This window comes from Pandoraea horticolens, assembly GCF_902459555.1.
GTDB classification, from domain to species: Bacteria; Pseudomonadota; Gammaproteobacteria; order Burkholderiales; family Burkholderiaceae; genus Pandoraea; species Pandoraea horticolens.
The window spans coordinates 1-115,343 of sequence record NZ_CABPSM010000015.1 but is presented as its reverse complement, the minus strand read 5'-3'; the positions used below and the strand labels follow the sequence as shown (position 1 = coordinate 115,343).

General features: G+C 62.8%; 88 protein-coding genes and 2 tRNA genes (1 of these 90 running past the window's edge). 27 read left to right on the top strand and 63 right to left on the bottom strand.

The genetic code is table 11. The features are described from left to right. Positions 1-840: the 3' portion of a sulfurtransferase gene (locus tag PHO31112_RS21180; RefSeq protein WP_150622848.1), read on the top strand. It extends 45 nt beyond the left edge of the window; only the last 840 of its 885 coding nucleotides appear in the window; its start codon lies beyond the left edge, outside the window; it ends in the stop codon at positions 838-840. 116 nt (positions 841-956) lie between these two features. Here the strand turns inward: PHO31112_RS21180 and PHO31112_RS21175 are convergent, their stop codons facing one another. The 4 genes from PHO31112_RS21175 to polA form a co-directional block, all read right to left on the bottom strand. Beyond that, positions 957-1,793, bottom strand: coding sequence for a ZIP family metal transporter (locus PHO31112_RS21175; protein WP_246178438.1), 837 nt, complete (start codon positions 1,791-1,793; stop codon positions 957-959). A gap of 206 nt (positions 1,794-1,999) precedes the next feature. Continuing rightward, complete coding sequence (locus PHO31112_RS21170) at positions 2,000-2,875, bottom strand: dienelactone hydrolase family protein (protein ID WP_150622777.1); 876 nt, start codon at positions 2,873-2,875, stop codon at positions 2,000-2,002. 230 nt (positions 2,876-3,105) lie between these two features. Next, on the bottom strand, positions 3,106-4,479 hold the full coding sequence (locus PHO31112_RS21165; protein ID WP_174995824.1) for an NAD(P)/FAD-dependent oxidoreductase: 1,374 nt from the start codon (positions 4,477-4,479) through the stop codon (positions 3,106-3,108). Between the two features lie 209 nt (positions 4,480-4,688). After that, positions 4,689-7,427 carry a DNA polymerase I gene (gene polA, locus PHO31112_RS21160; protein ID WP_150622773.1) on the bottom strand — a complete coding sequence of 913 codons (2,739 nt, stop codon included), beginning with the start codon at positions 7,425-7,427 and terminating at the stop codon, positions 4,689-4,691. Between polA and PHO31112_RS21155 the strand changes: the two genes are divergently transcribed. Continuing rightward, positions 7,428-8,162, top strand: coding sequence for an LOG family protein (locus PHO31112_RS21155; protein WP_150622771.1), 735 nt, complete (start codon positions 7,428-7,430; stop codon positions 8,160-8,162). Between the two features lie 124 nt (positions 8,163-8,286). Here the strand turns inward: PHO31112_RS21155 and PHO31112_RS21150 are convergent, their stop codons facing one another. After that, on the bottom strand, positions 8,287-9,522 hold the full coding sequence (locus tag PHO31112_RS21150; RefSeq protein ID WP_150622769.1) for a YeeE/YedE family protein: 1,236 nt from the start codon (positions 9,520-9,522) through the stop codon (positions 8,287-8,289). Positions 9,523-9,885: 363 nt separating this feature from the next. On the opposite strand from PHO31112_RS21150, the gene PHO31112_RS21145 reads away from it, so the two are divergent. The 3 genes from PHO31112_RS21145 (at position 9,886) to PHO31112_RS21135 (ending at position 12,198) form a co-directional block, all read left to right on the top strand. Further along, the gene (locus tag PHO31112_RS21145) at positions 9,886-10,257 is read left to right on the top strand and encodes a hypothetical protein (RefSeq protein ID WP_246174911.1); all 372 of its coding nucleotides are present in this window, start codon (positions 9,886-9,888) and stop codon (positions 10,255-10,257) included. A gap of 128 nt (positions 10,258-10,385) precedes the next feature. Further along, on the top strand, positions 10,386-11,357 hold the full coding sequence (locus PHO31112_RS21140) for a homoserine kinase (RefSeq protein WP_150622767.1): 972 nt from the start codon (positions 10,386-10,388) through the stop codon (positions 11,355-11,357). A 31-nt stretch (positions 11,358-11,388) separates the two neighbouring features. After that, on the top strand, positions 11,389-12,198 hold the full coding sequence (locus PHO31112_RS21135; RefSeq protein WP_150622765.1) for a BPSS1780 family membrane protein: 810 nt from the start codon (positions 11,389-11,391) through the stop codon (positions 12,196-12,198). Positions 12,199-12,268: 70 nt separating this feature from the next. On the opposite strand, the gene PHO31112_RS21130 is transcribed toward PHO31112_RS21135, so the two are convergent. After that, positions 12,269-14,590, bottom strand: a complete 2,322-nt coding sequence (locus PHO31112_RS21130; protein ID WP_150622763.1) for a UvrD-helicase domain-containing protein — start codon at positions 14,588-14,590, stop codon at positions 12,269-12,271. Positions 14,591-14,701: 111 nt separating this feature from the next. Between PHO31112_RS21130 and PHO31112_RS21125 the strand changes: the two genes are divergently transcribed. Together PHO31112_RS21125 and galU are read left to right on the top strand one after the other, a co-directional pair. After that, on the top strand, positions 14,702-17,563 hold the full coding sequence (locus PHO31112_RS21125; protein ID WP_150622761.1) for a valine--tRNA ligase: 2,862 nt from the start codon (positions 14,702-14,704) through the stop codon (positions 17,561-17,563). Positions 17,564-17,592: 29 nt separating this feature from the next. Beyond that, the gene (gene galU / locus PHO31112_RS21120; protein ID WP_150622759.1) at positions 17,593-18,477 is read left to right on the top strand and encodes a UTP--glucose-1-phosphate uridylyltransferase GalU; all 885 of its coding nucleotides are present in this window, start codon (positions 17,593-17,595) and stop codon (positions 18,475-18,477) included. Between the two features lie 79 nt (positions 18,478-18,556). Here galU and PHO31112_RS21115 read toward each other — a convergent pair whose 3' ends face one another. Both PHO31112_RS21115 and PHO31112_RS21110 read right to left on the bottom strand, forming a co-directional pair. Continuing rightward, entirely contained in the window at positions 18,557-18,784 is a 228-nt protein-coding gene (locus PHO31112_RS21115) for a sulfurtransferase TusA family protein (RefSeq protein WP_010806302.1), read from the bottom strand. 89 nt (positions 18,785-18,873) lie between these two features. Next, positions 18,874-19,404, bottom strand: a complete 531-nt coding sequence (locus tag PHO31112_RS21110; protein ID WP_150622757.1) for an NUDIX domain-containing protein — start codon at positions 19,402-19,404, stop codon at positions 18,874-18,876. A 201-nt stretch (positions 19,405-19,605) separates the two neighbouring features. Between PHO31112_RS21110 and PHO31112_RS21105 the strand changes: the two genes are divergently transcribed. Beyond that, on the top strand, positions 19,606-20,919 hold the full coding sequence (locus PHO31112_RS21105) for a chloride channel protein (protein WP_150622844.1): 1,314 nt from the start codon (positions 19,606-19,608) through the stop codon (positions 20,917-20,919). Positions 20,920-20,950: 31 nt separating this feature from the next. On the opposite strand, the gene PHO31112_RS21100 is transcribed toward PHO31112_RS21105, so the two are convergent. The 5 genes from PHO31112_RS21100 to alaS all read right to left on the bottom strand — a co-directional run bounded on the left by PHO31112_RS21100 (position 20,951) and on the right by alaS (position 27,610). Then, positions 20,951-22,066, bottom strand: coding sequence for a threonine aldolase family protein (locus PHO31112_RS21100; RefSeq protein WP_150622755.1), 1,116 nt, complete (start codon positions 22,064-22,066; stop codon positions 20,951-20,953). 90 nt (positions 22,067-22,156) lie between these two features. Beyond that, positions 22,157-22,351, bottom strand: a complete 195-nt coding sequence (locus tag PHO31112_RS21095) for a 4-oxalocrotonate tautomerase (protein WP_150622753.1) — start codon at positions 22,349-22,351, stop codon at positions 22,157-22,159. Positions 22,352-22,465: 114 nt separating this feature from the next. Next, positions 22,466-23,236, bottom strand: coding sequence for a class II aldolase/adducin family protein (locus tag PHO31112_RS21090; protein ID WP_150622751.1), 771 nt, complete (start codon positions 23,234-23,236; stop codon positions 22,466-22,468). A gap of 133 nt (positions 23,237-23,369) precedes the next feature. Next, complete coding sequence (locus tag PHO31112_RS21085) at positions 23,370-24,626, bottom strand: YbfB/YjiJ family MFS transporter (protein ID WP_150622749.1); 1,257 nt, start codon at positions 24,624-24,626, stop codon at positions 23,370-23,372. 359 nt (positions 24,627-24,985) lie between these two features. Next, the gene (alaS, locus tag PHO31112_RS21080) at positions 24,986-27,610 is read right to left on the bottom strand and encodes an alanine--tRNA ligase (RefSeq protein WP_150622747.1); all 2,625 of its coding nucleotides are present in this window, start codon (positions 27,608-27,610) and stop codon (positions 24,986-24,988) included. Between the two features lie 245 nt (positions 27,611-27,855). Here alaS and PHO31112_RS21075 point away from each other — a divergent pair, with 245 nt between their 5' ends. Then, complete coding sequence (locus PHO31112_RS21075; RefSeq protein WP_150622745.1) at positions 27,856-29,079, top strand: CaiB/BaiF CoA transferase family protein; 1,224 nt, start codon at positions 27,856-27,858, stop codon at positions 29,077-29,079. A 108-nt stretch (positions 29,080-29,187) separates the two neighbouring features. Here the strand turns inward: PHO31112_RS21075 and PHO31112_RS21070 are convergent, their stop codons facing one another. The 15 genes from PHO31112_RS21070 to PHO31112_RS21000 form a co-directional block, all read right to left on the bottom strand. Further along, positions 29,188-30,051 (bottom strand): isocitrate lyase/PEP mutase family protein, encoded by an 864-nt coding sequence (locus tag PHO31112_RS21070; protein ID WP_150622743.1) that lies wholly within the window; start codon positions 30,049-30,051, stop codon positions 29,188-29,190. Beyond that, complete coding sequence (locus PHO31112_RS21065) at positions 30,048-31,463, bottom strand: FAD-dependent oxidoreductase (protein ID WP_150622741.1); 1,416 nt, start codon at positions 31,461-31,463, stop codon at positions 30,048-30,050. The genes PHO31112_RS21070 and PHO31112_RS21065 overlap by 4 nt, the downstream gene beginning before the upstream one ends. Then, positions 31,460-32,077 (bottom strand): cysteine hydrolase family protein, encoded by a 618-nt coding sequence (locus tag PHO31112_RS21060; protein ID WP_150622739.1) that lies wholly within the window; start codon positions 32,075-32,077, stop codon positions 31,460-31,462. The genes PHO31112_RS21065 and PHO31112_RS21060 overlap by 4 nt, the downstream gene beginning before the upstream one ends. Positions 32,078-32,099: 22 nt before the next feature. Then, on the bottom strand, positions 32,100-34,172 hold the full coding sequence (locus PHO31112_RS21055) for a hydantoinase/oxoprolinase family protein (protein WP_150622737.1): 2,073 nt from the start codon (positions 34,170-34,172) through the stop codon (positions 32,100-32,102). Continuing rightward, positions 34,169-35,863 (bottom strand): hydantoinase B/oxoprolinase family protein, encoded by a 1,695-nt coding sequence (locus tag PHO31112_RS21050; protein WP_150622735.1) that lies wholly within the window; start codon positions 35,861-35,863, stop codon positions 34,169-34,171. The genes PHO31112_RS21055 and PHO31112_RS21050 overlap by 4 nt, the downstream gene beginning before the upstream one ends. Next, positions 35,857-36,405 carry a LeuD/DmdB family oxidoreductase small subunit gene (locus PHO31112_RS21045; RefSeq protein ID WP_150622733.1) on the bottom strand — a complete coding sequence of 183 codons (549 nt, stop codon included), beginning with the start codon at positions 36,403-36,405 and terminating at the stop codon, positions 35,857-35,859. The genes PHO31112_RS21050 and PHO31112_RS21045 overlap by 7 nt, the downstream gene beginning before the upstream one ends. Before the next feature lie 22 nt (positions 36,406-36,427). Next, positions 36,428-37,696 carry a 3-isopropylmalate dehydratase large subunit gene (locus PHO31112_RS21040; protein ID WP_150622731.1) on the bottom strand — a complete coding sequence of 423 codons (1,269 nt, stop codon included), beginning with the start codon at positions 37,694-37,696 and terminating at the stop codon, positions 36,428-36,430. Positions 37,697-37,700: 4 nt separating this feature from the next. Then, positions 37,701-38,411, bottom strand: coding sequence for an ABC transporter ATP-binding protein (locus tag PHO31112_RS21035; protein ID WP_036661642.1), 711 nt, complete (start codon positions 38,409-38,411; stop codon positions 37,701-37,703). Further along, positions 38,408-39,166, bottom strand: a complete 759-nt coding sequence (locus tag PHO31112_RS21030) for an ABC transporter ATP-binding protein (protein WP_150622729.1) — start codon at positions 39,164-39,166, stop codon at positions 38,408-38,410. Before PHO31112_RS21030 ends, PHO31112_RS21035 begins: the two co-directional genes overlap by 4 nt. After that, positions 39,159-40,175, bottom strand: a complete 1,017-nt coding sequence (locus tag PHO31112_RS21025) for a branched-chain amino acid ABC transporter permease (protein WP_150622727.1) — start codon at positions 40,173-40,175, stop codon at positions 39,159-39,161. Before PHO31112_RS21025 ends, PHO31112_RS21030 begins: the two co-directional genes overlap by 8 nt. Before the next feature lie 16 nt (positions 40,176-40,191). Further along, on the bottom strand, positions 40,192-41,064 hold the full coding sequence (locus PHO31112_RS21020; protein ID WP_150622725.1) for a branched-chain amino acid ABC transporter permease: 873 nt from the start codon (positions 41,062-41,064) through the stop codon (positions 40,192-40,194). Positions 41,065-41,068: 4 nt separating this feature from the next. Then, a complete protein-coding gene (locus PHO31112_RS21015; RefSeq protein ID WP_150622722.1) occupies positions 41,069-42,280 on the bottom strand; it encodes an ABC transporter substrate-binding protein in 1,212 nt (403 codons plus the stop codon). Positions 42,281-42,300: 20 nt separating this feature from the next. Further along, complete coding sequence (locus PHO31112_RS21010) at positions 42,301-43,098, bottom strand: GntR family transcriptional regulator (RefSeq protein ID WP_150622720.1); 798 nt, start codon at positions 43,096-43,098, stop codon at positions 42,301-42,303. A 178-nt stretch (positions 43,099-43,276) separates the two neighbouring features. Then, a complete protein-coding gene (locus PHO31112_RS21005; protein WP_150622718.1) occupies positions 43,277-44,461 on the bottom strand; it encodes a porin in 1,185 nt (394 codons plus the stop codon). Positions 44,462-44,818: 357 nt separating this feature from the next. Then, a complete protein-coding gene (locus PHO31112_RS21000; RefSeq protein WP_150622716.1) occupies positions 44,819-45,718 on the bottom strand; it encodes a LysR substrate-binding domain-containing protein in 900 nt (299 codons plus the stop codon). 165 nt (positions 45,719-45,883) lie between these two features. Between PHO31112_RS21000 and PHO31112_RS20995 the strand changes: the two genes are divergently transcribed. The 5 genes from PHO31112_RS20995 (at position 45,884) to PHO31112_RS20975 (ending at position 48,347) form a co-directional block, all read left to right on the top strand. Beyond that, entirely contained in the window at positions 45,884-46,429 is a 546-nt protein-coding gene (locus PHO31112_RS20995) for a sugar ABC transporter (RefSeq protein ID WP_150622714.1), read from the top strand. Between the two features lie 7 nt (positions 46,430-46,436). Continuing rightward, positions 46,437-46,763 carry a hypothetical protein gene (locus PHO31112_RS20990; RefSeq protein ID WP_150622712.1) on the top strand — a complete coding sequence of 109 codons (327 nt, stop codon included), beginning with the start codon at positions 46,437-46,439 and terminating at the stop codon, positions 46,761-46,763. Positions 46,764-46,781: 18 nt separating this feature from the next. Next, positions 46,782-47,627, top strand: coding sequence for an MBL fold metallo-hydrolase (locus PHO31112_RS20985; RefSeq protein ID WP_150622710.1), 846 nt, complete (start codon positions 46,782-46,784; stop codon positions 47,625-47,627). A gap of 96 nt (positions 47,628-47,723) precedes the next feature. Next, positions 47,724-48,008, top strand: coding sequence for a hypothetical protein (locus tag PHO31112_RS20980; RefSeq protein WP_150622708.1), 285 nt, complete (start codon positions 47,724-47,726; stop codon positions 48,006-48,008). 264 nt (positions 48,009-48,272) lie between these two features. Further along, positions 48,273-48,347, top strand: a tRNA-Arg gene (locus PHO31112_RS20975). Between the two features lie 355 nt (positions 48,348-48,702). Here the strand turns inward: PHO31112_RS20975 and PHO31112_RS20970 are convergent. The 9 genes from PHO31112_RS20970 to PHO31112_RS20930 all read right to left on the bottom strand — a co-directional run bounded on the left by PHO31112_RS20970 (position 48,703) and on the right by PHO31112_RS20930 (position 68,462). Next, positions 48,703-49,176: a WbuC family cupin fold metalloprotein gene (locus PHO31112_RS20970; protein WP_150622706.1), complete on the bottom strand. Its 474-nt coding sequence runs from the start codon at positions 49,174-49,176 to the stop codon at positions 48,703-48,705. Between the two features lie 158 nt (positions 49,177-49,334). Next, positions 49,335-49,547: a 30S ribosomal protein S21 gene (gene rpsU / locus PHO31112_RS20965; protein WP_010806331.1), complete on the bottom strand. Its 213-nt coding sequence runs from the start codon at positions 49,545-49,547 to the stop codon at positions 49,335-49,337. Positions 49,548-50,032: 485 nt separating this feature from the next. After that, positions 50,033-51,208 carry a porin gene (locus PHO31112_RS20960; protein ID WP_150622704.1) on the bottom strand — a complete coding sequence of 392 codons (1,176 nt, stop codon included), beginning with the start codon at positions 51,206-51,208 and terminating at the stop codon, positions 50,033-50,035. Between the two features lie 473 nt (positions 51,209-51,681). Beyond that, positions 51,682-52,311, bottom strand: a complete 630-nt coding sequence (locus tag PHO31112_RS20955) for a hypothetical protein (RefSeq protein WP_150622702.1) — start codon at positions 52,309-52,311, stop codon at positions 51,682-51,684. Between the two features lie 271 nt (positions 52,312-52,582). Beyond that, positions 52,583-65,221 (bottom strand): filamentous haemagglutinin family protein, encoded by a 12,639-nt coding sequence (locus PHO31112_RS20950; RefSeq protein ID WP_150622700.1) that lies wholly within the window; start codon positions 65,219-65,221, stop codon positions 52,583-52,585. 300 nt (positions 65,222-65,521) lie between these two features. Beyond that, the gene (locus tag PHO31112_RS20945; protein ID WP_150622698.1) at positions 65,522-66,514 is read right to left on the bottom strand and encodes a FecR family protein; all 993 of its coding nucleotides are present in this window, start codon (positions 66,512-66,514) and stop codon (positions 65,522-65,524) included. Between the two features lie 127 nt (positions 66,515-66,641). After that, positions 66,642-67,148 (bottom strand): RNA polymerase sigma factor, encoded by a 507-nt coding sequence (locus PHO31112_RS20940; RefSeq protein ID WP_150622695.1) that lies wholly within the window; start codon positions 67,146-67,148, stop codon positions 66,642-66,644. Then, complete coding sequence (locus PHO31112_RS20935) at positions 67,145-67,876, bottom strand: TonB-dependent outer membrane receptor (protein ID WP_150622693.1); 732 nt, start codon at positions 67,874-67,876, stop codon at positions 67,145-67,147. The genes PHO31112_RS20940 and PHO31112_RS20935 overlap by 4 nt, the downstream gene beginning before the upstream one ends. Before the next feature lie 193 nt (positions 67,877-68,069). Next, positions 68,070-68,462 carry a winged helix-turn-helix transcriptional regulator gene (locus PHO31112_RS20930; RefSeq protein ID WP_246178435.1) on the bottom strand — a complete coding sequence of 131 codons (393 nt, stop codon included), beginning with the start codon at positions 68,460-68,462 and terminating at the stop codon, positions 68,070-68,072. Between the two features lie 130 nt (positions 68,463-68,592). On the opposite strand from PHO31112_RS20930, the gene PHO31112_RS20925 reads away from it, so the two are divergent. Further along, positions 68,593-69,525 (top strand): aromatic alcohol reductase, encoded by a 933-nt coding sequence (locus PHO31112_RS20925; RefSeq protein WP_150622689.1) that lies wholly within the window; start codon positions 68,593-68,595, stop codon positions 69,523-69,525. A 298-nt stretch (positions 69,526-69,823) separates the two neighbouring features. Here PHO31112_RS20925 and PHO31112_RS20920 read toward each other — a convergent pair whose 3' ends face one another. The 4 genes from PHO31112_RS20920 to PHO31112_RS20905 are packed head-to-tail and all read right to left on the bottom strand — an operon-like array spanning position 69,824 to position 72,450. Then, complete coding sequence (locus PHO31112_RS20920; protein WP_217427058.1) at positions 69,824-71,077, bottom strand: MFS transporter; 1,254 nt, start codon at positions 71,075-71,077, stop codon at positions 69,824-69,826. After that, positions 71,074-71,403, bottom strand: coding sequence for a hypothetical protein (locus PHO31112_RS20915; RefSeq protein WP_150622685.1), 330 nt, complete (start codon positions 71,401-71,403; stop codon positions 71,074-71,076). Before PHO31112_RS20915 ends, PHO31112_RS20920 begins: the two co-directional genes overlap by 4 nt. 2 nt (positions 71,404-71,405) lie before the next feature. Continuing rightward, the gene (locus PHO31112_RS20910) at positions 71,406-71,969 is read right to left on the bottom strand and encodes an isochorismatase family protein (protein WP_150622683.1); all 564 of its coding nucleotides are present in this window, start codon (positions 71,967-71,969) and stop codon (positions 71,406-71,408) included. A 28-nt stretch (positions 71,970-71,997) separates the two neighbouring features. Further along, on the bottom strand, positions 71,998-72,450 hold the full coding sequence (locus PHO31112_RS20905) for a MarR family winged helix-turn-helix transcriptional regulator (protein ID WP_150622682.1): 453 nt from the start codon (positions 72,448-72,450) through the stop codon (positions 71,998-72,000). A 340-nt stretch (positions 72,451-72,790) separates the two neighbouring features. On the opposite strand from PHO31112_RS20905, the gene PHO31112_RS20900 reads away from it, so the two are divergent. Beyond that, complete coding sequence (locus PHO31112_RS20900) at positions 72,791-73,816, top strand: serine hydrolase (protein ID WP_150622680.1); 1,026 nt, start codon at positions 72,791-72,793, stop codon at positions 73,814-73,816. 59 nt (positions 73,817-73,875) lie between these two features. Here PHO31112_RS20900 and PHO31112_RS20895 read toward each other — a convergent pair whose 3' ends face one another. Continuing rightward, on the bottom strand, positions 73,876-79,986 hold the full coding sequence (locus tag PHO31112_RS20895; RefSeq protein WP_150622678.1) for an autotransporter outer membrane beta-barrel domain-containing protein: 6,111 nt from the start codon (positions 79,984-79,986) through the stop codon (positions 73,876-73,878). A gap of 326 nt (positions 79,987-80,312) precedes the next feature. On the opposite strand from PHO31112_RS20895, the gene PHO31112_RS20890 reads away from it, so the two are divergent. Beyond that, positions 80,313-81,035, top strand: a complete 723-nt coding sequence (locus PHO31112_RS20890; protein ID WP_150622676.1) for a response regulator transcription factor — start codon at positions 80,313-80,315, stop codon at positions 81,033-81,035. Between the two features lie 176 nt (positions 81,036-81,211). Beyond that, positions 81,212-82,978 (top strand): sensor histidine kinase, encoded by a 1,767-nt coding sequence (locus PHO31112_RS20885; RefSeq protein WP_174995818.1) that lies wholly within the window; start codon positions 81,212-81,214, stop codon positions 82,976-82,978. 306 nt (positions 82,979-83,284) lie between these two features. On the opposite strand, the gene PHO31112_RS20880 is transcribed toward PHO31112_RS20885, so the two are convergent. Both PHO31112_RS20880 and PHO31112_RS20875 read right to left on the bottom strand, forming a co-directional pair. Further along, positions 83,285-83,584, bottom strand: coding sequence for a type II toxin-antitoxin system RelE/ParE family toxin (locus PHO31112_RS20880; RefSeq protein WP_150622672.1), 300 nt, complete (start codon positions 83,582-83,584; stop codon positions 83,285-83,287). Beyond that, positions 83,581-83,838: a type II toxin-antitoxin system ParD family antitoxin gene (locus tag PHO31112_RS20875; RefSeq protein WP_150622670.1), complete on the bottom strand. Its 258-nt coding sequence runs from the start codon at positions 83,836-83,838 to the stop codon at positions 83,581-83,583. The genes PHO31112_RS20880 and PHO31112_RS20875 overlap by 4 nt, the downstream gene beginning before the upstream one ends. 228 nt (positions 83,839-84,066) lie before the next feature. Between PHO31112_RS20875 and PHO31112_RS20870 the strand changes: the two genes are divergently transcribed. The 3 genes from PHO31112_RS20870 to PHO31112_RS20860 all read left to right on the top strand — a co-directional run bounded on the left by PHO31112_RS20870 (position 84,067) and on the right by PHO31112_RS20860 (position 85,941). After that, the gene (locus PHO31112_RS20870) at positions 84,067-84,375 is read left to right on the top strand and encodes a hypothetical protein (RefSeq protein WP_150622668.1); all 309 of its coding nucleotides are present in this window, start codon (positions 84,067-84,069) and stop codon (positions 84,373-84,375) included. Positions 84,376-84,733: 358 nt separating this feature from the next. Continuing rightward, positions 84,734-85,441: a phospholipase D family protein gene (locus PHO31112_RS20865; protein WP_150622666.1), complete on the top strand. Its 708-nt coding sequence runs from the start codon at positions 84,734-84,736 to the stop codon at positions 85,439-85,441. 86 nt (positions 85,442-85,527) lie between these two features. Beyond that, complete coding sequence (locus PHO31112_RS20860; RefSeq protein WP_174995817.1) at positions 85,528-85,941, top strand: site-specific integrase; 414 nt, start codon at positions 85,528-85,530, stop codon at positions 85,939-85,941. Between the two features lie 131 nt (positions 85,942-86,072). Here the strand turns inward: PHO31112_RS20860 and PHO31112_RS20855 are convergent. Continuing rightward, a tRNA-Pro gene (locus PHO31112_RS20855) sits at positions 86,073-86,149 on the bottom strand. A gap of 179 nt (positions 86,150-86,328) precedes the next feature. On the opposite strand from PHO31112_RS20855, the gene PHO31112_RS20850 reads away from it, so the two are divergent. Both PHO31112_RS20850 and PHO31112_RS20845 read left to right on the top strand, forming a co-directional pair. Next, positions 86,329-86,805: a SixA phosphatase family protein gene (locus PHO31112_RS20850; RefSeq protein WP_150622842.1), complete on the top strand. Its 477-nt coding sequence runs from the start codon at positions 86,329-86,331 to the stop codon at positions 86,803-86,805. A 187-nt stretch (positions 86,806-86,992) separates the two neighbouring features. Beyond that, the gene (locus tag PHO31112_RS20845) at positions 86,993-87,820 is read left to right on the top strand and encodes a GNAT family N-acetyltransferase (protein ID WP_150622662.1); all 828 of its coding nucleotides are present in this window, start codon (positions 86,993-86,995) and stop codon (positions 87,818-87,820) included. A gap of 116 nt (positions 87,821-87,936) precedes the next feature. Here PHO31112_RS20845 and ppx read toward each other — a convergent pair whose 3' ends face one another. Further along, a complete protein-coding gene (gene ppx / locus PHO31112_RS20840; RefSeq protein WP_150622660.1) occupies positions 87,937-89,463 on the bottom strand; it encodes an exopolyphosphatase in 1,527 nt (508 codons plus the stop codon). Positions 89,464-89,615: 152 nt separating this feature from the next. On the opposite strand from ppx, the gene ppk1 reads away from it, so the two are divergent. Next, entirely contained in the window at positions 89,616-91,730 is a 2,115-nt protein-coding gene (ppk1, locus tag PHO31112_RS20835; protein WP_150622658.1) for a polyphosphate kinase 1, read from the top strand. Between the two features lie 177 nt (positions 91,731-91,907). Here ppk1 and phoR read toward each other — a convergent pair whose 3' ends face one another. The 11 genes from phoR to PHO31112_RS20780 form a co-directional block, all read right to left on the bottom strand. Beyond that, complete coding sequence (gene phoR / locus PHO31112_RS20830) at positions 91,908-93,248, bottom strand: phosphate regulon sensor histidine kinase PhoR (RefSeq protein WP_150622655.1); 1,341 nt, start codon at positions 93,246-93,248, stop codon at positions 91,908-91,910. A 91-nt stretch (positions 93,249-93,339) separates the two neighbouring features. After that, positions 93,340-94,041, bottom strand: coding sequence for a phosphate regulon transcriptional regulator PhoB (gene phoB / locus PHO31112_RS20825; protein WP_010805263.1), 702 nt, complete (start codon positions 94,039-94,041; stop codon positions 93,340-93,342). Between the two features lie 36 nt (positions 94,042-94,077). Next, on the bottom strand, positions 94,078-94,785 hold the full coding sequence (phoU, locus tag PHO31112_RS20820) for a phosphate signaling complex protein PhoU (protein ID WP_150622653.1): 708 nt from the start codon (positions 94,783-94,785) through the stop codon (positions 94,078-94,080). A gap of 22 nt (positions 94,786-94,807) precedes the next feature. Continuing rightward, complete coding sequence (gene pstB, locus PHO31112_RS20815) at positions 94,808-95,590, bottom strand: phosphate ABC transporter ATP-binding protein PstB (protein ID WP_039368919.1); 783 nt, start codon at positions 95,588-95,590, stop codon at positions 94,808-94,810. 60 nt (positions 95,591-95,650) lie between these two features. Next, positions 95,651-96,547: a phosphate ABC transporter permease PstA gene (gene pstA / locus PHO31112_RS20810; RefSeq protein WP_042112088.1), complete on the bottom strand. Its 897-nt coding sequence runs from the start codon at positions 96,545-96,547 to the stop codon at positions 95,651-95,653. Next, complete coding sequence (gene pstC, locus PHO31112_RS20805) at positions 96,548-97,522, bottom strand: phosphate ABC transporter permease PstC (RefSeq protein WP_150622651.1); 975 nt, start codon at positions 97,520-97,522, stop codon at positions 96,548-96,550. A 136-nt stretch (positions 97,523-97,658) separates the two neighbouring features. Continuing rightward, on the bottom strand, positions 97,659-98,693 hold the full coding sequence (pstS, locus tag PHO31112_RS20800; protein ID WP_150622649.1) for a phosphate ABC transporter substrate-binding protein PstS: 1,035 nt from the start codon (positions 98,691-98,693) through the stop codon (positions 97,659-97,661). Positions 98,694-99,185: 492 nt separating this feature from the next. Beyond that, positions 99,186-100,529, bottom strand: a complete 1,344-nt coding sequence (glmM, locus tag PHO31112_RS20795; RefSeq protein ID WP_150622647.1) for a phosphoglucosamine mutase — start codon at positions 100,527-100,529, stop codon at positions 99,186-99,188. A gap of 193 nt (positions 100,530-100,722) precedes the next feature. Beyond that, positions 100,723-101,592: a dihydropteroate synthase gene (gene folP, locus PHO31112_RS20790; protein WP_425495225.1), complete on the bottom strand. Its 870-nt coding sequence runs from the start codon at positions 101,590-101,592 to the stop codon at positions 100,723-100,725. A gap of 329 nt (positions 101,593-101,921) precedes the next feature. Next, positions 101,922-103,796, bottom strand: coding sequence for an ATP-dependent zinc metalloprotease FtsH (ftsH, locus tag PHO31112_RS20785; protein ID WP_150622645.1), 1,875 nt, complete (start codon positions 103,794-103,796; stop codon positions 101,922-101,924). A 119-nt stretch (positions 103,797-103,915) separates the two neighbouring features. Next, positions 103,916-104,566, bottom strand: a complete 651-nt coding sequence (locus PHO31112_RS20780; protein WP_010805272.1) for an RlmE family RNA methyltransferase — start codon at positions 104,564-104,566, stop codon at positions 103,916-103,918. A gap of 139 nt (positions 104,567-104,705) precedes the next feature. Between PHO31112_RS20780 and yhbY the strand changes: the two genes are divergently transcribed. Then, on the top strand, positions 104,706-105,206 hold the full coding sequence (gene yhbY / locus PHO31112_RS20775) for a ribosome assembly RNA-binding protein YhbY (RefSeq protein WP_150622643.1): 501 nt from the start codon (positions 104,706-104,708) through the stop codon (positions 105,204-105,206). Positions 105,207-105,341: 135 nt separating this feature from the next. On the opposite strand, the gene PHO31112_RS20770 is transcribed toward yhbY, so the two are convergent. From PHO31112_RS20770 to PHO31112_RS20745, 6 genes are all read right to left on the bottom strand, one after another. Next, positions 105,342-105,857, bottom strand: coding sequence for a DUF4149 domain-containing protein (locus tag PHO31112_RS20770; RefSeq protein ID WP_150622641.1), 516 nt, complete (start codon positions 105,855-105,857; stop codon positions 105,342-105,344). Beyond that, a complete protein-coding gene (gene greA / locus PHO31112_RS20765) occupies positions 105,841-106,317 on the bottom strand; it encodes a transcription elongation factor GreA (RefSeq protein ID WP_039368936.1) in 477 nt (158 codons plus the stop codon). The genes PHO31112_RS20770 and greA overlap by 17 nt, the downstream gene beginning before the upstream one ends. 290 nt (positions 106,318-106,607) lie before the next feature. Beyond that, positions 106,608-109,850, bottom strand: a complete 3,243-nt coding sequence (gene carB, locus PHO31112_RS20760) for a carbamoyl-phosphate synthase large subunit (RefSeq protein WP_150622639.1) — start codon at positions 109,848-109,850, stop codon at positions 106,608-106,610. Between the two features lie 18 nt (positions 109,851-109,868). Next, complete coding sequence (gene leuE, locus PHO31112_RS20755; RefSeq protein ID WP_150622637.1) at positions 109,869-110,537, bottom strand: leucine efflux protein LeuE; 669 nt, start codon at positions 110,535-110,537, stop codon at positions 109,869-109,871. A gap of 45 nt (positions 110,538-110,582) precedes the next feature. Continuing rightward, the gene (gene carA / locus PHO31112_RS20750) at positions 110,583-111,728 is read right to left on the bottom strand and encodes a glutamine-hydrolyzing carbamoyl-phosphate synthase small subunit (RefSeq protein WP_150622636.1); all 1,146 of its coding nucleotides are present in this window, start codon (positions 111,726-111,728) and stop codon (positions 110,583-110,585) included. Positions 111,729-111,922: 194 nt separating this feature from the next. Next, positions 111,923-112,684, bottom strand: coding sequence for a FadR/GntR family transcriptional regulator (locus PHO31112_RS20745; protein ID WP_150622634.1), 762 nt, complete (start codon positions 112,682-112,684; stop codon positions 111,923-111,925). Between the two features lie 370 nt (positions 112,685-113,054). Here PHO31112_RS20745 and PHO31112_RS20740 point away from each other — a divergent pair, with 370 nt between their 5' ends. Further along, positions 113,055-114,386 (top strand): C4-dicarboxylate transporter DctA, encoded by a 1,332-nt coding sequence (locus PHO31112_RS20740; protein ID WP_150622632.1) that lies wholly within the window; start codon positions 113,055-113,057, stop codon positions 114,384-114,386. 86 nt (positions 114,387-114,472) lie between these two features. Beyond that, on the top strand, positions 114,473-115,343 hold an 871-nt coding region (gene alc / locus PHO31112_RS20735; protein ID WP_150622629.1), incomplete at its 3' end, for an allantoicase.

Here is a 115,343-nt window from a genome sequence, read left to right as displayed (position 1 = left end):
GATGCGCTGATGCAAACCGCCGCCGGCGGCGGCGCCCCGGTGGTCATCTTCGATTGCCGATTCGATCTCGCCAACCCGGCGGCAGGCGAAGCCGCCTATGTCGACGGCCATATCTTCGGCGCGTTTTACACCCACCTCGAGCGCGACTTGTCCGGAAAGACAACGGGCAAAAATGGCCGCCATCCGTTGCCCGAGCGCGACGCCCTCGTGCGTTTCCTTGCCGACTGCGGATTGTCGAACGGTCAGCAGGCTGTCGCCTATGACGCACAAGGCGGCATGTATGCCGCCCGCCTGTGGTGGCTACTGCGTTGGCTCGGCCATGAATCCGTCGCAGTGCTCGACGGTGGCCTGCAAGCCTGGGAAGCCGCCGGCTTCAAGCTCGACGCCGCCCCGCCCGAAACACCGCCGGCCGGTGACTTCAGTCCAGGCGAGCCGCTCGCCACCACGGCAGACGCGGCCGCCATCGAGCGCAATTTGACGTCGCATGAACGTCTGGTCATCGATGCCCGCGCACCGGATCGCTATCGCGGCGAGAACGAAACCATCGACCCGATTGGCGGCCACATTCCCGGTGCGGTCAATCGATGCTTCAAGGACAACCTCGGTCCCGACGGCCGTTTCAAGCCCGCCGCCACGCTTCGCGAAGCTTTCACGCAAGTCATCGGCAAGGATCGCCAACCAGAGCGGGTCATCTCGCAATGCGGCTCAGGCGTGACGGCTTGCCACAACCTGCTCGCCATGGAGGTCGCCGGGCTTCATGGCGCCAGCCTCTATCCGGGATCCTGGAGCGAGTGGTGCGCCGACAAGCGCCGTCCGGTCGCCACCGGAGCGCAACCGTAAGTCACGCAGCGTCTGCGCTGAAGCTACAGCGATAATGACGAAGGGCGTCCCTCGGGACGCCCTTCTTTCTGGCTTCGCGCGGCCCGACGTCAAATGCCGGGCGCCACGCTATCCCATCAATGCGGCGACTTGCCCGTCGCCGCGACGCGGCTGCCATCGCCCGACGCTAATGCGGACATCGCAAGGGCACTGCCGCCATCCTTATGATCGTGTCCGTGCTCGTGCTCATGATCGTGACCGTTGAGCCACACCACCAGCGCCAGTCCGACAGCGATCAGCAGAATCTGAGGCAGCGCGTCGCGCGGCGACGTCCGACGCTGCATCTGCGGCATCAGGTCCGACACTGCAATGTAGATGAAGCTGCTCGCCGCCAGCGCAAGCAAGTACGGGATCAGGCTCTGCAGACGGTCGAGCATGAAGTAGCCCAACACCCCACCCGCCAGCGCCGTCAGGCTCGACGCCAGCGTCAGCACCAATGCTTTACGGCGCTTGAAACCCGCATTGAGCAACACCATGAAGTCGCCGAGTTTGTGCGCCACCTCGTGGACGGTGATCGACACCGTTGCCGCCATCCCGAGACGCGGATCGGCCAGAAATGCCGCCGCAATCACAACACCATCGGCAAAGTTGTGAATCGCGCTGCCAATCAGAATCATCCAACCGCCCTTGCCTGCCTCGTGGGCATCATGCCCATGCTCGTGATGATGCCCGTCGCCCTCGTGATGGTGGCTGTGGCGCAAGAGCGAGAGCTTCTCCAGCAGGAAGAACCCAAGCAACCCACCCAACAACCAGCGCGTGATGACGTGCGCGTCGACGTGCGACTCCAGACTCTCAGGCAGCAGATGCAACAGCGCCGTGCCGAGTAGCACGCCCGCCGAGAAACTCACCATCTTGTCGATGAGCCTGGAGAGCAGGCCGAGCGACAGCGACGCCGCCCCGGCAAGGCTCAGCACGCCGGAAGCCAGCGTGGCGATAACGATGAATAAGAAAATGGTGTCGATGGTGATTCTCCCGCAGGCAAGCCGGCGATTTAACCAGCTTTTACCGTTACAGGCAAACCGTCGGCCCGCACAGCGCAAAGACGTTCGACGTGCCCGATACGCCAAATGCGCCCGAATGCCTTAACAGATCCGACGGTCCCGCCCGTAGCACCCGCAACTCAGACCACACCATGCTTGCGGAACCAGTCCAACGCCAGCGTCCAGCCCTCCTTCGCGTCGGTCTCGACATAGCTCGACCGGTAGTCGGCGAAGAAGGCATGCCCCGAATTCGGGAACACCTTCAGTTCCGACCCCTTCGACGCCGCGCTGCCCTTGGCAAGGGCCTCGCGCGCCTGCTCAACGCTCGCGACCGAAATACCCGTATCCTTGCCGCCGTACAGACCGAGCAGCGGCCCGTGCAGCTTGCCCGCGATATCGATCGGATTTTCGGGGAAGTCGGCACTCTTGTCGCCAACGATGCGCCCGTACCAGGCCACCGCCGCCTTCACGTTCGGGTTATGGGCGTCATAAAGCCATGCCACGCGACCGCCCCAACAGAAACCGGTGACGCCGAGACGCTTCTCGTCGCCGCCATTGGCCACCGCCCATTTGACCGTCGCATCGATATCGCTCAGCACCTGCTTGTCCGGCGTCTTCGAGACGATCTGCGACTGAATCTCGGCAATCGTCCCCAGCGACTGCGGATCGCCCGCGCGCGCGAACAATTCCGGCGCCAGCGCCAGATAGCCGAGTTTGGCGAACCGGCGGCAAATGTCGGCAATATGTTGATGTACGCCGAAGATCTCCGAGACCACGACGACGGTCGGCAGATGCGTCTTACCGGCCGGCTTCGCGTAGTAGACCGGCATCTTGATGCCCGGCACGGTCAGCATGACCTCGCCCGCGTCGAGCCCATGTGTGTCGGTGGTGATGGTTTCGGCAGCCACCGGCAGCACGGCCAGCGCAAACGCCGAGCCAACGGCGGTCTTCAGAAAATCGCGGCGATTGCGCGGCGCCACTTCGGGCACGAGACTATCCAGATCCGCTTGCGACATGTCGCACTCCAGAGAAAAGCGTCGGTAGAGGAATTGCCGGGGAAACCGCCAACGGAAAAGACGGGAATCGTCGGTCCGGGGCCGGACGTTCGGATATTACTAGAGAGGGCGCGCGTATGCACTCGGACACCGGCGCGCCGATGATCGGATCTATCCGAAACCGCACGCGTCCGGCAGAAGAAGACCAGCGCAAGGCAGGGACGGCACGCTCGCCCCCCCTGCGGCCAACGTCAATGTAACTTGACGCGCGGTACGGTGGAACGCCGCAGACGATTGGCAATGGTATCGAGCATCATGCGCCAGACACCATGCAGCGCCGCCACGTGCATGCGATAGAGCGACGTGTACATCACCCGAGCGAAGAGCCCTTCGATGAACATGCTGCCGCCGATCAGGCCACCCATCAGATTGCCCACTGCGCTGAACTTGCCCAGCGAGACGAGCGACCCGAAATCGCGATAGGTGAACGCCGGCAAGCTCTGCCCTTTGAGCCGGGCATCGATGGCCTTGACCAGAAAGCTCGCCTGCTGATGCGCGGCTTGCGCACGCGGCGGCACGAAGCCGTGTTCCGGCCATTCGCAGCTCGCGCAGTCGCCAAAAGCGAAGATTTCCGGATCGGTCTTGCTTTGCAACGTCGGCAAGACCTCAACCTGATTCAGACGATTGACGGCGAGCCCCAACGTACCGAGCACCGGCGGCGCCGTGATCCCCGCCGACCAGACCGTGATATCCGCGGGCAACACCTTCCCGCCGGTGGTCGTGACCTCGTCCTTGCGCACCTCGGCGACCGAATCGCCGCACAGAATGTCGACGTCGAGCTTGCCGAGCAATCCGGCCACCGCGCCGGACACACGCTCAGGCAGCGCCTTCAGAATGCGCGGACTCGATTCGATGATGGTAATGCCCACATCTTTTCGCGGATCGAGCTTCAGGCCGTAGGAGCGAAGGACTTCCGCCGTATTGCGCAGCTCCGCCGAAAGCTCAACGCCCGTGGCCCCTGCGCCGACGATGACGAGGTTGACCTTGCGACGCCCCGGGGCCGGCAAGCGCTCACCGCCTCGCGTGCCTTCGAGCACCTCGTTCGCGCCGGCACGCTGTGCCGCTGGCGTTTCCGAATCATTCTGTGCACGCACACAGGCCGCCATCAGGCGACGCCGGAAGCGCTCGGCCTGCTCGACCGTATCCAGTGCAATAGTGTTTTGCTGGGCCCCAGGCACACCGAAGAAGTTGGTGGTGCTGCCCATGGCGAGGACAAGCGTGTCGTACGGCAAGGTACGCTCAGGCAGCAGATCGCCCTCCCCTTCGTCAGCCGCCGCAGGCACGGCCGCCAGCCGGATCGTCTTGGCAGCGCGATCCAGCCCGATCATCTCGCCCGCAGCGAACTCGAAGTGATGCCAATTGGCCTGCGCAACGTACGAGAGCTGGTGCGTCGCGGTGTCCATGACACCGGCGGCAACCTCATGCAGCAGCGGTTTCCAGATGTGTGACAGCGAACGGTCGACCAGCGTGATTTGAACGTCCTTGCCACGCCCGTACTTGTCGCCCAAGCGGGTGACAAGCTCCAGACCGCCGGCGCCGCCGCCGACCACAACGATGCGATGCACGCTCACGATAACTCCCTGTGCTTGGAAAACCGTCCAGCCGGTCGGTCACTGCCATCCCGGCGATAGCGATTACCTTACCGCAGAGTGCGGACTTCGGGTATGCCCGCATCTCTATTCCTCTTATTGCGAGAACCCGAGCGCGGCGGCAGCCAAGGCGTGCTGCATCTTGTATCGCGCACGCACTTTAGGCGCCAACCCAGTCAGCCTCGTCAGTGCGCCTGCTCCCAATTCTCGCCGACGCCCACCTCAGCCACGAGCGGCACACGCAGCTTTGCTACGCCGCACATCAGTTCCGGAAGACGCTTGCGAACTTCCGCCAGTTCGTGATCGGGCACTTCCAGCACTAGTTCATCGTGGACCTGCATGATCTGACGCGTCTGCAACCCTCTGTCGTCCAGCCAGCGCTGTACGGCGACCATCGAGAGCTTGATGAGATCGGCGGCAGTGCCCTGCATCGGCGCGTTGATCGCCGCCCGCTCGGCAGCCTGACGACGCGGCCCGTTACCCCCGTTGATGTCCGGCAGCCACAGCCGGCGGCCGAACACCGTCTCGACGTAACCGCGTGCCTTGGCGCTCTTGCGGGTCTCGTCCATGTAACGTGCGACGCCGGGGTAACGCATGAAATAACGATCGATGTACTGCTTGGCGGCGTCGCGTTCGATCCCGAGGTTCGCGGCCAGCCCGAACGCGCTCATGCCGTAGATCAGGCCGAAGTTGATGACCTTGGCATAACGACGCTGCTCGGAAGAGACTTCGAGCGGCGTGACGGCAAAGATCTCCGCCGCCGTCGCCCGGTGGATGTCCTCGCCGTTGGCGAACGCACGCAGCAGGCTATCGTCGCCCGAGATATGCGCCATGATGCGCAGTTCGATCTGCGAATAATCGGCCGATACCAGTTGACTGCCCAGCGGGGCGATGAACGCCTCGCGAATGCGACGTCCCTCGGCCGTGCGCACCGGAATGTTCTGCAAATTCGGATCGTTCGATGCCAGACGTCCGGTGATCGCCACCGCCTGGGCGTAGTTCGTATGCACCCGGCCGGTCGACGGATTGACCATCTTCGGCAGCTTGTCGGTATAGGTCGACTTGAGCTTGGCGAGGCCACGGTAGTCGAGCAACACCTTCGGCAGCGGATAATCTTCGGCCAGTTTCTGAAGCACTTCCTCGTCGGTCGACGGGGCGCCGCTGGCCGTCTTCTTGACCACCGGCAATTGCAATTGCGTGAAGAAGATGTCGCCGATCTGCTTGGGGGAATTCAGGTTGAATTGCTGCCCGGCCAATGCATACGCCTCGGCTTCGAGCGCGATCAACTTGTGGCCGATTTCGTCGCTTTGCGCGGCGAGCCGGGCGGTATCCACGAGCACACCGTTGCGCTCCATGCGTTGGAGCACGCGCGCCGTCGGCATTTCGATGCTGCCGTAGACGAACTCCAACGTGGCCTCACGCGCCACATCGGGATAAAGCGCGCGGTGCAAACGCAGCGTGATGTCGGCATCCTCCGCGGCGTATGCCGTGGCCTGTTCGATACCGACTTCATCGAAGCCGATCTGCTTGGCGCCCTTGCCGCACACATCCTCATACTTGATCGTCGTCACCCCGAGGTGACGCGAGGCAAGACTGTCCATGTCATGGCTGCGATGCGACTCGACCACATATGACTGGAGCAGCGTGTCGTGCTCGATGCCGCCCAGCTTGATGCCGTAGTTCTCGAGCACATGCGAATCGTACTTGAGGTTCTGACCGACCTTCTTGTGGTTCGGGCTCTCGAGCCAATGCTTCAGGCGCGCGAGAACTTCGTCACGCGGCAATTGTTCGACCTCGCCCGGTGCGCGGTGCGCCACCGGAATATAAGCCGCACGCCCCGGCTCGCACGAGAACGAGAGACCTACGAGCTGCGCCTGCATCGCGTCGAGCGACGTCGTCTCGGTATCGAACGCCGTCAGTTCCGCAGCTTCGATGATCTTTAGCCACGCGTCGAACTGTTCCCACGTCAGCACGGCGTCGTACTGACGCTCGATCGTGTCGGCCACGGGCGCCGGGGCCTGCTCGCCTGCCTGCGTGGCGGCAGCGGCCTCTGCCTCACGCAGCAGCGTCTTGAAGCCGTGACGCGCAAAGAAATCGCGCAACGTCTCGGTGTCTTCGGGTTGCGTCTGCAAGCTGGCTTCAATGGACGTGACCTGCGGCGCGAGATCGCAGTCGAGCGCAACCGTCACGAGCTTGCGCCCCATGGGTAGCCAGTCGAGGGCACGTCGCAAATTCTCGCCTACCGCGCCCTTCACTTCCGCTGCATTCGCAACGAGATTGTCGAGATCACCGTATTGCGTGAGCCACTTGACGGCCGTTTTCGGTCCGCATTTTTCCACACCCGGCACGTTGTCGACTGTATCGCCCACCAGGGTGAGGTAATCGACGATGCGCTCGGGCGGCACGCCGAATTTCGCGGCAACGGCAGCGGCGTCGAGCGTCTCGTTGGTCATCGTGTTCACGAGCGTCACGTGATCGTTCACGAGTTGCGCCAGATCCTTGTCGCCGGTGGAGACCACTACACGCATGCCTCGCACGGCCGCTTGCTTCGCGAGCGTGCCGATGACGTCATCGGCTTCCACGCCGTCAATCATCAACAGCGGCCAACCCATGGCGCGCACGGCTTCGTGAATGGGTTCGATCTGCGCGCGCAAATCTTCCGGCATCGACGGACGATTCGCCTTGTATTCGGGGTACCAATCGTCGCGGAATGTCTTGCCCTTAGCGTCGAAAACGCAGGCGCTATACTCTGCATGTACGTCTTTACGCATGCGGCGCAGCATATTGACGATGCCGTGCAGCGCCCCGGTGGGTTCGCCGTTGGGGCCGCGCAAATCCGGCAGGGCGTGATAGGCTCGATAAAGATAACTCGAACCATCGACCAATAAGAGCGTCTTACCTTCCAGACTTTGCTGTTCCGACATATGACCAAGAGAAGAAAAGAGATACCGAGTCTGCGCATGCTGGCAGACCATGAGCGCGCTACCGCAAAAAAGGCGCGCGCATCGTGGCAGATGTTCACGATTATGGCAGAGTTCATCGAGGCGACCGAGTACCTGTCCGAGATCCGGCCAGCCGTGAGCATCTACGGCAGCGCGCGTATCAAACCGAAATCGCCGTTCTACAAACTAACGATGACCATCGCCCGCAAATTCTCCGATAACGGGTTTGCGGTGATCTCCGGCGGCGGCCCCGGCATCATGGAAGCGGCCAACAAGGGCGCGCATGGCGGCGCCTCGCCGACCGTGGGTCTGAACATCGAATTGCCGCACGAACAGAAGGGCAACCAGTACCAGGACATCTCGCTGCGCTTTCGTCACTTCTTCACGCGCAAGGTCACCTTTGTGAAGAATTCGGATGCCTTCGTGATCATGCCGGGCGGCTTCGGTACGCTCGATGAACTGTCCGAAGTCCTCACCCTCATCCAGACGCAGAAGTCGCGCCAGGTCCCCGTGATTCTCGTGGGCACGGAGTTCTGGACGGGGTTGCTCGACTGGGTACGCTCGACGATGCTGCCGATGGGACTCATCGGCGAGAAGGATCTCGACCTGGTGAAGGTCATCGACGATCCCGACGAAATCCTCAAGGCCGTGTTCGCTTTCTACGACGGCCGCATCGAGCCCGAGTCGGAAACCAGCGAGAAGATGTTCTACCTGTAATCGCGGCAATCTTCACCATGAAAAAACCCCCAAGGATTGGACTCATGTCCAACGCTTGGGGGTTTCCGTTATCGCGAGCGCCGTTTTCCTGGCAGACACGAGATCTGCCGAGGCATTGTGTCGATCAGCAGCCAGTTTCGCGCGGGGTGGTTTCTACCTCCAGACCGAACAGCGGGCGCAGACGTGTGCCGAACACATTGCCGAAGAACGCTGCCACCAGCCACAGCCAGCCGTGCAGGCTGCCCGAAATGATGCCGCTGAAATACGCCCCGATATTGCAGCCGTACGCCAGACGCGCGCCGTAACCGAGCAGCAACCCGCCCACGACGGCCGCAATCAGCGAGCGCACCGGAATCTTCCACACGGGAGCGAACTTGCCGGCGATGGAGGCAGCCGCGAGCGCCCCGAGAATGATGCCGATGTCCATCACGGACGTAACATCCTGCGTGACCGGGGCATTCAGCACGTTGACCTGCTTCGCCCAGTATGGCCACGAGGCCACGTCGACGCCGAGCGCCATGAAGGCCTTGGCGCCCCAGAGAGCGAATGCCGACGTCACGCCCCACGGACGACCAGCCAGCGCCAGCGTCGCGTAGTTCAGCAGCACCAGCGCCAACGCCCCCCACAGCGGTGGCCACGGACCACGCAAGAGCGCGGGCGTGCCCTTCGCGCTACGCGTCATCGGCACGCCGACGACCCGGCCATGACGGCGCTTTTCCGCCCACAACGTGAAAGCACCGATCGCAGCGAACAGCACGAGGTTCGCGATAAGCGCAGGCCACAGCCCCCACACCTTGACCAGCGAGACCGGCTTGATATGCGGCAACGACTCCCACCAGGGCAGATGTGCCGTCGCGACCACCGAACCGACGATGAAGGCGGCCAGCGTGACGATCATGCGCGTGCTGCCGCCCCCCACCGTGTAAAGCGTGCCCGACGCGCAGCCGCCGCCGAGTTGCATGCCGATGCCGAAAATGAAAGCACCAAACGCCACCGATACGCCGACCGGCGAGACGAGTCCGACGACCTTGTTACCGAAGAGCGTTCCATCGGCCAGCGCGGGGAAGAACAGCAAGACGCCGACGGCGAGCATGACCATTTGCGCACGTAGACCCGCACCGCGACGATCTGCAATGAACACACGCCAGGCCGACGTAAAGCCGAACGCCGCGTGATAGAGTGCCACACCGAGCAGCGCGCCAACGCCGGCCAGCGCGGCCTGCTTCGGGCCCACGGTGGCTTGCAGATAGGCGATGCCGATGGCAATCAGCACCAGCGCAATGGCGAGCGGCCGGGCGTTATATGCGGACGGCGAAGGCGGGGCCGCTTTGACAGCGGCGGAAGCAGAGGAAGACGACATGAATTGCGGACTCCAGAATGCAGATGGGCGGCACGCGGCCACCCATCAAGACAGTCTCCGAGGATGCCAGAACGCGGCAGCGAGGAAAACGACCGTTTCGTGATTCGCTTATTACCCAGAGGAATATAGCAGACCGCGATCGCGCGCTCCCGACTGGCCGGACACCCTCTCACGCACCCGCTCATGCACCCCGAAACGGCTGTCTGAAGCTCAGCACCGCCCCGCAGGCGAGGAACCACGGCGTATTCAACGCGATTTCACGATGCGAAGCGGGGGACGTTTGATAGAATGGACATATTGGAACCCGCTGCGCCGGCCCGGCTCGCCCCAACGTCGCGGATGCGTTCCCGCCCTCGGAGAATAATGATGAAAACGCGCCTTTCCCGTGCCCTGCCCCTGCTGTTCGGTGCCGGCCTGCTGCTCACCGGCCATGCATTTGCCCAGGATGGCAAGGAAACCGCCGCGCAAGCCGCCAAACGCGAGGCCGACGCCCGCGCCGCTGCCACCAGCACCTCGTCGGTGGACGTCAACCAGGAACGCAAGCCGAGCTACTACGTCAACGACCAAGGCACGACCGTGACCGAGTACCGTGATCGCGGCAAGCCGACGGAGATCGATGTCCATTCCCGATTCGGCACTAATTACCAGTTGACCACGCCGCCGGACAACTCGCCGCGAGCGCGCGACAACACGTCGCAAAACGATCGCTTGCCGTCCGTCGGTCTGAAGTTCTGACATCTCTGGTAATCTGACTCACCTCCGCGTGCCGCCTGGCGGCACGCCAGCTTCCTGTATGTCTTGATTCAGCGGCCCGGTGCACGTGCACGGGCCGTTTGTCTGAGACACCTCCACTCAACGCACGCATGGCCGTTTTCACTTCCGTCTCGCCCGAGCAGCTCCAGCAATGGCTGCAACGCTACGATTTGGGGAATGTTCTCGATTTCCGGGGCATCAGCTCCGGCATTGAAAACACCAACTACTTCCTGACGACCGAGCGCGGCGAGTTCGTGCTGACGCTGTTCGAGAAGCTTACCGCGACACAGTTGCCGTTCTATCTTCAACTGATGGGCCACCTCGCGCATCACAGCGTGCCTGTGCCCGATCCGATTCCCGATCGCACGGGCGAGATTCTGGGCGAGTTGAACGGCAAGCCCGCGACCATCGTCACCAAGCTGGCGGGACGCTCCGAACTGGCGCCCGCGCCGGCACACTGCACGCACGTCGGCGCCATGCTCGCACGCATGCACCTGGCTGGGCGCGACTTCACCCTCGAGCAGGCCAACCTGCGCAGCCTGCCGTGGTGGCGCGAAGCGACGCCCGAAATCATGCCGTTCCTGAGCGACGCGGAACGCGCGTTGCTGCAAAGCGAGATGGCGCATCAGGAGGCGTTTTTCGCGTCGACCGACTATCTCGAGATGCCGGCCGGCCCCTGCCACTGCGACCTGTTCCGCGACAACGTGTTGTTCGACAAGGCCGAAGACGGTTCGCCCCGCCTGGGCGGATTCTTCGATTTCTACTTCGCAGGTTGCGACAAGTGGCTGTTCGATCTGGCCGTGACGGTCAACGACTGGTGCTGCGACCTGTCGACCGGCGTGCTCGACGAGACTCGCGTGCATGCCATGCTGCGCGCCTATGAGACGGTGCGCCCGCTCACGAGCATCGAAGCGTCGCACTGGCGCGATATGCTCCGGGCGGGAGCGCTGCGCTTCTGGGTGTCGCGCCTGTATGATTTTCACTTGCCGCGCGCGGCCGAAATGCTCAAGCCGCACGATCCGGGGCATTTCGAACGAATCCTGCGCGAACGCATCGAAGCCGTTTCCATCCCGTGGCTGTAACCTGACGTCCTATCGGAGTCATTCGAACCCTATGCAATTGCTTGAAGTCCCGCCGAAGAGTGGTTATGTGTGGCTGCGCCAGGGTATCTGGCTGTTCCGCAAGAACCCACTCGCCATTCTGACGCTGCTCTTCGCCTATTTGTTTGGCGTGATGCTGTTGTCGATCCCGCCGGTCGTGGGCGCGTTCCTGCCGCTGCTGTTCATCCCTGGCTTGTCCGTCGGCTTCATGGCCGCCTGCCGTGACATCATCAAGAGCAAGCAGGTGTTGCCGAACGTGCTGCTCGACGGCTTTCGCGGTCACGGCAAGGAAGTCTCGCGCCGCCTGCTGATCCTCGGCGGCTATTACATTGTGGCGATGGCTGCTGTGTTCCTGTTCTCGGCACTCTTCGACGGCGGCGATCTGCTAAACAAGATGCTCTTCGGCGGCCGCATCAGCGAAGAGTCGCTCGTGAACGGTTCGATGGGCCAGGCGATGCTGGCGGCGGCGGTAGCCTACGTTCCGGTGGCGATGATGTTCTGGTTCGCACCGGTGCTCGTGGCATGGCACGACGTCACGCCCGTCAAGGCGCTCTTCTTCAGTTGGACGGCCTGCGTACGCAACCTGCGCGCCTTCTTTGTCTATGGGCTGTGCACGGCGGTCATTGCCACGGTGCTGCCGCTGATCGTGGCGCTGACGATGGCCGCGATGGGCATTCATCAGTACGCAATGCTCATACTCATGCCGTACTCGATCCTGTTCACGGCAGTGCTGTACTGCTCGTTCTATGCCACCTATCGCGGCTGCTTCGGCGTACAGGAAATCGGCGCCATCGATCCGAACGTCGCGCCGCCGGAGGCATAACCGCAGGCAAGCGACCGGCAAAACAAAGGGCACCCTCGGGTGCCCTTTGTCATGGGTAACGACGCCGTCGTTACTCGATCGGCTGGAGCTTCGCGACGGCCAGTGCGAGCCACTTCTCGCCATGACGGCCGAATTTCACATGCGCCCGGGCTTCCACGCCCACCCCCTCGAGCCCGATGATCTTGCCCTCGCCGAACTTGGTGTGGAAGACCCCCTGCCCCAGCTTGAAGCCGGTCTCCGATGCGCGCGAACGGTCGGCAAGCGCCTGCTCCGACTTTGTCGCCACCCATTCGTCCTGCTTCGTCGCGCCCACTTGCGGACGCGAGAACCAGTCACGCCCCCACGCCGGCTCGGCTTGCCCCAGACGCCCCCCCGGTTGCGCACGCGGCGTCAGGAACTTCAGCACCGCGTCCGGGATTTCCTCGAAGAAGCGCGAACGCACGTTGTAGCGTGTCTGACCATGCAGCATGCGGCTTTGGGTGAACGAGAGATATAGCCGTTCCTTAGCCCGCGTGATCGCCACATACATCAACCGGCGTTCTTCTTCGAGACCGTCGAGTTCGAGCGCACTGTTTTCGTGCGGGAACAGCCCCTCCTCCAGCCCGGTGACGAAGACCGCCGTGAATTCCAGCCCCTTGGCGGCATGAACCGTCATGAGTTGCACGGCGTCCTGCCCGGCCTCGGCCTGATTGTCCCCGGCCTCAAGCGAGGCGTGCGACAGGAAACCGGCGAGCGGGGTCATCTCCACGGGCGTGTCGGCGTCCACCACGCCGTCGGGCGAGGCCAGGACATCGGGGGCGCCCGGCAGCGCAGGACGCATGGCGATCAGACGCGCCGGCGCGTCGAGCCCATAACCTTCCTCGGCGATAAACGCCGTGGCGGCGTGCACCAGTTCCTGCAAGTTCTCGATGCGATCCTGACCTTCCTTCTCGGTTTGATAGTGCGCGATCAGCCCGCTCGCGTCGATGACGTGCGTGACGACCTCCGGCAGCGTAAGGCGCGCGGTGTCCTGACGCATCTGCTCGATCAACCGGACGAATGCCGTCAGATTGGTGCCCGCCTTGCCGGTCATATAGGGCACGGCGGCGTACATCGAGCAGTTGTACAGACGCGCCGCGTCAGCCAGTTGCTCCAGCGACCGTGCGCCGATCCCGCGCGTCGGGAAGTTCACGACACGGGCAAATGCCGTGTCGTCGTTCGGATTCTCGATCAGACGCAAATAGGCCAGCGCATGCTTGACTTCCTGACGCTCGAAGAAGCGCAGCCCGCCATACACGCGGTACGCGATGCCCGCCCCCACCAGCGCGTGTTCCATCACTCGCGACTGGGCATTGCTGCGGTACAGAATGGCGATGTCCTGACGCGACAGCCCCTGTGCAACGAGCGCCTTGATTTCATCGACCAGCCAGCTGGCCTCCTGCAAGTCGGTCGCGGCTTCGTAGACCCGGATCAGCTCGCCATGCCCCGCATCGGTGCGCAAATTCTTGCCCAGACGCCGCGCGTTATTCGAAATCAACGCATTGGCGGCGTCGAGGATGTTGCCGTGCGACCGATAGTTCTGCTCCAGCTTGATCATGTGCCGAACGCGGAATTCGCGCTCGAAGTCAGCCATATTGCCGACGTTGGCACCACGAAAGGCGTAAATACTCTGATCGTCGTCGCCCACGGCAAATACTGCTGCGTTCGACCCCGCGAGCATCTTGAGCCATGCGTACTGGAGTTTGTTCGTGTCCTGGAACTCGTCGACGAGAATGTGACGAAAGCGCGATTGGTAATGCACCCGCAGCGGTTCGTTATGCTTGAGCAACTCGAAACAGCGCAGCAGCAATTCGGCAAAATCGACCACCCCTTCGCGCTGGCACTGCTCCTGATAGGTGGTGTACAGCTCGACGAACTTCTGGTTGAAGGCGTCGTTGGCCTCGACCTCGTGAGGGCGCAGGCCCTGCTCCTTGGCGTTATTGATGAAATACTGCAGGTTTTTCGGCGGATACTTCTCATCGTCGACATTCGCCGCTTTCATCATTCGCTTGATGGCGGAGAGTTGGTCGGCCTGATCGAGGATCTGGAAGCTCTGCGGCAGCCCGGCGTCGCGGAAATGCGCGCGCAGCATGCGGTTGCACAGCCCGTGGAAGGTGCCGATCCACATGGCACGGGTGCTGATCGGCAGCATGGCCCCCAGACGGGCCTGCATTTCCTTGGCCGCCTTGTTGGTGAAGGTCACCGCCAGAATACCGGCCGGACTAACATGGCCCTGCTGTATCAGCCAGGCGATACGGGTGGTCAGCACGCGCGTCTTGCCGGAACCTGCGCCCGCGAGAATGAGGGCTGGCTCGTCCGGGAGGGTCACGGCGGCCAGTTGTTCGGGGTTCAGATTCGCTAGCAGATCGGGCATGTCGGGAGGGAATTTCGAGTGAAGCCCGATTATAAATCCTGCTGCGCCGCGGAAACGGCACCGAATCTTTTATAATTCAGGGTTTCACGCATTACACGGTCCATCCAATCCATGAGCGACAGCGACAATACGCTTGCCAAGAGCTTCGAGCCGCAGGACGTCGAAGCCCACTGGGGCCCCGAATGGGAACGCCGAGGCTATGCCCGGCCGACTTTCGACGACGCCCGCGAAGATTTCAGCATCCAGTTGCCGCCGCCGAACGTTACCGGCACGCTGCACATGGGTCATGCGTTCAACCAGACGATCATGGATGGCCTCACCCGCTACCACCGTATGAAGGGGGCCAACACCCTCTGGGTGCCGGGTACGGACCATGCGGGCATCGCCACGCAGATCGTCGTCGAGCGCCAGCTCGACGCCGAGAAGGTCTCGCGCCACGATCTCGGCCGCGAGAAGTTCGTCGAGCGCGTGTGGGAGTGGAAGGAACAGTCGGGCAGCACGATCACGCGTCAGGTGCGCCGTCTGGGCGCCTCCATCGACTGGAGCCGCGAATACTTCACGATGGACGAAAAGATGTCCCGTGTCGTGCGCGACGTGTTCGTCACGCTGTACGAGCAAGGGCTGCTCTATCGGGGCAAGCGTCTCGTGAACTGGGAATCGGTCCTGCTCACCGCCGTGTCCGATCTGGAAGTGGTCAGCGAGGAAGAAGAAGGCTCGCTGTGGCACATCCGCTACCCCCTGGCCAATGGTTCGGGCTCGCTCACGGTCGCCACCACGCGCCCCGAAACGATGCTCGGCGACGTAGCGCTGATGGTCCATCCGGAAGACGAGCGCTACAAGCACCTGATCGGCCAGATGGCCAAGCTGCCGCTGTCCGATCGTGAAATCCCGATCATCGCCGACGATTACGTCGATCTCGAATTCGGCACGGGCGTGGTGAAAGTCACGCCGGCGCACGACTTCAACGATTACGCCGTGGGCCAGCGCCACAACCTGCCGCAGATCAACATTCTCACGCTCGACGCGAAGATCAACGAGAACGCCCCGGAAAAGTACCGCGGACTGGATCGTTTCGAGGCCCGCAAGCAGATCGTGGCCGACCTCGACGCCCAGGGGCTGCTCGAATCGGTCAAGCCGCACAAGCTGATGGTGCCGCGCAGCGACCGCACCGGCACGATCATCGAGCCAATGCTCACCGACCAATGGTTTGTCGCGATGAGCAAACCGGCGCCGGAAGGCACGTTCCATCCGGGCAAGTCGATCACCGAAGTCGCCCTCGACGTCGTGCGTGACGGTGAAATCAAGTTCGTGCCGGAAAACTGGGCGACGACTTACAACCAGTGGCTCGAGAACATTCAGGACTGGTGTATCTCGCGTCAACTCTGGTGGGGGCACCAGATTCCCGCATGGTATGACGATGCGGGCAATGTCTACGTCGCCCGGACGGAAGAGGAAGCTGCCGGGAAGGCACGCGCGAACGGCTATACCGGCGCACTCAAGCGCGACGAAGACGTGCTCGACACGTGGTTCTCGTCGGCACTGGTGCCGTTCTCGTCGCTCGGCTGGCCGCAAGAGACGCCCGAACTGAAGCATTTCCTGCCGTCGACGGTGCTCGTGACCGGCTTCGACATCATCTTCTTCTGGGTGGCGCGCATGGTCATGATGACCACGCACTTCACCGGCAAGGTGCCCTTCAAGACCGTGTACATGCACGGCCTGGTGCGCGACGCCGAGGGCCAGAAGATGTCCAAGTCGAAGGGCAACACGCTCGATCCGCTCGACATCGTCGACGGTGTGTCGCTCGACACCCTCCTCGCCAAGCGCACGACCGGCCTGATGAACCCGAAGCAGGCGGCGAGCATCGAGAAGAAGACGCGCAAGGAATTCCCGGACGGCATTGCGCCGTTCGGCACCGACGCGCTGCGCTTCACGTTCGCGTCGATGGCCACGCTCGGCCGGAACATCAACTTCGACCTCGCGCGCTGTGAAGGTTATCGCAACTTCTGCAACAAGCTGTGGAACGCCACGCGCTTCGTGCTGATGAACTGCGAAGGCCAGGACTGCGGCATGGCACCGTGCGTGGGCGATTGCGGCCCCGACGGTCAACTGAACTTCTCGCGCGCCGACCGCTGGATCGTGTCGCTGTTGCAGCGCGTGGAAGCCGACGTTGCCAAGGGCTTTGCCGACTATCGCTTCGACAACATCGCCAGCACGATCTACAAGTTCGTGTGGGACGAGTACTGCGACTGGTACGTCGAACTGGCCAAGTGGCAGATCCAGAATGGCACCCCGGCGCAACAACGCGCCACGCGCCGCACCCTGCTGCGCGTGCTGGAAACGGTGCTGCGTCTGGCCCACCCGATCATTCCGTTCATCACCGAAGCCCTGTGGCAGAAGGTAGCGCCGCTGGCCGGCCGCTATCCGGAGGACAAGGCCGCGGGCGAAGCCAGCATCATGGTGCAGCCGTACCCGGTGGCAGACGCGAGCAAAATCGACGAAGGTGACGAAGCCTGGATGCAGCAGTTGAAGGCTGCCGTCGACGCGTGCCGTAATCTGCGAGGCGAAATGAGCCTGTCGCCGGCACAACGCGTGCCGCTGCTGGTCGCGGGCGATGTGCCATTCCTCACGTCGATCGCCCCGTATCTGCAAACGCTCGCAAAGCTCTCCGAGGTGCAGGTGCTGGCCGACGAAGCCACGCTCGACGCGCAGGCTGCCGGTGCGCCGCTCGCCGTGGTCGGCGCGAACAAGCTGGCATTGAAGGTCGAGATCGACGTGGCCGCGGAGCGCGAGCGCCTCGGCAAGGAAGTCAAACGTCTCGAAGGCGAAATCGCAAAGTGCAACGGCAAGCTCTCCAACGAGAGCTTTGTGGCCCGCGCGCCCGCCAACGTCGTGGAACTCGAGAAGCAACGATTGGTCGACTTTGAAGCCGTTCTCGGTAAGTTGCAGGCCCAGCTAGCTCGCCTGCCGGCCTGAGACGCTCGACATCCACCAGGGAGATACCAATGAAAGCCGTCGTGACCAAAGCCGTGTTCCCCGTTGCGGGCCTCGGCACCCGATTCCTCCCGGCGACCAAGGCGAGCCCGAAGGAAATGCTGCCCATCGTAGACAAGCCGCTGATTCAGTACGCGGTGGAAGAAGCGGCGGCCGCCGGCATTACAGAGATGATCTTCGTGACGGGCCGTAACAAGCGCGCGATCGAAGATCACTTCGACACGGCCTTCGAACTCGAAGCGGAACTGGAAGCCAAGAACAAGCAGGCACTGCTCGACGTCGTGCATTCGATCAAGCCGCCGCACATCGACTGCTTCTACGTGCGTCAGCCCAAGGCACTCGGTCTGGGACATGCCGTGCTGTGCGCAGAAAAGCTCGTGGGTGACGAGCCGTTCGCGGTCATCCTCGCCGACGACTTGCTCGACGGCGATCCGCCGGTGCTCAAGCAAATGGTCGATCTGTACAACCAGTATCACAGCTCGATCATCGGCGTGGAAGAGATCCCCATCGAGCAAAGCCGCTCGTACGGGATCGTCGCGGGCAACGAGTGGGGCGAGAAGGATATCGTCAAGCTGACGAATATCGTCGAGAAGCCGGCACCGGAAAACGCGCCGTCGAATCTGGGCGTCGTCGGCCGCTATGTGCTGCGTCCGCGCATTTTCGATTGCATCCGCGAGATCAATCCGGGTTCAGGTGGCGAGATTCAGTTGACGGATGCCATCCAGAAGCTGATGCACGATGAGGTTGTCCTGGCGTACCGCTACAAGGGCAAGCGCTTCGATTGCGGTAGCAAACTCGGCTACCTGAAGGCGACGGTGGAGTTTGCGCTGCGCCACCCGGAGCTGAAAGACGCGTTCCGCGAGTACCTGCGCGAGTCGCACGGCGATCTCGTGTAAGCGTCAGGCACCGGTACCAAAGAAAAAGCCGACGGCATGTCCGTCGGCTTTTTTGCGCCCGCGATGCGATGCCGTGCGATCAGCGGCGGCGCATCAGGAAATGGAACGTCTTGCCCTCTTCACGCGACTCGATGAGTTCGTTGCCGGTTTGCTTGGCAAATGCGCTGAAGTCGCGCGCCGAACCGGGATCCGTGGCAATGATGTGCAGCACTTCGCCGCTCTGCATTTCGGCAAGCGCCTTCTTGGCACGCAGGATCGGCAGCGGGCAGTTCAGACCGCTCGCGTCGACTTCTTTCTGAAATTCCATGCTCATGTCCCTCTTGTCAGTCTTGTGCGAATCTTGTGCCAGGTTCACCCTGCAAACCGCGATTCTACCGTAGTCGCCGCACCACGCCATCAGCCCGCAATCGACAGCTTTGCCGAATCGACATATTCGATCGGCAGATTGCGTCGGCGCAGCCACTCAGCCACCGCGTGTCCGGTGCCCGCACGCCACGGACGCACCCGCTCCGGCGACACGAGGCGGAACTCGGCCAGCTCTTCCGAGAGACGAATATCGCCATCGCAGACCGCGTGATAGGCGATGATCAACTCATTCTTGCGCATGAATTCGTAGACGCCGAGCAGCGAAATCGCGGCGGTCTCCAGATTGGTCTCTTCCTTGATCTCGCGCCGCACGCCATCTTCAGGCGTTTCATCGCGCTCGAGAAATCCGGTGATGAGCGCGAACATGCCCTCGGTCCACGCGGCGTTGCGCGCCAGCAGGATCTGACCGCGATACTCCACAAGGCCGGCGACCACCGGCAAAGGATTGTCCCAGTGGACGAAACCGCAGGCGGTATCCGGGCAAGCACGGCGAATACGCCCGGCGACATCACGCGAGTCGAGCGGCGAGGCACAGCGGGGACAGAAAATTAGTTCGTTCATGATCGTTCTTCCGCGAATTCGAATATATTAAATGAACTCATGACGGGATGCACATTCGGAAGCATCCGAGACGTCTGCAGACCAAGCCCATAAGGGCCGGGGCGTATAATCGGCCAACGTCTTTCACTCTTCGCTCACGACTAAGTGTCAGCTATCCTGCCAAACACCGAGTCCGCCTCGCCGCCGTCGCCGTCGCCGTTGCTGTCGTTATCGGCCCGGCTGGCCAGACGGGGCGTCAATCGCTCGCGCCGCCTCTGGCATAACTACGGTGTGTTCTGGCTCGGTGCAGTGCTCGTGGGCCTGGTCTCAGTCGCGTACGCCAAGCTCGTCGACTTCGGTTTCGAACTGTTCCAGCGCATGCTGTCGCATGGCGCCTGGCTGCCGCTGGTCGTCACGCCGCTTGGCGCTGCGCTGGCCATCTGGCTGACGCAGAAGTTCTTCCCTGGCGCAGAAGGCAGCGGCATTCCGCAGGTCATCGCCACGCTGCAAGACTCGCGGCTGTCGAAATCGCTGCTGTCGCTGCGCATCATGATCGGCAAGATTGCGATCTCGTTTCTCGGCATTCTTTGCGGCTTCACCATTGGCCGCGAAGGGCCGACGGTGCAAATCGGCGCTTCGCTGATGTATGCCATGCGTCATGGCTATCGCCGCAGCAGCGCGCACATCGAGCGTCAATTGACGCTGGCCGGCGCAGCGGCGGGTCTGGCGGCTGCGTTCAATACGCCGCTCGCAGGTGTCGTGTTCGCCATCGAGGAATTGAGCCGGAGTTTCGTTGCCCGGAACATCGGCACGCTCATCACGGCCATCATCTTTTCCGGCGTCGTGGCGCTCGGGCTGCAGGGCAATTATCTGTACTTCGGACAAATCAAGGCGCTCACCGAATTCCACTGGACGCTGATCCCCGTGCTCATTGCCGCCAGCTTGCTGACAGGCGTTGCAGGTGGCCTGTTCGGCTGGCTGATGCTCAACGTGCCGCGCTGGATGCCAGCGTCGCTTGTGAGCCTTCGCCGGACGTACCCGGTGCGCTTCGCGTTTCTGTGCGGGCTGGCCATTGCCGTGATTGGCGTGGCCTCGGGGGGCACGACCTTCGGCAGTGGTTATGCGGAAGCGCGCGGCCTGCTTGAGTCGCATGAGGCGCTCTCGCCGCTCTACGCCCTACTGAAATTCGCCGCGTTATGTGTGTCGTACCTGTCGGGGATTCCCGGTGGCATCTTCGCGCCGTCGCTCGCCATCGGCGCGGGGCTCGGCAACGTAATGGCTCACATCACGTCGGTAATACCGCTGCCAGCGATGGCTGCGCTGTGTATGGTCGGGTATCTGGCGGCGGTCACACAATCGCCGATTACGTCGTTCGTGATCGTCATGGAGATGATCGACGGCCATCGGATGGTGATTCCGCTCATGGCCGTTGCGTTGCTCTCGACTCAGGTGTCGAAAGCGATCGCGCCGTCGTTCTATCACACGTTGGCACACCGCTTTCTCACGCCTACGGTACCGGCGACACGACAGGCATGAATCGCGCCGCCGGCCTGCACCGGAGAATCGATTACGCTTTCACGCTCAGTTGCCGGATATCCGCGGCCAGACGCTCGACCGTTTCCGGGCGGGTATCCCACGCACACATGAAACGGCAACCGCCGGCGCCAATGAACGTGTAGAAGCGCCAGCCCTCGGCGCGTAGCGCTTCGATCACATGCAACGGCAATTCCGCGAACACGGCGTTGGCTTGCGTCTCGAACATCAGCGATACGCCCGGCACATCGCGAAGGCGTTGTGCGAGCAATTGCGCCATGGCGTTGGCGTGACGTGCGTTGCGCAGCCACGTGTCGTGCTCCAGCATGCCAAGCCAGGGTGCAGAAATGAAGCGCATCTTCGACGCCAACTGTCCTGCTTGCTTCACTCGATACGCGAAGTCCTCGGCCAGCGCGCGATTGAAGAACACCACGGCCTCGCCTACCGGCAGGCCATTCTTTGTGCCCCCAAAGCAAAGCACGTCCACGCCCGCGCGCCAGGTCACATCGCCCGGATGACAGCCCAGCGTTGCGACGGCGTTGGCGAACCGAGCGCCGTCCATGTGCACGCGTAGATTGCGCCGCTTGGCCACCGCCGAGATCGCCTGAATCTCGTCGACCGAGTAGACGGTACCGACCTCGGTCGCCTGCGTGAGCGTGACGACCTTGGGTTTCGGGAAGTGAATGTCCGAGCGCCGGTTAATAACCGATTCGACGGCGTCCGGCGTGAGCTTGCCGTTGTTCTCGCGTCCGCGCGCGGTGAGCAGCTTCGCGCCGTTGGAGAAAAATTCGGGCCCACCGCACTCGTCGGTCTCGACGTGCGCCAGTTCGTGGCAGATGACGGAGTGATACGACTGCGACAACGACGCCAGCGCCAGCGAGTTGGCCGCCGTACCGTTAAAGACGAAGAAGACCTCGCAGTCCGTGTCGAACAACTGGCGAATGCCGTCGCATACACGCTGCGTCCAGGTATCGTCGCCGTAGGCGACTTCGTGACCGCTGGCATTTGCATCGATCAGATAATGCAGCGCCTCGGGGCAAATCCCGGCGTAGTTATCCGACGCAAAGTGTTGCGGCGTTTGAGCCGGTTCGCTGCCGGCGGCGGCACGGGCGGTGGCGTGAAAACTCGATACGGACGGGACTTGCGACACGATAACCTCTTCGATACGGCGGGGAGGCCGTGAGCCTCCCCGCCCCAGACCTGCCGGCGGCGCCAGCGGCGCTCACCGGCTCACTCGGTTTTACTCAGGACGCGGGTCCGACCAAAGCGTACCTGCCGTAGACCAGTTCTCGCGCTTGATGTCGGTAATGATGATCTCCACAGACTCCGCCGTGCAACCGATCGTGTTCACTGCGGCTTCCGTGACAGCTTTGACGAATGCGCGCTTTTGCTCGACCGAGCGCCCCTCGAACATCTCGACGTGAAACGTTGGCATTGCAGTCTATCTCCTCATGTCGTTATCAAGATGGGCGGCACCACCGCCCATCTGCTTCCTCGTGCAAAGCCTGCCGGCTTTCCCGGCGCTCCCGACATCGCGCCTGCGCGGCGGTCAATCGCGAAACGAGGCGTCTATTTTATCCAGTTTGCGTAGCAGTGCAGGCCACTCCAGCGCACCTTCGATGGCGCCGCCGTCTTCGAGTTGAATGGCGGTTTTGTCCTGCACAGCGGCGCTCGGCAGATGAGGTGACGTGCCGCCCGCCAGCGCCAGCAACTGGATCTCGCACGCTTTGACCAACGTGGCCATCAGCACGAAGGCTTCGGCCACGGTGCGTCCGGTCGTGAGCGTGCCGTGATTGCGCAACAGCATGGCCGGATGCGGGCCGAGCGACGCCACGAGCCGCTCCCCCTCCGACGGTGAAAACGCCAGACCCTCGTAGTCGTGATAGCCGATACGCTCGTGAAAGCGAAGCGCGTGCTGCGAGATCGGCAGCAATCCATGGGGTTGAATCGACACCGCGACGCCAGCCGTATTGTGCAAATGCATGACACACACGGCATCCGCGCGCGCCGCATGCACGGCGCCGTGCAGCGCAAACCCGGTCACGTTCACAGGATGTTCGCTCTCGCCCACGATCTCACCGGTGATCGTAATCTTGACGAGATTCGATGCCGTCACTTCGTCGAATGCCAGTCCGAACGGGTTGATGAGAAAGTGCCCCGGCTCAGCCGGCACCATCGCGGAGATGTGGGTGTAGATGAGATCGTCCCAGCCGTGCAGCGCAACGAGCCGGTAACAGGCTGCGAGGTCGACGCGCATCTGGCGCTCGGCGTCGCTCGTGGCGGTGGCGGCCTTTTTGCCTGCCCGCAGGGTAAAAGACATAGAGAGTCCCAGAAGATGGAGATGTCGGATCGGCAGACGTCAATCGCGATAGCGATAGCGATAGCGATAGCGATAGCGATAGCGATAGCGATAGCGATAGCGATGGCGATGACGGCGGCACTGCGCGCGAGGATCAGGGTGCGTGCTCGAGCGAGCGCCGCCAATCCCACACGAAGCCGATCGCACCGAGCACGAGCACGCCGCTCGCGCCTAGCAGCGCTGCCGTGAAGCTGCCGGTGGCCGCGACAAGTGGCGCAGCCGCCAGCGGCCCGACGATCTGGCCGATGCCATAGGATGCCGTCACCAGGCCGATCAAGCCATTGGCATTGTCCCCACGCAGACGCCGGCACTCGCGCACCGCGTACACGGTAATCGCCGTGAACGGCAGCCCCACGAGCACACTGCCCAACGCGAATCCCGCCACATTCGGCAGCACGACACCGATCCCCACCCCCAAGCCTTGCATGAGGTAGCACGCCGCGAGCAGCAGCCGATTGTCCCAGGCAAGCGGCGCACGCGCGCCAATGATCGCCCCCGGCATGACCATCAGACCGAGCAGCGGGAAAAAGAGGTCCGGCCACGACGAGCCCGGTAAGGCCTGACGCGCGATCACCGGCAGGAACGTCGCCGTGATGATGTAACCGAAGCCGGCGAAGCTGTAGAGCACCGTGACGGGGACGACGCTCTCGCCACTGCCATGATTGACAGCATGCGCCGCGGCCTGCGCAGGCGTACCAGCCGAGGACTTGGTTGCACTGGCCGTCTTCGCGGGCGTGGGCGCGTCCGCCGCGAACGTGCGCCAGATCACCACGAGCAACGCCAGTGCAAGCACGCTGCACAGCAGCCAGCCGCCGCGCGCGGGCCACGCCAGCGTGCTGTTCAAGTTCGCAAGCAAGCCCGTCACCACGATGCCCGCGCCGGGGCCGGCGAAGATCACGCCCCCCAGACTCGGCATACGCAATTCACCGAGCTTGCGGAAACCCCATCCGGCCGAGAACACCATCGCCCACGCACTCATCACCCCCGCCAGCGTGCGAACGACGGCCCACACGGCGAACGACTCGAGCAGCCCCATCGCTAATGTCAGCACGACGGTGGCAGCGAGTGCAAAACGGATGATGAGCGTCGGCGTGAAGCGCAGCCACATGCATGACAACGCGCCGACGAAGTACCCCGCGTAATTGAGGGAAGCGAGCCAACTGCCGTGTTGAATATCGGTGAGCCGTTCTTGCAGCATCAGAGGCAACATCGGCGTGAAGGCGAAGCGGCCAATGCCCATGGCAATGGCCAGCGCAAGCATGCAGGACAGGGCGATGCGCCACGCCGCGCGCTCAGGCGAAGGCTGGTGCAACGAGGCGGCTCTGTCGGAATCGGTGAGTGTGGCTGGCATGACGATGACTTTGTGGGAAACCGCGCACCGGTGCGCGCAACTTTCCAAATACTTTACATGCAAACCATTACCGGCAGCGGAGGTTCCCCTGCGTCATGAAGGGCAATGGCGGCACTTGCCATCCGGGTGTGGCTTTGCCTCTCACGCCCGCGAAATACTGAGCGCCTTTACTTCGGCATCCTTTCAAATACTGAAACTGTACCGTTTGTTCATCAGGCCACCCGACGGTACGGGGTCATCCGCTCCTCAAATGCAAAACGCGCACCGAAGTGCGCGTTTTGCTCAAGCCATCCCGGCAAATCGCCGGAGACCGCCATCGAACCGGAACGGCAGCCTGCACCGCCGCCCTGACCGGATCGTCAGAACTTGCCTGCGACCCAACCCTGCACGCCGGCCAGCGCCTGCGGCAACTGCGACGGGTCGGTGCCGCCAGCTTGCGCCATGTCCGGACGGCCCCCGCCCTTGCCGCCGACCTGCTGCGCGACGAAGTTGACCAACTCGCCGGCCTTGACCTTGCCGGTCGCGTCGGCCGTCACGCCTGCAATGAGGCTGACCTTGCCACCCTCGACAGCCGCGAGCACGATGGCCGCGCTCTTGAGCTTGTCCTTGAGCTTGTCCATCGTCTCGCGCAGCGTCTTGACATCGGCGCCTTCGAGTTGCGCAGCCAGCACTTTCAGGCCGTTCACGTCGACTGCCTTCTCGACCAGTTCGTCACCCTGGCTCGAAGCGAGCTTCGACTTGAGCGCCGCCAGTTCCTTCTCGAGTGACTTGACCTGCTCCTGCACCTGCGCGATACGCGGCGTGAGTTCGGCCGGTTGAGTCTTGAGTGCAGCGGCAGCCTCGTTGACCTGGTCGTCGAGCTTCTGCACGAAACGCACCGAGTTGTCGCCGGTGATAGCCTCTACGCGACGGATACCGGCGGCCACCCCCCCTTCCATCACAATCTTGAACAGGCCGATGTCGCCGGTGCGCGTCACGTGCGTGCCGCCGCACAGTTCGCGCGACGTGCCGATATCGAGCACGCGCACTTCGTCGCCGTACTTCTCACCGAACAGGGCCATTGCGCCGCCCTTGACGGCATCGTCGAAGGACATCACCGCCGCTTGCGTCGGCGCGTTGGTCAGGACTTCCGCGTTGACGATATCTTCCACGCGACGAATTTCGTCGGCGGTCATCGCAGCGTTGTGTGCGAAGTCGAAACGCGTCTTGTCGGCGTCGACGAGCGAGCCCTTCTGTTGCACGTGTGCGCCCAGCACTTCACGCAGCGCCTTGTGCATCAAGTGCGTGGCAGAGTGGTTGCGAACGGTGCGCGCACGGCGCACGGCGTCGACCTGCGCCGCGACAGCCTCGCCCACCTTCAGTTCGCCCGATTCCAGCTTGCCGTAGTGGCCGAACACGTCGGCCTGAATCTTCTGCGTGTCCGACACACCGAAACGTGCGCCGCCAGCGGCGATCAGGCCCTGATCGCCCACCTGACCGCCGGACTCGGCGTAGAACGGCGTGGTGTCGAGCACGACGATACCTTGTTGCCCTGCGGAGAGCTTGCCCACGCTCGTGCCATCGACGTAGAGCGCCGTCACCTTGGCACCTTCGAGCACCAGCTTGTCGTAGCCCTGGAAGCGGGTCTTGTCGCCGCTGTATTCGAGGGCTGTCGCCATCTTGAACTTGCCCGCAGCACGGGCCTGCTCGCGCTGACGCGCCATTGCAGCATCGAACGCGGCCTCGTCGACCGTGATGCCGCGCTCGCGGCAAACGTCGGCCGTCAGATCGAGCGGGAAGCCATACGTGTCGTGCAGCTTGAAGGCGAGTTCGCCGTCGAGCGTGGTCACGCCGCGCTTGGCCAGATCGGCCAGCGCGCCTTCGAGAATCTCCATACCGTTCTCGATGGTTTCGCCGAAACGCTCTTCTTCCTGCTTGAGCACGTCGGTCACGCGTTGCTGCGCTTGCGCCAGTTCCGGATAAGCGACGCCCATCTCGGCGACCAGATCCGGTACGAGCTTGTAGAAGAACGGCTTCTTGCAGCCGAGCTTGTAACCGTGGCGGATCGCGCGGCGGATGATACGGCGCAGCACATAGCCGCGGCCTTCGTTGCCCGGAATCACGCCGTCGACGATCAGGAACGAGCAAGCGCGGATGTGATCGGCAATCACCTTGAGCGAGTTCGCGTTGAGATCGGTCACACCGGTCTCGCGGCCCGCAGCCTTGATCAGATGCTGGAACAGGTCGATTTCGTAATTGCTGTGCACGTGCTGCAGCACGGCCGCGATACGCTCCAGCCCCATGCCGGTATCCACGCAGGGCTTGGGCAGCGGCGTCATGTTGCCCTGCTCGTCGCGGTTGAACTGCATGAACACGAGATTCCAGATCTCGATGTAGCGATCACCGTCTTCTTCCGGCGATCCGGGGGGGCCGCCCCACACGTCGGCGCCGTGATCGAAGAAGATTTCCGAGCACGGGCCGCACGGGCCGGTGTCGGCCATCTGCCAGAAGTTGTCCGAGGCGTAGCGCGCGCCCTTGTTGTCGCCGATGCGGATGATTCGCTCGGCCGGCACGCCCACTTCCTTCGCCCAGATGTCGTAAGCCTCGTCGTCTTCCTTGTAGACGGTGACCCAGAGTTTGTCCTTCGGCAGTTTGTAGACTTCCGTCAGCAATTCCCAGGCGTACTGAATCGCTTCGCGCTTGAAGTAGTCGCCGAACGAGAAGTTGCCCAGCATTTCGAAGAACGTGTGGTGACGCGCCGTGTAGCCGACGTTCTCCAGATCGTTGTGCTTGCCGCCCGCGCGCACGCTGCGCTGGGCCGTGGTCGCGCGCTTGTATGGGCGCGTTTCGAGACCGAGGAAGACGTCCTTGAACTGCACCATGCCGGAGTTCGTGAACAGCAGCGTGGGGTCATTGGACGGCACGAGGCTCGACGAGCGCACGATGGTGTGCCCCTTCGACTCGAAGAAGTTGAGGAATTTTTCCCGAATGTCTGCGACTTTCATAGGGTGCGTGAGCGTGGGGACCGGGCGAGCTAAGCCAAGCCTGGTGGGTATTTTGCAAACTTTTGATTATACGGGAAATCGATCCCGTCACCGCGTCGCGCCGCCAACCGCACTGCGAAACGACGCTGGTCAGCGGAGAACGGCAGGCCGTAGACTCCCCCTCAGAAGTTCCGCATTGCAAAACATTGTTCCGCGCAATGCCGACGACCACGAACCACGACGAATGCACAGGAGATACGAATACGATGGGCGCGCTGAGCCATATCCGGGTGTTGGATCTTTCGCGAGTACTGGCCGGGCCGTGGGCCACGCAGAATCTGGCGGATCTGGGGGCCGACGTCATCAAGGTGGAGCGCCCCGGCGTGGGCGACGACACTCGTAGCTGGGGGCCGCCGTATCAGCGAGACGCCAACGGCAACGACACGCAGGAGGCCGCTTACTATCTCGCGGCCAACCGCAACAAGCGCTCGCTCACGCTCGACATCTCGCGCCCGGAAGGGCAAGCGATCGTGCGCGCACTCGCCGCGCAAAGCGACGTCGTCGTCGAGAACTACAAGGTCGGCCAACTCGCGAAGTACGGCCTCGACTACGCGTCGCTCAAGGCCACCAAACCGGATCTCGTCTACTGCTCGATCACGGGCTTCGGCCAGAACGGCCCGCACGCGTCGCGCGCCGGATACGACTTCATCGTGCAAGGCATTGGCGGCTTCATGAGCATCACCGGCGAGCGCGACGGCCTGCCGGGGGGCGGCCCTCAAAAGGCCGGCGTCGCCATTGCCGATCTGATGACGGGCATGTATGCGAGCCTCGCGATCATGGCCGCCCTCACCCACCGCGACCGCACGGGCGTGGGTCAGTACATCGACATGGCGTTGCTCGACACGCAGGTCGCCATGCTCGCCAACATGAACACCAACTATCTGGCGAGCGGGAAGCCCCCCGTGCGCTGGGGCAATGCGCACCCGAACATCGTGCCGTACCAGACCTTCCAGACGGCCGACGACGGCTGGATCATCGTGGCGGTGGGCAACGACGGGCAGTTCCGCAAGTTCGTCGAGGCGGGCGAAGCGCCCGCGCTTGCCGACGACGCGCGTTTTGCGACCAACCCATCGCGCGTACGTCACCGCGACACGCTCGTGCCAATTCTCGCGCAAATGGTGTGCAAGTTCGGCAAGGACACCTGGATCGACAAGCTCGAAGCGGCCGGTGTGCCGTGCGGCCCGATCAACACGCTGCCGGAAGTGTTCGCCCATCCGCAGGTCATCGCGCGCGAGATGGCGCTGGAGTTGCCGCATCCCTCGGGCGGTGTGGCCCGCCTCGTCGCCAGCCCGATGAAGATGAGCGAGACGCCGCCCGTGGCCCGTAGCGCTCCGCCCACGCTGGGCCAGCACAGCGACGAAATTCTGCGTGAACGCCTGGGCTTCGACGACGCCAGGATCGCGCAGTTGCGCGGCGACAGCATCGTCTGACACCCGTAAGAAGGGCCTGACGCGAAGCCAATCGCGACAGGCCCTGCCTTACCGGCGCGACCCACACCACGCGCCGATTCCTCATACGGGCATCGCCCGCCTGCCCGTCTATTCGTATTGCTTGCCCTCGGCGAGCAGCGCCGGGGTGCCGATCACCGCATTCAAGCCATCGAAGTCGAGCATGCGTTCACGCCATGCCGCCGTAGTGCCTTGCTCGTGCAGATTGGCGTAGTACCCCTGCAACGTGTTGGCGACAGCACGCGCCGTCCCGCCCGGGAAGATCACGATACGGAAGCCGATGTCGGCGAGCGCCTGCGCGCTTTGCACCGGGGTCTTGCCGCCTTCGACCATGTTGGCCAGCAACGGCACGCGCTGTGCGAATCGCGTACACGCCGCCGCCATTTGCTCCGGGCTGCGCAACGCTTCGATGAACAGCGCATCGGCCCCCGCTTCCAGATAGCGCTCGGCACGATCGAGCGCGGCATCGAGACCTTCGACGGCCACGGCGTCCGTTCGCGCGAGAATCAGCGTGCGCGCATCGTGACGGGCGTCGACCGCCGCGCGCACCTTGCCGATCATCTCCTGCACCGGCACCACGCCCTTGCCGTCGAGATGACCGCAGCGCTTCGGGAAGGTCTGATCTTCCAACTGAATCATTGCGGCCCCGGCGCGCTCGAAGCCTCGCACGGTGCGTTTGACGTTGAGGGCGTTGCCGAAGCCGGTGTCGGCGTCGACGATCACGGGAATCTCAACGCGCTCGGTAATCCGGGCGAGCGTGTCTTCCACCTCCGGATAGGTCGTCAGCCCGATGTCCGAGCGCCCCAGCCGGGTGTAGGCAATCGACGCGCCCGACAGATACAGCGCCTCGAAGCCCGCCTGAGCGGCAATGAGTGCAGACAGCGCGTCGTAGACACCGGGGGCGAGCAGCACATCGCCGCCCAGGCACTGTTTGAGAGACGACGAGGACGTCATGCAGAGGTCTCCTGAGAAGGTGATTGGGCCGCGATCACATCGGCTGCCGTATGCGCTGCGAGAAAGCCTCCCGCAACGGCCGAGAGCAGGCCGTTGCCAGACAGATAGCCCCAGACGGCATGGCCCGACACACCACGCGCCGCGCCACCGGCGGCTAGCAGATTGGGCAGAGGCGTGCCGTCGGGCGTGAGTACACGGCATTGGGCGTCGATATCGAGTCCGCCTTGCGTGTGGAATAGCGCACCGGTGACTTTCACGGCGTAATACGGCGCGGCGATCGCTCGCGCGAACGTACGTCCGTCACCGGCCGTTGCACCAGGCGCCACGGTGTCGAGCGTCTCTCGCAACGTCGCCGCGTCGCAGCCGACGATTCGGGCGAGCGCGTCAATATCCGCGCAAGTCTTGAGCGCCCCAGCGGCTTCTGCGTCCTGAAAGTCGGGGAAGGTTCTGGCGAGCGCCAGCGTTTGCGCATCGAACACGTTCCACGCGACGCCATCCGTCTGCGCCAGCACATACACGGCCGCCTCGGAGTAGCCGTGCGTTTCGTCGTGGAAACGGCGTCCCTCCCGATTGACCTGAATGCCACCGTCCATGATGACGGCCCACGAAATCAGCACACCGTGCGGACTCGCCCACGAGCCGTGTCCCTGATACCCGCCGAGATCGGCCTGTGCCGCGCCCAGTTCGCGCCCCCAGAGAAGCGCACTGCCGTCGTTACCTTCGTGCCCGCCAAACACCGCATGCGTCATCTCCGGCAGCAGTTCGGCGCGAAGCGTGGCATTGCCGCCGAAACCATTGCACGCCAGCAACAGCATGTCGCAGCCGAGATACTCCATCGAACCATCCGGACGAAGTCCACCGACGGCGCATACTCGCCCCGCCTCGTCCACCCATAACTCCCGGACCAGCGTGCGCGTGAGGATAGCCGCGTCGGTCGCCTGCACGGCGCGCTCCAGTGCCGCCATGAGCGCCGCACCGGTACGCTCGGGCAAGCTGTGCATACGACGCACGGTGTGCCCGGGATACAGAAAGCCATCGAGAATCTCGAAGCGCAAGCCATGACGCGCCAACAGATCCATCGCCGGCCCCGAGGCCTGCGTGTAGGCACGCACGAGATGCCCGGCAGCCGTGCCCTGCGTCTTGCCCGCAATATCGTCGGCAAACCGGCGCGGGCTATCGTCGATACCCGCGGCCCGCTGCACATCGCTTCCCGCCGCCGGGATGAAGCCCGACGAGAGTGCCGTGGAACCGCTGGGCACCGCGTCGCGCTCCAATAGTACGCAATCGATGCCGGCGTCTTGCAGGACCAACGCGGCAGTCAGCCCGCAAGCCCCCGCGCCGACGATCACGACACGGGCGTGCGGCAGATCGTCCACTGGCGGCAAGCCATGACGAATCACCGGCGCGCTCATGCAGCAAGCCGGCCCATGAAGGCCTCGCAAGTCAGAACTTCGCCCACGGTGCACAGATCGGCAAGCGCGGCGTCGTGTGCGGCAGGTGTGGGGGCGGCGCAGCCGTCCGAGAGCACGAGTACGCGGTAATCGCGCATATGCGCGTCCCGCGCGGTACTCGCCACGCCGCCATTCGTCACGATGCCGCACACCGCTACGGTCTCGACGCCTGCACGACGCAGCACCCAGTCGAGCTGCGTGTTGAAGAACGCCGAATAAGCCACCTTCCACACCGACATGTCGACGTGGCCCGCAAGGGCATCCACCGTCGCGTGTCCCGTCGTGCCGGCCACGAAGTCACCGCGCCGCAGGAAAGGCCGTAACTGTTTCAGGTGCGGGGAGATCATCGGCTCGCCGTTCGCATCGGGCCAGAGCGTGAACTGACTCGCCGCGACGTAACCGCCCGCCGCTTTGAGCGACGCCGCAACCGGCGCCAGCCGCGCGGGAAGCGCCTGCGCCTGCGGTGTGGTCGCTCTCCCCCGGTCGTACGCACCGCCCGGCGTGATGAAGTCGTTCTGCAAGTCCACGATGATGAGCGCGGTGCGAGCGCTGTCGAGCTTGAGGGTTTGACTCATGTCGTCTCTCCGATACCCGTGCTCAAGCGCTGCGCGTGATGAGCAGGTTGCCCAGCGCGTCGACGCGCCCCGAGAATTCCGGCTCCAGCCAGATCGTCGTATCCGATTGCTCAAGAATCGCGGGGCCCGCCACCGTCGCACCGACCGGCAAATCGAGGCGCGCATATCGCACGGCATCCCACCACTGCCCTGCGTGATAGACACGTTGCGTCCCCAGCGGCGCCGGCATGGCGCTGTCCTGCGGCGCGAGCACCGCGAGATCGAATTTCGGACGCACACCGATGCGGGCGTAGCGCAGATTCATGATGCGCACCGCAATCCCATCGAGCGCACGGCCGAACGCCTCGCGATAGGCAACGTCGAATGCCTGTGCAATGCCATCGCGATGCAGTGCATCGCGCGACACCGGCACACGCACGGTGTGGCTTTGGCCGACGTAGAGCATGTCGAGTTCGATGGCCTCGCGCACCGATTCGAAACGCACGCCCGCCGAATCCAGACGCGTCTGACAAGCCTGAGCAAGCGCCTCCACGCGGGCCACGAGATCCTCGACATCGAGGGCGGCAAGCGGCTGATTGAGTGTCTGCACGCTGTCGTGACGCATGTCGGCCATCACGCAACCGAGCGCCGAGGTCACGCCGGGGTAACGCGGCACGATCCCTGTGGTCGTACCGACCTCGCGCATCATCGCGCACACGTGCAACGCACCGCCGCCGCCGAACGGCATGTAGGCAAACTGGCGCGGATCGTGGCCCCGCTCGATCGACACCACGCGAATGGCCCCGGCCATCTTGGCGTTGGCCACCGTCAGAATGGCTTCCGCCGCCGCATGTACCTCCAACCCCAGCGGCGCGGCCACGTGCTCGCCGATGGCCTGTGCCGCCAAGCCCGCGTCGAGTTTGTCGAGCAAGCCGCCGCCCAGCGGCCGGTCGGCGGCAATACGTCCGAGCAGCACGTTGGCGTCGGTCACGGTCGGGCGCAGATTACCGCGCCCGTAACAGGCCGGGCCGGGAATGCTGCCCGCCGACTCGGGCCCGACTTGCAGCAAGCCGCCTGCGTCCACCGACGCAATCGAGCCACCACCCGCCCCGATGGTTTCGATCTGGATCATCGGCGAGCGCACCACCATGCCGAACTCGATGGATGTCTGTGCGGAGAGCGATGCCTCGCCGCCCGCCACAAGCGAGACATCGAACGACGTGCCGCCCATATCGCCTGTGACAACGTTGGCGAAGCCCGCCGCGCGCGCAATCGCCGCGCACGCGATCACACCGGCCGCCGGCCCCGAGAGCGCGGTGCGTACCGGGACATCGCTGGCGGTCTGCCGCGACATGATGCCGCCATTGCTCTGCACGACGAGCAGTTCACCGCCGAACCCTTGTGCCTTCAGGTCGCGCTCGAGCCGCGTGAGATAGCTGCCCACCACCGGTTGCAGCGCCGCGTTAAGCGTGGCGGTCGAGCACCGCTCGAATTCGCGGATCTCGGGCAATACTTCCGTCGCCGCCGTCACATAGCCGTTAGGCCAGAGGGCGCGAACCGCTGCGACCGCCCGCTGTTCGTTGACAGGGTTGGCATACGCATTGATGAAGAACACGCACACCGCTTCGCAACCGGCTTCAAGCAGCGCACGCGCCGCCGACTCGACCTGAGCGATATCGACGTCGGTGTGGATCGTGCCGTCCGAGAGCACGCGCTCATCGACTTCGATGCGCAGGTCGCGCGGCACGATCGGCGTGAAATCGCCGCGCAGCCCCCACGTGGCGGGACGGTCGCGACGGCGCATCTCCAGCACGTCGCGAAAGCCGGTCGTGGTGATGATGCCGGTGCGGGCGACCTTACGCTCGAGCAGTGCATTCGTGCCGACCGTCGTGCCGTGCACGATGGTCGCGATGGCCCCCGCGCCTGCCGTCTCGGCGGCAGCGCCGACACGCCCGATGCCGTTCATGAAACCGCGCGCTTCTTCGCCCCGCGTCGACGGCACCTTGACGATGCGTGCCGCACCGGCCGCCTCGTCGAGCACGAACAAATCGGTAAACGTGCCGCCTACATCAACACCCACGATCAGCGGGGCCCCGGTCGTTGCTGCTGTGCTCATGCCTGTTGCTCCTTCGTTGCCTTGCCGCTCGCGGCATCCGCCACCTGCGTCACATACCCCATCGCCCGGTCATGCGCGCGCGCTGCCGCGTCGCGCCGGGCGGGATCGCCGTAACCGCCGCCACCCGGCGTCTCGAGCCGCACACGTTCACCGCGCGCCAGCCGGATGCCGAGCATCTTCGAGGCCATCGGCGGCGTGCACCACTCGCCATCGTTCTGATACCGGAATACGTTCGGCACCGACGCCTGACCACCCACAATGCCTTGCGGCGCCGAGCGGCCGCGCTCGCCGAACACAAACGCTTCTGCGCTGTCTTCCAGCAGTTCGATCTCATAGATCGCACCCAGTCCGCCCCGATGCTCACCGTCGCCCGCCGAGTCGGGACGCAGCGCCCACTGCGTGAAACGCACGGGATAGGCCGCTTCGAGAATCTCGACGGGCGGAATCGTGGCGGTCGAAATCGGCGCGTTGCCGTGCGACAGACCATCGCCATCCATGTGGCCGCCGTGGCCGCCACCGAAGAAGCTGAACATCACCCAGCGCTGGCCGCGACGCGCCTCGTCGGTGCGATAGCCCGCGATCGACAAGGCATTGATCGTGCCGTATGCCTGCGCCATCGCGCGTTGCGGCGCGGCTTTGGCCATCGCACAGAAGATCACGTCGATCATGCGCAGGATTGTCTCGGTATAGCCGCCCACGGGGCGCGGGCGCTGTGCGGAAATCACCAACCCTTCCGGCAGTTCGAATTGCACCGCGTCCAGCACGCCCGCGTTGGCGGGCACATCCGGGAACAGGTGTTTGAGCGCCACGTAGCAGGCGGCAATCGCCGTCGCCCGGGAAATGTTCACCGGCCCCATGCAGGCAGGCGACGTTCCGGTGAAATCGAGCGTAAGCGTCTCGCCCTGCACGCGCATGCGCAGCGCAATGGTGAGCGGCACATCGCGCACCCCATCGTTATCGAGCATGTCCTGATAGACGTACTCGCCATCGGGCAACGCGGCCACATGTGCACGCATGAGCTTGACGGCACGCTCGCGCAGTTGGCCAAGGGCCTCCTGCACCGTCATGTCGCCGTATTCGTCGAGCAGATCTGCCAGACGTCGTGCGCCGAGGGTCAGCGCCGACAATTGCCCGTTCAGATCGCCCCAGAGGCTGTCGGGCAGTCGCGTGTTTGCCTTGAGGATCGCGAGCACGTCGGCATCGAGTTCACCACCGCGAACGATGCGTACCGGCGGAATCTGCACGGCTTCCTGCCAGCACTCGGTCGCCGCCGGGTTGTAGTTGCCCGGCACCGCACCTCCCACGTCGTGCCAGTGCGCGGCCGACGCCAGAAAGCAATACAGCTTGCCGTTGCGAAACACCGGACGCACAAGCTTGAAGTCGTTGGCGTGGGTACCGCCCTCGTAGGGGTCGTTGAACAGCCATACATCGCCATCGACCATGCCGCCGCGCTCTGCCGCCGCGCGCGCCGCCGCCTGCACGGCGAAGGCCATCGCACCGACGAAGACGGGCAGGCCCGACTTGCCCTGAATCAGCGTGGCGCCAGTGGCCGCGTCGTAGATGCCGTGACAGGCGTCATGCGCCTCGGCAATGATGGGATTGAACGCACTGCGGTAAAGCGTCGCGTCCATTTCGTCGGCGATCTGCTCCAGACGGCCCTTGAGGACCGCCAAAGTGACGGGATCTAGCATGAGGAAACTCCGTTGGATGTCGCGTGGGGTGCCATACGGCGTTGCTTGAGCAGGTTGAGCAGCCCGCCTGCGTCGACCATGTCGAGCAGAAATCCCGGCACGGTCTCGCAGGCGAGCCGGCTGCCGTTGGCACGCTCGACGAAGCCTTCGCGCGGCGAAAGCCGCAGGGCTTCGCCCTCGGCAACGCGATGCGCGTCGGCGCAGGTCAGTAACAACAGCCCCACATTGAAGGCGTTGCGGAAATACAGGCCATTGAACGACGGCGCAATCACAGCGCGCACGCCGAGATAAACCAGCGCCGCTGCCGCCTGCTCGCGCGACGAGCCGATGCCGAAGTTCGGGCCGGCGACGAGCACGTCGCCCGCCTGCACGCTCGCCGCAAACTCGGGGCGAACGCGATGCAGGCAATGGCGCGCGATCTCGTCGATGCCGAACTTCATGTAAGCACCCGGCGCGAGTGCGTCGGTATCGATATCGGCGCCGACGACCCAGGCGCGATGCGAGGTGCTGCGTGGATCAACAGTCGTGGTTGGGGTGGTCATGGCAAACGTGTGACGAACAAAGTCAGGCGAGCAAGTCGCGCGGGTCGGCGATGCGGCCAGTGAGCGCGGCAGCCGCCACCGTATAGGGCGAGCCGAGATAGACCTGCGCCGTCTCCGCCCCCATGCGCCCCTTGAAATTGCGGGCAGTGCTCGACATGACGGTTGCCCCTTCGGGAATCGAGCCGCCGTATCCCGCGCAGGCACCGCAGGTGGTGGCAAGCACCTGCGCACCGGCAGCCGTGAGCACGTCCATCACGCCCTCGCGAGCCGCCTGCGCCTGATCTCGCTGCGAGGCCGGGGCGACGACGAAGTGCATACCATCGGCCACGCGCTTGCCTCGCAGCACGCGGGCCGCCGCGCGCAGGTCCTCGAGCTTCGCCCCCGTGCAGGCGCCCAGATAAGCGACGTCTACCGCGACATCGGCGAATTCGCCGACGCCGCGCGTATTGGCAGGGCTGTGCGGCGCGGCCACCTGCGGGGCAAGTGCGCCGGCATCGAACGAATGCACTTCGGCGGCGGCGCCCTCATCTGACTGCCAGCGCTCGACGTCAATGGCGGCGGTCGCGCCAACCGAGCGCAGGTAGTCGAGCGTGGTCGCGTCGGGCGCAATCAGCCCAACCTGCGAGCCAAGTTCGGCGCTCATGTTCGAGAGCGTCATGCGCTCCTGCATCGACAGCGCACGCACGGCCTCGCCGCAGAATTCGATGGCCTGATAACGTCCGCCATTCATGCCGAAGCGGCCGATCATGTGCAGCATCATGTCCTTCGCGGTTACACCGTCGGCCAGACGTCCGTCCCAGCGCATCTGAAGGGTTTCCGGCACTTTGACCCAGATCTCGCCCGAGACGGCGACGCCCAGCATTTCGGTGCTGCCGATGCCGAACATATAAGCGCCGAACGCCCCGCCGGTGGGCGAATGCGAATCACCGCCCACGCAGAACATGCCGGGGCGCAGATGGCCGTGTTCGGGAACGACCACGTGGCAGATGCCAACCGAGTCGTAGACGTTGGGCAGCGCCTGCGCGCTCGCCCAGCCGCGGGCGATGCGCACGATACGCCGCGATTCGTCGTCGAATTCCGGCACGTAGTGATCGATGACGAGCACCACTTTCGATTTGTCCCACAACTGTGCGCCCAGCGATTCGAGCATCGGTTGCAGACGGCGGGGGCCGCTGGAATCGTGAAACATCGCGAGATCGACGCGACAAGTGACGATCTCGCCCACGGCGACCTCGTCGCGGCCACAGGCGGCCGCCAACAGTTTTTGCGTCAGCGTTTGAGCCACGGTCATTCCCTTACATTCCGAGATAGGCGCGGCGCAGGTCGCTGCTCGCCAGCAACTCGGCGCACGTGCCGCTGTGACGGATCGCGCCGTTCTCCAGCACATAGCCGCGCTGGCCCGTTTCCAGCGACTGCCCTACGTTCTGTTCGACCAGCAGGATCGACAGGCCATCGTGTTGCAGGCGGGCGATCAGCGTGAAGAGTTCTTCGACCATCAGGGGCGAGAGGCCCAGCGACGGTTCGTCGAGGATGAGCAGTCGTGGCTCGGCCATCAGGCCGCGGCCGATGGCCAGCATCTGCTGCTCGCCACCGGACATCGTGCCGGCGGGCTGGGCAATGCGTTCTCGAAGACGCGGAAACAGATCGAGCATGCGCTCCAGGCTTTGCTCGCGCGACGCGCGTCCACGGGCGAACGCCCCCAGCATCAGGTTTTCGCGCACGCTCAGGTTAGGGAAGATGCGGCGGCCTTCCGGCACCTGAATCAGCCCCGCCTTCACTACGTCGCGGTAATGACGCCCGGTGAGGTCGTGTCCGTCGAACCGCACGCGTCCGGCCCACACAGGGTTAATGCCCGAGAGCGTGTTGTTCAACGTGGATTTGCCCGCGCCGTTGCTGCCGAGCAGCACCACGATCTCGCCTGCGCCCACGCTCAGGTCGACGCCGCGCAGCACTTCGACACGGCCATAGCCGGTGCGCAAGCCCTCCACTTCCAACAAATGACTCATTGCGCACCTCCCGACTGCGCAGCGAGCCGCGCCGCTGTGCCGTGCCCCAGATAGGCTTCGATCACGGCGGCATCGGAGGTGACTTCTCGCGGCGTACCGGCAGCGATCAGCTTGCCCTGCGCGAGTACCCACACATGCTCCGCAAGACTCATGACCGCGCGCATCACATGCTCGATCATCAGCACGGTCACCCCGCTCTCGGCGATTTCGCGCACCACGGGAATCATCTCGTCGATCTCGCTCGGGTTAAGGCCCGCGAGCACTTCGTCGAGCAGCAACAGACGCGGGCGGGTCGCCAACGCTCGGGCCAGTTCGAGACGCTTGCGACCGCAGACGGTAAGGTCGGCGGCGGGCTTGTCCAACTGGGCCTGCAGGTTCGTGCGAAGTGCAATTTCCTCTGCCTCGCGCAGCGCCGCGCGGCGCTCACGTTGATGCAGATGCGCGCCCACGGCGATGTTCTCGCGCACCGTCTGCGCGCCGAACGGCTGCACGATCTGGAAGGTGCGCGTGAGCCCCTGGCGCGCGGTTTCGAACGGGGCTTGCCCCGTGATGTCGCGTCCCTGAAACTCGACACGGCCCGCCGTTGGCGTCAGGAATCCGGAGAGCAGACCGAACAGCGTCGTTTTCCCCGCACCGTTCGGGCCGACAAGCGCCGTGAGCGTGCCCGGATTGACGACGAGACTCACGTCCTGAACGGCCTTGAGGCCGCCGAACGTAATGGACAGGCCATTGGCCTTCAACAGCGCCTCAGACACGGGCGTTCTCCTCATGCGTGGCGGCCGCTTGCGCATCGGGCGCGGCAACCGTCTTCTTGTCCGTTCCCAGCAACCGGCGCACCGACGCTCCCGCGCCGGTAATGCCGCGTGGCAGGAACATCACGATCACAATCAGCACCACGCCGTAAATCACCATCGACAGGCCCGGCAACTCGCCGAACAGATTTCGCGTGAACTCGCCCAGTGCATACAGCACCGCCGCGCCCAGCACGGGCCCCCAGAGCGTGCCCAAACCGCCCACGATCACGCCGACAAGTGCCTCGACCGAGATCGTCGAGCCAAAGGCAATGCCCGCGTCGATGTACTGGAACATCTGCACGTAGCACATACCCGCCGCGCTCATGAATGCGCCAGAGAGTGCAATTGCACCGAGCTTCACGCGCAGCGGATTCACGCCGACCGCACGCGCTGCGTTCTCGTTGTCGCGCACGGCTTGCAGCCACGCGCCGAAGCGCGAATGCCGCAACCAGGCCGTGACGAGCAGCGCGGCCATCACGAAGAAGAGCAGAAGCGCCGCATAACCACGCGGCGACGCGAATTGCAGATTCCCGACGCTCTGACGCAACGGCACCATCAGCCCCACGCCCGCCCCGGTGAACGGCAGCGACACGGCGAGAATCCGGAAGACTTCCGCGAAGGCCAGCGTCACGAGCGCGAAGTACGACCCCTTGAGGCCGTAGCGAAACGTGATCGCGCCGATGACGACGGCGATCACTGTCCCCATCACGATGGCGAACGGCATCGCCAGCCAAGGGTTCCAACCCCACTGCAACTGCGCAATCGCTTGCGCGTAGGCGCCTACGCCGAAGAAGAGCGCATGCCCGAACGACAACTGCCCGCCGAACCCGCCCAGAATGTTCCAGGACTGCGACAGCAGCACGGTATAGAGCGTCATCATCACGAACGACAACCACACGCCCGATTGCAGCGCGGCCAGCAGCGCCGCGATCACGACGCCGAACAACATGATCCAACGAAGGTCTCTCATCGTTTGCTCTCCCTGCTCATGCCCGCGCACCGAACAAGCCCTGCGGACGCAGCAGCACGACGATGATGAAAATGGCGAAGATGCCCATCTGCCCGAGCGAATCGCCCAGCCATAGCCCGCCCAGCGACTCGACCACACCGATGAGCAGCCCCCCGGCGAGTGCGCCGGCGAAGCTCCCCATGCCGCCGAGCACCACAATGGTGAAGGCCACCAGCACGAAGCCGCTGCCCACTTGCGGGTTGACGTAGTACGTCGGCATCAGGAAACAAGCCGCCGCGCCCACACACGCCATGCCGATGCCGAACGACAGCGCGTAGACCCGCTCGACGTCGATCCCCATGAGCTTCGCGCCGTGCTTCTCCTTGGCAACGGCACGAATTGCACGGCCGAGATCCGTCGCCCGCATGATCCAGAAGAGCAACGCCGCCGCAGCCAACGCGCCGCCGAATGCGATGAGCTTCGGCACAGACAGCATGACCGGTCCGATGTCGACGGTGGCGAGCGTGTAAGGGGTGTCGATGGTGTGCGTATCGGACTTGAACCCCACCAGCGCAAGGTTCTCCAGCACGATGGCAAGCCCGAGGGTGACGAGCAGAATGTTCTCGTCCTTGCCGTGGCTGGCCCGCTCGATCACGCAGCGTTGCAAGCCGTAGCCGAGCGCAAACATGCCTAGTGTGACGAACGGCAGCGCAACATACGGATCGATGCCGAGCTTTTCCTTGAGCAGCCACACGGCGTACAGCGCGATCATCAACGCCGCGCCGTGCGAGAAGTTGATGATGTGCAGCACGCCGTACACGAGCGTGAGGCCCAGGGCGATGAGCGCGTACACCGCCCCCGTGGTGAGCCCGTTGAGCACGGCCGACAGGAGAATGACCGGGTCGAACATCGCATCAGGCCTTGAGCGGGAAGATCGGCGCCACCTGACGATAGGTGTCCGGCAGAATCACATTGATGTCGCCGCGCGAGACCTGCGTGAGCAGCGGCTGTGCGCCCGTGTTCTGCCCGTTGACGAACTTCGTCGGGCCGTAGGGCATGATGTGGTCCTTGAACGAACTCGATGCGAGCGCCGCCGTAATCGCCGCGCGATCGACGGATTTGGCGCGCTCGATGGCATCGGCCAGCAGCATCATCGCCGTGTAGGTCATGAAGACCTCGTAACTGAAGAACGCTCCCTTGGCTTGCGTGCGCGCTTTGAGCGTCGCCACGCGCGGGTCTTTCGGATTGAACCAGTGGTTGCAGTCGATGATGCCGTCGGCGATGTCCGGAAACTCTTTGAGGAACTTGTAGCTCGACGCCGCGCCGCCGAGCACCGAGTAGATCGCCTTGGGCTGCACCTTCTGCTGCTTCATCGCACGCAGCAGTAGCGCGTATTCGTTGTAGTAGTTCGCCGGAATCACAATGTCCGGATTCACCGAGCGCATGCGCAGCACGATGTTATTGAAGTCGCGCGTCGGGTTGGCGTGCTTGATCACTTCCTTGATCTCGAAGCCGCGGGCGGGCAATTCCTTTTGCAGCAGCGCGGCCGTGCCCGTACCGAAGAGCGACTCTTCGTGCACGATCATCACCGTCTTGGCCGGCTTCCCGGCGGCGTTGTTGAGGGCGGCGAGATCGTCGACCGCGCGCAGCGAACACATGCGGTAGCCGGGGCCAAAACGGAAGGTGTTCGTCAGGCCGCGCTCCACGATCTGGTCGGCCACGCCCACGTCAACGACATGCGGCAGGCCATATTTCGCCGCCGTTTGCGTCGTCGCCAGACAGATCGCCGACGCATAAGCGCCAACGATGGCCGACACACCCGCCTCGTTCATCTTCTCGACTTCCGCCGACCCGGCCTCCGGGCGCGACTGTGCGTCGCCGAGCACCGCCTCGATGGGCTCACCGCCAAGCGACTTGATGCCGCCTGCGGCATTGATGTCGTCAATGGCCAGCAGTGCACCGAGACGGCACTGCTGGCCGGAGTAGGCCAGCGCTCCCGTGACGGGATGCAGCACACCGATCTTGACCGGCTTGCCGGCGGCGTGCGCGAGCCATGGTGCGCTGGAAGTGGCAGCGAGCGCGGCCATAGCAGTGGACTGACGCAAGAACGTGCGACGCGAACTCATTGACGATTCTCCGGACGTGATCAGTGGAATTGGGCAGACAGTTCTTCGCTGACCCAGACCTTCGCGTCGATATTGCCGACACGAGAGAGTTGAAGTTGGTACTGGTAGCGATCGGGGCGATACAGGCCTTGCAACAGTTGCACGGGACGCTCGGACACGTCGCGCACGAGGCGCGTGACCGCCAGCAACGCAGAGCCGACGGCGATGTCGAGATGGCGTGCCACGACGGCATCGGCCAGACGAGCGGAAATGGTTTGCGTCGCGCCGCCGAGTTCGACACCGGCTTCTTCGAGCAGCATCAGCAGCGGCTTGCGTTCAAGTTCTTCGCGATTGATCTCAGTGATCCCCTGGGGCACATGCGTCGTGATGTACGACAAGGGGCCAGCCTGCGTGCTGCGTACACGAACGCTTTTGTAGACCGGTGCACCGAGTTCCAGCGCCAACGCGTCGGCAACGGCATCGCTCGCGCCCACGACACTCGATTCGAGCACCGAAACACTCGTGCGCAGCCCCATGTTGACGATGTTCTCGAGCAAGCCGGTCAGATGCGCCTTCTCGCGGGAGATGCCTGGCGTCTTGCCGCCGGTGCGTTGCCCGGCATGCAACGGCCACGTTCCCAGTCCCGGGCGACGCACGACGAGACCATCGGCCACCAGCATTTCCATCGCCTTACGAATGGTGATACGCGCCACACTGAACTGATCGGCCAGCACATGTTCGCCCGGCACGCCGTCGCGATCGAAACGTCCCTCCTGCAACTGCTCGCGTAGCACGAGGTAGATCTGGTGGTACTTCGGAAGCGGTAGTGAGGTATCCATGCGGCGATTCTGGAAGTGTCATAATGTCCGGTCAATAGAACAAAGCGACAGACAGAATGTTCTATCGGGAAAACACCTAAGGCATTCGGCATTACCGGAAGGCGGCCCGCAAATGCAGGCGCCGCAAGGGTTTCCAGGTTCCGGCGCAGCATGCTTCGAGGCTGAGCCGCGATCGTTTTCAGAAGCGGTGACGCAGTCCGACGTAGTAGCTCATCTGGTTGTCGTACCCGTTGAGCTTCACGCCGTTGCCGCCGGTCCAGTTGGTCGTTGACGTGCCGAAGAGCCCCGACCATCCGCCGTCCACTCGCTCGTAGGCGGTCGCGAAGTAGACGTCGGTACGCTTGGACAGGAAATAGTCGATCACGCCGTAGAGCGTCTGCCGTTTGCCTCTGAAATTGACCGCGCTCGTGTTGTCGTACATATACGCCGCGATGAATTGCCACGACGGATTGAGCAGGTAACTCGCGCCGAGCGTGAAGAATTGATCTCGTCTTGCCGCAGAGAACACAGAGCCGATGGCGGCGACGGTCGTCGGCGTGGCGGCGGTGCTCATGTTCGTGATCGATGCGTAATCGGTGCCGCCGTTGGACACGTCGAAGCCGGCATCGCGCTGACTCTGGAGATAGTCGGCGTGGAATTTCCACTGCCCATAGCCCACCTTCGCGCCGAGCGACCAGGTCTTTGCGAGACGGCTCTGTGAGTCGTGCGTCTGTTGCACCTGCGCGGTGAATACGCCACCGCTTTGCTCCCACGACACGCCGCCCGACGCCGACGAGCGCGCCGAGCCCTGCCCCGCGATGCCGCCGAAAGCGTATTGAAGATTCATGCCGAACGGGCCGAACTTCTTTGTCCAGGTGAGCGCGTTGTTGAAGCGCTGCCCCGTCAGGAAGACGAGCCACGAGTTCGTGGGCGGTGCGCCGATGAAGATCGGATCGACCATCGAGATCGCCACTACGGCGCCCGTGTACTGACGGCCAAGCGCGAATTCGCCCCAACCGCCTTGCAGCGCGACGAAGGCCTGCCGGCCAAAGAGTTGCCCTTGTTGATCGAACGTCCCGGCCTGCGAGTTGAAGCCGTTTTCCAGAACGAAGCGCGCCTTCATGCCGCTGCCGAGATCTTCCACGCCTTGCAGACCGAAGCGGCTTGCGGAGAGGAAGCCTTCGCCGGCCTGATTGACGGCGTAGATGCGACCGCCATCGGGGCTCGCGTGGTTCTGCGAAACGATGGCCGCTTCCATCACGCCGTAGAGCGTGACGCTGGATTGTGCCAGGGCCGGTGCCGCTGTCGTGGCGAGCAGCAACGCGGTGCAGGCAGCGGCAGCTGAGGGAGCGAGGGGTAGCGTTTTGCGTGTGAGGCGTGTCATAGGCGTGCATCCTGCTTTTGTTGAAGAAAACAGTTTCCCGATGCGCCGTGCGCTTGCCCGAGCCGTGAACGGAAAGCTCACTGGGCTGGGCAAACGCGAGGGCGCACGAAGCCGCGGCGTGAGCGCGCGGCGCACGTCGGACGGCGAAGGACAAAATGGGAGAGCACGCTGACGCGATCTGCATCGCGAGGCGCCACGTGCCTACGGAGAAAGCGACTTATTCGCGCAGAACGCGATACGCGGCGCGCTTACGAGCGAGCGTCTTCATTGGCGTTGGAACAGCGGAAGTCATCATGGCGACGACTCTAGGAGCGCCAATTTGTAGCGTCAATGGAACAAATGGCGAGCGCGGTTGTTCTATCGGGAAATTCCCGAGCCGCGAGCCTCTTCCAGAATCCATTTCGAAAATGCCTGAACTGGCCTCTCACTCAATTCCATCGATTCGGGAAGCACAAGGCAAAAGTTCTTGGTGAGCGCCTTGCCGTCTGGCCAGGGCGCGACCAAACGGCCTTGCTCAAGCTCGGCGCCGATGTACAGACGCGGCACTAATGCCACCCCCAAACCGGCTAGTGCAGCTTCTATCAGCATGACGTGGAGATCGTAACGCGCCCCCACCGCCGGGTTGGTAAGCACGATGCCGGACGCTTGCGCATACCTCTGCCAGGCATCCGGGTTCTGCCTTCGGTGAAGCAGTGGCAACGCATCGAGCGATGTGTTTGCACCGGCTTCGGCAAGGAGCGCCGGGCTACAAACCGGCACAAGAATTTCTTCCAGCAGGTGATGCAGATGCATCCCCGCCCATGCGGGATGTTCAAAATGGATGGCCGCGTCGAAACCGCTTCCAGCAAGCAGGAAGGGGGCCATACGTTCCGCAATATGCACGGTAATGTTCGGATACTCGCGCTGAAAGCGCTTCAGCCGGGGAATGAGCCAACGGGCAGCGAAGGTGGGACTGGCAGCAATATCGATGCTCGCCCCCTCGATGGGTTGTCCCATCAGATACAGGCTGTCTCGCTCCAGCCGGTCCAGAATCTCCCGAACCTGCACCGCGTACCGCGTGCCGTGAGGTGCGAGACGCACCCGATTTCCCACTCGCTCGAACAGCGCAACCCCCAAGAACGCCTCCAACCGGCCAATCTGACGACTGACTGCGCCCTCGGTGCGTGCCAACTCCTCGGCCGCGCGGGCGAAGCTGCCGTGTCGAGCCGCCGCTTCGAATGCCAGAAGCGCTGAGTTGCTGGGGATTTTGCGTGGCATGGGGGTCTCGTCGATTCGAACGTGCTCGGGTCAGCTTGAGCAAACATCACTGAAGACTGACGTTAATTCGCTATAAACGCTGAAAATGCCAGATTACCATTACGTTACCGCACTAAGAATGCGTTTTTCGCAGCAAGGTGCTCATCCGGTACAGAGGACAATCTGATGATCTACACCGTGGAATGCAGCTTCGCCGATTCTCACAGCGAAGCCGAATGGAACGACTTCTACAGCCTTGAAAAGCTGCCCGCCCTGATCTCGGTCACCGGCTTTCACACATCGCAACGCTTCCGGTCGATTAGCGACGGCTGCCCCGTCTATCTCGCCATCCACACGATTGACGGCCTGGAAGTGCTGATGGGAGAGGAATATCGTCAGAAAGGCGGTGGCAATTTCGCGAGGTGGCAGCAACACATCACCGACTGGCACCGAAATCTGTATAGCGATATTGGTCTTGCGCCGGCGGTCGGTGCCGATGAAATCCTCGTGCTTTGTTCAAGTGGCCCCGATCCTCTGATTCGGATGGGCCTCGAGCCGCTGGCCATGCACGCCGTTGCGTTGGAGAAGTTTCCGGAGCACCGCTGGCTCGCCGTTCTGCCGCGGGCAAACGCTCCGCTTGTCGAGAGCATCGTCGATGGCCTTCATCTGTACGCACCGATGACAGAGCAACTGACAAGCCCCCGCCCTCTTTCGACAGCGTCGACAAAGTAGGTCTGCAATGCCGAACGTCACATTCCATATCGAGGCGGGAAGCATGCCTTCCGGAGAGCGCCTTGCCGGGCTTTCCCGCGACTGTGTCGAGCTTTGTACGAACGTCCTCGAGGCCAAACTCGAAAACGTTCACGTCATCTATCTGGATGTTCGGCATGGCCACGGCCATCCCGTCTTCGCGGAAATCCAGTATCGCCTCGAGACGTTTCGCACGCCCGCGGTAATGAATCAGTTCATGGAAGGCTTGGAGAGCGCCATTGCCCGCCGCACAGGTCTCACGGCACGCATTCGTTGTTTTGGCTACGCGGCGCCGAGCATCCACGCTCGAAATTAATCGATCAGGAGAAGTGTTGTGCCCGTTCCCGTCTTTCCGAGCCAGCAAGTTGGCGATTTCACCGTTACCGCCATCAGCGATGGCTACCTCACCGCCAGCCTCGACTTTCTCTCGAATATCGAGGCGTCCGAGGCGTTCAGAATGCAGCGTGATGCCGGGCAGACGGTGCCCGACGCCGTGCATATCAACTGCTATGTGGTACGCGGCGCGGGTCGCACCATCCTCATCGATGGCGGGGCTGGCGGTATCAAGCAATGGGGTGGCCATCTGAAGGCCAATCTGCTGCTCGCCGGTATCGAACCGTCCTCGGTCGACACGATCCTGCTCACACACGCCCATCCCGACCATGTCGGGGGACTCGTGAATGCCGCCGGACAGATTGCCTTCCCGAACGCGGAGCTGGTCGCTCATTGGCGAGAGGTCGGATTTTGGCAGGATGAGGGAAATCTCAGTCGTGCGAGCGAGCGGGCACGCGGCAACTTCCGAATAGCCCGTCAGGTGTTCGATGGCTACAGCGACAGGCTGCGGACTTTCGATGATGGGGAGGTGCTTCCGGGCATCCGCGCGATGTCATTGCCGGGGCACACCGATGGACACACGGGATACCTCGTCGAATCCCGGGATCAAAGCTTGCTGGTTTGGGGGGATGTCGTGCATTTTCCTCACATCCAGATTGAACGCCCCGACGTCTCGATTGCATTCGATCAAGACCCCACACGGGCGGCCACCACACGATCGAGGCTTCTGGACATGGTCAGTTCGGAGGGACTTTTGATCGCCGGTATGCATTTGGGCGAACTCGGCTTCGCGAGAATCAAGCGGACGCGGAACGAATACGACCTGCTTTACATGACCGAAGCCTAAAGCGATGGTGGCGCGAGGCTGCGATCCGCCTCGCGTCGCCCTCATGATTCGCATTCCCGGCAACCGTCGGCGGAACATAGACGGTGGTGAAGCCCGATGGCGATGGTTTTCGTGAACCTGTTGGACGGGGCTCTGCCGGACTTCGATTCGCGCTTCATCTCGGTGACGGGGAAACGCGACGCCGACGTCGCTCCATTTCTGCAAAACGTGCGTGAGCGTGTCGATGCGAAAACCCGGCAACGGGCAGACAAGGGTAGACGGATCGCGTCAGGAGGGCATCGCTATCGAAAACAACGCTACGCCCGAAAGTGTAAGGCCAACATCTCGTCGATGTTTCCTGTCGCCTTCGATATCGACATCCATTTCGAGTACATAAGCTAACGCCCGCGCCTTCACGTGAAACGTTTTTGCTATACTCTTGCGCTCGTGTTAAGCCTAAGTGGCCGATGTGCACTGATTTGCAAAATGAATGCCAGCATGCTTCCGTGCTGTAGCAGATTTGCAGCGGCCACAACGTGATACAGCAGGTTGCGGGGTGATCTGGCGTGATACGTTAGGGGTATCACAATCAGCCGGAAAGCCCCGTAGAATAAGGCGATGTCCCTGATTTCAAAGGGCGTCGCGCTAATGGATAGAATGCAGTCTCTCCCTGTAGTTCAATGGATAGAACGAGTGCCTCCTAAGCGCTAGATACAGGTTCGATTCCTGTCGGGGGGACCATCCAGATATGGATTGCGGCGTTCGCTGCGATACCTATGCCTTCGGTGCCGCCTCACCTGCCAACGCCTTTGCGTCTGGCCGCGTGACAAACGACTGCGCCTCATCCATCAATCGCGTGCTGAGCCAGCCCTCACAGTCGGCCGGCTTACCGGGGTTTCATGAATACCGTTGGCACGCCCTGGCAACAGCAAGTCAGACGCTATCCCACCCGAAACCGTCGACTGGATCGACTGGCGTGGTGCAGTCGACTCAGCGGCCACAGCGCTGCTCGCCATGGCCATCGAGTTTCAGGGCTGAACGCGCTGACGCCCCAACAGCGCCATCGAATTGCGCGCCATTGGAGCTTTATCGAGCATCAGGCTGTCCAGCGCTCACCCACCTGCGCCGTCTTGACCCACGCCATGAACGCTGCGGCTTCGGGGGTGTCTGCCGGTGCCGACCAGCTCGCGTAATCGGACTCGACGAACGGACGGTACGGACCATGCTTCACTTCGAAAATCACGGCCCCCGGATCCAGCGACAGCACGGTGTGATGGGTGCCCTGCGGCGTCTCCGCTACGCTCGCGTCCTCTCCGAGCACCTTGCGGTCGGTGACGATACCCGCTTCGTCGAACGTCAGCACAATAAGACGGCCGCGCAGCGCCGTGAGCAACTCCCACGTATGGCGATGCAGATGCGGGCGAATGTACGTTGCCGGCTCCATCGCAATGGCCAGACGCTGAATCGGATCTTCCAGCGACTCGTGCAGGTTCTGGTTCATGCGGGCACGCGGCGACTGCTCGGCTTGTTGTGTCAGCGTGTCGAGCGCAGCGAAAGTCAACGTTTTCATATCAGAATCGTAGGGAGTCAGAGGATAAAGCGATCGCGGCGTGGCAGCGACGGCCATGAGTGTAGCAAACCGATACGCCGCTTCCATCCATAAAAAAACCCGCCTCGCGGCGGGTTCTTGACTTCGCACTTCACTGCGCCAACGGCGCAACGACGTGCTTAGTACATCTTCTTCTTCAGCGTCTGGCTGCGCAGACGCTTACGCAGACGGGCCACGGCAGCAGCCTTCTTGCGCTTGCGCTCAGCCGTCGGCTTTTCGTAAGCAGCGCGTGCCTTGACTTCCTTGATCAGGCCCGTGCCGTCGATAGCGCGACGGAAACGACGCAGTGCAACTTCAACGGGTTCACCGTCTTTGATAACGATCTTGGTCATGCAATATCTCGAATAGTGATTCGGCTCATTCGAGCCGGATATTTAACTTACCGAGCAAAGACACCCTTCCCCGCCCTGCCGGAGACTCCTCCTGCCAGGCGCGACGAACGGACTTGCTACGGACTTGCACTACACCACATCCGGCGGGACCGCGACTCACCTCCTCTGCGATCTCCCGATTGGCATTCGACGCCCCGCTCGCTACCGCGAACCCGCATCGCGCCTTCCAGACTGGCTGAACGGTTGATTGATGGCGAAGCAGACACTCATCGTTCGTCAGTGAGCGCCACCCCCCGCACTGCCCATATTTTGGACAAGGTCGTGATTATACACATAAAGTGGGTGAAATGCACACGGATTGGCCTTCCCCAATACACAGGGCCCCACCGGCAGGCGGCGGAGCCCGTTGCAACCAGAGGAATGGCATCGGCCTCCCCCGCCGGTCATGCCGACGATACTGTGTGCGAATCGGCCTGAAATCCACCTTAGAACTTGTGGCGCATGCCAGCGATGACGGCGATTTGCGACTGCGCGCCCGTGCCCGTCGGGCCGCCAACATTGTCGATCGCGGCCACGACAGCGTCACCCGTTGCGCGCTGGTAGACACCCGTCAGGTACGTTTCCGTGCGCTTGCTGAACGAGTACACACCCCCCGCGTTGACCTGGAACCAGCGCGGCTTCGTGCCCTTAGTGATGCCCGAGAGCGCCGTTGCACCACCCACGCTGCCATCGCTGTAGATGAAGGCCAGACCACCCAGCAGGTTCGGCGTCACCTGATACTTGCCGTTCAGTTCAAACGTATTCACACGAATCGACGACTGATTCGTGTAGCGAACCTTGGCGTAGCTGTACACGAAACCGACCGTAGCAGCCTGAATCTGGTACGACACGCCAGCCGCCGCGATGTCGTGCTTGTCGACGGCGCTCGTATAGAAGATGTCGGTGGCGCTCGAGTAATCGTTCGTCACAGCACCACTGCCGTTGGCCGTGCCCGGGCTTGCCAGGTGCATATAGCCAAGTGCCGCCGTGAGCGGGCCGTTGGCATACGAAGCACCAAGGCTGAACGCGTTGTTATGCGAGAAGCCCGTGCCGCTGCCGGTGTTGGCTTCGTTGCTGAAGCCGTACAACGCGCCGAACGAGAACCCGCTGTAGTTCACACTCGTGTACTTGATCGAGTTGTTGACGCGGAACGAGTTGTACAGGTTGTCGATGTCTCCGACGTGCGCGCCATACTGCGTCGCCCACTGCTTGGCCGACGTGATCGGGCTCACGAAATCGACCACGGCGTCATATTGACGACCGATCGTCACGGTACCCGCCTGCGTGCTCTGCAACCCCACGTATGCCTGACGACCGAACATGCGGCTGTTTTGCAGCAAGCCGCCGTTGGTCAGGCTGAAACCATTTTCCAACACGAACACCGCCTTCAGGCCGCCGCCCAAATCTTCCGAGCCCTTCAGGCCCCAACGGTTGCCCTGGCCAATGCCGCTCACGGCCTGGAAGTTGTGCGCGCCCTTGGCATTCAGGCCGCTTGCCACATTGTTGACGTAACCGATGCCCGCGTCGATCACACCATAGAGCGTGACGTTGCTCTGGGCCATCGCCGGTGCGGCGACGGCAAAACTGGCAGCAGCCAGCGCCGTGAGTTGGAAGCGCTTCATGTTTTCCTCTTTGATGGTGGTCTTATATTTTTTCGGTCCGTCACTGCGGACATCCCCGGTCGATGTCGGTTGCTCACGTCAGCGATACGAGGCTTGCTGCAACCGCATATGCAATGGAGTACTTATTAAATAACTAGCGGTGCTTTCCTGCGAAGGAAAAGCACCGCTAGTGATCGGAAAGCGGGAGCATTTTGACACGTCCGCGACAAAGTCTGTACACGGGTGGTGCGTTTGCAACACATGAAATTCCCAGCATATGTCGCCCGTGCCGCAATCGATTCGGTGACCGTGATATCCGCCATCCCCCGCCCAATACGCGAGGCGTCATATTCGCCCGCCCCGCATACAAGCGCTTTCGGCTCATCGGCCCAAAGAAAAACGGCGCGTCGCCGGACTGGCGCGCGCCGTTGAACAGAAGTCTTGTGACGTCGCGGCAATCGCTCCCGATATGCGCCGCTCGCCCTCGTGTAACGCTACGTCGTGCTACGACCCGGTGCCGTCTTGAACGGCTTGGGTGCCGATGCTCCGGCGGGTGCTGACGACGCGGTGCGCTTACGCGTTTTCGCGGCACTGCCAGCCGCAACGGGTTTGGCCATTCTCACCGACTTTGCCCGCGCCGCGCCATTGGCCGCGCCTACGGCGGCAGACGAACCATTGCCTACTCTCAGCCCCTGTACCCGCTTCGTCGCGGCGACAGCTTTGGACGACTTGCGCGGCTTCACCACCTTATCGGGCTTGTCCGCCTTCGCCGCTTTTTTCGGCTTGGCGGCCTTCACGGCCTTCGCAGGTTTAGCCGGCTTGGTGGCTTTAGGAGCCTTGGGGGCTGCCGGCTTGGCGGGCGTCTTCGATGCAGCCTTCGCAGCAGCGGCCAACTCCAGATCGATGGTGTGCTTGAGTCCGGCGATGACCGGCGCGGCCAGATCATCGGCAAAGTGATCGAACCAGCGCTTGGCTTGCAGGAGCTTTTTTCCGCCGAGGCGTCGCTTGTGATCTTCGTCGCTGGCAAGCACCTTGGCCGACAGCCGTGCGCGGCCCTTCGATAGGCGTTCGAGAACGGTGATGATGGTGAACCCGCGATGTAACGTCTTTTGCTCTGCAGACATACTGGCCTCCTGAAGTACCCGTCTCGAGACGGGACCGGATTGGATCGATGCCACGATCTGAATCACGTGGACACGAACGATCCTACCACGCCGCAACGCTTATGCCAGCAGGCTCGCGCCCCCCCTGAGCACCTAGTGTGTGGTGCACACACCCCCAGGGGCCGGAACGCTTGAGCAAGATATTGCACGCAGGCCGGGATCGCGAAACGGATGCCCGCGTCCAGGAAAGCCCGCATGAGCGCCAGATTGATGGCCACATTTCACTCACCACCTATCGATCCTGCCGCAACGCCAGGCGTTCCGCGTCGCTCAGACGTGCCCAGAGCGCCGGATCGACCTTCGCGCCCAGCCCCACGATCTGCACCGGGTTTGATGCGCTGTAGCGAGCCGTCTCGGGCGAAAACGACGATCGCAGCGGCAACGCCGTACCAACGCCTGCCCCCGCCTCCGGCGCAGTCGCCTGCCCCAACGTGCGCACCGTGAAGATCGACGGCTGCGATGCACGCGCGGCACTTCGCTCACGCTGCACGGCGTCCTGCGCGGCGGACGCTGCTTGCGCTGCACTGGCGCTCGCGTTGGTCAGCGCCGCCACGTTCACGCCAGCGATGACCGGAACGCCCGTCGACTTCCCTTGCACCTGGATGTTCGCTGCGTTCATCACTTGCGGCGCCACCAGATTCAAGCTCCCCGAGACCCGAATCCCCGCCTCGCCGGCATCGATCGTTCCCAGCGGCGCCAGCAGATCGACGTCGCCCGGCTTCACCTCCGGAATCGGGTTAAGTGTGGCGATCCCCGCGCCGGTGCTCGGCACCTGCGGCGATAGTTTCACGTTACCCCACGGGTCATATTCACGCTTGGGCGGCGTATAGACGATGGTGGACTTCGAACCGCGCCCCGCGTTGATATCCCCCTCCGACGACCAGCCGAGAATATCGCCCCCGAACGTCGTCATGATCCGGCTCTGGCCAAGCAGGATGCTGCCATGCGAGAACATCTCGATATTGCCGCCGCCCTGCGTGAGCACACCGGACTCCGCCGGGGGGGCCGCGCCCTCGATGCCGAAGACCTGTCGTCCGCCCGGTGTGAGGAGCTGGATGCCACCACCATAGTTGGTGCGGATGTAGCCGCTGCGCGGGTGATAAATGTTCACCTGATTCTGCTGGTCCCAGATCACCTGATTCCCCCGGAAGAGCAGGATGTCGCCCGCGTACGCCACGGGATTGCCGTTCGCATCGGCGTCCGGGGCAAGCGCGGTTATGGCATTGCGGCTGCGCAGGAAGCTGCCGTAGCGCGGGCTGGCCGGATCGTTGTACTCGCGCCCGCCAGCCTTGAGTTCGGCGAAATAGACATCGCGCGCAAAAACCCTCTGCTGCTCCACCGGCAATCCGAGGTAGTACGCGCGGGCTTCGTCTCCGATGCCCGAAAAGCCGTAACGTTCGGCCAGCCACGTCGCCAATTCCGCTTCGTAGGTCTTCACAACCTTGCCCGCCTGATCGGCCAGCGGCACGCCGACGCGCGCCAGATTGGCCGGGTCCAGATAGGGTTTCACGAACTGGAGATAATCCAGTCCCCTGGCGCCCACGCCCGCCTGCATGGCGATGCTCGCTCCGGGACGCGTATCGGCCGTCGTGACAGGTCCGACACTAGTCACCGCAGCACGGTCCTCCATCAGAATGTTGCGCCCGGCGCTGATATCCAGCGTGCCCGGACCGGCGACATTGAATGAGCTGTAGAGAATGTCGCGTCCGGCAGAGACAACCGACACGTCGGTCACGTTGTTATGAACGAACAGATTGCCCGTGTAGCTGAAATCGAAACCGGTTGCATTGGCCCCTGAACCTTCCTCAAGCAGCAGGTTGCCACTTCGCACGATGTCGCGTCCCGCCAGCATCCGGACCGGCTGCGCCCCCTCATACCAGGTTCGGCCGCGCCGTGGTTCCCGCTCGAAGAATGAGCCTGTGCCGGTGAACTTGATGATCCGCCCGGTACTCACCCCAACCAGATCACCATCCACGGCATAGAAGAGCGCCGGGACCGCGCCGGCATTCGGTTGCCCCGTCGCGGAATTCGCGTCGAATGCGAACAGCGGGAACTTCCCGAGCGCCGCGCGATTACCGTCGCCAGAAAGATTGGTGGCGTCCGGTGTCGGTGCCATCGACCCGCCCACGGGCAGCAACCAGGACAGATACGCGGGCCGTTGCGGCGTCGCAATCGCGCGTTTCGACGCCCCGGACTGGCTGACCGTGAAGCCCCCTGCGTAGATCGAGTCAGCGGCGAGGAACTGCAACTGACCACCAGCGGACGACGGTGCCAGCAAGAACGAGAACGCGTTGTTGGTGGCGCCCTGCACGAGCCCCTGCTTACTGTAGTAGAGGCTGCCACTGGCCGCTACAGCACGCAGCGTCGACGGATACATCACGGCTTCATCCGTCAACGTGCCGACCGTGGTGTTGACCGGCGTGAGGTTGCCGCCCGCAGTGACCATATCGATAGCCGTGCGATCCGTCCACAAGGTGAACCAGCTCCAGCCGCTACCGTAAATGCCCGTCTTGCTGACATACGGCGAGGCATAGTCCATTGGAAGCCGGCCGGGATCGGCGACGTCGTGCGTGACCTGATCCGACAGCGTCGACAGGTTGAACGTCGAATCCCCCGGCACTAACGTGAATCCGCCTCTCATGTCGCCGCGCGTGGACCGGAAGGGATCGAACGCGCGGGTCTCGCCCGCCGTATGTTTTGACCACGTGTTGCCGTAGACGAGGTCGATCGTACCCAGTTGGCCGGCCTTGATCTCGGTGTGACCGCGCAGGTTGCTTACCACGCCGTTCGCGTGATCGATAAGATTACTGCCGACAGGATTCACCGCGCCGCTCACTCGCAAATCGAGGTCGCCGCCACCGGTCAACGTCATGCTGCCGTCCGCCGCGACACGGCCGGTGCTCGCAACGGCCAGCACCAGCCCTTGTGGGCGCGGGTTCACCCCCTCTGAGAAACGGCTGCCGGCAAGCCTCGTCAATTGTCCCGCGTCGCCATCGATCTGCGCCGTCAGATTGCCCCCACCCAGCGTACCGAACCCCGTAAAGCCGATCAGGCGGCTGACGCCTCCGCCAAATGCGCTGACAAAACTGCCGAAGTTGATCCACCACGCCGTCGGTTGCACCTGGGTGCCGGTGGCCACGCCATCGCTGCCCTGACGCCATAACCAGTTGCTCACGCTGGCGCTGTCGTACCCACCGTCGCCCGGAAGCGGCCGCTGGCTGATCCACGCGCTCGGTTGCAGTATCGACCCCGTCAGATTGCCGCCGACACGCAGCGACAGATTGCCGCCCTGATCGGGATACCAGGCGCGATACACGCTGTCGGCGCCACCGTCGACAAACGCTTCATTGTTGCCTGCGGGCTCGTTGAGCACAGTGCCGGCCGCACTTCTCGCTCGCGGCTGGTTGTACGGATCACCCGGACGAGTCTTGTCCGACGACGTACCGGCGGTGTAGACACCGTACAACGAATCCACGTGCATGTTGCCGCCACTGAGCAATTCAAGATCGCCCGTGCCGGTGCGCAACACGCTGAAACGCTGACTCGTCGCGTAGTAGCTGTAAGTCATGCCCGGCGCGGTACACCACCCCGGGTTCTCATCACACATCGTCGGCCAGCCGAGTTTGACCGGGTCCAACACGTCCCCCACATGGAGCGACGGATCGCCCCATTCGTCGATCCCTTGCTGCGTCCACGTATAGCTGACCTTGATGACGCAATATGCCGGTGAATCCGAGCAGAATTCATCGACGGAGGAGTTGACACCCAGCTCTTTGAGCAGGGCCTCTTCGATCTTTTCGCCTGCCACAATGCCGTTAATCCCCAGATCTGCCGCTTCCTGCGACCAGTACGAAACCCCCTTGGGTGGCACACCCTTGCCGTACATGCCGTAGTGACTGTCCGCCAGCCGCAGGTCCCCATGCACCGGGCGCGTTTGTACGATCCGGCTATCGGCCGCGGTTGTATCGGCCCCCGCGACCAGCCGCAGCGACCACGACTGAGATCCCTCGGGCAACATCTGGGCAATGGCCCACGACTTACCTTGCCGGCCGGCAATCTCCGGACGCAGCTCGATTGAGTCGACGCCCGCGAGCAGTTTCACGTTGGTACCTGACGGGATCACCGCCCCCGTGGCAAGCGCGTGTGCCCCGTCGAGCAACACCACGTTTCGTTTCAGATCGCCTTCGCCAGAATCGGGCGTTCCGGGCAACGGCACGCCCTTGGGCCAGAGCATGGCGCGTGCGCTCACGCCCAACGGCAACACCGAACCAGGGTCGACCCGGGAATCGGCCGCAAGCGTTACCGGCGTCTTCAGCAGCGTGCCTGCCGCAAACAAGACATTGCCCGCGCTGTCACGCACAGCGCCCGTGAGCACCGTACCGGCGGGCAATATCAGAGGCGCGTCGAGCGTCACTGTCACCAGTATGCGCGTACCGGCCGGTATGACAACGCCCTTGATCGGCAAGTCGTAGTTGAGGATCGCCCCGGCGGGGAACGCGGTACCGTCGGCCAGCGTCACGCCCAGCCCCGGCACGACAATGTCGTCTCCACCGAAGTTCATGCCCGGCAGAAGCTTCCACCCGTTATCGTCCTTGGTGATCGGCGGCGGCGAGAAGCCATCGTTGATGCTGCCGAAAATATCGAGATTTCCGCCCGCCCGCACGGTGAGCATGCCCACCTCTCCGGAACCGTAGACGTTGGTCTTCGCCGAGCGCGGATTGAGGCTCGCGTAGCGATAGCCCGACAGATCGAGGTCACCGCGAACGATCATATCGCCGTCGGCGGCCTTGCTCACAACCTCCACGCCAGGACGCAAATGCAACGCGTCGAGGTAGTTGGCGTTATTGAGCCCCGCCATCTTCACGTTCAGCAGATTGCCGTTCGCCAGCGCATGGTCGATGAAGGTCGTACTGTCTGCGTGCTTGCCGTCCATGTACGCCTGATCGATCACCTGATACGGACGGCCGCCGGCCGCCAGTTCCAGCACCGGCTTGCCGGTCGCATCGAGCGCGACGTTGCCATTGGCATCCTTGAGCGTGGCGTATGGGGCGTCGTCGTACCGCTGCATGCCGTTCAGTGCAATGGACTTGGCCCCGCGAATGATCAGACCGCTACGGGCGTCGATGGCAACGTCACCGTAGGTGCCGGCATCGGCATCGTCCACCCTGCCCTGACTCCCCAGGCGCGGCGCGTTCAGCGTGAGCGTGCCGCGCGGTGCACCATCGTTCTGCCCCGCTGCCGTGCCGAACGCCGCATTCGTGCCATGACGCAAGTCAATCTGTGCGCCGCGCCCCAAGGTGAGGGTGCCGTTGCCCGAACTGAGTTCGACGATGGCTCGGTTCGGGCTGTCGATGATCTTGCCGTAACTGTCCACGCGCAATACGGTGCTGTGCGTATCGAGCACCGCGGTATCGGCCAGCGTGAGACCGTTTTTCCCCGCCAGCCGGATCGATCCGACACGCTCGCCGCTGGCGTCGATGACGCCGGCGACCGTCAGACTGCCGTTATCGACCGACACGTTGACGTCGCCCGCTTTGAGTTCACTGCCGATGGTGAGGTCGCCGCGCTTGAGCTGGAAGCTGCGCCCGCCAAACACGCCGCCGTCATTCAGCCGCGTGTTGAGCGCCGCGAACTGCGCATCCGGCGACCCGGCGCCCAGCGATTGCGCACGGATCTCCACTCTGCCCTGCTTGAACGGAACCCACGTGCCGGCGGCATCGTAGTGGCCGCTGCTGTTGCCAAGAATCCGGCCTTCCAGATTCACTTGCCCCGATGCTGCATCGAGGGCGATGGCCTTTAGCGTGCCTGCGCTGCTGTTGATGGCCGACAGATCAATGCTCGACCCGCCTGACTGGAAGATGTTGCCACCACGGCTCTCCAGCACAACGTCGCCTCCCCAGGTGAATTTATCGACGTCGAAGAAGCTGCGTTTACGCCCTGCCAGATCGATCTGTGCGGCGTCGGCCAGCGTCAGATCCTTATCGGCAATCAGCGTGAGCTTGCCGCTGGGCAGCACCACGGCCGTCGCCACACGCAAGCTATCGCCGTGCAGTGTCAGATCTGCGCCCAGCGCGTCGGTATCCCGCGAACGATCGACCGGCACCGCACCTGCGGGCGCCACCACGGAAACTGCGCCGCCAGCGGTGATCCGGTTCGAGGAACCGGCCGCCCCCGTCAGGAGCGGCGCCGTCAGGTTCAGGTTACCGCCGCTGTACTGGAAGCCGCTCAACGCGTCATAGGCGCCCTTTGACTGATACACCGACAAGCTGCCCTTGTGGTTCGATGTCATGCGATCGCTGGCGCTGATGTTGACGTTGGCGAAACCCAGCGCCAGACGATCGTACGACTTGATACTGCTCGGCTGCGAAAACGGTCCGAAACCGAACTCGAAGCGCTCCGTCTCCAGATTCAACGTGCCGCTGCCGGTGCCTGCCCCGTTGGCAATCACGGCGCCGGGCTCGCTCTGCGCCCCGCCCCAGACCAGGTTAGCGGTACGGATAGTGGCCGCCGTTGCGCCATTGCCCTGCCCGTAGATGGCCGGCGTCGTGAGCACCAGACGGCTCAGCACGGATTTGCCGGTTGTCTTGTCGTAGGTATCGAGCGTGACATCGCCGTAGAAGTTGACGCTGTTTGCCGCGCTCAGCGTCAGCGTCTCTAATGCCGGAGCACCTGTCGACGTGTCTCCTCGCAGCAGTCGGTCCATGAGATTCTGGTTCATCGCCAAACCGTTCGCGCGGGTACCGTTCGCCTGCGCTTCGGCAAGCGCTTGCGAGGTACCGACGTTGATGGCGCCCACCGCAAGCGTGAGATTGCGTGTGCCGTAGCGCACAGCGTCGTCGAGCGTGAACGAACCGGTCGTCGCCGCAGCGATCGTTCCTTCGGAATAGAGCGTTGTCGTGCCGGTGCATGCGCCACCGGGACAGTTGCCGATTTCGATCCCCCCTCGCGCGGCAGCGCTGGGCGGCAAAAGATTCACCAGCCCGTTGGACGCCGCGAGTACGTAGCCGTCTGCCTGATAGATAAATCCGTCGTTCGCGTCGTAAGCGACCTTGCCCCGGCCGAGCGTGTTGATGCCCGCCCCCTGCTCCACGCGAATCAGACCACCCGCGAGCAGATTTCCGGGATTGTCCGCCGCCACGAGGAACACCTCCGGTGCCGACAATATCGCGCCGCTGCGCAAATAGAGCTGCTCGGGCATGTCATAGCCGAAGCTGATGTAGTTGCCACCCTGATCGTAGGTTGTCGCCGGCGTACCGCCAAGCACGATGCGTGACGCGCCGATATGATTCAGGCTGTCCACGCGCAGCGTGACCCCCCTGAATCCGGGCGTGGCATTGGCGTTCGCGGCCACGACTTCCAGCGCCTGAATCCCGGCGCTTCCCCTCGGCGTCAATACCGACACCGTGCCGCCGTAGCCGCCTTGCGCCGCATCGAAACGGCCCGTGCCGTCGAAACGGAAGGCATTGGCACCGGCGCCCGGCTGTAGCGCCAACTGAAGCGTTCTGGCGTCGACCGGCAACGCGGAACGCGGAATGCCACGCCGCGCCGCATCGGCTATCGCGAACGTGGCATAGTCGGTCTCGTTGTATTGCGAATAGGTGCGCAACACGTTCGCCGGTGTCAGGATCATCTGACTGGCGAGACTGTTGCGAGACCCGGTGCCCGCCGTCGACAGGGTTCCGGCAGCGGACCACGAGCCGTTGCGCATGGCCTGCGCCGATGCGCCCGCACCTTGTCCCGCACGTCCGTTGACTTCGACGCGGAACGCGCCCGGCAGCAGTGCGTAAGTCGAAGGCATCAACGTATAGGTGCCCGCAGGCAGACCGGGCACGCCGGCGCCGATAGTGATCTGGCGGCCGATGGCCGGATCGCTGGTGCCGCCCGCCGACGGTGCGTAGGCACTTTGCATGCCGGGAACGATGGCGTAGACGGGGTTGGTCTTCGAGTCCGGCAAGACGAATCCGCCATTCGCACCGACCTGCATCAGCGGATAGAAGCGCGCGTCGGTCGAACCGCCGCGCCCCGAAACGAAGCCGGCACCCACGAGGTCGCCACCGCCAGAGAGGTCGACCAGCGCGCCGCGCTCGACGCTGACCGACTGCCCCGCCAATACCAAGCCGACGACACCGCCCGCGCCCGGGAAGGTGACGTCCTTGCCGTTGTAGGTCCAGCTTTGACCGTCGAGCGTGCCCCCATAGGGCATGGTGAGACCGGCACCACTCACGGATGTCACGCTGCCGGGCAAAAGACGGACGGTCAGGCTGTTCGCGCCGTCGTAACCCGGCGTGCCAAGCTGAATGCGTCCCAATGGCGCACGGACCACACCGCCTTGTTCCACGTTCGCGGCCAGCAACGACAGCGAGCCGAATGCCGAATATGGGAGTTCCGGGATGACATCGGTGGTGCGCGCGACACTCAGCTTACGCGTCGGGTCGTAGCCGGCCAGCCCCTTGACAACACTGTAGCCGGCTCTGACAGCGGCACCTGCGCCGGTGCCCGGGTACAACTGCGCGGCGCGAAGCGTGATGTCTCCGGGGCCGGACAGCACCGTGACGGGCTCCCCGCCCTTCCAACCGTCGCTAGTAGGCATAAACCGCAAGTCGCCACGACTGGTCAATTCAATGTTACCGGCGTCGACGGCCACCCCGCCGCGTACGTCGATGAGGTTGGCATTCGCATCCAGTTTGCCAATGAGCGGGCGCGGCACAGGCGTTACCTCGCCCGGGACTACGTACCCGTCCCGAGTGTTCAAACGTGCCTGAGCCAGACGCAGGTACGACGCATCGAAGTGGACGTTCGACGGCGCGGCAGCATTTTTCGCCGTCGTGAGGCCGCCGTAGATCTGCAGATTCTGGTTGAGCTTGAGCGAAACATCGCCAGCAAATCCGACTTGCCCGAGGATGGAAAAGTTACCGAAGCCGCCTGCCTCGATCTGTGCCACGGACAATCGGCCGTACCCATAAGTCAGTGCGGCGGCGGCCTGCGCGGGCGTCAGCATGCCGTGCAAGGGGCCCTCGCTCTGGACTTGCTCAACAGTCCATTCGCGCGATGCAAGCACGCGCTCGGTCGCCGCTTGCTTCAGATAGGCCGCACTCACCTGCGCAACGGAAAATGTGCCCCCCGTCGCACCAGCACCACCGGCAACTGCTCTGAACGCACCGTCCAGATACAGGCCATTGTTCGACGCAATCGAGATATTGCCGCCGTTGGTCGTGACCTGTCTTACGCCCTGTCCGTCGACGTTGAGCATCGCCTGCGCGCCGGAGGCATCGAGTACGGCACCGTTACGCACGACCACGAACAGGTGCGTGCCTGTCGCGCTGCCGTTAACATGATCGATCTCTGCGCCGATGACGATATTGCCGCCGTTGCGCACCAGTCCGTAGGGATTGCCACGCACGTCGCTCGCCGTCGCCGCCCGGGCCGCCACGTCCAGCACGGCGCTCTCGCCAACCCAGATCGAGCGGGCATGCCCCTGCGCGTTGACCGTCTCGGCCACCACGGCATTGTCCTTCATGTCGCCCAACGTGATGTTGCCGCCCCAGGCGTTGAGCGTGCCGTCGACCGTGATCTGGCCGATGCCGCTCAAGGCAATCGACTGTCCCGGATCGACACTGACGACCGCCCCCTTGCCGACGACCAACTGAGCCGTCTCCATGTCCGCCGCCGTGGAGAGGTAGTTACCGGTCTGGAGGGCAAGACTGGCGCCTTTGCGCTGGGTGAGCACCGCCTTGGCGGCGTTCTCCTGATACAACGGCGGCGTCCACACCGTGAAACTGTCGCGCAAATCGCTCGACATCAGATCGCGTGTTGCGTCGGCCCGTCGATAAACGGGCATCGTCACATCGACATGAGCGCCGTCGTTCACGCTCACGCCTACGGCGCCGTTGACCCGATAGCTCGAAAAGCCCTTGTTGAAGAAGTCGCTGCCAAGCGTCAGCGTGCCGGCTTCCGGCGTGGCCGGTGCCTCGCCGATCACCACCTTGTGCGACAGCAAGTCGAGCGTGCCGCCGCCGCTGAAACCGTAAGCGCGCACGTTGGCGCCGTCACTCAGCGTCAGCGACGCGTTGCTTCCCGTGGCGGCCAGCGTGACATCGCCACCGCGCCCGCCCTGCAATTTCCCGTCGCTCGCGAGTGTCGCGCCGGAAGACACGTCGACGAGGCTGCCCTGCCCCAGAGTGAGATCGCCGCTGCCGCGAAGGGCAACGCTGCCACCCTCTCGATAAGGCAGGCCATCGATCCGGTCGGGGTCCGTCACGAGATTGCTCCACCGGCCGCTCGCATCGAGCTTCACGCCCTTGGCCACCGTTACGTTGCCCACAGGCGTAACGGGATTGACCGTGGTGTTCACGAGGCCGTTCGCATCCATCTGGCTCAGCAGACTGCCGATCTGAATACGGCCGCCGTGCGCGGTCACGTTGGCGTTCACCGCAACGTCGTTGCCATACAGGGTGACGAGGCCACCCGAGGCCACGCGAAGGTCGCCGCCGACCTCGATCCGATCCTTGGCGGCAACGCGAATCGCCCCGAGCGAGAAACCGTTGAGAAGCGACGTGTCGAGCACCAACTTGCCCTGACGCCCGACAGGGATCGCCGCGGTGAGATCCAACCCTGCCGCCACGCGCGCTTGCGTGTCGCGCAAGTCGACCTCGTTCATCATCGCACTCAGGTTGTCGTAGAGCAGGCCACTAGTCTTGTCGTACATCGACTGAGACTTGCCGACGATCAACTGCCCTCGGCGGGCGACCGCGTTCTGTGACTGGTTGTACCCGTCGAGATCTGGTGCCGGGGCCTGTGTCTGGCGAGCGCCCTGGAAGATGTCGCCGGCAATGCCGCCTTCGAGCACAGCGCTCTTGGTCGAGACCACGAGGCGCCCGGCGTCGCGACCGACCGTGTAGCCATTCTCAAGGCGTGTCGACGGCGCGATGAACGGTGTGGCGTAGTAGCGAGTCGCGCTCGCCCCCCAGCGGGCGTGGACATCCTCGAAGCCCTTGTAAATGCCGGTGTAAAGCAGGTCGGCCGGGGCCTTCGATACTTCGTACAGACTTCCGTCGGCACCCTTGAGCCAAGTCTGCTTCAGATAGCCGGTCTGCACATTGAACGTGCCACCCGACAAATTGATGTTGGAGCCCGATTGCGTAACGACGTCCGCGCCGCCGAAAGTCAGCGTGCCGCCCTGCGCCATCCATTCGCCAATGCTATGTCCCTGGGTACCGAGGTAGCCGCCGACTTCGAGCAGGCCGCCTGCCGTGTACCAGCGGTCGCTGTCGTAACCATTCGTCCCCTTCGGAACGAAGACGACCTTGCGGCGGTCGATCCACACGTCGTTGCTGTTGAGCAGTTTGCTGCCGCGATTGCCCGGCGCGTCGCGCTGCTCGTTGCCCTGAACGTTGACCTTGACGTTGTTGCTCTCCATCGACAGATTGACGCCGACGGCCCCGGAGACATCGAGTTGGGCACCGTCGCGCACCAGACTGCGAGTCGCCGCGTTGACGATGATCTGTCCGCCGGTCGCCAGCGTCAGCGAGTCCGGCAGGAAGTCGACGGAGCCCGCGCTGGTGATCTCGATACGCGACTGGTCGCGCCGGTCGTCGACGGGTGTGATGTTATAGGCCCCCTCGACGGGCGGCCCGAGTAAAGCGCTGCGCTGGCTGTCCAGCGCGCTGCCGCTGCCATCGATCACGATGGCGGTCGTCGCCCCGCGCCCAACAGCGATCTTGCTATCAGCCCCCACAGCCAACAGATGGAGCGTGCCGCGCGTGTTGACCGATGTGGTGGCAATCGCCACGCCATTCTGCTGGACGTCGCGCCCGGCGAGCGTGACATCTCCCTCGCGAGCCATGATCAGGCCCGAATTGGTCACGAGCCCGGCCGCGCTGTTGGCGGCGAATTGCGGCGTGACCTCGCTGCCGCGTGTGGTCGACGCCGGGTTGCTGTTCGTCCCGACACCGCGTTTGATGACAAAGCTGTCGCCCGCCGCCAGCACCGCCTGCCCCTTGAGCGTGGCGATGTCGCCTGCGTTGTGCACTTCCTTACCGAGCAGCAATACGTAGCCGCCACCGTCGGTCGACGCGCCCGGCGCGCGCGTCGCGATCTGCGCGCCCGCCATGACCTGGACTTTGCCTGCGGCCTCGGTAAACGTCGGGGTGCTGGTCCCCGTGCCGTAGATGCCATTGTTCTGGAACTGGTCATTGCTGATGTTGGCCGCCGCCGCCACGAGATTTCGCGTGTCGATCTGGCTCGACCCCGTGAACACAACACCGTTCCGGTTGGCGATCAGCACCGTGCCATCTGCCTTGATCTGCCCCTGAATCACGCTCGGCCGGGCTTGCGGATCGTTCACGCGATTGAGTACTGCCCAGTCGCGCTGCTGCTCGAAAGCGACCGTAGTGTTCTTGCCGACGTTGAACGTCTCCCAGTTCAGAATGGCCTTGTCGGCGGTTTGCTGCACCGACACCGTGGTCTTGCCGCCGGACGCGGTCTGGGTCGGTGCGTTGGCGTTGATCCAACCCCGCGTCAGGCTGTTGGTGTCGACTTTCAGCCCGCCGGAGGCCAAGCCGTCGGGCGCCGAGGCGTCGTTCTGCGCAGCCTGCCTGGCCGCAGCCTGCATCGATTGCTGCGCCGCGATGGCCTGCGCAGCGGTACCCAGATTATCGATGGAGCGCCGCAGTTGAACGTTGGCCAGACGCTGTTGCTCGGACGGGGTATTCAACGAGGAGACCGGCATACCGTTAGGCAGTCTGCCGGTCTGCGTCGCCGTATTCTGTGCAGCGCCCCGAGCGGCAAACCAACCTGCGCTGAACGCCTGTTGCGCGTGCGCATCGACGAACATGCCCCCCGTGGCCAGCGCCATGGCAATCGCACGCGTCATCGGTGCTGCGCGAAACACGTTTCTCAGTTGTTTAGGATACCGTACTTTTTGTGTTGCGCCCGTGTGCCCGCGTGTGCTCATCTCAAATCCTGCCGGTAGAGGGTCCGTACCACTCGACTGCCCGCCCCGTGCCGGGCAGTCCTGTTCACCGGGGTACGCCGGACACCGGCGACATATCGTCATGATGACAACGTAACCCCATGCTCAAGGACGAACGGCGGACCCATCCACCCGCAGAATATTTCGATGAACTTTTTCTGTAAGAGACAGCGACACGGTAGCCACGTCGCTGCGAAGACGTCAGGAAAGTACGACCAATCCACCCGGCAATGCGCGGGCATTCAGGCCGAAAGTGCGCTCCAGTTGCGCCACGGCCATATCCAGCAACGTAATGTCGAAGCTCCCGCTCACGGGCTGGCTACGCAGCGATGCGTTCATCAGCACCACCCTGCCGCGCCGGTAACGGTTGATCTCGTCGAGTACCTGACTGAGCGGCGTCTCGCGGAACACCAGCATACCGTTGCGCCATGCGGAGACATCGGCCACCGCAACACGTCTGACGCGACCGACCGTCGCGTCGTCGTAGACGGTCTGATCGCCGGCCCTCAAGACATGGCGGCCGGCGGGGTGATCGACGCTCACGGTCCCGTCGATACACGTCACGCAAACACCGCTCGTCTGGCGGCGTACTTCGAAACGTCCCGCATTGGCTTCGCTGCGCCCCGCACCGGCGACGACGGCAAAGGCGGCACCGCCCGCCGCCACGTCGACCGCAGCCTCACCTGTCAGCAGCCGGATACCGACCGTTTGCGCACCAGCGGTTTCCCGGCGAATGCTGGTCTCGGTATTGAGCATGACATTCACCCTCGACGCCACCGGGATCGTGCGCTGCTCGCCGGTCGCCGTGCGGAAATCAGCCCCCCACTCAGCCGGGGCGGGCCAAAGGCCTGCCGGGGGATGCAGCACGGCAACGCCAGCGACCACGGCAGCGCTCGCGGCCGCACCGAGAAACGCGCGGCGACCGAGATTCGGTCCATTCAGCGCGCGCACATGCTGCCGGGCGGCTTCGGGATTGCTCTCCAGCACCTCGCGAGCGGCAGGCTTGAGCAACGCCCACGCCTGTCTGGCCTCGCTGAAGGCGGCGTGATGCGCCGGACTGGTGTGCAGCCAGCGCTTGAACGCGTCGGCATCCCACGACGTGACGTCACCCGAGCTTAGACGACGCAGCCATGCCCATGCCTGACGCTCGAGGTCGCCCGGCGACGGGACGCGGTTGTCGTCAGCGGAACTCATGCGTTTGCCCCATAGCCTGCGCCATCCGGGAAGGACTGGGCATGCACGGATGGCAGGCGGGCTGCCTGAAATTTGGCCTCATATGCAAGGACGAACGAGCGCCCTGGGGAACCGCAGACTATTTTCATCATCGGTCTTTCCGGGCGATCAGGTAGTCGTGCGCCCGCTTCAGATCAGACTCGACCGTACGCAGCGAAACGCCGAGCCGCCGGGCCACTTCCTTTTGTTCCAGTCCGTCCCAATGGACCATCAGCACAATCTGGCGACGCCGTTTGGGCATGCCGTCGATGAACTGACGCAGCGCCTCCACGCGGGAACGCGCCTCCGCGATCTGCTCCGGTCCGGGTGAGGGATCGGCCATGTCCATGAGTTCGGCGATTTCGTCGAGCGGCAGGGCTCGCCCCTGACGGCGCTGTATGTCGACGGCGATATTGACGGCCATGCGCAACAGGTAGCCTGCCGGACTATGGATCGGTTCGTCTTCCTCGCGACTGTGCACGCGCAGCCAGGTGTCTTGAAGCGCATCGCCGGCGAGATCGCCGTTGCCCAGCAGGCGTGTCATGCGCGACTTGAGCGTGGTGTAGTGCTTGGTGAGATAGTCCACCAGCACCATCGGCGGCGTGTCGTCGCTCATGAACCCGCCCTGGCAGCCGGGTCGGCGTCGCACGACATGCCGAATTCGGCATCGCGCGGCAGCAACAGCATCGTGACGGGTTGCGCGATGTCCTTGGGCGGTACGGCGTCCATTCGGAGGTCACGTAGCGTTTCGAGCACTGCAATGTCCCGGCGACGGTCGCCCGTCGAGCCGATCAGGCGGGGATGCTGGATATGGCCGGAGGCGTCGAGCTCGAAGCGCAGCACGGCACGATAGCGGCCGGGCACGGTCAGCGGATTACCACACAACGCCTGCCAGACGCGTGCCTGCACAAATCCGGGATAGCCGGTCAGATTGCCCAGCCCATTGGGCGACGGCACGGCGGCACTATCACTCGCTGACTTCAGGATGAACGCGCTGCTTTGCCCCATATTGAATTTCTCGGCCGTCAGGCCCGTGCCTTCGAGCAATTTATGCAGGGCGGCCTCGGGCGAATATCTGCCCTGAACGGCCGTTGAGATTTGTCCCGCGAGGATTTCACTGCGATAGAGCGCCGGTTGACGCGCGGTGGCGCCGTAGCGCTGGAGCGCCTCGGTCAGCGCTAACGCCGGAATATCGAAGTCGATGCGTGATTCGGTCTCCTGCACCGGCGCGACCTGCCCTATTGCGGGGTTCGCACGCACCGGCGAAAGCGCCGAAGTCAGCGCCAGGAAAATCGAACATCCCGCCAGCGCCAGCCAACTTGTCGATGCCCGATCGGCTGTCATCTTCTGTCGCGCGCCCGTCCAAACACCAAGGGCCGCGTGAACCAAACCTTTGGCAAATGCGAGTCAGGTTACCTGTCCGACATGAACTTTCGGTGACAAACGGCATTGGGCGCCGTGTTTTAAGGTCTGCGAAAAGTTCGGGTGTCGAATGGAATCTCGATAGCTACGGGTAGCGGGTAGCGGGTGAAGCGAACTATTCCTGCCGCCGCGACGATTCTGTCGGCGGGTGCTTCGATGACGATTTCTCGTCGTAACGCTGCCGGGCATCGCGAAAACCGGCCGCATTGTCGATAACCCATCGCCAGAGCGGGAGCATGCCCGCCAGCAGTCCTCGTCCTGACTCGCTCAGACGATAATCGACGCGCGGCGGCACTTCGCCATGGTCGTGCCTGACGATCAAACCGTCGCGCTCCAACTGACGCAGGGTCCTCGTCAACATGCGCTGCGTCACCCCATCGAGCCTGCGTGCAAGCGCCGCGTGGCGCAACGTGCCCGCCACCCCCAAGGCATGCACCACGCCCAGCGACCAGCGATTCCCCGCATGCGTCAGTATCTCGCGCTTGAGGCCGTCGTCGTCTGTGCTCAATGCGTCGCAAGCCTCTTGCGATTGTCGAAGGAGTTCATCAAATGAGGGAATCTGCGGCGGTATCACGGGTGTGCCTTCTTCTCGCGGGTCCATAACGCTCCTATTATTCGCAACTCAACAGGAGTTGCAAATGCCCATTCAAATCTCGCTGAAAGGCCCCACCCTGGTGCTCGGCGCAGGGGAACTCGGTGCGAGCGTGTTACGCGAACTCGCCAGACTTCGCGACGCAGGCCAGGCGGCCTCCGTCAGCGTTCTGCTGCGCCCGGGTGCCAACGCCGCCTCCGTCGCCATGATGCGCCAGCTTCGAATCGACGTTGTCGAGGTGGACCTCGCCGTCGCCAGCGAGGAAGCGCTGGCCACCGTTTTCTCCGCATTCGGCCAGATCATCTGCTGCACCGGCTTCGTCGGTGGCCTCGGCACTCAACGCAAGATAACCGCTGCCGTGTTGGCCGCAGGGGTTGCGCATTACATCCCCTGGCAATTCGGCGTGGATTACGACGTCGTCGGCCGGGGCAGCGGCCAGGATGTCTGGGATGAGCAATTGGACGTGCGCGAGATGTTGCGCAATCAGGACAAAGTACGCTGGACGATTGTGTCGACCGGGATGTTCACCAGTTTCGTCGTTTTGCCGGCATTTGGTCTGGTGGACCTCGAACAGGACACCGTGCACGCACTGGGTGACTGGGACTACAGGCTGACCGTCACAACACCGCACGACGTTGGCCGGTTGACCGCCCTGATCGCGTCGTCCCGGCCAGCCTTCGATGACAAGGTCGTGCATCTGGCGGGCGACACGTTCACCTATCGCGAACTCGCCGACACGTTGGAGACTGTGCTTGGCCGTCCCTTCAAACGGGAACTCTGGCGCGTGCCGCAACTGAAAGCCGATGCGGCGGCACATCCCGACGACGGGATGCGCAAGTACCGGGTCGCCTTCGCGCGGAACGATGGCGTTGCCTGGCCGAAAGACCAGACACTCAACGACAAACTGGGCATGCCAGTCACGGATCTCGCGACATGGTTGCGCGATTGGCGAGACCGCGGCAACGACCGGATGTCGTGATCGCAGGTGCCGATGGAGGTCCACACCGCCGATGGACACGGAAACGATCGGCGCCGCCGTGCTTCCCCGGCGGCACAGACCAGGCAAGTACAGACGCAAGATGCATGCTCCCGGCTTCCGAAAAGGCAGCGCGTCAGGCAAAGCGCCGGACGGCACGCGTCAGTCGCCCATGCAGCATGCAACGCTGGAAAATACGGATGATGACATCGGAGTGCGACAATTCCGTTCCCCCCTCCGACTGACATTCAATGGCGGCGGGAACAAGTCGCTGGCGGGCAGTCGGCCCGCATCGGGCTCGTCAAGGAAGGCCTTGCCCTTCGAGGTGACATTGCCGAGGTCGATGAACCCGCCGGCGCAAAGCGTAAGCGGCCACGATGGCCGCGCCAAGACCCGATGCCGCGCCGACGCACAGCGACCAACGCGGGCCGGCATGGTCGGCGACCCAACCCACGATCGGAGCCCCGATCGGGGTGCCCCCAAGTGCGATACCCAAACGGAGCGCCATCACCCGCCCTCTCATGGCGGGCTCGGTCGAGAGCTGCATCAGGCTGTTGGTCGTGTTGGTGAAGGTCAAGGCGGCCACCCCGATGACGACCAGCGCGCCGGCGAACAGCCAATAGTTCGGGGCAATGGCGGCCAACGTGCAGCCCAACCCGAAAGACAGGGTACTGATCAATAACGACACGAACTGCGGGCTGCTACGACCAGCGGCAAGCAGAGCGCCCGAGATCGTGCCAATGGCCATGATCGACGACAAGAGACCGTAGCCGCGTGCATCGGTGTGGAAGACCCCCACGGCCATGGTCGAGATGAAGATCGGAAAGTTCAGGCCGAACGTGCCGATCAGGAACAGCATGACCAGGATTGCCTTGAGGTCCGGTCGGGACCAGACATAGCGAAATCCCTCGGTGAAGCCGCCCTTGCTGCGGCGAGCCCTCGCGCTGAGACGCAGTTCGGAGACGCGCAACAACGACAAGGAGGCGAGAACCGCCACAAAACTGGCACCGTTGATCAGGAAAGCCCAACCGGTGCCGACCGAAGCGATGACCACGCCGGCCGCCGCGGGGCCGATCATCCGCGCGGCGTTGAACGAGGTCGAATTGAGCGCAACGGCGTTCGACAGATCCGCATCGCCGACCAGTTCTGCCACGAAAGTCTGGCGCACGGGCGCATCGAAGGCCGCCGCGCAACCGGACAGAAAAGCCAAGACATAGACGTGCCAGAGCTGGACGACGCTCGTGACGGTGAGCACTCCCAATGCCAAGGCAAGCGCTCCCATCGTTGCCTGAGTCGCCATGAGGAGCTTGCGCTGGCTGAAGCGATCTGCCGCGAAGCCCGTCCAGGGCAGGAGCAGAAGCTGTGGCCCGAACTGGAGCGCCATCACCGTACCCACGGCCGAGGCGCTGTGGTGCGTGAGTTGAGTCAGCACCAGCCAGTCCTGAGCCGCACGCTGCATCCAGGTGCCTACGTTGGAAACCAACGCGCCGGCCGCCCAGACCCGATAGTTGTAGCCCCTTAGCGAACGAAAGACACCGGTGGCCATTGCGCTCAGGAACGCCCAAGCCTATGGCCACCGTGTGGGCGGCCAAATAGCCGCGCGCTAAGCAGCCCAATGACCAGAATGCCGAGCGCGAACGCAATGGCATCGCCCGTGATCTTCAATTCGAAATCACCAACGCGGCAGACGAGCACGTAGCCGACGATGATATTGAAAAAGCCCCAGAGCACGTTCACGGTCGGGGAGGAAAGCCCCTGCCCCAGCGGCTTGGCGAACGGACTCTGGAAGCGCTTTCCCATCACACCGCTGACGAAATGCGGCACCGCGTTCGTGAGAAAGGCACCGCCGAAGAAATAGGACACCAGATGCAGCCATTCCATTTTCAGACGCTCCTCGTTCCGAGCAAATCGACGATTTCCTGGGCGGTACCCGTCTCTCCCAGCCTCGGGAAGACGTTCTTGATGCTGTAGTCGTGCGTCTCAAGGCTCGCGTCAGTCATGGCGTCGATGGCCAGGGTGACATTGAATCCCTGCTCATATGCCTGGCGAGCGGTCGCCTCGACACCGGTTCCGGTGGCGACACCCGTGACGACCACCTGGGTGACGCCCGCCGCCTTCAACCGGTTTTCGAGGTCGGTGCTGGCGAACGCGCCCCAGGTCCGCTTCGTCACGACAATGTCGCCAGACTGCTGGTCGAGTTCGGGGATGAGATCAGTCCATCCGGCCGGGAACGGTTCGCTGCGGCGAGGCTGCTCAGTGCGGCCCGGTGCGCCGCCGGCGACATTGACGAGTACGACAGGCAAGCCGCGCCCACGAAACGCGCCGAGCAATGCTCGCGAGCGCTCCACGACCTTGTCTATGGGGTGAACGAAGGGGAAGCCGACGATCCCCTTTTGCAGGTCGACGATGATAAGGGCAGTGTTTGGATCAAGCGTGGTGATGGCCATATCTATCCTGAAAGGGTGCTGGAATCACTCAGAAGTCGGCGAGCCGCTGCAGCAATTTCACCGCGTCTGCGAGTGCGTCCTGTTCTTGGGGAGACAACTGCGTTTGCAGCGCGCGAAACAGCCAGTCCTCTTTGGCGGCCCGACTGGCGTTGAGGGTTTTGCGGAAATCTGGCGTCAGGGAGATCAGGGTTTGCCTGCCATCGGTCGGGTCGGGTTCGCCGCTCACGGCCCCCGTCGCCTCCAGACCGGCCACCGTGATACGCATGGACTGAGGACGCACACTCTCCGCCCGCGCGAGGGCTGAGACGGTTGCAGGGCCGTCACGATCCAGACGGAGAAGCACCGACTTCTGAGCGGAGGTGAAGTCGCCCGGATGCGCTTGCTCCCGCACCCGTCGAACCAGTTTGCCCAGAGAAATGCGCAGCTCACCCGCCAAGGCGGCCAACCTGAGAGTCTCGGACGTGTGTGATTGTTTGACCATGCGCCGATAATAACATACAGATAACCTGTACAGATAATATGTACAGATTATCTTTATATGTGTGTGACCGAAACGTTCATGTAACACCACGTTGGTTCGACGTCTCAGTCATCCACGACGAAACGCACCCGCCAATAACATGCACTTGCGTCATTGAATACCGGCATCGAAACTGCCGTCGTACGAGATTTCGTCGCACCACCCGCCTACCCAAAATGAGGGATCGCGGCAGCGACGACTGCGTGCTAACGTTGCCCCGGCCTCGCCGCACCGGCAAACAACACGCGACACACCGCACGCGGCACGCTGAACATCGTTCCCTGTCAAGGAGACCCTCGCGATGACCGAATTTCGTCCAACCCGCCGACAGGCGCTGAAGCTCACGGCGGCGTCGCTCGCGGCACCGGCATTGCTGTCACCGGCAACAAGCGCCGTCGCCGCCGGACGCGCAGATCTCGACGCCGCCATCAATCGCTTTGCCACCCTCGCGCCGAAAACGACAAGTTGTCTCGTGGTGGCAACCCCGCCCGGAAGACTGGGCTGGCGTGCCGGCTACGCGCCCGAGCAACTCCTGTTCGTTGGCAGTGCTGTCAAAACTTACATCCTCGGCCAGTTCCTGCTCGATGTGGAGTCCGGCCGCAATCAACTCTCCGGCACACAACTGTGCACCGTCAATGACGCCGTGCGTACGCCGGGCAGTCCGGTGCTCATCGGTCTGAGCGGACAGACCCAATACCGCACCGCTCTCGAATCGATGATCTCGCACAGCGACAATATCGGCACCGACATCTCGCTGGCCGCCGTGGGACCGGCGCGCGTGCGTGAACTTGTCAGACGAATGGGACTGAACACGGTGCGCATCCCCGATTCCACCCGCATCCTCTTTTCCTATCTGGCAGGCGCGCCATCGGGCGTCGATCTCGGCTGGGAAGGCATGCAGAAACTGGAGCACAACGAGGAGGTTTATTACGACAATCGTCCTCTCGTTTCTCGCACCGACGTCATCAACGATAAGCAATCGATGACCAGTTCGGCAAACGATCTCGTGAATTGGTACGAACAAACCCTCGCAGGAAAAGTCTTCGCGAAGCCGACGTCGCTCGTCGAGTTCAAGCGAATCTCGGCGATGGCCGACGCGGTGTGGATGACCGTGCCCCAAGGGCTGCTCGCCTACGGCAAGGGCGGCAGTCTTGACTGGGAGAAATTCCACGCTCTGTGCTTCGCCGGACAGATGTTCGTGGGCAAAACGCCCGTGACGTTCAGCTTCACGTCGAACTGGCAAGGCGACAAGACAAGCGTCGAGCGCACCGACGAGTTCATCTCGGCGGTCAGCGACGTACTCAAGGCAGCCACCAATTCCGTTTGATCACCCGCCAGATCGGCCCGGACAGTCGTCCGGGACCGTGAAGCACCTGCCATCCGCATTCAGAAGTGCTTCGCGAGCCGCAACGCGGCGCTTTGTACCGTTTGCGACGCCGCCGTGCGAAGGTTGTACTCCGCACGTACCTCAAGCCCTTTCGACGACAGCAACTCGACCCCGAGCGCAAAGTTGCCATAGACACGCGGTTGTGAAGACGTAATGCGAAACGCCGCACCCGGGAACTGCACGAGCGATGCCTCGACGCTCACATCCCCTTTCGACGCAAAACTCATCCCCGCAGACAGATAGGGACGCACCGTCACGCCGCGATAGTCGAGACGTGCGCCCACCTCGATGGCAGGACTCAGCACTGCCGTTGTGCGCCCTTCGCTTTGCATCGCAAGATTGAACACGCCGGCGCCGCTTTCGAGGTAAGCCGAATTCCTGTCGTACACGACGTCCAGATCGGCATAAGGCTTCACGTACCAGGCGGCATAGTTCAACTGATAGGACAACCGGGATCGCGCGCCGACGAAAAAGGCGTCTGGCCGGCTCGTCGCTCGCGCGGACGCGCCCGGATAATCGATCGTTCGATTCTGCGTGCCACTCTCGTAACCGCCCAGCACGGCGAGCGCGATTTGCCACGGCCCCATCTGCCGCTTCAACGTCAGCCCGCCCCGGAAGCCATCGCTCGATATGTCCAGCGAGCGATCCGACGAGCGGGCATGCGTCACGACGTAACTCGCAGATCCGCCGAAAAACCAGTCATGCGCAATTTCCTTCTGTGCCCCGAATTGATACGTCACCTGCTGACTGCGAAAACCCACGTCGTCCGCCGTATCGAATCGATCGGCACGGGTGCCGATCACGCGAGCCCAGACGCAACTCCCTTCGCCCATACGCGTGCCATTGGTGACGAACTGCGGGCAGCTCATCAATCGATTCAGGAAGTCATAGTTCTCATGCCCTCGCGAACCCGCGCGCATGAGCGTCGCCGCCCCGGAGAGTACGTCCAGCGTCTTGCGGTAGGACGCTGCATCGCCCGCGCTCACGAACGGCTGGAACAATGGTCCGGCCTCGACCATGCCCGCATCCCAATGAGTCTGTAGAAAGTCGGCGAACGACGCCTGATTAGCATTCAGCGACACGCCCGGCGGCCGGAAGTTGGCGTCCACCGATATCAGCGGATCCTGCGAGCCGCCATAGTGATCCTTCATCCGATAGTCGAAGACTAGCGCCGTACTCTTTGCAACGGCCGTCTCACCCGTTGGCGCCTTGTCGAAGTGCCCGATGCCAAGCCAGATGTTCTTGACCGGATTGCGAAGGATCGGCACGACGCTGCCTCCGAACGTCAGTGCGCCCGTCACCGCCAGGAAGTCGCTGTTGTGGTTGGTGAAATCGAGGTCGGGAGCGTAGACGCCGGTGCCCGTCTGCCTGAAGTCGCCATACACTTGCGACGCCTGGAACACGCCCGGACCACCGGGGCTGACCGTGCCGTAGTTTTGCGTCAGCCCGGCCGAGAGCAACCGTGCCGTGCGTAGCTCACCGCCCACGCGATTCAGAAACGTGCTGTCGGTGGTCAGTTGCACATTGCCCTGCATCACGCCACTATTGGCGACACTCGCCTTGCTCATCGACACGATGGCCGTTGCGGCTGACACCGTGCCGGCGTTCTCGACATTCACACCATCGGTATTGATGGCCAGGATGCCGATGCCCGAGGTCGCATTGGCCATCACGCTCGCGCCTTTGCCGATCGTCACGCCGATCGGCTTGCCTTGCATCGAGCCAGCTCCCGCGTTGCCCATGCTGATCGCCGCAATCGCGGGAGAGCCAGCGCCCATGGCGCCGACCACGCTGCCCGGTTGAAGCGTCACGTCGATCGCGCCGCCCGCGTTGCCGCTCGCGCTCGCCGGCTGTTTCAGCCATACGCCGCCGTCGCTGAACACTGCCCCGCCGCCAAGACTCATCGCAAGGATGGCCGGGGCATTCGCGCCGTAGGTCACCACGCTGCCACTCGTACTCACCTGTACAGTGCCGCCCGCCCCCACCGCGCCGGAGACGTTGGCCTGTCGCACCATGTCGAGACCGTAAGTCACTGCGGCGGCATCGCCTGCGATACCGCCGCCGCCGCCCACGGACTGGGCCAGCACGCCTGCCGCGCCGTCACCGCGGGTTCGGATGCTGCCATCGACAGCCACTTCCACCGTGCCGCCGTCGTTTGCACCCGAGCGCGTGACGGAATTGTTGACCGACGCCAGCGTGACGCGTCCCGGCGCGGTGGTCGCCCCCGCAATGCCCCCGCCCCCGCCGACACTTTGGGCAACGATGCCATGCGCATCCTGACCGAGCGTTTGCACCGCGACGTTACGTGCGACGTTCACATTGACGTCGGCACCGCTGCCAAACGTATCGCCTTGCGCCCCCAGCGTCAGGCTCGTGACCGGTAACGCGAACGGATTGCCGCCCTGAACAAGCGCGACATACCCGCCGCCACCACCGATACTCTGCGCGAGTACGCCAAAAGATAGCGCCCCTTGCGTCGACAGTACTGCCTGCGTTACCGCAAGGTTCGTCAGATCGACACTGACGCTCCCGGCGTTGGCTTGCAGGCTGCTGCCCCCCGCTGGCGACGCACCGAGCTTGACGACCGCCCCGCCGAGCAACGAGGCGACCTGCGCGTCGACGGTCATTCCCGCAGCGCCGCCGCCGCCCGCAACGGACTGCGCGAGAATGCCATGCGAGAGCACACCGCTCGTATAGACGCTGCCTGAACTAACGACCGAAACGGGTGCACCGTTCATGCTCGACGGCGACAGCGCACCGCTCAGGGTACTGCCCAGCGTGATGACGGGGACGACGACCTGCTGGCCAGCGGCGAGGTGCGTGCTCGCGTTCCCCGTAAGGCCGACCGCTGCCGCCCCCCCGCCGCCCGTGATGCTCTGCGCGACGACGCCGCTCGAATCCACGCCCTGTGTGGCGATCACGCCGCCGCTCTTGACGTTGACATGAGCGAACTGTCCCGCGTTGCCCGCCAGATTGCCGGTGTACGCGCCTCCGAGGAAGAGCGACAGGGCCGGCGACGTCGATCCGGCAGCCGCGCCGAGGCTGCTCGCGCCGAAGGTGTAATCCGTCGCGGCCGCCTGCCCGCCCCCGCCGGAGATGCTTTGCGCGAGAATGCCCGGCGAACTGTCGCCACGGGTCTGAATGCGGCTGGCGGGATCGCTGGCGTCGACATTGACCAGCCCCCCGCTTCCCGCACCGCCACCCCGCCCACCAACGCTGACGTTGACACTGTGCTGCGCGCTGGCGAGATTCGAGCCGAGCAGGTCGATGATGCGGGTTACCTCATTGATGATCCCGGGCGCATCTTTAGGTGCCCAATTCGAGAGAAAAAGCTCAAGGTTCTGCGACGTCGCCGCGCCCGTTCCGCCACCGCCACCCACACTCTGCGCCAGGATGCCCGGCGCGCCGAACCCATTCGTGGATAACGTGCCGGTATTGAGCACGCTCACTTGCCTGCCATCACCGCCCCAGCCCCCCGATCCACCGACGGCGACATTCGTCCCGACGTTGGGCGAGACGTTGAAATAGGTGCCGACCTTGCCGGCCATCACGCCCAACAGGCTATCTAGACTCGAAAGCAGGCTCGATACGCTGGTCGATGCAGCAGTGCCACCCTGACCGCCCCCGCCGCCGATACTCTGCGCGACGATGGCCGCCGAGCCGCCGCCCGACGTCGTCACCCGACCGTAGTTATTGACGGTGGCTGCGTTACCGGCCCCGCCCTGACCGCCCGTGCCACCCACGCGAACGTCCACACCGATCGTCAGCGAACCGAACGCCACATTCATCGAATTGCCGGAACGCGTCAGCCAATTGCCCATCGTCTGTAACAGCCCCTGAGCCGATCCGGGCGCGCCGAGCGTGGCGCCGAACGACTTCGCGGTTTCCTGTTGCACCATGCCGCCCACGCCACCGCCGCCACCGATACTTTGCGCGACGATGCCCGACGAATGATCGCCGGTCGTGAGTACGCTGCCATCGATGTTATTGGTCACCAAAGCGGTGGCGCCGTCGCCCCCGCCACCGCCGGCGCCACCGATTGTCGCGCCCACGCTGATGTTGAAGCGACTGTTCGGCGCGGCAATCGATTGCGCCCGCAGCGCGGCGGCAGCACTTCCCCCAGCACCGCCGCCCCCTCCGATGCTCTGGGCCAGAATGCCGATACTCTTGTCGCCCTGCGTCCAGATGCCACCGCTGTTGTCGACCTGCGCTATTCCGCCACCGCCGCCGTCGCCGCCGCTGCCTCCGATCGAGACATGCGGGCTGAGCGTGGCAGCAGGCACCTCCGGACCGAGATCCGGCGCGATGGTGAGCGTTGCCGAACTGGCGAGTCCGCCGTAGCCCCCGCCGCCGCCGACGCTTTGCACGACGGCGCCATCGCTTGCGGCGGCCTGCGTCGTGATGCTGCTCCCGTCTTCCAGCGTGAGATGCGCCAGGCCGCCCGCTCCGCCACCACCGGCGCTGCCGCCATGACTGACAGCGACGCCAAGCCCAACACCGACTGTCATGGCGCGGGAAGACCCGCCGGCACCGCCGCCACCGCCTACGCTTTGCAGCAGAATGCCGGTCGAGCCCGCGCCGGCGGTCGAAATGGCGCCGCCCAGATCCATGACGGCGTTGCCGCCATTTCCACCGGCACCGCCATGCCCACCCGTGGCGATGCCAACGATGATGCCAGTCGTATCGGCGTCGCCGCCGTGCCCGCCACCGCCGCCAATGCTCTGCGCCTGCACGCCAGGGCTCTGATCGCCGGTCGTGAAAATCGAGCCGTTGCTGCCGACAGAAATGTTGCCGCCGAGTCCGCCATTGCCCCCCGACCCGCCGCCAATGTTCATGATCCCCTGACTCAGTTCAGCGCCACCCGCCCCGCCCCCGACCGCGTGCGCCAGGATACCGACGGCGTCATTACCCGTGGTCATGATCGTGCCGTCGTTTTTGATATCGACCGCCAGACTTCCGGTGTTACCGCCCGAGCCGCCATTGCCACCATGTCCCGACCAGGGTCCGGATTCGCCGCCGTTGCCGCCCGCGCCGCCGATCACGGCGACCCGGATACCCATCGCGCCGACACCTCGTGTCACTACGCTGCCGGTATTCGTGACCGTGACGGATCCCGGCGTTCCGCCGTCTCCACCCTGAAATCCGTTCCCGGTGACACCGCCGCCGCCATCGCCGCCGTCCCCCCCCAGGCTATAGGCGGCAATGCCCGGCGCATTGGCCCCATCGGTCGTAATCGCCGCACCATTCGTGAGCGTGACGTTGCCGGCGTTACCGCCATTGGACCCTTTGACGTCCGTGCTATCGCTCATTCGTTTCGGCCCGTTACCGCCTACGGAGCGCGCAAGCACGCCGACTTCGCCGTCGCCGTGTGCGGTCACGGTGCCGTCCGCAATGGACACGGTGACATTACCGGCGTTACCGCCCCATCCGGAGAGCACGTAGCCGCCTTCCCAGTCGTCGATCCCCAATCCACCCTGTCCGCCCAGCGACTCGGCACGAATGGCCGCACCACCGTTGCCGCCGCTTGCGCTCGCGGTGACGACGGCCCCGCCACGCACGACCACGCTGGCGTCTCCGGCATTTCCCCCGACCCCGGCATTCACGCCGGCGCCCCACGGAATCGCACTGGTCTGCCCATTGCCTCCGATCGATTGCGCCGACAGCCCGTAGCCGACAGCGCTCACCGAGCCGCCGTCGAGCGTAAGGCGTGCAAAATTTCCGTTCCCGCCATTGCCGTTGCCATGGCCGCGATTGCCCCACAGACCGCCGTCTCCCCCTTTGGACAGTACGGAGACGCCGAAACCGTTACTAACGACGGTGCTTTGCGCGAGAACGAAGTCGACGATGCGTCCGAAACCGCCGCTGCCGCCCCAGTGATCGCGGCCACTGACATCGTCGCCGTTGCCACCGTTACCGCCACTCACATCGACAGCGACGCCGGTCGCCCCGCCTGTCGAGAGAATGTTCAGGCCCGTGAGGGTGCGTTCGACGTCGATCTGACCGGGCTCGCCATCCGCGCCATTGGAGTTGTAACAGCAACCGCCCGTGGCGCCTCGATAGTCGAGGAACAACGGTCCCGACGTCTGTGCGACGGCTGGCCCTGCGAGCATGAGCCCTGCCACACTGCAGATTGCCCTGAGGCGACGCGGCGTCGCCTGTGCGGAAAACCGATCTCCCACGCTGCCCCCCGATCCGAAAGCGTTTGTCCAATGCCCGGATTTGCACCCCATGTCATGTCGATGTCGTGCGCGTATTGCCCAGCCTTGCGCAGCGCGAACCCGTTTGTGCGAAACGTAGCATTCGATGTGCTGCGTCCGGCATCCCCCGAATTGAGTAAATGCAAGCCATGCCTACCCTGTTTGGGGGATGGGCGTTACGATGGCGGTGCGCTAATTTGCATGACATTCGCCTTACTCGTCCCCCGGAACCCTACGCCATGCCTGTCACCCCGCCAGTCGATACCGAACCGGTGCTCCCCGGACCGTTATTGCTCGTGGAAGACGATCCGGCCACGCAAACGCGCATGTGCAGCATCCTCAAATCGCTGGGCTACAGGAATGAGATGGTCTGCCTGGCCGGGAGCCTCGCGCAAGCGCGTCAGCATCTGGCGAGCACGCCGTTCGCGCTGATACTCGTCGATGTCGGCCTGCCGGACGGCAGCGGCGTCGATTTGATCGGCGAGTTGCATGACAGCGATCCCGCGCTTCCGATTCTGGTAATCTCCGCGTGGAGTACGGAGCAGATCATCGTGCGTGCGCTAAGGGCAGGCGCGACCGGGTATCTGCTCAAGGAGCGCGACGACGAGGAAATTGCGCTCTCGATACGCAGCGCGCTGCGCGGGGGCGCGCCGATCGATCCGTTTGTTGCCAGGCATATTCTTAGCCTTGTCGGGGTCAGCCGACCGGCGCCACGCTCACCGGGGGCGACGCCTGGCACCGGTGAGCCGCCAACGGTCGAGGCCGTGCCGGCATTGAGCCCGCGAGAAATCGAGATTCTCGGACTCGTCGCCAAGGGCATGACGAACCGCGAGATTGCAGCACTGCTCAATATCTCCAGTCTCACGGTCGCATGCCACATCAAAAACATCTACAAGAAGCTCGCGGTCAACTCGCGCACACAAGCTGTGTTCGAAGCGCGTACCTTTGGCTTGTTGCCCTGACCCTGCGGATCGGCACGATCCATTTTGCGCTGGCCGGATCGCTGTCTCTGCTCTGTCTTATTGGTCTAGTCCCGGGCATCGCAACCGCGCAGGGGCAAGCACTCCCTGCCGACAACACCACACTAACGTTCGATCGCATCGAGGCCGTACGCGCCACAAGCGACAGCGTCCCGGGCATGAACCCCACAGGCGCCAACTGGCGCGCCGCCCACGCCCCCGAAACCGGCTGGACCAATGTCACGCTGCCCGACGTCTGGACACGCCGCTGGCCCGGCTATAACGGCGTGGTCTGGTATCGGCTCACATGGCGCGAGCCGGCAAACCCGCAGCCGCGCGGACTGCTGCTGGAATACCTGAACATGGCAGGTGCGGTCTATCTGAACGATGTGCTGATCTTGCGCGACAACTCGCTTGTCGAGCCACTCACGCGGGCATGGAATACGCCGAGGTACGGGGTCCTGGACGCACCGGCGCTACGTCCCGGCGTGAATACGATGCTCGTGCGCGTCTCAGGCCTTGCCGCATACAGCCCAGGACTCGGCCCGATCGTCCTGGGAGCGCCCGACACCGTTCACGAGCGCTACGAGCGGGAACAATGGGTGCGGCGCGATCTGCAACTCTTCAGTCTCGCGATCACCCTCACCCTTGGGATACTCGTGTTGATGCTCTGGCTGTATCGCCGCAATGAAACGGCCTACGGCTGGTTCAGTGTGATGTCGCTCACCTGGTGGCTCTACGCGGTCAATCAGGTGGTCACCCGGCCGTGGCCATTTGCAACGAACGACGCATGGGAGATCTTCGTCTCCATCGCATTTCTGGCCTACTGCGGCAGCTTCACGATGTACGTACTGCGCTTTTGCGGCCGGCGCATGCCGCGCACCGAAGCGTTGTTATGGACAACGTTCGGCGCCGGTGCGATCTGGCTAATCGTCATGCCGCATGATCGCATCGAGACGTCGCGCGCGCTCTGGGCCATCGTCCCCGGCGTGACCTATCTGGCGAGTTGCGTGCTGCTTTTCATCCTCACATGGCAGGAGCGAAGGCTGGAGCAACGCATCGTCTCAATGTGCGCGTTGACCTTCGTGATCGCCGGCACACATGATTTTCTGGTGTATTTCGGCGTGCTTGCATCGAACGTCTATTACACGACGCAAACGTCTCAGGTGCTCATGATCGGCATGGCCATCGTACTGGCGAAACGATTTGCCGAAAATTCCCGGAGAATCGCACAGTTCAACGACGAGCTGCGCGTTGGCATCGATAACGCGCGCGAGGAACTGGCACATACACTCAATCGTCAGCACGAACTCGAAGTCGTCAACGCACGCCTCGCCGAGCGGCTGGATCTCGCACACGATCTGCATGACGGCCTTGGTGGGGCATTGGTTTCGAGCATCGCGGCCATCGAACATGCGCCGCACACGTTGCCGCCGGCACGCTTTCTTGGATTGCTCAAGGAGATGCGCGACGAACTGCGTTTCGTCATCGACGCGGCGGCAACGCATCAGCAAGGCGAACTGGCGCTCGCCGAACAAATTGCCCCATTGCGGCACCGGATTTCGGTGCTCTTCGAGACGCAGAACATCGAGTGCATCTGGCGGCTCGACGGCATCACGCAATGCGTGCTGAGCGCCGCACAATCGCTGGAGTTGCTGCGCATTCTTCAGGAAGCGCTCACCAACGTGCTCAAGCACGCGCGGGCAACTCGGGTCATTGTCGAACTACGGCACGACGATGGCCAGATCACCTTACGCGTCGAAGACAACGGTGTCGGTTTCGACACGAACGGCGTGCGAATCAATGCTGATACCCCGGGGGGCGGACACCTTCACGGCACCGGCCTTAACAGCATGCACCGGCGTGCGCAACGATTGGGCGGCTCGCTCGCGCTGCGGCGGGAGAACAATGCGACGGTTGTGATGGTGCAAATCGACCACCGCTGACGCGCGGCTTATCGTGAACAGTCCTGCCCTGGGCCCAGAGGACTTTCGCAGTGCCCCACGATGAACATGCCAAAAGCTGGATGAAATCGCGGTCCTGTATGAGCCTGGATATTAGACGCAGTTAGATGGGATATTAGACAAACCCCAAATCGGCAGAGAGGAGCCGATGCTTGAAGCCGTGTTTGGCTGTGCGTCCGAAAGATGCCCCCTAATAATCTGCACAAAAATTCAGCACGAGAATTCGGGGCTCTCCGGGCAGTTCTGGGGCCGATATTAGGGACTTCTATGGGGGCAACCGGCATCGGCTTAGGGGAACAGAATTGCAGCGTAGTTGCGAGCGCTGTGGAGGGTATGGACGACGTCAATTCGGTCGTCCGACTCGATCACGCGATAGAAGATCTGATAGTTGCCGTATACGCGATGGTGGATACCGTAACGCTCATAACGCGGCACTACGGGAAACGCAAGCGGCATGTCGGCAAGGCTCAAGCACTTGTCCCGCAATTCCTGAATGAACGTCACTGCGCGTCGCGGATTGTCCTGCGCGATGTAGTCACCAATGGTTTCGAGGTCGAGGATGGCTTCGGGTAATAAGTGAACGATCATGCCTTGTCGTTCGCCATTGCTTGATACTTCTTCTCAAGACGGTCGAACACGTCGGCGGCAGGTTGACCGCGACCTGCTTTCGCGTCGGCAATGCCCTTCTCAATGACGGCATCGAGCGCCACAAGCTGGGTCTCACGATCCTGAACGAGCCGCACGCCTTCGCGCAAAACCTCACTCTTGGAGCCGTAACGTCCCGTCGCCACAAGCTCGGCGATGTAGCTCTCAAGCTGTCGCCCGAGTTCAGCGCTAATCATGATTTCCTCCGTTAGGGGGCTTGGCTGGGATGAGTGTGACTTTATCATTGTTGATAATAGTTATCAAATTGCATGCCCACCCCGATGTCCGGAACGGGGATTGTTTGTCGAATCCCAACCGAGTACTCAGAAAATTCGGACGTTACTGAAACTCGGGGCACAGGACTCCTGCGATGATGAATTCAGTCGTTAGCGCGGCTAAATCCGCCTATATCTCAGGAGGCTTTGATGATTGATTCAAGTAAGAGCGACGGGAAGGATGGAGAAAACGGCGGTCAAGGCGATGGAGGGCTCGACCTCCCCAAGTCGTTGACGCGTGAAGGGCATGTTGTCTGGTTCCACGAATACAAGAAGTACCTCGGTTACGCTTGGGACGAGGCCGCCGGAGAAATCAGGCGAGCGCATGTGTCCGACCCTGAGCACGCGATTTACTTCGAGACCTTCGCAGAAGCGATGGTGGCGACGGATAGGTTGATGGGGCCTCACGTCATTCTTCACGCGGCGAAGCGAGGCAAGAAACCAAGGTTGGTGCGGTAACTTTGGTTGCGGCCCATCCAACACGATGGGCCGTTATCCGCTATCTCTAGATTCACCCTCGCATTCCTCTAAGCTGCCGACGACCGGCATTTCTCATGCTCATTCTCGCCAAGCATCTGCTTCCGAACTTCAAATTCGGACGGATAGCGTCTGACGTCAAACCGAATGAGACGCACGCCGACAGCCTTCATCACAGCATCGGTCTTATTGTCGCTCACCGCTTGCTTCGACGTAGCTAGCGTTGGCGTCGACCACCACAGCAACGTTTAACTCTGCTATCAATGGTTTCGCGGCCTTACGAACGCGTATTCTCAGCCACTGAGGGCCCCCCGGTTACCTACAGCAGCGAGGGCACAACGTGGCAAAATTCTTAAACACCAGCGCGACGAGCTACTTTCTCGAAGAATTGATCAAAGGGGCGGTTGACCGCCTCATTTTGATCAGTCCATTCCTGAAGCTGAATGACCGTATCAAGGAGCTTCTATCAGACAAGAATCGTCTGAAAATTGACGTCAGGATCATATACGGGAAAAGTGAGTTGCAACCGCGGGAAATCGAATGGCTTCGAGGTCTGACCTACGTTCGCACCAGCTACTGCAAGAACTTGCACGCCAAGTGTTATATGAGCGAGGAGTTGTGCGTGGTTACAAGCCTGAATCTCTACGAATTTAGTCAGGTTAATAACAACGAAATGGGGGTTCTTGCCCGAAGATCAGAAGATGCGGAGTTGTACCGAGATGTCTACGAAGAAGCCCAACGCATTATTCGTATCAGCGAAGAAGTCCGTATTTCATTGGAACGTCCCACCGAAAGTTGCACGGAAGTGGTAGCGAAGGAGGATCTCGCTGTTAGCCAAACACTTGAAAAACTTACGTCGTCCAAGCTGGGAAAACGTCTGTGTTTGCGCACGAGCGAACTTCTAGAACGTGCTGTCGAGGCCGGGTATTTTGAATTGCAACACGGCGAGCATGTCCTCTCACCTCAGGGGGCAAGTGCGGGCATCGAGTTTGTCGCGAAATCCAGGCATGGCGCCTATTATCTGTGGCCTGAAAACATCCCGCTCTAACAACCTGACAGCAAATGGCGACGAGGTGTTACGCAGTTACGCACATCTCTTCGCCTAACACCCGCACTACTTGTCAGATACTGGAAGTGTCAAATTCCTCGCGAACGGAAATATCTCCGCAGAACGTTTATTCGCTATCTGTTGTTCCGTTTCTCGCCCTACCCCCCGAAATCCGAGAGGTACTCAAGCGAATCCGGGAAATCGACGGTCGTGAACGCATCGGCAACCTGAACGTAATCCGTTCGCTAGCGCAAAAGGAATACAAGGCCGACGCCATCAGATCGGCGTGGGATCGAGCGGTTGAGCGCGCCGGACACGCCGGATGTGGCTACACCATCAAATCCATCAGGGGAAAGGCACTGACCGATGCCAAGCGAGCGGGCTACGACCTGACCGCACTACAAGCGGTAGCGGCTCACAGCACGCCAGCCATGATTCGGGACTACCTGAAGCTACTCGACGTCCCGACGAGCAACGTGCGACTTAGACTACCGGCTTGACGCCTAACGTACCACGTTAGAGCACCCATTCGGAATCGCCAAAGCACGGGCAAAAACGGAAACTATTAGGGAAACATAAGGGGAGAGATTAGGGACAATAGATGTTGCCTGTCCCTACCCCTTGATGCGATTGGTCGGAGCGATAGGATTCGAACCTACGACCCTCTGATCCCAAATCAGATGCGCTACCAGGCTGCGCTACGCTCCGACTAAAGAGGTGAGATTCTAGTAGGTTCTACGCACCGCGTCAAATAGCCACACGCGACGCAGGTACATTCCCAGCGCTGACTGGCACAATGGAGGTCCCACGGATGTCTCATCCGTGGTCACGCCAGCGCCACGAAACCCCGCCATAGTGGGAGGTTCTCCATGTCCGAACCCGTGTCAATGAATCTGATTCTCTGGCGTCACGCCGACGCCGAAAACCTGCCGGCTGCCCTCGCCCTGAGTGCGCAAGCCGATCTGGCTCGCGAACTTACCGACCGCGGCCGCAAACAGGCCGATAAAGCCGCCGAGTGGCTGCGCACCCGTCTGCCCGACGACGCGATCATCCTCTCCAGCCCCGCCGTGCGCGCCGTCCAGACCGCTCAGGCACTCACCCCCACCCCGCGCATCGTGCGTGATCTCGCGCCCGGTGCGAACGCCATGACCTTACTCGGCGCCATCGGGTGGCCCGGCACCAATCAGACCGTCGTCATCGTCGGCCACCAGCCCGCCCTCGGCCAACTCGCCGCCCTGCTGCTGAGCGGCCAGGAAGCCTACTGGACGATCAAGAAAGGCGGCATCTGGTGGCTATCCTCGCGCCGCCGCGAAGACGAAAGCCAGGTCGTGGTGCGAGCGGTCATCAACCCCGACCTTCTTTGACCCGCCCCCGATATCACCGGGAGACCCTCCGCAAACCCGCATGAACCGGGCTTTGAACGGCATCAAAAGCAGGATCTGACTCATGACGCTGCGCGTTTTGTCATAGAATTGTCGCCTACCGTTCACGGAATCGACATTGATGCTTTTTAAAGTACGTCGCAACGCGACCGTCAAAAAAAGGGCCTTTATGCGCGACCTGCCGAACCCCACCATGCCGCTCTCTTCGCTGACCCCCACGTCGCGGAGGCGTCTTCCTCGCCCTGAAACGCCTGTCAAACCGAATCTGGCTGTGGCGTGGGCACGCGATGAAAGCGAGCTTCGGGAAGCACAACGTCTGAGATATCAGGTCTTTGCCGAGGAAATGGGCGCCTCGGTCAAGGGCCCGGCAGGTCTGGACGTTGACGAATACGATCAATACTGCGACCACCTGATCGTGCGCGATCAGGACTCGCTCAAGGTCGTCGGCACCTACCGCGTATTGCCGCCGTCTCAGGCCAGCCGCCTGGGTCGTCTGTACTCCGAAGGGGAATTCGATCTCTCGCGTCTCGACCACCTGCGCCCGAAGATGCTCGAGACGGGTCGCTCATGCGTGCACGCGGATTACCGCAACGGCGCCGTCATCATGGCGCTCTGGAGCGGTCTGGCCGAGTACATGCTGCGCAACGGCCTCGAGACGATGCTCGGTTGCGCCAGCGTGCCGATGGCCGATGGTGGCCACTATGCCGCCAGCCTCTATCGCAAGCTGCAAGACACCGCCATGGCCCCGGCCGAGTACCACGCCGTGCCGCGTATCGCCCTGCCGGTCGACGAACTGCAATCGACGCTCGACGTCGAGCCGCCCGCGCTGGTCAAGGGATACCTGCGCCTGGGCGCCCGCATCTGCGGCGCGCCGGCATGGGACCCCGACTTCAATACCGCCGACTTCCTCACGCTGTTCCGTCTTGCCGACATCAATCCGCGCTACGCGCGCCACTTCCTCGGCCCGGAACTCGTGAGCAAACTCAAACAAGCCTGACGCAGGCCATCCCCCTCCAAGTTGTTTCGTCCTCGCACGGGGACAAAAAAAGCCCGGCTTCTGCCGGGCTTTCCCTTTTCCAGTCCACGGCTCCAGAGGGGCGCCATCGCAACGGTTCAGGCGTACACCACCTTATAACGCATGCCGATCTTCTCCCACTCCTGCGCTTCACGTTGCAGGCTGTAATCGGTGAGCGGATTGGCATCGATCCACACACGTGGCACCGATACCTGAAAGCCGGCGTCAAGACGCTCGACCTTGATGCTGTCCGGTAGCGCATCGGTGCGGCGACGACAAAACAGCACTGCCAGCCGCAGACAGAACAGCAACTGCCAATCGACCTGCTGCGCCTGCGATGCGAGCTTGCCCAGCTTGCCCACGTGCCCGAGCAATAACTCCGCAAGCCTCGTTTGATCGGGACGTGAAAATCCCGGCATATCCGCGTTGCTGCCGATATAGGCCGAATGCTTGTGATATGCGCTGTGCGAGATCGACAAGCCCATCTCATGCAGCGACGACGCCCAGTTGAGCAACGCCTCCCCCCCCTCGCGGCGATCGTCCTGATCGTCGTCGCCCTCGACCGCATCGACCGGCAACTGACGATACAGCGAAACCGCCAGATTCCCGACCCGTTCGGCCTGAGCACGGTCAACGCCGTAACGGCGCACGAACTGCTCGACGGTGACGGCACGCATATCCTGATGCTGCGTACGTCCGAGCAGGTCGTACATGACGCCGAGCCGCAGCGCCGCGTCGGTCGTCTCCATATGATCGACTTCGAGTTCATTGAAGACGGAGAGCATGATAGACAAGCCGCCCGGCAGCACGGGAATACGATCCTGCTTGAGCCCGGCGAGCTTCAGACGGTTGGCGTTCTCGGCCTTGATGAGCGCCCGCTTGAGCCGCTCGAGACCACCGCGCGTGAGGCCATGCACCCCGCCATCGTTGAAACCGTTGGCTTCGAGCAGTTCGGCCAATGCCCTAGCCGTGCCGGACGAGCCTATCGCCTGCGACCAACCCGCCTCGCGAAACGTCGCAGAAATGATCTGAATTTCACGGCGAGCGGCCAATTCAGCCTGCTTCATCGCGTATTCGTCGACATTGCCGCTCGGGAAGAACAGACGACTGTGGCTCACGCAGCCAATATATAAGCTCTCCATGATCAGCGGCTCGTAATCTTGCCCGATAATGAACTCCGTCGAGCCGCCGCCAATATCCACCACCAGCCGGTTGCCCGGGCAGGTGGGCACCGAGTGCGCCGCACCAGCGTAGATCAGACGCGCCTCTTCCCGCCCGGCAATCACTTCGATAGGAAACCCGAGCGCGCGTTGCGCCTCACCCAGAAAGTCCTGCGCGTTCTTGGCGACTCGCAGCGTGTTCGTGGCAACCGCGCGTACCTGATCGGGATGAAACCCGCGCAGCCGCTCTCCGAAACGCTTGAGCACCTCCCAGCCGCGTTGTTGCGACGGATGGTCGAGATACTTCTCGGTGTTCAGGCCAGCCGCGAGTCGCACCGGCTCGCGCAGAGCATCGACCTGATAGATCTGCGTACCGGCGGATGTCTCCTCCACGCGACCGATGATCAGGCGAAAACTGTTCGAGCCGAGATCGACGGCCGCAAGCAAGGGCGATGGGGTACTCATGTAGGGGTGCGCCTGAGCGAAGAGTGCCGAAGTGCGCAATGCCTCACATCAAATGCATGACGCGCACTCGACAAATAAATGACGAATAAGTTACAAATCGAATATGACACGTCGTTGACAAATGTGAATGTCATATAACCGTAACAATACGAATGAAGAATTCACGCCAATCCCATGTCTTCCGCACGTTTACTATGAAATACCCGCTGCTCAACCGCGAGCTGGGCATCCTGGCATTTAACGAACGTGTCCTTGCCCAGGCGGCCGATCCGGCCACGCCACTACTGGAACGTCTTCGCTTCGTCTGTATCGTGAGCAGCAATATGGATGAGTTCTTCGAAATCCGCGTCGCCGGACTAAAAGAACAGATGCGCGAGAATCCGGGCATGCTCACCCCCGACGGCATGACGTTTCAGCAAGTTTACACGCAAGTCTGCGCCCGGGCACAGGCGCTCGTCGAAAAGCAATACGCCATGTTCGACGGCCTGATGGCACGTCTGGAGGCCGAGGGCATTGCTTTTCACCCCTCCGGCCAGTGGAACGACGCGCAGGTCGAATGGGCTCGCGACTACTTCCTGCGCGAACTCGTGCCGGTGCTCACCCCCATCGGACTCGATCCGGCGCATCCGTTCCCGCGCGTACTCAACAAGAGTCTGAACTTCGCCGTCGAACTCGAAGGCAAGGACGCCTTCGGCCGCGATGCCGAACTCGCCATCGTTCAGGCGCCGCGCGCCCTGCCCCGTCTGGTACCCATGCCACCGGCGCTCGCCCCTCTGCCCAACAGCTTCGTTCTGCTCAGCTCGCTCATGCTGCGCTTCGCCAGCGAACTGTTCCCGGGACTCATGGCCAAAGGCTGCCACCAGTTCCGCGTCACACGTAACAGCGATCTGTTCGTCGACGAAGACGAAATCACCAACCTGCGCACCGCGCTGCAAGGCGAACTCCCGGCCCGCCACCTCGGCGATGCCGTACGCCTCGAAGTCGATGCCGGTACCCCGTCGCGTCTCGTGCGACGCCTTCAGACAGAGTGCGGCCTGGCCGACTCGGATTGCTATCGTGTGAAAGGCCCAGTGAATCTCGTGCGCCTCATGCCGTTGCCCGAGATGGTCGATCGCCCGGACCTGAAGTTCGTACCGTTCGTGCCCGCGCTGCCCAAGCGCATGAGCGCCTCGCCTGTGATTTTCGATCTCATCGACCAGGGCGATCTGCTGCTGCATCACCCCTACGACAGTTTCCAGCCCGTGCTCGAACTGCTGTTGCAGGCCGCACGTGACCCCGATGTCGTGGCGATCAAGCAGACGATCTATCGTACCGGTAACGAATCCGCACTGATGGACGCCCTCATGGAAGCGGCGCGCAACGGCAAGGAAGTCACGGTTGTGGTGGAATTGCTCGCGCGCTTCGACGAGCAGACGAACATTAACTGGGCCGCCCGCCTCGAAGCGGTCGGCGCACACGTCGTCTATGGTGTCGTCGGCCACAAGTGCCACGCGAAAATGCTCCTCGTGGTGCGCCGCACCCGCCAGGGCAAGAAGACGTTCCTCAAGCGTTACGCCCACCTCGGCACGGGCAACTATCACCCGCGCACCGCCCGTCTATACACGGACTTCGGTCTGATGACCGCCGACGAAGCCCTGTGCTCCGATGTACACGTCGTGTTCCAGCAGTTGACCGGGATTGGCCGTCAGACGCACTTACACGGGCTATGGCAGTCGCCATTCACCATGCACCCCCATCTGCTCGAGGCGATCCGTCGAGAGACAGAAGCGGCGGTGTCTGGCAAGAAGGCTCGCATCATCGCAAAAATGAACGCGCTGCTTGAGCCGACGATCATTGCCGAACTGTACAAGGCGTCGCGCGCCGGCGTGAAAATCGATCTGATCGTGCGCGGCGTGTGCTCGCTGCGCGCCGGTGTACCGGGATTGTCGGAGAACATTACCGTCCGCTCGATTGTCGGGCGCTTTCTCGAGCACCATCGCATCTATTACTTCTATGCGAACGGTGACGAGCAAGTCATGCTCTCCAGCGCCGACTGGATGGAACGCAACTTCTTCCGTCGCGTGGAAGTGGCCTTCCCGGTGCGAGACAAGCGCCTGAAGACCCGCGTGATTCGTGAAGGTCTGATGGTTCACTTGCGCGACAATACGGCCTCGTGGCTGATGCGTCCGGACGGCAGCTACGTGCGCCGCAAACCCGGCAAGCGGCCCTTCAACAGCCAGTTGGCACTGATGCAGGAAGTCGCGAAGCACGTGCAGACCGGCAACTGATCGGCCAGTCGCACAAGTCGTTTGCCACAAGGAAAGGGGGTCGAAAACCCTCCTTTTTTCATCGGATCGCCCCCCGCCGCCACGCTTCCGAGGCACAAGCAAAAAAGCGTCCGACCGCGAAGTCGAACGCCCTTTCTACCCTTTGGCCTTGCCGGAGTTCGCACCCGCCGTGTGCGCTTACTCGTTCACGGTCACGCCGGGGGCCGCTTCGATCGGTGCGCGATGCACCACCCGCGTTGGCGGGAAGTAGATCGCGAATGTGCTGCCGCGCCCCTCCTCGCTCGTCACCCGCAGATCGGCCTGGTGACGCGTCAGCACATGCTTGACGATCGCAAGGCCCAGGCCGGTGCCCCCCGTATCGCGCGACCGGCTGCGGTCGATGCGATAGAAGCGCTCGGTGAGCCGGGGAATGTGTTCTGCCGGAATGCCCAGACCGGAGTCGACGACGACGAAGCGAGCGCCGCCGTCGTCGGTAGCTGCCCACTCGATCTGGATCTTGCCACCCTGGGGCGTATAGCGCACCGCGTTGCTCACGAGATTGCTGAACGCGCTGTGCAACTCGCCTTCGGCACCGCGCAGATCGAGCCCGTCGGCTACGCTCACTTCGATCACATGCTGCCCTTGCGAGAGCCCTTCGGCGTCGCTTCGAAGCGATCGCATCTGCATGCCCATGTCGATCCGGTCGTCCGACGGCGGCTTGCCGCTGCCTTCGAGCTTGGCGAGCGTGAGCAGATCGTTCACGATGTTCTGCATACGCGATGCCTGCTGACGCATGATCTCGACATAGCGCTGAATCTCTTCGGGCGAGAGCGGCAACTCACCGACCGTCTCAAGGAACCCGGAGAGCACCGTAAGCGGCGTCTTGAGTTCGTGCGAGACGTTGGCCACGAAGTCTCGGCGCATCGCGTCGGTGCGCTCGAGATCGGTCACGTCGAGCGAGATGATGAGCTTGCGGTTGTCGCCGTACGGGAACACCTGCATCGAGAGCACGTTGTTACGCTTCTCGCCCATGTGATGCATGAGCAGCGCCTCGTCGTAGCGCTCCGAAGACAAGTAGTGCAAAAAAGCCGGTGTGCGCAGAAGGTGTGTGATCTGCTGGCGCAGGTCTCGTTTGGCATCGATGCCGAAGTGCACCTCGGCAATCGCATTACACCACTCGATCTGATTGTGCTCGTCGAGCATGATCACGCCATTGGGCGATGCCTGGATCGCCTGAATGAAACGCGCGTGCTGTTGTTCCACCTGCTTGACCTGGTTATGCCAGCGTTTGGCCAGCTTGTGCAGCCGATAGTAGATTTCGCCCCACAGCCCGAGTGCGCTCGGCACCTCGCCGTAGACCGGGGCGTCGAGCAGACGCCAGAGGCGCTGGGCATGATAGACGTTGAAGAAAAGCTGCGTCACCAGCAGAACGATGGCGGTGACGTAACCTGCACTTGCTCCCAAAAACCAGCCGACGGCCACCGAAATGGCCGCTTGCAGGATCAGGAACGCCAGCGCACGGGCCCAGATGATATTCATAGACGATGCACAGGAGGAGTGCCGCTCGCCGCCCATCGGGCAGCGGCGGCATTGGCACGGCAGGTCTCAGCCGAAGACGAGGCGCAATGCCTCAGACCGACTTCGTCAGACGGTAGCCGCTGCCGCGTACGGTCTCGATCATAGCATCGTGGCCCGCCGGCTTGAGCGCAGCGCGCAGACGCTTGATGTGCACATCCACCGTGCGTTCCTCCACGAACACGTGATCGCCCCATACCTGGTCGAGAAGCTGCGAGCGGCTGTGTACGCGCTCCGGGTGCGTCATGAAGAAGTGCAGCAGCCGGAATTCCGTCGGCCCCAGATCCAGCTTGATGTCACCGCTCGACTGATGGCTCGTCACACGGTGCGTGGCCGGATCGAGCTTCAGGCCGTTCACGCTCACCACGTCCTCGGTCAGCTGCGGCGCACGGCGGCGCAACACCGCCTTGATACGCGCCATCAGTTCCTTCGGCGAAAACGGCTTGGTGACGTAATCGTCCGCACCGATCTCGAGCCCCATCACTTTGTCCTGCTCTTCGCTACGCGCGGTGAGCATGATGATCGGCACGTGCTTGGTGCGCTCGTTCGCACGCAGTTCGCGCGCGAACGTCACGCCCGACTTGCCCGGCAGCATCCAGTCAAGCAGCACGAGATCCGGCAGGACGTCACTGATCAGCGTGAGCGCCTGCTCCGCGTTGTACGCCCGGATCGGGTAGTGACCCGCGTGTTGCAGATTAACGGAGATCAGCTCGGAAATCGCCGGCTCGTCTTCTACGATCAGAATGCTGCTAGGCATCGGTTCCCTCTCAAACCTTCAATAATGTCCGGCCTTTTATTCGCCCTGCACTTTTCGCTGGAGATCTTCGCGCGAAATGTGTCGGACGTCAGTGCCTTTGACAATGTAAATGATGAATTCAGCGATGTTCTTGGCGTGATCGCCGATACGCTCGATGGCTTTGGCAATGAACAGGAAATCCAGGCCAGCCGAGATGGTGCGCGGATCCTCCATCATGTACGTCACCAATTTTCGCACGAAGCCACGGAACTCATTGTCGATGGCCTTATCGTCGCGCACGATCTCGGCAGCCGCCACGATGTCCAGACGCGCAAACGCGTCCAGCGTGCGTCGCAGCAACTGTGCGGCCATTTCGCCCGAGAGCTTGATTTCGGCGAAGTTCACGCTTTGCGCCGAGCCGTCTTCGAGCAGGTGGCGCGTGCACTTGGCGATCTTCTCGGCCTCGTCGCCGGCGCGCTCGAGGTTGGCGATCGACTTCGAGATCGAGAGCAACAGGCGCAGATCGCGCGCGGTCGGCTGACGGCGGGCAATGATCTTGCTGCACTCCTCGTCGATCTCGACTTCCATCGTGTTCAGACGGTGCTCGTTGGAGATCACTTCGTCGACCAGGCTGCGGTCGAACGTATTGAGGCCCTGCATGGCCGTCACAATCTGCGATTCGACCAGGCCGCCCATTTCAAGGACGCGCGAGCAAACCTGATTCAGGTCGGAGTCGAACTGGCTGGAAAGGTGTTTATCGTTCATGTCGCGGGTTTCCTCGTGGGCATCAACCGAAACGGCCGGTGATGTAGTCTTCGGTCTCTTTGCGGTCCGGCTTGATGAAAATCTTCTCGGTCTCGCCGAATTCGATCAGCTCCCCCAGGTACATATAGGCCGTGTAGTCCGAGCAACGTGCCGCCTGCTGCATGTTGTGCGTGACGATCACCACCGTGTAGTCGTCCTTGAGTTCCGCAATCAGTTCTTCGATGCGGCCCGTGGAAATCGGGTCGAGCGCCGAGCACGGCTCGTCGAGCAGGAGCACTTCCGGGCGAATCGCGATGCCGCGCGCAATGCACAGACGCTGCTGCTGGCCGCCCGACAGGCCGTAGCCCGACTGTTGCAGCTTGTCCTTGACTTCGCTCCACAGCGCCGCCTTGGTCAGCGCCCACTCCACGCGGTCGTCCATTTCCGAGCGCGAGAGCTTTTCGAACAGACGCACGCCGAACGAGATGTTGTCGTAGATCGACATCGGGAACGGCGTCGGCTTCTGGAACACCATGCCGACCTTCGCGCGCAACAGCGCGATGTCCTGCTTCGCGGTCAGCAGGTTTTCGCCGTCCATGTTGATCTCGCCCTCGGCGCGTTGCTCAGGGTACAGGGCGTACATCTTGTTGAACGTGCGCAGCAGCGTCGACTTGCCGCAACCCGACGGGCCGATGAAGGCCGTGACCTTGCGATCGGGAATGCGCAGGTTGATGTTCTTGAGCGCGTGATACTTGTCGTAGAAGAAGTTCAGGTTCTTGACTTCAATCTTCGAGGGCAGTTTGATTTCTTGCGTCGGATTCGTCATGTTCGTCTCAACCGTCAGGTTTGCGTCGTGTCGTAGCGTTGTGTCGTCTCGCATTGCCAGTTACTTCTTGGCAAACAGCGTGCGCGCCAGAATGTTCAGGAACAACACCCCGAGGGTGATGATGAACACACCCGCCCAGGCAAGCGCCTGCCACTCCGCAAACGGGCTCATGGCAAATTTGAAAATCGTGACCGGCAGGTTGGCCATCGGCTGGTTCAGGTTCATCGACCAGAACTGATTCGAGAGCGCCGTGAACAACAGCGGAGCCGTCTCGCCTGCGATACGCGCCACGGCCAGCAGCACGCCCGTCACGATGCCGGCAATCGACGCCTTCAACGTGATCTTGACGATGATGCGCCACTTCGGCGTGCCCAGCGCGAATGCGGCTTCACGCAGGTTGTTCGGCACCAGCTTGAGCATGTTCTCCGTGGTGCGGATCACGATGGGGATCTGCAGCAACGCGAGCGAGATGATGCCGGCCCAGGCCGAGAAGTGCCCCATCTGCGCCACGACCAGCGCGTACACGAACAGACCGATCACGATCGACGGGGCCGAGAGCAGAATGTCGTTGATGAAGCGCGTGATGCTGGCGAGCCACGACTTCTGGCCGTACTCCGCCAGATACACGCCGGCCAGAATGCCCAGCGGCGTGCCGACCAGGGTGGCCACACCGACCATCACGATACTGCCCGCGATGGCGTTGGCGAGGCCCCCGCCTGCCGTGTTCGGCGGCGGTGTCATTTCGGTGAACAGCGACAACGACAAGCCGCCGATGCCCAGCGAGAGCGTGGTGTAGAGAATCCACAGCAGCCAGATCAGGCCGAAGGCCATCGCCGCGAGCGACATCGCGATCGCAAAGATGTTCTTGCGGCGGCGGTAGGCCTGCAACCGCACGCGGGTGAAGGCGTCGGTGGGCTTCACAGCCGGCGTTTCCAATTCGAGCGCTTGTTGGGTCATTTATTTACCTTCGCCTTTTTCCAGGCGCAGCAGCATGAGCTTGGACAGCGCCAGCACCACAAAGGTGATGAAGAAGAGAATCAGACCGAGTTCCATCAACGCCGACGTGTGCAGGCCGGGGCCCGCTTCGGCGAATTCGTTGGCAAGTGCCGAGGTAATGCTGTTACCCGGCGAATACAGCGAAACGTTATCGAGCAGGTTCGTATTGCCGATCACGAAGGTAACGGCCATGGTCTCGCCGAGCGCGCGGCCCAGGCCCAGCATGACGCCGCCAATGACGCCCGTCTTCGTAAAGGGCAACACCACGCGCCACATCACTTCCCAGGTCGTGCAACCGATGCCGTAGGCCGATTCCTTGAGCAGCACAGGCGTGACTTCGAACACGTCGCGCATGACCGAGGCGATGTACGGAATGATCATGATCGCGAGAATCACGCCGGCGGGCAGGATACCGATGCCGAGCGGCGGGCCCTGGAACAGCGCACCGATCACTGGCACGTTGCCGAGCAGCGTTTGCAGCGGCTTCTGGAAGTACTGGCTGAAGATAGGGGCGAAGACCAGCAGGCCCCACATCCCGTAGACGATGCTCGGGATGGCGGCGAGCAGCTCGATGGCCGTGCCGAGCGGGCGGCGCAGCCACACGGGCGAGAGTTCAGTCAAAAACAGGGCGATGCCGAAGCTCACCGGCACGGCGATGATGAGAGCGATGACGGACGTGACGATCGTGCCGTAGATGGGCACGAGCGCGCCGAACTGTTCTGCGGGAGGGTCCCAGTCCTTCGTCCACAGGAAGGCGAAGCCAAACTTTTGAATCGACGGCAGTGCGCTGATGATCAGCGACACGATGATGCCACCGAGTAAAAGCAGCGTGACGAGAGCGGCGCCGCGAGTCAGCATCGCGAAAAGAAAGTCGCCTACGGAAGACGGAGCGCGCTGGGCACCCGGTGCTGCGAGGGAACTGGTGGCTTCTGCCATGATGTCGTCTCAGCGTGAGCGCGCCGCCAGCCGTTGCCAGATCGGAGTTCGGGCTTCGGAACAAGCGGCGCGGATATTGCCGGTTTTGATGCGCCGGGCAACACAACGGTGCATTGCCCGGTACCTGCAAGGCGCTTTAGATGCCAGCCTTGGCGGCCGACTCGGCAACCTTCGCCTTCCAGCCAGCGCGGATCTGCTTCAGAACCGCTTCCGGCAGCGGGATGTAGTCCAGCTCCTTGGCCGTGTTCACGCCGTTCTTGAACGACCAGTCGAAGAACTTGAGCACTTCGGCGCTTTGCGCTTCCTTGCCGGCGTCAGCCTTCTGGTGCACCAGCACGAAGGTGGCAGCCACGATCGGCCACGACTTGTCGCCCTTCTCGTTGGTCAGGATCTGGTAGAACGTCTTCGACCACTCAGCCTTGGCGGCAGCGGCAGCAAACGTCTCGGCGGTCGGCTCGACCGTCTTGCCTTCCGCGTTCGTCAGGGCCGTGTACGTCAGCTTGTTCTGCTTGGCGTAGGCCGACTCAACGTAGCCGATAGCGCCCGGCAGACGTTGCACGAAGGCAGCGACGCCGTCGTTGCCCTTACCCCCCGTACCCGTCGGCCAGTTGACCGTCGTGCCTTCGCCGACCTTGCTCTTCCATTCGGCGTTGACCTTCGACAGATAGTTCGTGAACACGAAGCTCGTGCCCGAACCGTCGGCGCGGCGAACCACGGCGATATCGGTATCCGGCAGCTTGACCTTCGGGTTCAGCTTGGCGATGGCCGGATCGTTCCACTTCTTGATCTTGCCCAGGTAGATGTCGCCCAGCGCTTCGCCCGACAGGACCAACTCGCCCGGCTTCACACCCGGCACGTTGACGACCGGCACAATGCCGCCGACAACCGTCGGGAACTGGAACAGGCCTTGCTTGGCCAACTCTTCATCGGTCAGCGGAGCGTCCGAACCGGCGAAATCGACGGTCTTGGCCTGAATTTGCTTGATGCCGCCCGACGAACCGATGCCTTGGTAGTTGACCTTGTTGGAGGTCGACTTTTGGTATGCGTCGGCCCACTTGGTGTAGATCGGAGCAGCAAACGTGCTGCCTGCGCCGGTAATCTCGCCCGCAATCGCGCCAGCGGCGAACAGAACGCCAGCCAGGCCGGCAATCGCAGTCTTCATCAGCTTCATGGATTTCTCCGAGTTGGTGTGGTACAGCGTGTGGATGACTCGAAGAATAGGTTCCGAATGTGACAGTAATGTGTCATTTTCGAAACCTCACAATATGCGCGTCACAAAGCCGCCTCGGAATCGTCACATTGCATGCACTTCCCCCGCTCCATGGGGACTTCCCAAGATCGTTGATTGGCGCGGGTTTTGGAGGACCCCTCAGCGTTTTGGGGGGTGCAAGACGCGTGTTCGGCTCGCGTGTCAGCCTCGTGACAATGACGGAGAAGTGTCGGAATTGGTCTGACAATGCGTAGCGCGCGCTGTCACAAATGTGAACGTTCAGCGTAGTACATTGCCATGATGGGAAGTTAATGACTAGCGATCGAACGATGCGACTGATCTGAGCGATCCGCCAGAAGGGGGGACGCCGCTGGCAAGAGGTCGTTCGCTGCGTGCGGGAGAAGCGATTGCCGGCCGCCACGTGTAGTGGCGGCCGCTGAGGTCAAAGACCGATCATGCCGCCGTTTTGACGATGTTTGCCAGTTGTTGGGCGAAGGAAGAGGCCTGTGAATCCTCTCTCGCCTCGACCATCACGCGCAGCACCGGCTCGGTTCCCGAGGCGCGGATCAGCACACGCCCCGTGTCTCCCAGCTTGGCCTCGATGGCGTCGCGCTCGGCGACCAGACGGTTGTCGTTCTGCCAATCGTACCCGGCTGGCGTGCGTACATTGATCATGTGTTGCGGGAACAGACGCACACCATCCAGCAATTTCGCCAGCGGTTTGTCGTCCGCGCGGCGAATGGCTGCAAGCACCTGCAGGGCCGAGATGATCCCGTCGCCCGTGGTGTGCTTGTCCAGACACAGAATGTGGCCGGAGCCTTCCGCGCCGATCTGCCAGCCATGCTTGTACAGTTGCTCAAGCACGTAGCGGTCACCGACCTTGGCGCGCACGAACGGCACGCCCAGCTCTTTAAGCGCGACTTCCACCGCCATATTGGTCATCAGCGTGCCTACAGCACCCGGCACGCCGCCGCTGTCCAGACGGTCCTTGACCAGCAAATACAGGAGTTCGTCGCCGTTATAGAGGCGCCCTGCCCCGTCGACGATCTGCAGGCGGTCAGCATCGCCATCGAGCGCCACGCCGAGATCTGCATGATTTGCCCGGACGGCGCGCATGAGCGCATCGGGTGCCGTCGCGCCGCAATCCTGGTTGATGTTGAAGCCGTTCGGCTGGTTGCCGATCGCGATGACTTCGGCGCCCAGCTCATGGAACACATGCGGGGCAATGTGATACGCCGCGCCGTTGGCGCAGTCGACCACGATCTTCATGCCCCGCAGGTCGAATTCATTCGGGAACGTGCTCTTGCAGAACTCGATGTAGCGGCCCGCCGCGTCATCCAGGCGACGCGCCTTACCAAGCTGCTCGGAGCGCACGCACGTCATCGGATTGTCTAGCTCGGCTTCGATCGCGAGTTCTGTCTGGTCCGGGAGCTTGTTGCCGTCTGCCGAGAAGAACTTGATGCCGTTGTCGTGGTACGGATTGTGCGACGCACTGATGACCACACCCGCCGCCAGACGCAACGCTCGCGTGAGGTACGCCACCGCCGGCGTAGGCATCGGGCCAGCCAGCATGGTATCGACGCCCGCAGCAGCGAATCCGGCTTCCAAGGCGGCTTCGAGCATATAACCGGACACACGCGTGTCTTTGCCGATCAATACGGTCGGGCGGCCCGTCGTCTGACTCCCAGCAAGCGCGCGGCCAGCCGCGTAACCGAGCCGCAGCACGAAATCCGGCGTGATCGGACTCTCACCCACCGTGCCGCGAATTCCATCGGTTCCAAAATAGCGTCGTTTCATCGTTGCATCGTTCCCTATTGATACGTCGCGCCGGTTGACGGTCCGTACGCGCGCGTCTTTCGTTTTCTTTGTACCGCGTGTCATCGGACGATGCGGTACCGCACCGCCATTTTCCATGACATGCGTCCCCGCTCGGTCCCCGCCCGATTTTGCCGGGTTCGCCGTGGTCTGTTCGACGCAACCCGCCCCAGCCTTACTCGGCGTCGTGCACGGCTTGCCACACCTTGAGGGCATCGATCGTCTCGGCGACGTCGTGTACACGTACGATGGCGGCACCTTGCTGCGCAGCGCACATCGCGGCGGCAACGCTTGCCACCTGGCGCTCCTGCGGCGACTGGCGCCCCGTGATTTCCCCGAGCATCCGTTTTCGCGACATCCCGACAAGCAACGGGAGGCCGTCGCGCGACAGCACCCGCAAGTGTTTGAGCAAGGCGAGATTATGAGCGAGATTCTTGCCGAAGCCGAATCCTGGGTCCAAATACAGGCGCGTGGGCGCAACACCCGCCGAGAGCAACGTGTCCACCCGGCCGTCGAGGAAGGCCGCGACTTCGGTCACGACATCGGTGTAGATCGGCGCATCCTGCATGGTCTTGGGGTCGTGCAGCATGTGCATGATGCAGAGCGCCGCTTCGCTGTCGCGCACCGCGTCGATAGCGCCCGGCTGCTGGAATCCCCAGATATCGTTGATCATGTCCGCGCCGGCGGCCAGTACGGCTCGCATGACACCCGGTTTGTAAGTATCGATCGACAGCGGGACGCCACAGTCGCGCAACGCTTCGACAATCGGCACGACACGCTCGAGCTCGGCGTCTTCCGGCAACGCCTCGGCGCCTGGGCGGGTCGACTCACCGCCGATGTCGAGGATATCGGCACCGTCGGAGATCAACTGCTCTGCATGGCGCAGCGCGGCGTCGCGGGCGACGAACTTGCCACCGTCGGAGAACGAGTCCGGTGTCACATTCAGGATGCCCATGACGTGAACCCGGCGGGCGTCGAGCCGGAATCGCGGCCCGAATGCCAGCGAGCCGGGCCTGATCGGGGTGTCAGATGCCTCACCCGACACTACGATGTCATCTGCGCCAGGAGGGGAGGAAAGCATGGATTGCGACGGCTCGGAGGACATTCGGAAGCTCTTAGCTCAGTAAGACATATAGCGGCCCGTTCGCGGAGAACGGATCTGCCCGCCCGGGGGCACCGAGCGTGGCGTATGGCCGTAATGTTACCGGAATCGCCCGCCGTATCGACGGTGGAAACACTCCGTAACACCGAATTTACCCACGTCCCGTGTATGGCCGCACTCAGCCGCAGGCAACACTGCCCCAGAATGCAAAAAGACCGGCGAGAAGCCGGTCTTTCTGAAATGACAGCACTTTCGCCTGCCAGGGCGTCCGTTTAGACGGTCGCCGGGGTGTTGCTGGGTTTGAGCGGCGGATTGCCACCCGACGCGCCACCGTTCGTCGAACCGCTCTTAGGAGGACGCGGCGGACGACCGTCCATGATGTCGCCAATCTGTTCGCCGTCGATCGTTTCCCACTCCATCAGGGCTTGGGTCATCGCTTCGACCTTGTCGCGGTTGTCTTCCAGCAGCTTCCTGGCCAACGCATATTGCTCGTCCAGAATGCGGCGAACTTCGCCGTCGACCTTCTGCTGCGTGGCTTCCGACACCGACTTCGACGACATCCGGCCGAATACCGAATCCTGCTCCGTGTCGACATATACCATCGGGCCCAGAGCATCCGACATACCGTAGCGGGTCACCATGTCGCGTGCGAGCTTGGTGGCGCGCTCGAAGTCGTTCGAAGCGCCTGTCGACATCTTGTTGATGAACACTTCCTCTGCCGCACGACCACCAAACAGGATGGCGATCTGCGTGAGCATCGTGTCGCGATACTCCGAGTACTTGTCGTGTTCCGGCAACTGCATCGTCAGGCCCAGTGCCCAACCACGCGGGATGATCGTCACCTTGTGCACCGGATCGGCCTCCGGCAACAGCATGGCCACCACTGCGTGGCCCGACTCGTGATACGCCGTCGCACGGCGTTCCTCGTCGCGCATCACGGCCGACTTGCGCTCCGGACCCATGAAGATCTTGTCCTTGGCGTCTTCGAAGTCGAGCATTTCGACGATGCGCTTGTTACGGCGCGCCGCGAACAACGCAGCTTCGTTCACCAGGTTCGCGAGATCCGCACCCGACATACCCGGCGTACCGCGTGCGATGACCGATGCATCGACGTCGTTGGAGATCGGCACCTTGCGCAGGTGCACCTTCAGAATCTGCTCACGGCCGCGGATGTCCGGCAGACCGACGTAGACCTGACGGTCGAAACGGCCCGGGCGCAGCAGCGCCTTGTCGAGCACGTCCGAACGGTTGGTCGCGGCGATCACGATCACACCCGAGTTGGCTTCGAAGCCGTCCATCTCGACGAGCATCTGGTTCAGCGTCTGTTCACGCTCGTCGTTACCGCCGCCCATGCCGGCGCCGCGATGGCGGCCGACCGCGTCGATTTCGTCGATGAACACGATACAGGGCGATTGCTTCTTCGCGTTTTCGAACATGTCGCGAACACGGGCAGCCCCGACGCCGACGAACATTTCCACGAAGTCCGAGCCCGAGATGCTGAAGAACGGCACCTTGGCTTCGCCGGCGATAGCACGCGCCAGCAACGTCTTACCGGTTCCCGGCGGGCCGACAAGCAGCACACCGCGCGGAATACGGCCGCCCAGCTTCTGGAATTTCTGAGGATCTTTCAGGAAGTCGACCAGTTCGCCGACTTCGTACTTGGCTTCGTCGCAGCCGGCGACATCGGCAAAGGTGACCGGATTGGCATTTTCATCGATGAGACGCGCGCGGGATTTACCGAAGGAGAAGGCACCGCCCTTACCCCCGCCCTGCATCTGTCGCATCATGTAGAACCAGAAGCCGATGATCAGCAGCGTGGGTCCGAGGTAATAGAGAGCGGACATGAGCACGTTCGGTTCGTCGTCGGCCTTACCCGAGACCTGAACGCCGTACTTCATGAGATCGCCCACCATCCAGATGTCGCCGGGCGACACGATGGTGTATTTTTGGCCGTCGCTAGGCGTCACCTGAAGGCTGCGCCCCTGCACCACCACGTTCTTGATCTTGCCGTTCTTGGCATCGTCCATGAACTGGGAGTACGTCACACCCTCCTGGACGTGCGGCTTGTCGAACTGTTTAAAAACAGTAAACAAGACCAGCGCGATGACTAACCACACCGCCGCTTTGGAAAACATATTATTGTTCAAAGCGTTGCTCCTTCATGAAATCGCTTCGCGCCAAGAATTCATTCTAATCCACTCGCAGGCGCACCGCCATAGTGATTCTTTACCGCCACCATAGCGCCAGTGCGCCGGTTTGACGGGCATCAACCCGGATTTTTTAGACCCCGACCGAGAATGAACGTTTCGGAAGATTTGTCCCGTGACGCCTTGGGCTTACGTGGCGCCACCGTTTTGAACTGGTGTTTGAACTTTTCGACAATCTGACTATAGCCGCTGCCGTGAAAACATTTGACCAATAATGCCCCTTCCGGTTTCAAGTGTCGTTGAGCAAAATCCAGCGCGAGATCACACAAATGCTCGATTCGCGCCGCATCGGCCGACGCCACTCCGGACAAGTTGGGGGCCATATCGGAAACTACAAGGTCAACTTTGCGTCCCGCCACGATTTCTTCCAACTGCTCGAGCACGCTGTCCTCGCGGAAGTCGCCTTGCAGGAAGTGGACGTCGGCAATCGGCTCCATCGGCAGAATATCCAGCGCGATGATGGTGCCGTCGATGCCCCCCTCGACCCGCTTGCCACCCGCGAGCTTGTTGCGCGCGTACTGACTCCAGCTACCGGGGGTCGACCCGAGGTCGACAATGACCTGGCCCGGCTTGATCAGCCTGTCCTGCTCGTCGATCTCTTTGAGTTTGTACGCTGCGCGGGCCCGATAGCCTTCACGCTGCGCCATTTTGACGTAGGGATCGTTGATGTGATCGTGCAGCCACGCGTGGCTGAAACGGTTTTTTGCCATAATTCTTCAAAAACGCTGCGAATTTGCAGGATAATACGCCCTTGCGCGCCCAAAATCCGTTAGCCAGCCAGCAATCGCTGCAGGCGTTCCGGCCACCGCTTGCGGGCGCATCCTAACTCGTTTGTCTCGTCTGTCTTCTATGCCCGCTTTGACCCTGACCCCGGCGCAACGCGCCGACTTGCGCTCCGCCGCCCATGCGCTGAATCCTGTCGTTCTGATCGGCGCCGACGGCTTGACGCCGGCGGTGCTCAAGGAAATCGACGGTGCCCTCAAGGCCCACGAACTGATCAAGGTGCGTGTGTTCGGCGACGAACGCGACGCGCGCGTGGCCATCTACGAATCCATCTGCGACCAACTCGGTGCAGCACCGGTGCAACACATCGGCAAGCTGCTTGTCCTGTACCGCCCCACGCCGGACGAAAAGGAAGTGCCGGTTCGCGGCAGAACTGGCGGCACTGGCGCAACGGTCAAGGGCCGTGCTCCGCGTACTGTCACGGTCGTCAAGAGCAGCACCAACGCCGGACGTCGCCCCACAGTCAAGAAAGTCACCGTCGCAGGCAACGAGCGCATGACCGCTGGTGGTATCGTCAAGCGCGCCAAAAAGCGCCAGACCAGCGTCAAGCGCCAGCGCAACGACTAAGCGGACGGTGGCGGATCAAGCACTTTCCGCCAGCCCTCGAAAAGACGCGCCCGAACATCGTCGGGCGCGTTTTTTATTGGGTGTCGCGATGGGCGGCAAGCCGTGAAGCTAACGCCGTCGCGCGCCCTGCGGCATTTAGCCGCGCACCGGCTGACGCCAGATCAGCGCGATACCAAGCAGGCTTTGCAGCAAATAAATTCCACTGGAAATGCCGTGGAGCATGCCGAAGCGCGCAGCAAAGGGCGACTGACCGATCTCGACACCGGACGCCTGCGCCTGTGCACGCAGATCCGCCATAAATGGCTGCAAGCCAAACCAACTGACCAGCACGCAGACCATCATCGCCACCGCCAGCCAGCGCAGGCTGCGATAGCAGCGCGCAGCGCGGGCATCGCTCGTGCGGGCGATAAGTGCCGTTGCGAGCCAGACCAGCAGCACTCCGCAGACCAGGCTCAGCCAGGCTTGCGTGTGAAACAGCCGGCCCGCGACCGTGCCAGCCACCGTGCGAGACTCCAGCACGGCGAAGAGCGTGGGCGCAACGATATAGCCGATGGCCCACTGACTACCGCACCAGACGGTCGCGATCAGGCGGAAAAGCCGTTCGAGCCGCGGCGCGCCGCCGGCTGACGTCACGTCAGACGTAGCGGACATCGATGATCTCGTACTCACGCACCCCGCTCGGGGCCTGCACTTCGGCTACGTCGCCTGCGTACTTACCGATGAGCGCACGCGCGATCGGCGAACTCACCGAAATCTTGCCGTGCTCCAGATCGGCTTCATCGTCGCCCACGATCTGATACTGCACCGTGCCGCCGTTCTCGAGGTCTTCGAGTTCGACCGTGGCGGCAAACACCACGCGACCTTCGGCATCGAGTGCCGACGGATCGATGATTTGGGCCGCCGAGAGCTTCGATTCGAGATCGGCGATACGCCCCTCGATAAAACCCTGTTTCTCCTTCGCGGCGTCGTACTCCGCGTTTTCCGACAGATCACCCTGCGCACGGGCTTCAGCAATCGCAGTGATCACGTTCGGACGTTCGACGGACTTCAGGCGGTGCAGCTCTTCCTTGAGCAGCTCCGCGCCCCGTTTGGTCAGAGGAATGGTACTCATGCGCGTTGTTCCGAAAGACAAAAAAATTGCCGCAGCAAAGCCGCATTCGCACTTTTCGCGAACGCCGCTTGACCGCGGCTGTGACACCTATGTGGCGTTAGTGTAGCAGAGTTGCCGGCGCTGCCAACCCGAGGGCTGGCCACGCGGCATTCCGCCACAGATGAAGCGTTGGGGCGCCCCCGACGGAGATCGGTTCCCCGGCGTGCGCGCCACTCATTTTGAGACTTCGCCCAGGGTGGCGAACCACACCCGGGCATATTCCCCGCTTACCCGCCTCGGGCGGCGGACTTTCAGGCCGGCAGCGAAGCGTGCAGGCCCTGGAGATCGTACACCTCGAGGTTCTGCAGATACTTCAGGCCTTCCACGGCTGCACGGGCACCCGAGATCGTCGTGTAATACGTGACCTTGTGTGCTTGTGCCGACATACGGATCGAGCGCGAATCGGCAATTGCCGTGCGGGTCTCGTCCACCGTGGTGAACACGAGCGCGATCTCGCCATTCTTGATCATGTCGACAATGTGAGGACGACCGTCCTTCACCTTATTGACCACGCGCACCGGGATGCCGGCCGCTTCGATCGCTGCCGCCGTGCCGCGCGTGGCCACAATCGGGTAGCCCAGCGCGTGCAGCATGCGAGCGACTTCGACTGCACGCGGTTTGTCGGCATCCTTGACCGTGAGCAGCACCGTGCCCGAGGCCGGCAGGCGCGAGCCAGCGGCCAGTTGCGACTTGAAGAGCGCCTCACCGAACGTGCGGCCAACCCCCATCACCTCACCCGTCGAGCGCATTTCCGGTCCAAGCACCGGGTCGACGCCCGGGAACTTCACGAACGGGAACACGGCTTCCTTGACGCTGAAGTACGGCGGCGTCACTTCGCTCGTCACACCTTGCGACTTGAGCGACTGGCCAACCATTGCGCGAGCGGCGATCTTCGCCAGTTGGCGGCCGGTCGCCTTCGAGACGTACGGCACCGTGCGCGACGCGCGCGGGTTCACTTCCAGCACATAGATCGTGTCGACGCCGTTGCCCTGTTGAATCGCGAACTGCACGTTCATCAGACCCACCACATTGAGCGCACGGGCCATCGCGGCTGTCTGACGCTTGAGTTCGGCAATCGTCTCGGCCGACAGCGAGTAAGGCGGCAGCGAACAAGCCGAGTCGCCCGAGTGGACGCCTGCCTGTTCGATGTGCTCCATCACGCCGCCGATGTAGACATCCGTGCCGTCCGAGATGCAGTCGACGTCGCACTCGATGGCATCGTCGAGGAAGCGGTCGAGCAGCACCGGGCTGTCGTTGCTCACCTTGACGGCTTCGCGCATGTAGCGCTCGAGGTCGCGCGGTTCGTGGACGATTTCCATGGCACGGCCACCCAGCACGTACGACGGACGCACGACCAGCGGATACCCGATTTCGGCGGCAAGCTTCAGCGCCTGGTCTTCGGCACGGGCCGTACGGTTCGGCGGCTGACGCAGACCGAGATCATGCAGCAGCTTCTGGAAGCGCTCGCGGTCTTCGGCGGCGTCGATCATGTCGGGACTGGTGCCGACGATGGGCACACCGTTCGCTTCGAGATCGAGGGCGAGCTTGAGCGGGGTCTGACCACCGTATTGCACGATCACGCCGACCGGCTTTTCGAGGTCGACGATTTCCAGCACGTCTTCCAGCGTCACAGGCTCGAAGTACAGACGATCCGACGTGTCGTAGTCTGTCGACACCGTTTCCGGGTTGCAGTTGACCATGATCGTCTCGTACCCGTCGTCACGCAGCGCGAGGGCCGCGTGCACGCAGCAGTAATCGAACTCGATACCCTGACCGATACGGTTCGGGCCGCCACCCAGCACCATGACCTTCTTCTTGTTGGTCGGCTGGGCTTCGCACTCTTCCTCATAGGTCGAGTACATATAGGCGGTGTTGGTCGAGAACTCTGCGGCGCAGGTGTCCACACGCTTATAGACCGGGCGCACCTTCTGTGCGATACGGGCGCGGCGCACGGCGGTCTGGTCGGTACCGAGCAGCTTGGCCAGACGGCGATCCGAGAAGCCGCTCTGCTTGAGGAAGCGCAGCTCGCCGGTCGTCAGGCTTTCCAGTGTGCGGCCTGCCAGAGCCTGTTCCTTCTTGACGATGGCTTCGAGCTGGGCGAGGAACCATGGGTCGATGGCCGTCTCGGCGTACACCTCGTCGAGGCTCATCCCCAGGCGGAACGCATCGCCCACGTACCAGATACGGTCCGGGCCCGGCTCGCCGATTTCGGCAACGATCTCGTCGCGGTCGGTCGACTTTTCGTCCAGACCATCCACGCCGACTTCCAGACCGCGCATGGCCTTCTGGAACGATTCCTGGAACGTGCGGCCCATGGCCATCACTTCGCCGACCGACTTCATCTGCGTCGTCAGGCGGGCATCGGCTTCGCGGAATTTCTCGAAGGCGAAGCGCGGCACCTTGGTCACGACATAGTCGATGGTCGGCTCGAACGAGGCCGGCGTGGCTCCCCCGGTGATCTCGTTGCGCAGTTCGTCGAGCGTGTAGCCGATCGCCAGCTTGGCGGCGATCTTCGCGATCGGAAAGCCGGTCGCCTTCGAGGCGAGGGCCGACGAGCGCGACACACGCGGGTTCATTTCGATGACGACCATACGGCCGTCCTTCGGGTTGATCGAGAACTGGACGTTCGAGCCGCCCGTCTCCACGCCGATTTCGCGCAACACTGCCAGCGATGCGTTGCGCAGCAGTTGGTATTCCTTGTCGGTCAGCGTCTGGGCCGGTGCGACGGTGATCGAATCACCGGTGTGCACCCCCATCGGGTCGAGGTTTTCGATCGAGCAAACGATGATGCAATTATCGGCGCGATCGCGCACGACTTCCATCTCGTATTCCTTCCAGCCCAACAGCGACTCTTCGATGAGCAATTCGCGCGTGGGCGAGAGGTCGAGGCCGCGCTTGCAGATCTCTTCGAATTCTTCACGGTTGTAGGCAATGCCGCCGCCCGAGCCGCCGAGCGTGAACGACGGGCGGATCACCATCGGGTAGCCGCTACCGCCGATTTCAGCCGTGATCTGGGCCTGCACGGCGAGGGCGTCTTCCATCGAGTGGGCGATGCCCGACTTGGCCGAACCGAGACCGATCTTGGTCATCGCGTCCTTGAACTTCAGACGGTCTTCGGCTTTGTCGATGGCTTCCGGCGATGCGCCGATCAGTTCCACCTTGTACTTGTCGAGCACGCCGTGGCGATGCAGGTCGAGCGCGCAATTGAGCGCGGTCTGGCCCCCCATCGTCGGCAGGATGGCATCCGGGCGTTCCTTGGCGATGATGCGCTCGACGACTTCCCATGTAATCGGTTCGATGTAGGTCACATCGGCCGTGTCCGGGTCGGTCATGATCGTGGCAGGGTTGCTGTTGATCAGGATGACCTTGTAGCCTTCCTCGCGCAGTGCCTTGCAGGCTTGTGCGCCGGAATAATCGAACTCGCATGCCTGACCGATGATGATCGGGCCGGCACCGATGATGAGGATGCTCTTGATGTCTGTGCGCTTTGGCATAACGTTCTCAACAAAAATTTAACTCAGCGTCGCGGTCGCGAGCTTCACACCGAAGCCGACGAACAGCGCGCCCACGCCGCCGGTTGCCCCGGCGCTCAACCGGCGGCGTTGCCGGAAGTGCTCGGCCAGGCGGTAACCGGCCAGGATCAGCGTGCTCAGATACAGGAAACTGCAGGTCTGCACGATCACACCCAGCACCGCAAACGACACGGCGGGGTAGGCGTAGCCCGGATCGACGAACTGGATGAAAAACGACACGCAGAACAGGATTGCCTTCGGGTTCAGCAGGCTGATGAACAGTGCGCGCTTGAACGGGTGGTCTGCATCCACCGGCTTGGGCGCCACAACGGCTGCGCCCTCATTGGCCCGCGCGGCTCGCGCGTAGGCGAGCGCGCCGCGCAGCATGTTCAAGCCCATCCAGCACAGGTAGGCCGCACCGAGGTACTTCACCACGAAGAACAGCGCCGGCTGCGTGTGCAGCAGCGACGCCACGCCAGCGGCCGCCAGCGTCATGAGGATGGTGTCGCCGAGGAACACGCCGCACGCCCCTGCGTAACCGTGACGAACACCGCGCTGGGCTGCCACCGACAGCACGTAGAGCGAGTTCGGTCCCGGCAGCAGAATGACCACCACCACTCCGGCCAGATAGGTCCAGAGGTTGACGATGCCGATCGAGTTTCCGAGCATGATGCGCGCGTCCTTATCTTTATCCGAGTCTCGTCGAGCCTGTGCTTACGCGGGCTGCTTGGCGTCGACCATCGACTGCACGAAGCGGTCGAACAGATAGCCGATGTCATGCGGGCCCGGCGAGGCTTCCGGGTGGCCCTGGAAGCAGAATGCCGGGCGATCCGTCAACTCGAAGCCTTGCAGCGTGCCGTCGAACAGCGAGACGTGCGAGACGCGCGCGTTGGCCGGCAGGCTGTTCGCGTCCACGGCAAAGCCGTGGTTTTGCGAGGTGATTACCACACGGCCGGTCGCGAGATCCTTGACCGGGTGGTTGGCGCCGTGGTGACCGGTCTTCATCTTGAGCGTCTTGGCACCGACGGCCAGCCCCATGATCTGGTGGCCGAGGCAGATACCGAAGGTCGGGATGCGGCGCTCGAGGAACGTCTTCGTGGCGGCGATGGCGTAATCGCACGGCTCGGGGTCGCCGGGGCCGTTCGAGAGGAACACACCGTCCGGGTTCAAGGCGAACACGTCGTCGGCCGAGCTTTGGGCGGGCAGCACAGTGACCTTGCAGCCACGTTCGGCGAGCATGCGCAGAATGTTGCGTTTGACGCCGTAGTCGAGGGCAACCACGTGGAATTTCGGGTCTTTCTGCTCACCGTAGCCTTCACCCAGACGCCATTCCGTTTCCGTCCACGAATACTTCTGCGTGGTCGAGACGACCTTGGCGAGGTCCATACCGGCGAGTCCCGGGAAGGATTGGGCGAGTGCGATGGCCTTGCCTTCATCGGCTTCTTCGCCTGCGAGGATGCAGCCGTTCTGAGCGCCCTTCTCGCGCAGAATACGGGTCAGACGGCGCGTATCGATGCCGGAGATGGCAACGACGCCTTCATCCTTCAGGTATTGCGACAGCGTCTTGTTGGCTCGGAAATTCGAGTCGAGGATCGGCAGATCCTTGATGATCAGGCCTGCGGCATGGACTTTCGTGGCTTCGACGTCTTCACCGTTGACGCCCGTGTTGCCGATGTGCGGATACGTCAGCGTGACGATCTGACGCGCATAGCTGGGGTCGGTGAGGATTTCCTGATAGCCGGTGATGGCCGTGTTGAACACAACTTCACCGATGGTGTGACCGGCAGCGCCGATGGCGTACCCACGAAAGACCGTGCCGTCAGCGAGCGCGAGAATGGCGGGTGGGAATGACGGCAGCACGGGAAACTCCTGAAGGGTTCACCCCGGCTGCCAGCCCCATCGTCCGTCGCGATGACATCAGCGCGGGCACCGGAATTGCGCGGAATATGCGCACAGCGGATGCTCGGGCTGCGGACGAGATGTCAGGCGGGTAGGCGCTAGGGTGAGGGTTAAATGACTAAAACCTTCAAAGTATAGCGCAAATCCCATTCATCTCAAAGCTGAACGTGTGGCGCATCAGTACGCTCTGCGTTCTCCCTGAGGGTGAGACCGCCGGCTGACGAATACGCAGAGGGGATAGGGAAATGAATGCCCGCCCGCTGGGCCGCCAGCACGATATGGCGCTCCATTGCGGCCCCTGCGGCGGCGCCGTCGCGGCGTCGCAGGGCGTCGAGGATCTCCAGATGTTCATGATAGGTGGAAAGCACCAGTTCGCGTTGATAGAACGGCAGACGTTGGCTTTCCATGACGATTTCCGTGCTGCCGCGCAGGATATCGGCAATGGCGGCGTTCCCCGCGAGTCCCACGATGCGCAGGTGAAACGCGAAGTCGAGTTGCGCGGCGGTGTCGACGTCACCGTCAATTAGCGCCCCCTTCATCGTTTCGACGTTGTCTGTGAGCCATTCAATTTCGCTGGCGCTGGCGGCATGGGCGGCGAGCCGGGCAGCGAAGCCTTCGAGTGCATAGCGTAGTTGATACGTGTCGGCGAGCGAGATCTGGTCGGCGAACCGCCAGGCAACGCCCCTGCGTGCAGAAGCGTCGTTCACGTAGACACCTTTACCGGGGCGGATGGCCACCATGCCGAGCGCTTCGAGCGTCGAGAGGGCTTCGCGCAGCGACGCGCGGCTGATGGCCAGTTCCTCCGCGAGTTGGCGCTGCGAAGGAAGCATAGCGCCGGCCGGATAGACCTGACGTTCAATGCGTTCGCGGATAGTGGCGACGGCGGCGTCGGTTACGGCATGCGCCGAATGCTTCATGAGGCCTCACAGAAAATGCGGGGATACGTATGGCGCATTGTACGACGCCAAATATCTCCTCACGCGCTCCGGCCGCCGTTGCGCGGAGCATATCGCCGCGCTCGACGAAGCGACCGTGGAGAATCGCCCCGCCATAGGGAATCCCCTCAGAAGCCGCGTCTTGACCGGACTATATTGGTTTTCTAATATTCCCCATAACACCACTGGTCAGACCGGTATGACTTGTTTAGAAGCCTTGCTGGTGTTAGCGGGTGCCGAGCGCGCCACGGTGATGTTGCGGTACAGAAATCAGCCCCCCCGAGAGCAGTCCGTCCGACATAGAGATCGCGAAATCCTAGAGAGTGATTTGCGCAGGCAGAGGAGACAAACCATGCCCAAGCTGTTCCGTTCGTTGTTTGGCCGAGTTGTCATTGCGTTGATAGTGGGTGTGGCGCTTGGCATTTGGTTTCCGCAGTTGGGAGAGTCGTTACGTCCGTTGGGCGATGGCTTTCTGAAGCTGATCAAGATGGTCATTGGACCGATCGTCTTCTGTGTGGTTGTGAGTGGCATGGCGAGCGCGGGTGATTTGCGCAAAGTCGGCCGAGTGGGAATCAAGGCGGTCGTGTACTTCGAGATCATCACCACCTTCGCGTTGGTCATCGGTGCTGTGCTGGCATGGGTGACACGGCCGGGCGAGGGGATGAACATCGACATTCGCAGTCTCGATCCGGGCGCGATGGCGGCGTACACCGAGAATGCGAAGGGGTTGAAAGACACCGCCGGCTTCTTGTTGAAGATCATTCCCAACACCATTACCGACGCCTTTGCCAAGGGCGACATTTTGCAGATCCTCGTCTTCTCGGTCATGTTCGGCTGTGCGTTGGCGGCCCTTGGCGAGCGGGGCCGTCCGGTGGCTCGATTCATTGAAGACCTGAGTCATGTCTTCTTCCGCGTGATGGCATTCATCATCCGGCTTGCGCCGCTGGGCGTATTGGGCGCGGTGGCGTTCACCACGGGCAAATACGGTGCGTCGTCGCTCAAGCAACTGGGCTTGTTAGTGCTCGTGTTCTACGTGAGTTGTTTCGTCTTCGTCACCGTAGTGTTGGGGGGCGTATTGCGTCTAGCGGGCTTCAACATCTTCAAGTTCATCAAATACTTCCGCGAAGAGTTGTCCATCGTGCTGGGCACGGCGTCGTCCGACGCCGTACTGCCCGCGATCATGCGCAAGCTCGAGTGGATGGGCATCAAGAAGTCGACGGTGGGCCTGGTCGTGCCGACGGGGTATTCCTTCAACCTCGACGGCTTCTCCATCTACCTGACGCTTGCGGTCATCTTCATTGCGCAGGCGACCAACACACCGTTGTCCATGCACGACCTGATCCTTGTGGTGCTCGTATCGTTGCTCACGTCCAAGGGAGCGCATGGCATTCCGGGGTCGGCCATCGTGATTCTGGCGGCGACGCTCGCGGCCATCCCGGCGATTCCCGTCATTGGCTTGGTTCTGATCTTGCCGGTCGACTGGTTCGTTGGCATTGCGCGGGCCATTACCAACCTGCTGGGCAACTGCGTGGCGACGCTCGTTGTAGCGGCATGGGAAAAAGACGTTGACTTTGCGAGAGCGCACAAAGTGCTCGATGGCGCCCTGCCCTACGAGCCGATTGCAGCGTCGTCGGAAGACGACGCAGAGGGCAGCGCCCCGACCAATGCTGCGGTGACGCCATAAACATCACGGCGTAAGCCGAGAATGAAATCGAACGAACTTTCTGCCGACGCGAGACGTCGGCACCTTTATCTGGAGTGAAAAGCAAGATGGCCCTCGTTCCGCAAGATCCGAACGCACCGGAATTCGTGCGCCGTTACGTCAATCTGGCCGATCCACGCCTGGGTGCGCAGGCATTGGAGGCCAGCGACGAATTCTTCGCGGCCAAAGAGCGCATGCTCAATCCCGAGCCGGCCGTTTTCATCCCCGGCAAATACGATGACAACGGCAAGTGGATGGATGGTTGGGAGACGCGTCGCAAGCGCGTGAACGGGTACGACTGGTGCGTGGTCAAGCTCGCGCGTCCGGGCGTGTTGTTCGGCGTCGATCTGGACACCAGCCACTTCACCGGCAACTTTCCGCCGGCGGCGTCGCTCGAGGGCTGCTACAGTCAGGATGGTGCGCCGGGCGAGGCAGCCGAATGGTTCGAGCTGCTCGCCTCGAGTACGTTACAGGGCAACTCGCATCACTACCACGCGATCGCCAATCAGCGTGCGGCGACCCATGTGCGAGTGAATCTGTACCCTGACGGCGGTCTGGCGCGACTGCGCCTGTACGGCTTGCCGCAGAGCGATTGGGCGGGGCGTTCGCGTGATGAGTTGATCGACCTGATTGCGATGGAGAACGGTGGTTACGTGGTGGCGGTGAACAACCAGCACTTTGGGTTGGCGTCGAGCCTGCTGATGCCGGGCCGTGGCGTGAACATGGGGGATGGGTGGGAGACGCGGCGGCGTCGAGAGCCGGGCAACGACTGGGCGATCATTGCGTTGGCGCAGCCGGGCGAGATTAGCAAGATCGAAGTCGACACGGCGCACTTCAAGGGTAACTTCCCGGATCGCTGCTCCATTCAGGCGGCGTATGTGACGGGGGGCACCGAGCAGTCGTTGATTACGCAATCGATGTTCTGGCCGGTGTTGTTGC

Bases quoted from the DNA above. Each gene is read 5' to 3' on its own strand.
- PHO31112_RS21170 (WP_150622777.1), bottom strand. From the start codon at position 2,875: ATGTCGCAAGCGGATCTGGATAGTCTCGTGCCCGAAGTGGCGCCGCGC.
- polA (WP_150622773.1), bottom strand. From the start codon at position 7,427: ATGTCGGAACAGCAAAGTCTGGAAGGTAAGACGCTCTTATTGGTCGAT.
- PHO31112_RS21155 (WP_150622771.1), top strand. From the start codon at position 7,428: ATGACCAAGAGAAGAAAAGAGATACCGAGTCTGCGCATGCTGGCAGAC.
- PHO31112_RS21150 (WP_150622769.1), bottom strand. From the start codon at position 9,522: ATGTCGTCTTCCTCTGCTTCCGCCGCTGTCAAAGCGGCCCCGCCTTCG.
- PHO31112_RS21145 (WP_246174911.1), top strand. From the start codon at position 9,886: ATGATGAAAACGCGCCTTTCCCGTGCCCTGCCCCTGCTGTTCGGTGCC.
- PHO31112_RS21140 (WP_150622767.1), top strand. From the start codon at position 10,386: ATGGCCGTTTTCACTTCCGTCTCGCCCGAGCAGCTCCAGCAATGGCTG.
- PHO31112_RS21135 (WP_150622765.1), top strand. From the start codon at position 11,389: ATGCAATTGCTTGAAGTCCCGCCGAAGAGTGGTTATGTGTGGCTGCGC.
- PHO31112_RS21130 (WP_150622763.1), bottom strand. From the start codon at position 14,590: ATGCCCGATCTGCTAGCGAATCTGAACCCCGAACAACTGGCCGCCGTG.
- PHO31112_RS21125 (WP_150622761.1), top strand. From the start codon at position 14,702: ATGAGCGACAGCGACAATACGCTTGCCAAGAGCTTCGAGCCGCAGGAC.
- galU (WP_150622759.1), top strand. From the start codon at position 17,593: ATGAAAGCCGTCGTGACCAAAGCCGTGTTCCCCGTTGCGGGCCTCGGC.
- PHO31112_RS21115 (WP_010806302.1), bottom strand. From the start codon at position 18,784: ATGGAATTTCAGAAAGAAGTCGACGCGAGCGGTCTGAACTGCCCGCTG.
- PHO31112_RS21110 (WP_150622757.1), bottom strand. From the start codon at position 19,404: ATGAACGAACTAATTTTCTGTCCCCGCTGTGCCTCGCCGCTCGACTCG.
- PHO31112_RS21095 (WP_150622753.1), bottom strand. From the start codon at position 22,351: ATGCCAACGTTTCACGTCGAGATGTTCGAGGGGCGCTCGGTCGAGCAA.
- PHO31112_RS21090 (WP_150622751.1), bottom strand. From the start codon at position 23,236: ATGTCTTTTACCCTGCGGGCAGGCAAAAAGGCCGCCACCGCCACGAGC.
- PHO31112_RS21085 (WP_150622749.1), bottom strand. From the start codon at position 24,626: ATGCCAGCCACACTCACCGATTCCGACAGAGCCGCCTCGTTGCACCAG.
- alaS (WP_150622747.1), bottom strand. From the start codon at position 27,610: ATGAAAGTCGCAGACATTCGGGAAAAATTCCTCAACTTCTTCGAGTCG.
- PHO31112_RS21075 (WP_150622745.1), top strand. From the start codon at position 27,856: ATGGGCGCGCTGAGCCATATCCGGGTGTTGGATCTTTCGCGAGTACTG.
- PHO31112_RS21070 (WP_150622743.1), bottom strand. From the start codon at position 30,051: ATGACGTCCTCGTCGTCTCTCAAACAGTGCCTGGGCGGCGATGTGCTG.
- PHO31112_RS21065 (WP_150622741.1), bottom strand. From the start codon at position 31,463: ATGAGCGCGCCGGTGATTCGTCATGGCTTGCCGCCAGTGGACGATCTG.
- PHO31112_RS21060 (WP_150622739.1), bottom strand. From the start codon at position 32,077: ATGAGTCAAACCCTCAAGCTCGACAGCGCTCGCACCGCGCTCATCATC.
- PHO31112_RS21055 (WP_150622737.1), bottom strand. From the start codon at position 34,172: ATGAGCACAGCAGCAACGACCGGGGCCCCGCTGATCGTGGGTGTTGAT.
- PHO31112_RS21050 (WP_150622735.1), bottom strand. From the start codon at position 35,863: ATGCTAGATCCCGTCACTTTGGCGGTCCTCAAGGGCCGTCTGGAGCAG.
- PHO31112_RS21045 (WP_150622733.1), bottom strand. From the start codon at position 36,405: ATGACCACCCCAACCACGACTGTTGATCCACGCAGCACCTCGCATCGC.
- PHO31112_RS21040 (WP_150622731.1), bottom strand. From the start codon at position 37,696: ATGACCGTGGCTCAAACGCTGACGCAAAAACTGTTGGCGGCCGCCTGT.
- PHO31112_RS21035 (WP_036661642.1), bottom strand. From the start codon at position 38,411: ATGAGTCATTTGTTGGAAGTGGAGGGCTTGCGCACCGGCTATGGCCGT.
- PHO31112_RS21025 (WP_150622727.1), bottom strand. From the start codon at position 40,175: ATGAGAGACCTTCGTTGGATCATGTTGTTCGGCGTCGTGATCGCGGCG.
- PHO31112_RS21020 (WP_150622725.1), bottom strand. From the start codon at position 41,064: ATGTTCGACCCGGTCATTCTCCTGTCGGCCGTGCTCAACGGGCTCACC.
- PHO31112_RS21015 (WP_150622722.1), bottom strand. From the start codon at position 42,280: ATGAGTTCGCGTCGCACGTTCTTGCGTCAGTCCACTGCTATGGCCGCG.
- PHO31112_RS21010 (WP_150622720.1), bottom strand. From the start codon at position 43,098: ATGGATACCTCACTACCGCTTCCGAAGTACCACCAGATCTACCTCGTG.
- PHO31112_RS21005 (WP_150622718.1), bottom strand. From the start codon at position 44,461: ATGACACGCCTCACACGCAAAACGCTACCCCTCGCTCCCTCAGCTGCC.
- PHO31112_RS21000 (WP_150622716.1), bottom strand. From the start codon at position 45,718: ATGCCACGCAAAATCCCCAGCAACTCAGCGCTTCTGGCATTCGAAGCG.
- PHO31112_RS20995 (WP_150622714.1), top strand. From the start codon at position 45,884: ATGATCTACACCGTGGAATGCAGCTTCGCCGATTCTCACAGCGAAGCC.
- PHO31112_RS20990 (WP_150622712.1), top strand. From the start codon at position 46,437: ATGCCGAACGTCACATTCCATATCGAGGCGGGAAGCATGCCTTCCGGA.
- PHO31112_RS20980 (WP_150622708.1), top strand. From the start codon at position 47,724: ATGGCGATGGTTTTCGTGAACCTGTTGGACGGGGCTCTGCCGGACTTC.
- PHO31112_RS20970 (WP_150622706.1), bottom strand. From the start codon at position 49,176: ATGAAAACGTTGACTTTCGCTGCGCTCGACACGCTGACACAACAAGCC.
- rpsU (WP_010806331.1), bottom strand. From the start codon at position 49,547: ATGACCAAGATCGTTATCAAAGACGGTGAACCCGTTGAAGTTGCACTG.
- PHO31112_RS20960 (WP_150622704.1), bottom strand. From the start codon at position 51,208: ATGAAGCGCTTCCAACTCACGGCGCTGGCTGCTGCCAGTTTTGCCGTC.
- PHO31112_RS20955 (WP_150622702.1), bottom strand. From the start codon at position 52,311: ATGTCTGCAGAGCAAAAGACGTTACATCGCGGGTTCACCATCATCACC.
- PHO31112_RS20950 (WP_150622700.1), bottom strand. From the start codon at position 65,221: ATGACGCGTGCGATTGCCATGGCGCTGGCCACGGGGGGCATGTTCGTC.
- PHO31112_RS20945 (WP_150622698.1), bottom strand. From the start codon at position 66,514: ATGAGTTCCGCTGACGACAACCGCGTCCCGTCGCCGGGCGACCTCGAG.
- PHO31112_RS20940 (WP_150622695.1), bottom strand. From the start codon at position 67,148: ATGAGCGACGACACGCCGCCGATGGTGCTGGTGGACTATCTCACCAAG.
- PHO31112_RS20935 (WP_150622693.1), bottom strand. From the start codon at position 67,876: ATGACAGCCGATCGGGCATCGACAAGTTGGCTGGCGCTGGCGGGATGT.
- PHO31112_RS20925 (WP_150622689.1), top strand. From the start codon at position 68,593: ATGCCCATTCAAATCTCGCTGAAAGGCCCCACCCTGGTGCTCGGCGCA.
- PHO31112_RS20915 (WP_150622685.1), bottom strand. From the start codon at position 71,403: ATGGAATGGCTGCATCTGGTGTCCTATTTCTTCGGCGGTGCCTTTCTC.
- PHO31112_RS20910 (WP_150622683.1), bottom strand. From the start codon at position 71,969: ATGGCCATCACCACGCTTGATCCAAACACTGCCCTTATCATCGTCGAC.
- PHO31112_RS20905 (WP_150622682.1), bottom strand. From the start codon at position 72,450: ATGGTCAAACAATCACACACGTCCGAGACTCTCAGGTTGGCCGCCTTG.
- PHO31112_RS20900 (WP_150622680.1), top strand. From the start codon at position 72,791: ATGACCGAATTTCGTCCAACCCGCCGACAGGCGCTGAAGCTCACGGCG.
- PHO31112_RS20895 (WP_150622678.1), bottom strand. From the start codon at position 79,986: ATGCTCGCAGGGCCAGCCGTCGCACAGACGTCGGGACCGTTGTTCCTC.
- PHO31112_RS20890 (WP_150622676.1), top strand. From the start codon at position 80,313: ATGCCTGTCACCCCGCCAGTCGATACCGAACCGGTGCTCCCCGGACCG.
- PHO31112_RS20885 (WP_174995818.1), top strand. From the start codon at position 81,212: ATGAACCCCACAGGCGCCAACTGGCGCGCCGCCCACGCCCCCGAAACC.
- PHO31112_RS20880 (WP_150622672.1), bottom strand. From the start codon at position 83,584: ATGATCGTTCACTTATTACCCGAAGCCATCCTCGACCTCGAAACCATT.
- PHO31112_RS20875 (WP_150622670.1), bottom strand. From the start codon at position 83,838: ATGATTAGCGCTGAACTCGGGCGACAGCTTGAGAGCTACATCGCCGAG.
- PHO31112_RS20870 (WP_150622668.1), top strand. From the start codon at position 84,067: ATGATTGATTCAAGTAAGAGCGACGGGAAGGATGGAGAAAACGGCGGT.
- PHO31112_RS20850 (WP_150622842.1), top strand. From the start codon at position 86,329: ATGAATCTGATTCTCTGGCGTCACGCCGACGCCGAAAACCTGCCGGCT.
- PHO31112_RS20845 (WP_150622662.1), top strand. From the start codon at position 86,993: ATGCGCGACCTGCCGAACCCCACCATGCCGCTCTCTTCGCTGACCCCC.
- ppx (WP_150622660.1), bottom strand. From the start codon at position 89,463: ATGAGTACCCCATCGCCCTTGCTTGCGGCCGTCGATCTCGGCTCGAAC.
- ppk1 (WP_150622658.1), top strand. From the start codon at position 89,616: ATGAAGAATTCACGCCAATCCCATGTCTTCCGCACGTTTACTATGAAA.
- phoR (WP_150622655.1), bottom strand. From the start codon at position 93,248: ATGAATATCATCTGGGCCCGTGCGCTGGCGTTCCTGATCCTGCAAGCG.
- phoB (WP_010805263.1), bottom strand. From the start codon at position 94,041: ATGCCTAGCAGCATTCTGATCGTAGAAGACGAGCCGGCGATTTCCGAG.
- phoU (WP_150622653.1), bottom strand. From the start codon at position 94,785: ATGAACGATAAACACCTTTCCAGCCAGTTCGACTCCGACCTGAATCAG.
- pstB (WP_039368919.1), bottom strand. From the start codon at position 95,590: ATGACGAATCCGACGCAAGAAATCAAACTGCCCTCGAAGATTGAAGTC.
- pstA (WP_042112088.1), bottom strand. From the start codon at position 96,547: ATGACCCAACAAGCGCTCGAATTGGAAACGCCGGCTGTGAAGCCCACC.
- pstC (WP_150622651.1), bottom strand. From the start codon at position 97,522: ATGGCAGAAGCCACCAGTTCCCTCGCAGCACCGGGTGCCCAGCGCGCT.
- pstS (WP_150622649.1), bottom strand. From the start codon at position 98,693: ATGAAGCTGATGAAGACTGCGATTGCCGGCCTGGCTGGCGTTCTGTTC.
- glmM (WP_150622647.1), bottom strand. From the start codon at position 100,529: ATGAAACGACGCTATTTTGGAACCGATGGAATTCGCGGCACGGTGGGT.
- PHO31112_RS20780 (WP_010805272.1), bottom strand. From the start codon at position 104,566: ATGGCAAAAAACCGTTTCAGCCACGCGTGGCTGCACGATCACATCAAC.
- yhbY (WP_150622643.1), top strand. From the start codon at position 104,706: ATGCCCGCTTTGACCCTGACCCCGGCGCAACGCGCCGACTTGCGCTCC.
- PHO31112_RS20770 (WP_150622641.1), bottom strand. From the start codon at position 105,857: ATGTCCGCTACGTCTGACGTGACGTCAGCCGGCGGCGCGCCGCGGCTC.
- greA (WP_039368936.1), bottom strand. From the start codon at position 106,317: ATGAGTACCATTCCTCTGACCAAACGGGGCGCGGAGCTGCTCAAGGAA.
- carB (WP_150622639.1), bottom strand. From the start codon at position 109,850: ATGCCAAAGCGCACAGACATCAAGAGCATCCTCATCATCGGTGCCGGC.
- leuE (WP_150622637.1), bottom strand. From the start codon at position 110,537: ATGCTCGGAAACTCGATCGGCATCGTCAACCTCTGGACCTATCTGGCC.
- PHO31112_RS20745 (WP_150622634.1), bottom strand. From the start codon at position 112,684: ATGAAGCATTCGGCGCATGCCGTAACCGACGCCGCCGTCGCCACTATC.
- PHO31112_RS20740 (WP_150622632.1), top strand. From the start codon at position 113,055: ATGCCCAAGCTGTTCCGTTCGTTGTTTGGCCGAGTTGTCATTGCGTTG.